Origin of the sequence: Leclercia sp. EC_58, from assembly GCF_019584355.1 — a bacterium.
In the GTDB taxonomy this organism is placed as follows: Bacteria; Pseudomonadota; Gammaproteobacteria; order Enterobacterales; family Enterobacteriaceae; genus Enterobacter.
Window position 1 is genome coordinate 2,078,694 of sequence record NZ_VDAM01000001.1, and the last position, 115,343, is coordinate 2,194,036.

Here is a 115,343-nt window from a genome sequence, read left to right on the forward strand (position 1 = left end):
GAGAAACTGATCGACGCCGGGCGCGATCTGCTGGCCCGCGGCGCAGATGTCCTGATGCTTGATTGTCTTGGTTTTCATCAACATCACCGTGATTCACTGCAAAAACACCTGGACGTGCCGGTGCTGTTATCAAACGTGCTGGTGGCCCGGCTGGCCTCGGAATTGCTGGTCTGATGATTTTGCGTGACAGGTACGGAGTGTCACCCCTATATTGGATTGACAACCAACGACAATAAGGACCAGTCCATGCTTCAGACTAATGAATACTTTTCCGGTAAAGTGAAGTCCATCGGTTTTACCAGCAGCATTACTGGCCGCGCCAGTGTTGGCGTAATGGAAGAGGGGGAGTACGCTTTCGGTACCGCGCAGCCAGAAGAGATGACCGTGGTAAGCGGCTCGCTCAAAGTGTTACTGCCGGGGGAGACGGAGTGGAAAGTCTATAACCCGGGCGATGTTTTCAACGTGCCAGGCCACAGCGAATTCCATCTGCAGGTTGCGGAACCTGCCTCTTATCTGTGTCGTTATCTGTAAAAAAAGAGCCGGGTTAACCCGGCTCCGATCTCTGGTATGAAGCATTAACGCTGTGCTTCGCCGCCCAATCCTTCCACTACGCTCTTAATCAACGCCGCCAGCTCACCCGTCATCAGAATGAAGTCAGCATCAAAACGCTGGGCATAGTCGTCCCGGTCGATATCGTCGTTCTGATCGCGCAGTTCGTCGGAAAACTTCAGGCGCTTGATCGAGCCATCGTCACACATCATGAACTGAATGCGCTGCTGCCAGTCGAGGGCCAGTTTGGTCACCAGCTTGCCGGCTTCGATATGTACGGCGATCTCATCGCTGACCAGCTCCTGCTTCTTGGCGCGGATCACGCCCCCATCTTCCAGGATCGCTTTCAGCTCGGCTTCGTCGAGAAGCTGGAAGCCCTGCGGGACGTTGTTGCCGCGTACCCACTCGGTGAGGGTCAGCTCGATCGGGTTTTCCATCGTCAGCGGCACCACCGGCAGCGAACCGAGGCTTTTACGCAGCAACGCCAGAGTATCTTCTGCTTTTTTGGCGCTGGCGCAGTCGACCATAATCAGGCCGTTAACGGTGTCGATCCACATCATTGTCTGGCTGAAGCGGCTAAAGGCACGCGGCAGCAGGGAGTGCAGCACTTCGTCTTTCAGCGAATCTTTCTCGGTTTTTTTCAGCTTACGGCCCTGTTCGGCTTCCAGCTTAAAAATTTTGGCTTCCAGCGCCTGCTTCACCACTGGCGTCGGAAGGATCTTCTCTTCCTTACGCGCGCAGATGATGATTTGACCATTGGTGGTGTGGGTCAGCGCATCGCTCTGTGATCCCATAGGCGGAACCCATCCGGTTTTGGCCATATCTTGGCTGCCACACGGAGTAAATGCGTAAAGGTCTAACTGTTTTTCCATCTCGTCTGCACGCAGTTCGATATCGCGGCTGAGACGGTAAACCATCAAATTTTTGAACCACAGCATGATAATTTCCACGGTCTTGTCGTTTAATTCAGCGGGCATGATAGCGAATTGTCGCATCGCTTGCATTGCTAATCGGGTAGCAGGCTTCTACTCTGTTGATAATCAAAATAATGAGGAACGTTCTGTGCGAATTGGTATTGATCTCGGCGGCACGAAAACAGAAGTCATTGCCCTTGGCGAGCAGGGGGAGCAGCTGTTCCGCCATCGCCTGCCTACCCCGCGTGACGACTACCGGCAGACCATTGAAACCATCGCTACTCTGGTGGAGATGGCCGAAAAGGCCACCGGCCAGACCGGCACGGTGGGCATGGGCATTCCGGGTTCGATTTCGCCCTATACCGGCGTGGTAAAAAATGCGAACTCCACCTGGCTCAACGGCCAGCCTTTTGACCGCGATTTAAGCCAGCGCCTGAACCGTGAAGTCCGGTTGGCGAACGACGCCAACTGCCTGGCGGTGTCAGAGGCTATCGACGGCGCCGCGGCGGGAGCACAGACCGTATTTGCGGTGATCATCGGTACCGGCTGCGGCGCAGGCGTGGCCTTTGGCGGCCGCGCCCATATTGGCGGCAACGGCACGGCTGGCGAGTGGGGGCACAATCCACTGCCGTGGATGGATGAAGACGAACTGAAGTACCGCGCTGAAGTGCCGTGCTACTGCGGCAAACAGGGCTGTATCGAGACCTTTATCTCCGGCACCGGCTTCGCCACCGATTACCGTCGTCTGAGTGGGCATCCGCTAAAAGGCAACGAGATCATGCGGCTGGTGGAAGAGCAGGACGCCGTCGCGGAGCTGGCGCTCAGCCGCTATGAAATGCGGCTGGCGAAGTCGCTGGCGCACGTGGTGAACATTCTCGACCCGGATGTGATCGTCCTGGGCGGCGGCATGAGCAACGTTGACCGTCTCTATAGCACCGTTCCCCAGCTGGTGAAGCAGTGGGTGTTTGGCGGCGAATGCGAAACCCCGATCCGTAAAGCGGTGCACGGCGACTCCAGCGGCGTACGCGGCGCGGCCTGGCTGTGGCCAAACTGACAGGGCAAAAGCCGGGTGACGCGTAGCGCTCCCGGCTTACAAAACAGCAAACTCTTTATCCAGCCTACTGTACCCCAGCCCATTAATCTTCTTCACTTTGATCTGCACCGGGATGCGCTCCTTCATCGCCTCGACGTGGCTGATCACGCCAATGGTTTTGCCGCTGGCATTCAGCGCATCCAGCGCGTCCAGGGCGGTATCCAGCGTTTCGCTGTCCAGGGTGCCGAAGCCCTCGTCGAGGAACAGCGAGTCAATTTGCGTTTTGTGGCTCACCAGGTCGGAAAGCGCCAGTGCCAGCGCCAGGCTTACCAGGAAACTTTCGCCGCCGGAGAGGGTGCGGGTATCGCGCACGGCATCCGCCTGCCAGGTATCCATCACCTCCAGCTCCAGCGCGTCGCTGGCCTTGCGTTGTAGCAGATAGCGGCCATGCAGACGCATCAGCTGCTGGTTGGCGAGCCATACCAGGTTGTCGAGGGTTAAGCCCTGGGCAAACTTACGGAAGCGATCCCCCTCTTTGGAACCGATCAGCGCGTTAAGATACCCCCAGTCATCCGCCAGACGGGCCGCCTCCTCAATTTGCTGCATCAGTGCCTGCTGGTGCTGGCGATTGTCGCTGTCCTGCTTGAGCTGCTGGCGGATCTCTCCCTGGCGGGTGGTATTTTCCCGCAGTTTCAGGCCGAGCTGCTGAAGCTGTTCCTGCAGAGCCGGCGCGTCCGTCGTCAGGCCTGCCGGACGTTGTTCCAGATGTTCGTTCAGTCGTTGTCCGGCCTGCTGAAGCAGGGCCGTGGTCTGCTGGATCTGACTCTCCAGCGTCTGTTTCAACTGCTCCAGACGCCGAACCGTATCGCCATCCAGCAGGGCCGCCAGAAACGCCTCCCGATCGCTAAAGATGCTGGCAGCCAGCGCGGCGGCAAACTGCGCCTGCGATTGTTGTAAGCGTTCGCTTTCCAGCGTGTACTGCTGCTGTAGCGTGGTGAGCTGGCTTTGCAGAGAGACGCACTCAGTATGGATGTCGCGCCAGTTATCCGGGATCGCACTTTCCGCCTGGGTGGAATCCGTTGCCGGAAGGATATCCAGCAGCGGTGCCAGGGCGGTAATGCGCTCCCGCAGGGCGCTGTGCTGAGACTGCCGCTCTTGCCAGGCCTGCGACTCTTTTTCCCGTTCCGCAAGCCAGGCCGACTCGTTACCGTCCTCCGGCGCCGCCAGCGACAGGGCGTGAAGCGTTTGCGCCATAGCCGTGCGCGTCGCCAGAAGCTGCTGCTGATAAAGCTGGAGCTGGGCTTCCTCTTCGCTCAGCTGGCTTTGCAGGGTCAGGCGCTGGCTCAGCTGGTAAAGCTGCTGTTCGTACTGCTCCTGTTTAGCCAGCCACGAGGCGATATCGTCCTGAATGTTCAACTGCACAGAGAGGGTTGCACACACCGCATTCCACTCTTTAGTGAGCGCTTGCTCATCCTGAGAGAGCGTCTGCGCTTCGCTTGTTTCGCGCTGAAGCTGGCTGTTTAGCGCATTTACTTGCCCCAGAACCAGCAGGCCTTCCTCTTTGAGTGCGGCGACCTCCTTTTCCATCGCATCCCGGCGGCGCTGGTTTCCGGTGAGAGCCAGGGCCTGATACTGGGCAATGGCCGGATGTTCGGTAGAGCCGCAGAGCAGGCAGGGCTTTCCGGCCTCCAGTTCCGCCCGGTAGCTCTCCAGCTTCTTAATCTTCTCTTCCTGCTCACATAAGGTTTTGAGATCGAGATAGTGCTGGTTTTTCTCTTTGTACTGCTGGCGGCGCAATGTCAGGGTTTCGTTCAGTTTTGCCAGCTCGGCCTGGGCCTTTTGCACGCTTTCGCTATTCTGCCGCAATCGCTGTTGCAGGGGTTGATAGCGGGCATGCAGGGTGGTCAGGCGCTGACGTGCCGCGCGGGACTGCGACTGCTGTGCCATCTCGGTGGCGGTCTGCTCTGCGGTAAGCGTCAGAGCGCTCTCCGGTAATCCCGCCAGCTTCTGGCGTAACGCCGTGATACGGCCGGTCAGCGTCGCGATCTGGGTTTTATCGCGATTAAGCTGGGTGAAGTGGGCGCGCCAGCCTGCAATCTCCTGGCCCCACTGGCGGAAGCGGTCGTGGTCGGTAAGCCACTGGGTGAGTGTAGTTAGCTCGGTTTGCAGCCTGTCGTGCGTGCGTAGCGCCCCGTTACGAATACCTGAACGCAGCGCCGTCCTGGACTGTAAGCGAGTATTCACATCCAGCATCTGCTGTTCCGTCTGCGAAAGCTGGGCAAGCTGCTCCTGCTGCCGCTCCCAGTGCGGGCGCAGCAGGGCCGCAGGCTGGGCCAGATGCAGTTTTTCCAGCTCGGGCGTGGCGTCCGTCAGGGCCTGCTGCGCCTGCTGCTGCGCGGCCTTCGACCGCTGTTGCTCCTGCACCAGCTCATCGTGGCGGGTAAGCCATTGATAATCTTTCTGGAGTTCCTGCTGCTGTGCCAGCAGTTGCGCTTCTTCGTCAGTAAGTACCTGCAAACCTTGCTGAAGCTGCTGTAGCTGCTCTTCGCTGAGCAACACCACGCCAGCAGCCTGGGCCTGGCGCTTCTCCAGCTCGCTGCGTGCCGCCTTATGTTTTTCAAACACCATGGCGGAGATCTGGCCGTAGATTTCCGTGCCGGTCAGTTCCTCCAGCAGTTCGGCGCGCTCTTTCGGTTTGGCGTTCAGAAAGGCGGCGAATTGCCCCTGGGATAAGAGCATCGAGCGGGTAAAGCGGTCATAGTCCAGCCCGGTCAGAGAGGCAACCAGCTCCAGCTTGTCCTTCACTTTATCTGCGAGGATCTTACCGTCCTTGCACTGGGCGAGCTCCACGCGGGGCACCTGCAGGTTGCCGTCCGGCTGGTTGCGCGCCCGGTTCTGGCTCCAGAATGCACGGTAAGCTACCCCTTTGACTTCAAATTCCACCTCGGCAAGGCACTCAGCGGTGTCGCGGGTCATCAGATCGTTTTGCGATTGCGAGACCGTATTCAGACGCGGCGTCTCGTGGTACAGCGCCAGGCAGATGGCATCCAGCAGGGTGGTTTTACCCGCGCCGGTTGGGCCGGTGATGGCAAACAGGCCATTGCTGAGGAAGGGCTCGGCGGTAAAGTCGATTTTCCATTCGCCCTTGAGCGAGTTAAGGTTTTTCAGGCGCAGGCTGAGAATTTTCATGCCTCATCCTCCTCATTGCTGAGGGCGTGGATCGTGTGGCTGAACAGCTCGTTTAGCCGGGCCCGCTGGGTATCATCCAGGGTTTCCTGGGCGAGTCGGCGCTCAAAAACCTCCTCAACCCGCAGCTCGCTGAGGGTTTCACGCAGGTTGCTGGCAAGGCTTCTCTCGCGCTGCTCGCGACTGCGCCGCACCAGCAGGACCTCTACCGGCAGATCGTCCGTCAGCTGCTGGATCTTACGCTGCATATCGTGCAGGTACTCCTCGGTGGTGAGTTCGATATCCAGCCAGACGGGAGGCGTCTGCTCCACGCCGCGCCACTGCTCAAGCTGAGCGGTAATGGCCGCCAGATCGCCCTTCAGCACCGCCAGCGGTTGGGTAATGGGCACCTCAAGCGATTCGACACTGCTGAGCTTGCCCTGGTCGAAACTCACCAGATGGACGCATTTACTTTTGCCGGTTTCATCAAAACTGAGGGGAATAGGGGAGCCGCAGTAGCGGATATGTTCGCAACCGCCAATCATCTGCGCCCGGTGGATATGGCCCAGCGCAATATAGTCAGCGGCCGGGAAATGTTGCGCGGGAAACGCATCCAGCGTACCGATATAGATGTCACGTACCGCGTCACTTTTACTGGCGCCGACGGTGGTGAGATGCCCCGTGGCGATAATCGGCAGTACGCTGTCGCCGCGAAGCGCGCAGGCCTGGGTATATTGCTCGGCATAATAGTGGGTAATGGCCTGCAACAGCTGCTGCTGTTTCTCCAGCCCGGAGAGACCCGCCTGGCTTCGCACCACGTCCCGGGGGCGTAAAAACGGGATCGGGCAGAGTACCGCGCCGGGGGTGCCGTCGCGTCGGGTCAGAATTTGCGGCCCATGTCCGGCGCTGGCGACCACGGTGGTGTTGAGAAACGCCAGAATCTCACGGGATTCGTTCAGCGTGGCGACGGAATCATGGTTGCCGGCCACAATCACCAGATGGCAGCCGGTTTTTTGCAGATTGACCACGAAACGGTTATAGAGCTCGCGCGCGTAGCTGGGCGGCGAGCCGGTATCAAAAATATCCCCGGCCACGAGGATGGCATCCACGTCATGCGATTGCGCCATCTCAAGCAGCCAGTTGAGAAACGCTTCATGTTCGGCGGCGCGGCTTTTGCTGTAAAAATTTTGTCCCAGATGCCAGTCCGAGGTGTGAAGTATGCGCATAACAGATCCGTGGCAAAAAATGGTTAGCGGGATTATAAACTTTCAGGGGGAGGAAGATAACCGCTACAATCGGGGCTGCCATAAAACAACGGCTTGCCTTTATGAGCGGGCGCGTTTTTCATAAATCTGTCATAAATCTGACGCATAATGACGCCGTATTACAAACATGTAACCTTAATAAGACAGGGCTAAGTATGGCGAGACGTATTCTGGTCGTAGAAGATGAAGCACCCATTCGCGAAATGGTCTGTTTCGTGCTCGAACAAAATGGCTTTCAACCGATAGAGGCCGAAGATTACGACAGCGCGGTGAACCAGCTCAACGAACCCTGGCCCGATCTGATCCTGCTCGACTGGATGCTGCCCGGCGGCTCTGGTCTGCAATTCATCAAACATATTAAACGTGAAGCGTTAACCCGCGATATTCCGGTGATGATGTTAACGGCCCGCGGCGAAGAGGAAGATCGCGTTCGCGGTCTGGAGACCGGCGCGGATGACTACATTACCAAACCGTTTTCCCCGAAAGAGCTGGTGGCGCGCATTAAAGCCGTCATGCGCCGTATTTCACCGATGGCGGTGGAAGAGGTGATTGAGATGCAGGGGCTGAGTCTGGACCCTACCTCGCACCGCGTAATGACCGGTGAAAATCCCCTCGATATGGGACCAACGGAATTCAAACTGTTGCACTTTTTCATGACCCACCCGGAACGCGTCTACAGCCGCGAGCAGTTGCTCAACAATGTCTGGGGCACTAACGTCTATGTTGAAGATCGCACGGTTGATGTTCATATCCGCCGTTTGCGCAAGGCCCTGGAAACCAGCGGTCACGATCGCATGGTGCAGACCGTCCGCGGCACGGGTTATCGTTTCTCAACCCGTTTCTGAACAATGACAGGAGTGTGACGCGTGCTGGAACGGCTGTCATGGAAAAGGCTCTGTTTTGAACTGATACTCTGCTGTATTCCGGCCCTGATCCTCGGGGCCGTAATCGGTTATTTACCCTGGTTTTTACTGGCGGCAGTCACCGGACTGCTCATCTGGCACTTCTGGAATCTGCTCCGCCTCTCATGGTGGCTATGGGTTGACAGAAGTATGACCCCACCGCCAGGAAGCGGCAGCTGGGAACCCCTCCTGTATGGCCTGCACCAGATGCAGATGCGTAATAAAAAACGCCGACGCGAGCTGGGCAGCCTGATCAAACGCTTTCGCAGCGGCGCCGAATCGCTGCCGGATGCGGTGGTGTTGACCACCGAAGAGGGAGCGATGTTCTGGTGTAACGGACTGGCGCAGCAGTTGCTGGGCCTGCGCTGGCCGGATGATAACGGGCAGAACATCCTCAACCTCCTGCGTTATCCGGAGTTTGCGCAGTATCTGAAGAAACGCGATTTTACCCGCCCGCACAATCTGGTCATGAACAACGGTCGCCATCTGGAGATCCGCGTGATGCCCTACAGCGACCAGCAGTGGCTGATGGTGGCGCGGGATGTGACCCAAATGCACCAGCTTGAAGGGGCGCGGCGCAATTTCTTCGCCAACGTCAGCCACGAGCTGCGCACCCCGCTGACGGTATTGCAGGGCTATCTGGAGATGATGCAGGAGCAGACGCTGGAAGGCGCGCCGCGGGAAAAAGCGCTGCACACCATGCGTGAGCAGACGCAGCGCATGGAAGGGCTGGTGAAACAGCTGCTGACCCTCTCGCGCATTGAGGCGGCGCCAACCCTGGCGCTGAATGAAACCATCGACGTGCCGATGATGCTGCGAATGCTGGAGCGCGAAGCGCAGACCTTAAGCCAGCAGCAGCACCAGCTCACCTTCGAGGTGGATAACAGCCTCAAAGTACGCGGCAGTACCGACGAGCTGCGCAGCGCCATCTCTAACCTGGTCTATAACGCGGTGAATCATACCCCGCCTGGCACCCACATCACCGTGCGCTGGCAGCATGCGCCAACGGGAGCGGAGTTCAGCGTGGAAGACGATGGTCCCGGTATCGGCCCGGAGCATATTCCGCGTCTTACCGAGCGTTTTTACCGGGTGGATAAGGCGCGCTCCCGGCAGACAGGGGGCAGTGGTCTGGGGCTGGCGATCGTGAAACACGCCATTAATCACCACGACAGCCGCCTGGATATCGTCAGTACGCCGGGGAAAAGTACGCGTTTTAGCTTTGTGATCCCGGAACGTTTGATTGCCAGTAACAGCGCCTGACGGCGTCACTGTAATCAGAAATTGCCACAGGCCAGCCAATGCTGGCCTGTTTGCTTTGCAGTTCAGCGAAGCGCGAATAAATATTATACGCCTGTTGCTTTTTTGTTCGCATGATTAGCCATGAGTTTTTCTTATAAATGGTTTATTATCCCACTTCTAACTTTCGAGTTGGCATATTGTTCTGGTTTTGAGATCCCATATTGCCTTTAAACGTTATAAGCGTTTAAATTGCCACCCTGATATCGTCGGACAGACTGTATTTGCGTGGTAAATCGAAAAACTATTCTTCTCCACGCCGGTAGGGAAGCATTTCCCGCTGAGGTTGCACATTTTTTCCGCTGTTTTGTTCCGCAACGGATAGCGAAAAATTCAACGTTTTCAACACCACATCCACAGGCAGTAAGGTTTTATGACCCATCAATTGAAATCGCGCGACATCATCGCGCTGGGCTTTATGACATTTGCGCTGTTCGTTGGCGCTGGCAACATCATCTTTCCTCCCATGGTTGGCTTACAGGCGGGTGAACACGTCTGGACCGCTGCGATTGGCTTTTTAATTACCGCGGTTGGCCTGCCGGTGCTGACCGTCGTTGCGCTGGCGAAAGTTGGCGGCGGCGTGGATAGCCTGAGCACCCCTATCGGGAAAGTCGCAGGTATTCTGCTGGCAACCGTCTGCTATCTGGCCGTCGGCCCGCTGTTTGCCACCCCGCGCACCGCGACTGTCTCCTTTGAAGTGGGGATCGCTCCGCTGACCGGCGACGGCGCTATGCCGCTGTTGATCTACAGCCTGATCTACTTTGCTCTGGTGATTCTGGTCTCCCTCTATCCGGGCAAGCTGCTGGATACCGTGGGTAACTTCCTCGCGCCGCTGAAAATCGTGGCCCTGATTGTGCTGGCCGTGGCTGCCGTTATCTGGCCTGCTGGCCCGATCAGCGATGCAATGGACGCCTACAAAAATGCCGCGTTCTCTAACGGCTTTGTTAACGGCTACCTGACCATGGATACCCTGGGTGCGATGGTGTTTGGTATCGTCATTGTGAACGCCGCCCGTTCCCGCGGCGTGACCGAAGCGCGTCTGCTGACCCGCTACACTATCTGGGCGGGTCTGATTGCGGGCGTAGGCCTGACATTGCTCTATCTGGCGTTGTTCCGTCTGGGTTCTGACAGCGCGGCCCTGGTAGACCAGAGCGCAAACGGCGCGGCTATCCTGCATGCCTATGTTCAGAATACCTTCGGTGGTTCGGGGAGTTTCCTGCTGGCGATCCTGATCTTCCTGGCCTGTCTGGTGACGGCGGTGGGTCTGACCTGCGCCTGCGCCGAGTTCTTTGCCCAGTATCTGCCGCTCTCTTACCGTACGCTGGTGTTCATCCTCGGTATCTTCTCCATGGCGGTCTCTAACCTCGGTCTGAGCCACCTGATCCAGGTCTCCATTCCGGTGCTGACGGCCATCTACCCGCCGTGTATCGTGTTGGTGGTGCTGAGCTTCACCCGCGGTTGGTGGAATAATTCTTCCCGAATTATTGCCCCGGCCATGTTTATTAGCCTGCTTTTTGGTATCCTTGACGGCATCAAAGCATCGGCTATCGGCGATACGCTCCCTGCCTGGACACAGCGTCTGCCGCTGTCCGAACAGGGCCTGGCCTGGTTGATGCCTACCGTTGTTGCACTGGTTCTGGCCGTAATCTGGGATCGTGCTGCGGGGCGTCGGGTAACGTCGAACGCGCACTAATCAACGGATTAATGTTCAACCACGGGGCTTATGGCCCCGTGGTTTTTTGTTTTTTTGTGTTGAATGGCAAGACGTAAATGGAAAGCTCTAACAAACTGAAGCGGGGCCTTACCGCCCGCCACATCCGCTTTATGGCGCTGGGTTCTGCGATAGGTACTGGTCTTTTTTATGGCTCGGCAGATGCCATCAAAATGGCCGGTCCCAGCGTTTTGCTGGCGTATCTTATCGGCGGTGTTGCCGCTTATATCATCATGCGCGCGCTGGGGGAGATGTCCGTTCATAACCCCTCAGCCAGCTCCTTCTCCCGCTATGCGCAAGACAACTTAGGCCCACTGGCGGGCTATATCACCGGCTGGACCTACTGCTTCGAAATCCTGATTGTCGCCATTGCCGATGTAACGGCCTTCGGCATTTATATGGGGGTCTGGTTCCCGGCGGTGCCGCACTGGATCTGGGTACTCAGCGTGGTGCTGATCATCTGCGCCATCAACCTGATGAGCGTGAAGGTGTTTGGCGAACTGGAGTTCTGGTTCTCCTTCTTTAAAGTGGCCACCATCATCATCATGATTGCCGCCGGTATTGGCATCATTATCTGGGGTATCGGCAATGGCGGCGAACCAACCGGCATCCATAACCTGTGGAGTAACGGCGGCTTCTTCAGTAACGGCTGGATAGGCATGGTGATGTCGCTGCAGATGGTGATGTTTGCCTACGGCGGGATCGAAATTATCGGTATCACCGCCGGGGAAGCGAAAGATCCGGAGAAGTCTATTCCGCGCGCCATTAACTCGGTGCCGATGCGTATCCTGGTCTTCTACGTGGGCACACTGTTTGTGATCATGTCCATCTATCCGTGGAACCAGGTGGGCACGAACGGTAGCCCGTTTGTGCTGACCTTCCAGCATCTGGGGATCACCTTCGCCGCCAGTATTCTGAATTTCGTGGTGCTCACTGCGTCGCTCTCCGCCATCAATGCCGACGTATTCGGCGTGGGGCGTATGCTGCACGGCATGGCCGAGCAGGGCAGTGCGCCGAAGGCCTTCGCCAAAACCTCCAGTCGCGGCACGCCGTGGGTGACGGTGCTGGTGATGACCGTGGCGCTGCTGCTGTCGGTCTATCTCAACTACATCATGCCGGAGAATGTCTTCCTGGTGATCGCGTCGCTGGCAACCTTTGCCACCGTCTGGGTCTGGATGATGATTCTGATGTCGCAGATTGGCTTCCGTCGCCGTCTGTCGCCTGACGAGGTCAAAGCGCTGAAGTTTAAAGTGCCGGGCGGCGTGGCAACTACCGTTGCTGGCCTGATCTTCCTGGTCTTTATTATCGGCCTGATTGGTTACCACCCGGAAACCCGTATCTCGCTGTATGTCGGCTTTGCGTGGATTGCGCTGTTGCTGGTGGGATGGGTTTTCAAACGCCGTCGCGAACGCCAGTTAGCAGAAGCTCAGTAACCGAAATGCCCGGCAAACGCCGGGCATTTTTCTCCTCCCCCTTCCTCCTCCCCCAATAAATCTCTCCATGAGGAGGGAACATCAACTACCCTGTGGCAAGGTGGCCTCATTTCTGGGAAAGGGGATAAAAGATGTTGAATGCATGGCACCTGCCGGTTGCCCCATTTGTTAAACAAAACAACGACAAACTTGTCATCACCCTGTGGCTGACAGGGGAAAACCTGCCTGAGCGGGTGACGCTTCGCGCTGAATTCGATAATGAAGAGACCTCGCTGCCGATGCATAAGCAGCGCAGCCAGCCGCAGCCCGGCGTCACTGCCTGGCGGGCGACCATTGACACGACGAAAGGGCAGCCGCGGCACCGCTACAGCTTTAAAATGCTCTGGCATAACCGCCAGCTGTGGTTCACCCCGCAGGGCTTCAGCCGCTTTCCGCCAGCGCGGCTGGAGCAGTTCGCCATTGATTACCCGGATGCCGGGCCGCAGTGGGTGGTCGAGCAGGTTTTCTATCAGATCTTCCCGGACCGCTTTGCCCGCAGCCAGCGGCGCAACCCTGAGCTGGACAAAACGTATTATCACCATGCCGCAGGCCATGAGACGATTTTCCGCGCGTGGGACGAACCGGTCACTGCCCAGGCGGGGGGCTCCACCTTTTACGGCGGGGATCTCGACGGCATCAGTGAAAAGCTGCCTTATCTGAAAAAACTCGGCGTCACGGCACTCTACCTCAATCCGGTGTTTGTCGCCCCCAGCGTGCATAAATACGACACCGAAGATTACCGCCACGTGGATGAGCGGTTTGGCGGCGATGAGGCCCTGTTACGCTTGCGGGAGAATACCCAACGGGAGGGAATGCGCCTGATCCTGGACGGGGTGTTTAACCACAGCGGGGACTCCCACGCCTGGTTTGATCGCCACAACCGCGGAACCGGCGGCGCCTGTCATAACCCGGACTCGCCCCAGCGCGACTGGTACAGCTTTGACGACGAGGGCCGCGCCCTCGACTGGCTGGGCTATGCCAGCCTGCCGAAGCTGGATTATCAGTCGTCAGGCGTGGTGAACGAGATCTACGGCGGCGAGGAGAGCGTTGTTCGTCACTGGCTGAAAGCGCCGTGGAATATGGATGGCTGGCGGCTGGATGTGGTGCATATGCTCGGAGAAGAGGGTGGGGCGCGCCATAATCTTCAGCATGTCACCGGGATCACCCGTTCGGCGAAGCAGGCCAATCCGGAGGCCTTCGTCTTTGGCGAGCACTTTGGCGACGCCCGCCAGTGGCTGCAGGCCGATGCAGAAGATTCGGCGATGAACTACCGCGGCTTCACCTTCCCGCTGTGGGGCTTCCTTGCCAACACCGATATCTCTTACGATCCGCAGCACATCGACGCGGAAACCTGCGTGAAATGGATGGATAACTACCGCGCCAGCCTGTCGCATCAGCAGCAGCTACGCATGTTTAACCAGCTCGACAGCCATGACACCGCCCGCTTTAAGTCGCTGCTCGGTAAGGATGTCGCCCGCCTGCCGCTGGCGGTCACCTGGCTGTTTACCTGGCCTGGGGTGCCTTGTATTTACTACGGGGACGAGGTAGGGCTGGACGGCAATAACGATCCGTTCTGTCGTAAGACTTTCCCGTGGGAGACTGATAGGCAGGATTCAGTGCTGTTCACGCTTTATCAGCGGCTGATTAAACTGCGCAAACAGAGTCAGGCCCTGCGCTACGGCGGCTGCCAGGTGGTCTACGCCCACGATAACGTGGTGGTGTTTGTTCGCGTCTATAATCAGCAGCGTGTGCTGGTGGCGATTAACCGGGGCGAGGCCTGCGAAGTGGTGCTGGAAGATTCACCCCTGCTGGCGGGGAAAACGTGGAAGAGCAAAGAGGGGAAAGCGACGTTCCAGGACGGCGTGCTCACGCTTCAGGCAATCTCCGCTGCGGTCTGGTTCGGTAGTTAATACCGGGCGGAACGGTTCCCACCTTTTAAGATGGCGTAAATGCAACGATTTGTGTCAATCTTAACGGATCGTTAACGGTGAAGGTGGAAACATGGACGAGCTTTACATCCTTGGCTGTCTGTTCCTGATTTTTGCGCTGGTGGTTGCGCCCGTGCTTGCGGTGATCGGATTTAATCGAAGCACGGCGGCGAAACAGGAGATCGCCCGGCTGCGCCAGCGTATTGAGGCTCTTGAGCAGCGCGGCGTGGCAGAGAAAGCACCGGAGCCTGAACAGGCCGCTGCGCCGGTGGTCGTGGCTGAGCCAGTGGTTGACGACGCGCCCGCACCTGTCGACCCCTGGCGCCCGGATATTCCTGCTGCCGCGGCAGAACCCGCAACCGCTCCGGCTCCCGCGCCCGCGGCAAAACAGCCTTCTGCCTTTGGCGGCATACTGACGTCGCTGGTGCGCTGGTTCATGCAGGGCAATCCGCTGGCGAAGCTTGGGATCCTGCTGCTTTTTCTCGGTCTTTCATTCCTCCTGCGCTATACCGTCGAGCACTCCCTTTTCCCGCTTGAGCTTCGCCTGGCCGCGACGGCGCTGTTTGCCATGGTTCTGCTGGCCCTCGGGTGGCGGCTGCGGCACAGACAGCGCGTCTATTCGCTGATCCTCCAGGGTGGAGCGGCAGGCATCCTCTATCTGACCGTCTTTGGTGCTTTCCGGCTCTGGCAGATGTTGCCGATGACGCTGGCCTTTGCGCTGCTGGTGGTCATTTGCGCGGCGAGCGTCGGGCTGGCGGTGCTGCAGAGGGCCCTGAGCCTCGCTATGCTTGCGAGTCTCGGTGGGTATCTTGCGCCGCTGCTGTTGTCTACCGGAGGCGGCAGCTTTGTGGCGCTGTTCTCTTTCTACCTCCTGCTTTCCATCGGCATTCTCGCTATCAGTATCTGGCAGCACTGGCGCGAGCTGAATCTGCTCGGGCTGCTGTTTACATTCGGCGTGGGTGGCCTGTGGGGACTGAACGACTACCGGCCTGAAGACTATGGGGTCTGCCAGCTGTTCCTGATTGCCAATACGCTGATATTCGGCGTGCTGAGCGTGGCGCTGTCGCTGCGGGCACAGGAGAAAGGGAAGCAGATTATCGACGGCGTGCTGCTGTTTGCCCCGCCGCTGGTTGGTTTTGGAATGCAGTACGGCATGACTCAGCACTGGACCTACGGCCCGGCGCTCAGCGCGCTGGGTTACGGCGCATTTTATCTTACCCTCGCATTCCTTGCCCTGCGGCGCTATCCCTCCCTCGGACGGCCGCTGGTCATGGCGGCGCTGGCGATCGGCGGCGGGTTTGCCACGCTCGCCATTCCGCTGGCGCTGTCGGCGCGCTGGACGGCGATGGCCTGGGCGCTGGAGGGGCTGGGTATCCTCTGGCTGGGCGTGCAACAGCAGCAGCGGCGCATGAGCTATAGCGGGACGGCGCTGCTGGTGCTGGCGCTGGGTAGCGCGCTGTGGGCGCAAACGAACGGTGTTACGTCGCTGAGCCTGCTGCTTATCTTCGCCGTTCTCAGTCTTTGCTGGCTGGCTGCGGCCTGGCTGTGGCGGGAAATCGTTCTGCCCGTCAGTTGGGTACTGCTGGCCGGCGGGCTGCTGTTCTGGATCGTGGCGCTATCTGGCGCGTCGCAGCTGATGCTGAAGCAGGAATTATCTGTTCTGGCAGGCGTGCTGGCGCTCTCGGCCGCGTCGGTCTTGGGTTGGCGGCAGGCGGCCGCTCGTCTGGCGTGGCGGGAGCTGGATGCCAGCAAATGGCTGCTCTGGCCGCTGATGCTGCTGATGATGGCTTATCAGATCTGGCATCAGCAGATCTTTGCCGCTGGCTGGTCAAATCTGGCCTGGTGCGTTGCGCTTCCTGCCGCACTGATGCTGCTGCGGCGCGACGGTAAAAGACTCCTGCCGCGCATCGCGATGGGTCTGCATCTGTCGCTGTTCTGGATGATTTTACTGGCGCTGGCCGCTGAGCTTTACTGGTTTGCCCGGTCGCTGCCGTGGGGAATGGCGGCCTGGGGCAGTGGACTGGCTATGGCCGCGGGTGGCGGTTTGATTATGGCGCTCTCTGCGGCGGTACGGCGTCGCGGGTGGCCGTTCCGGGAGTGGCCTGCGCTATACGCCTGCCTGGCTCCGATCCCTGTTGTCGTGGCGCTGCTGGTGTTGTTGGTCGTCACCAATTTCCAGGACGGCGTGGTCTACCGACAGACCTGGCTGCCGCTGGTGAACCCGCTTGAAGAAGGTGCCGCGTTCGCGTTGCTGGGGCTGGTGGTCTTTTATCGGGCGGTGGATCGTTACTATCCCGCGCGGCTTTCGCAAGCCCGCCCGTGGCCTGCCGTCGCGCTTATGGCGTTTGGCTTCTGGTGGCTTAACGGTGCGCTAATGCGCGCGCTGGCCTGGTATGGCGACGTGGCCTGGAATATGGCCTCGCTGTGGGATTCCCGGCTTGTCCAGACCTGTTTTGCCCTGTTCTGGATGCTGAGCGCGCTGGTGGTCATGATCCATGCCACCCGTCGAGCTTCCCGGCAGGAGTGGCTTTGCGGCGCTGCGCTGCTGGGTGTCGTGATGGTTAAACTGATGCTGGTAGACAGCGCGGGCGGAGGCGGGCTGTCGCGCGCGGTGGCGTTTATCGGCGTGGCGATCCTGGTACTGATCGTAGGTTACTTCTCACCGCTGCCGCCCAAAACAGGAGATGAAAAATGAAATGGATGAAAGCGGTAGCGTGTAGCGCGCTGCTGGTGCTTTCCGGCCCGGCGTTTTGCGACGAGGGACAAACGGAATCGCCCCGGGACTATGCCTTTGGGCGTTCACTGGATACGTCCGTCCCTTCCCAGTGGTATCGGGTGATGCTGCCGCTTGCCGTCTATGAGCAGAGCACGTCACCCGATCTGCACGATGTACGCGTCTTTAATCAGTCGGGCGAGCCGGTTCCCTTCAGCCTGGTCACCGCGACGCGTCCGCAGGCGTCAGTGCAATCCACACCACTTCGCCTCTTTCCTCTGAACGCCTCGCCGCTTGCACCTGCGCGCGGGGATGAGGATAGCGATAAAATCCTGCTCCGCTCCCGAAACGGCGTAGAGATTGTGCTCGAGGGGCAAAAAGCCGCCGCAGCCGGGCAACATTATCTGCTGACCTTGCCGGAGCAGGCGACGGGCGAGATGGCCCTGTCCCAGTTGCAGCTGCTCTGGAATAGTCCTCAGACGCCGTGGCAGGGAACGGCGTCGGTTTATTACAGCGAGGATCTTAAGCGCTGGTATACCCTGCGCGAGGATATGCCCCTGCTGGACGTGGTCAGTGGCCAGGATCGCCTTAAGCTCGACCGGATCGATACCGATATGGTTTTATCTCCCGATGCGAATCGCTATCTCATGGTGGTGCTGAATACGCAGAGCCAGGAGATAACCCTGACCGGCGTAAACGCAATTAGCGCACCTGCCCAGGCGGCCCCGGAAGAGATCAGCCTGGAGGGGGAAGGAGAACAGTTATCGACAAGTGAAGTTCAGTGGCACTGGACGCGGCCGCAGCCGCTAAGTGCTGTCAGCATCTCCCTGAATGGCGATGGCGTCCTTCCCGTGGAGATAGCGTGGCGGAGTAGCGAAAAAGAGGCATGGCACCCGCTGAAAAAAGTGGTTCTCTACCGTCTGGAGGGGAAAATGTCTCCACCGGTTTCGCTTAACGGGGGCCTGGTGCAGGCGGTGAAAATCACGACGCTGAATGCGCGTTTACCAGAATACCTGCCGAGCGTCATGGGGCATCGCGACCGCTATGACCTGGTGTTCAACGCGCAGGGGAAAGCGCCGTACGTGCTTGCCTGGGGCAATGGGGCGGCAAAGCCTGCCAGTGTGGAGCCCGACATGCTGATCCCTGCCGATCTGCGCAAAACCTATGATATGGCAAACCTGCCGCAGGCTGACATTCAGGATAATGTCGCGTTAGGCGGCGAGGGGCGTCTGACCGCCACCTCCGCGGCCGAGCGGGAGAGCAAGATGAACACGCTGCTGGTGTGGGGCGTGCTGATTGCGGGCGTGATTTTGCTGGCAGGTATGGCCTGGCGCATCTGGCGGGAGACACAGCGTAAGGCATAAAAAAAGGCCCGCATAAGCGGGCCTTTTTCGTAAACCGTGCCAATTACAGGCTGGATACGTTCTCAGACAGGTATTTAGCAACGCCGTCTGGAGACGCGTTCATACCTTCTTTACCTTTTTCCCACTGAGCCGGGCACACTTCACCGTGCTCTTCGTGGAACTGCAGCGCGTCAACCATACGCAGCATTTCGTCGATGTTACGACCCAGCGGCAGATCGTTCACCACCTGGTGACGCACGATGCCGTTCGCGTCGATCAGGAAGGAACCACGCAGGGCAACGCCCGCGTCCGGATGCTCGATACCGTAAGCCTGCTGGATTTCGCGTTTGATGTCTGCAACCATCGCGTATTTCACTGGACCGATGCCGCCGTTGTCGACAGGGGTGTTACGCCATGCGTTGTGTACAAACTCAGAGTCGAAGGAGACGCCAACCACTTCTACGCCACGCTTCTGGAACTCTTCGTAACGCTTGTCGAACGCGATCAGCTCAGACGGGCAAACGAAGGTGAAGTCCATCGGCCAGAAGAACAGAACGGTGGCTTTACCGTTGGTGTGCTGTTTGAAGTTGAAGTTCTCAACGATTTCACCGTTGCCCAGAACGGCTGCAGCTGTAAAATCCGGAGCCGGACGAGTTACCAGAACCATATGATTCTCCTGTGATTACTAAGGTTATTTAGAACGCAACGAGGGCCAGTATAGAGAGTGTTCACCTGAAAGACAAAGAGGCGTTGACAATCGTTAACCCAGCTTTTACCTATCAATCACATTTATATTAAAGCTGCTTATGTTTCGCCTGTTCCATCATCCGCGGATAAAACTGCCAGAAACGGGTCTCCAGGGCGTCGTAATGGGCATCCAGATCCTGCCAGGAGTCGCGCAGGGCATCGAGACGCGGACGGCGGCTGGCCATGCCGTTAAGCACCCGCTGAATAAAATCCATCTCGCTATAGCGCTCCAGCCAGCGCTCCGACCACAGATAGCTATTCAGATTCACAAAACGCGGCGGTGAATCGGGCAAAATGATCGCCACCTGCGCATGGGCGTAGCGGACAAACTCCGGCAGCGGCATCTCCGGGGAGAGCTGAGCCCAGTGGCGGGAGACAAAGTGATCCCACATTACATCCAGCGTAATGGGCGCCACGCGCCGGGTCTCCGGGCGGAACCACTCCTTTGCCTCTTTGACCTCGGGCAGGTTGTCGGTGAGGACATCAATCCGGCGGTGCATGAAGATGCCTTCCACCACGTCGGCGGGATACGCCTCGGCGGGGTTGCCGCGCACGAAGTCGGCCAGCAAGTTGCCGGAAAGGGAGCTGTCAGCGAGATGAGCGAGGTGCAGGTGAGCGAGAAAATTCATGCGATTCGTTATCCGAAGCGAGGCTAGTTGTTGCAGCAAAGAGGTGTGAGCACTAGACTAAGCCGCCTGTTTTTAAGTCACGAGTATATGCCATGCGCGTCGCCGATTTCTCTTTTGATTTACCCGAGTCCCTGATTGCCCACTATCCTATGCCGGAGCGCAGTAGCTGTCGCTTATTGTCGCTGGATGGGCCGACGGGTGCGCTGACGCACGGTACCTTCACCGATCTGCTCGACAAGCTCAACCCGGGCGACCTGCTGGTGTTCAACAACACCCGCGTGATCCCGGCCCGTCTGTTTGGCCGTAAAGCCAGCGGCGGCAAAATTGAAGTGCTGGTCGAAAGAATGCTCGATGATAAACGTATTCTGGCACATATTCGCGCTTCCAAGGCACCGAAGCCGGGCGCGGAGCTGCTGCTGGGGGATGACGAGAGCATCAATGCCACCATGGTGGCGCGCCACGATGCGCTCTTTGAAGTGCAGTTCAACGATGAGCGTCCGGTACTGGATATCCTCAACAGCATCGGCCACATGCCGCTGCCGCCGTACATTGAGCGTCCGGATGAAGAGGCCGACCGCGAGCTGTATCAGACCGTCTATAGCCAGAAGCCTGGCGCGGTAGCAGCGCCGACCGCGGGCCTGCACTTTGATGAACCGCTGCTGGAAAAACTGCGCGCAAAAGGCATTGAGATGGCGTTTGTGACCCTGCACGTCGGCGCGGGTACTTTCCAGCCGGTGCGTGTGGACAGCATTGAAGACCACATCATGCACTCCGAATATGCCGAAGTGCCGCAGGAGGTTGTGGATGCGGTACTGGCAGCGAAAGCGCGCGGTAATCGCGTGATTGCCGTCGGCACCACCTCGGTTCGCTCACTGGAAAGCGCAGCCCAGGCCGCCAAAAACGATCTGATCGAACCCTTCTTTGGCGACACACAAATCTTCATCTATCCAGGTTATCAATATCAGGTGATCGACGCGCTGGTAACGAATTTCCATCTGCCGGAATCGACCCTGATCATGCTGGTATCGGCATTTGCGGGTTATCAAAACACCATGAATGCTTACAAGGCTGCGGTAGAACAAAAATATCGGTTTTTTAGCTACGGTGACGCGATGTTTATCACGTACAATCCGCAGGCTTTGAATGAACGTGTCGGGGAATAAGTCCGCGGCACTGATTTAACGCGCCGGACTGTTTTTCTGGTGCAGGAGAAAAAATGAAATTTGAACTCGATACCACCGATGGTCGCGCTCGCCGTGGCCGCCTGGTGTTTGATCGTGGCGTAGTAGAAACGCCAGCGTTTATGCCTGTGGGCACTTACGGCACCGTAAAAGGGATGACGCCGGAAGAAGTTGAAGCCACTGGCGCGCAAATTATCCTCGGTAACACCTTCCACCTGTGGCTGCGTCCTGGTCAGGAGATCATGAAGCTGCACGGGGATCTGCATGACTTTATGCAGTGGAAAGGACCGATTCTGACCGACTCCGGCGGCTTCCAGGTCTTCAGCCTGGGTGATATCCGCAAGATCACCGAAAAGGGTGTACATTTCCGCAACCCGATTAACGGCGACCCGATTTTCCTCGATCCTGAAAAATCAATGGAGATTCAGTACGATCTCGGCTCCGATATCGTGATGATCTTCGACGAATGTACGCCATACCCGGCGGACTGGGACTACGCCAAGCGCTCGATGGAGATGTCGCTGCGTTGGGCGAAGCGCAGCCGCGACCGTTTTGATAGCCTCGGCAATAAAAATGCGCTGTTTGGCATTATTCAGGGCAGCGTTTACGAAGATTTACGCGATATCTCTGTTAAAGGTCTGGTAGAGATAGGTTTTGATGGCTACGCTGTCGGCGGTCTGGCTGTAGGGGAGCCGAAGGAAGATATGCACCGTATTCTGGAGCATGTTTGCCCGCAAATTCCAACAGATAAACCTCGATACCTGATGGGCGTCGGTAAACCAGAAGATCTGGTTGAAGGCGTACGTCGCGGCATTGATATGTTCGACTGCGTTATGCCGACCCGCAACGCCCGTAATGGTCACCTGTTCGTGACCGATGGCGTGGTAAAAATCCGTAATGCGAAGCATAAAAGCGACACCAGCCCACTCGATGCCGAGTGCGATTGCTATACCTGTCGCAATTATTCTCGTGCCTATTTGCATCATCTTGATCGTTGTAATGAAATACTGGGCGCGCGTCTCAACACGATTCATAACCTTCGCTATTACCAGCGCTTAATGGCTGGTTTACGCAAGGCTATTGAAGAGGGTAAATTAGAGAGCTTCGTGACCGATTTTTACCAACGACAGGGTCGGGATGTTCCACCTTTGAACGTTGATTAATTTATTTAATGAGGGAAATTTAATGAGCTTTTTTATTTCTGATGCGGTAGCGGCAACAGGTGCACCGGCGCAGGGCAGCCCGATGTCTCTGATTCTGATGCTGGTGGTGTTCGGTCTGATCTTCTATTTCATGATCCTGCGTCCACAGCAGAAGCGCACCAAAGAGCACAAAAAGCTGATGGACTCCATCGCGAAAGGCGATGAAGTGCTGACTAACGGTGGTCTGGTAGGTCGTGTAAGCAAAGTCGCTGATAACGGCTATATCGTTATCGCACTGAACGATACCACTGAAGTAGTGATCAAACGTGACTTCGTTGCTGCCGTTCTGCCGAAAGGCACCATGAAAGCGCTGTAATTAACTTTTCCCAAAGGGAACTGCCGTGTTAAACCGTTATCCTTTGTGGAAGTACGTCATGCTGGTCGTCGTCATTGTCGTCGGCCTGCTGTATGCGCTTCCCAACCTGTATGGTGAGGATCCGGCTGTTCAAATCACTGGCGCGCGCGGCGTCGCCGCCAGTGAGCAAACGCTGATCCAGGTCCAGAAAACTTTACAAGAAGAAAAAATTACCGCTAAGTCTGTGGCACTGGAAGAGGGCGCAATTCTTGCTCGCTTCGACTCCACCGACACGCAGCTCCGCGCTCGTGAAGCGCTGATGGGCGTGATGGGTGATAAATATGTCGTGGCGTTGAACCTTGCTCCTGCAACGCCGCGTTGGTTAGCTGCCATCAACGCTGAGCCGATGAAACTCGGTCTCGACCTGCGTGGCGGCGTTCACTTCCTGATGGAAGTGGATATGGAAACCGCACTGGGCAAACTCCAGGAACAAAATATCGACAGCCTGCGTAGCGATCTGCGCGAAAAAGGCATCCCTTACACCACCGTGCGTAAGGAAGATAATTACGGGATGAGCATCGCGTTTCGCGACAGCAATGCCCGCGACCAGGCGATGGATTATCTGACCCAGCGTCATCGTGACCTGGTGCTCTCTTCTCAGGGCAGCAACCAGTTGCGTGCGGTGATGGCCGATGAGCGTCTGAAAGAAGCGCGTGAATACGCGGTTCAGCAGAACATCAACATCCTGCGTAACCGTGTAAACCAGCTCGGCGTTGCTGAACCGCTGGTACAGCGTCAGGGTGCTGACCGTATCGTGGTTGAACTGCCAGGTATCCAGGATACCGCGCGTGCCAAAGAGATTCTCGGCGCAACCGCGACCCTGGAATTCCGTCTGGTTAACACCAACGTCGATCAGTCTGCTGTCGCATCTGGCCGCGTTCCGGGCGACTCTGAAGTGAAACAGACCCGTGAAGGCCAGCCGGTTGTGATGTACAAGCGTGTGATCCTGACCGGTGACCACATCACTGACTCCACCTCCAGCCAGGATGAGTACAACCAGCCGCAGGTTAACATCTCGCTTGATAGCGCGGGTGGTAACATCATGTCTAACTTCACCAAGGACAATATCGGTAAACCGATGGCGACCCTGTTCGTGGAGTACAAAGACAGCGGTAAAAAAGATGCCAACGGTCGTGCGGTTCTGGTGAAAGAGGAAGAGGTGATTAACATCGCCAATATCCAGTCTCGCCTGGGTAACAGCTTCCGTATCACCGGTATCAACAACCCGAACGAAGCCCGTCAGCTGTCGCTGCTGCTGCGTGCCGGTGCGCTGATTGCGCCAATTCAGATTGTTGAAGAGCGTACCATCGGTCCAACCCTTGGGATGCAGAACATCACTCAGGGTCTGGAAGCGTGTCTGGCGGGTCTGGCAATCTCCATCATCTTCATGGTCTTCTTCTACAAGAAGTTTGGTCTAATTGCGACCTCTGCGCTGATTGCAAACCTGGTGCTGATTGTCGGCATTATGTCCCTGCTCCCGGGGGCAACGCTGACCATGCCAGGGATTGCGGGTATCGTTCTAACTCTTGCGGTGGCGGTCGACGCCAACGTACTGATAAACGAACGTATTAAAGAGGAACTGAGCAATGGTCGCTCAGTCCAACAGGCGATTGACGAAGGTTACCGTGGCGCTTTCAGCTCCATCTTTGATGCGAACGTAACCACACTGATTAAGGTTATTATCCTGTATGCAGTGGGTACCGGCGCGATCAAGGGCTTTGCTATCACCACCGGTATTGGTGTGGCAACGTCAATGTTTACCGCTATCGTCGGCACCCGTGCCATCGTGAACCTGCTGTACGGCGGCAAGCGCGTTAAAAAGCTGTCTATCTGAGGAGTGCGTTGTGGCACAGGAATATACTGTTGAACAATTGAACTACGGCCGTAAAGTCTGGGACTTTATGCGCTGGGACTACTGGGCCTTTGGCATATCAGGTTTTCTGCTGATTCTGTCCATCGCCATCATCGGCGTGAAGGGCTTTAACTGGGGTCTCGATTTTACCGGTGGTACGGTAATTGAGATCACCCTGGAAAAACCGGTCGATATGGACCAGATGCGCGAGTCGCTGCAAAAGGCGGGCTTTGAAGAGCCGCTGCTGCAGAACTTCGGCAGCAGCCGTGACATCATGGTGCGTATGCCGCCGGTGAAGGATGCCAACGGCAGCCAGGAGCTGGGCAGTAAGGTCGTGACCGTGATTAACGAAACGACCAGCCAGAATGCGACGGTAAAACGTATCGAATTCGTTGGCCCGAGCGTGGGTGCTGATCTGGCCCAGACCGGTGCGATGGCGCTGCTGGTGGCGCTGCTCTGTATCCTGGCGTATGTCGGCTTCCGCTTCGAATGGCGTCTGGCTGCCGGGGTGGTTATCGCTCTGGCGCACGACGTGGTGATCACCATGGGCGTTCTGTCGCTGTTCCATATCGAGATCGACCTGACCATTGTGGCCTCGTTGATGTCGGTTATCGGGTACTCGCTGAACGACAGTATCGTGGTATCGGACCGTATCCGTGAAAACTTCCGTAAGATCCGTCGCGGTACGCCGTACGAAATCTTTAACGTGTCGTTGACCCAGACGCTGCACCGTACCTTGATCACCTCCGGGACTACCCTGATGGTGATCCTGATGCTGTATCTCTTCGGCGGTCCGATTCTGGAAGGCTTCTCGCTGACCATGCTGATCGGTGTTTCCATCGGTACGGCCTCGTCCATCTACGTGGCGTCCGCACTGGCACTGAAACTCGGCATGAAGCGTGAGCACCTGCTCCAGCAGAAAGTCGAGAAAGAAGGGGCGGATCAGCCGTCTATTCTGCCGTAACCCGGCCTCTGCTTAAAAAAACCGTAGCCTCAGTGCTGCGGTTTTTTTTATCATTAATAAAACAGGGCTACGTGCAACGGGGTCTGCTCCAGCGTTTGATACACCTCTGGCTATTACTCCCCAAAATTCTACGCGGCTGGAAAGCGGCTATCGCGACAAAGCGTTAAAACAATTTTCTGTGGGTGATGCTGCGTCGGAACCTGTTAGTGATGCGATAGCTTCGCCATACGACTTAAAATCATGGATGCTTTTTGCACGTTTAACACGGATGTTAGTTAATGAAAAATACGCACTATTTCACTTTGCAGTTTCACGGTTTTACTGCGGGCAACAATCCCAAAAGCAGCTATCTGCGCCTGATAACACCTCAGCATACTTTTTATACTGATAAGTCTTTTTTTGATGAAAATGTCAACTTTGACCTGTTAAAGCCGGGCAGCCAGATCTTTATGGGTACCCATCGTTTAAACGATGGAAGTTACTGGATTGACTGGATTACAGACGGCACTGTAACGCTAAATACGGCGGGTGCACGCCCAGCCTTATCTCTTCCTTTTATCCGTCTATTTACCAGCGTCACAGTATTTTTTGTTTCCGCCTCGATGATGTTTACATCAGGTTATTTGATGATGCTGCTGTTTTTCGTTGTCACGATGATCTTGCTCACCTATGGTCTGGAGGATCTCCATGCCGTGTGTTTGAGAACTTCACCACGCGTTATAGAACTACTGAAAAGGCTGGAACAGGCAAAACGCGGTGATACGGCATTTTGCAAAGATATTGGCTGTTCGTTGTTAACGCTGCCGTTTCCTGATGCGATGCCAAAAGGTTTCTCTGATTTTGGCCCGCAGTTGAGTGAGATAAAACATCAGGTCACTGCGGTCAGAGGGGGGGAGTGGACATCATACATTTCTGATAACTCCGGCATAGCGCTCGTGTATGTTTGTCAGGGAAGGCCGTTATCACTGAACTGGCGAATGGGCGATCCGACATGGCGTAGCCAGATGAATAAAATTTTGCCCTTTTTCTATAAAGTGCATGCGCCTTTTATCGGCGTTGGCGACCACCTATTAACTATTTTTAACCACCACAGTAATCAAGCAGTCGGTATCTATAACTATACTGACGGCAGCTGTTATATCACTAACGGAAACTGGTATCGCAGCGATCAAAGCGTCGCGGCATTTTATCATTCTGTTCTGTTCATTTTCGCCCCTTGCATGCTGGTGATTGCATTGCTGTTTGGGGCTGGCTTTGCCTTGAGCGCGGGTGAATTCCACTGGAACTGGCATGCTATCGGCAGGGCGATTGAGACGCTGATTTCAGTCATCTTCATGTGCTGTGGCGCACTTCTCGGGGCAAGTGACCTGGCGATTCAACTTACCCGCTTGTGCTCAAAACGCGTGTCTTACTGGCTACGTCTGCGTAAGCAGCTTGAAAAATTACGCAAAGAACGACAGCGTTCCGGTTACGTGCAGGAGATCTGGTAATGTTCTCAACCTTCCCCCGACGCTGTCTGTGTGTGGCGATTTTACTGGCGATTAGCTAATGGCTCAGTCCATTTACTTTTTAGCAGACCGGTATTGTCATAAAAAAGCACCGAACGAGCATTTCGTCCGGTGCTTTGTTTTCAAGCTAGTCTTCTGGAACAGATCAGAAGTTGTAACCCACAACCAGGTAACCACCCCAGCCGGTAGAACGAACACTGAAGTCACCGTCGCCGAAGTTCAGGCTTGCGTCGTCGTTCCACTGACCACCGTTGTGCCAGTAACGGGCAACAACAGAGTAGTGCCAGTGATCGTAGTTCAGCGCCAGAATGTGGCTGGAGGCGATAGAGTCGTTGGTGCGCGCTTTCTTACCGTTCAGGTCACGGAAATCGTTGTCGCCCAGATCTGAACCCCAGTCAAAGTTGGTGAAGCCGATATAGCTCAGGTTACCGCCCCACAGCTGGGTGATTGGCACGAAGTATTTCACTTTGAAACGGTAGCCATCCCACTCGTTTTCGTTCGCCGCGCCATAGTTCTGCCACTGGTATTTCGCATAGACGTTCATGGACAGGCTCATCGGCAGACCGGTGTCAATGTCAGTACCCAGACCCATGTACCAGGTGCTCTGGCGACCGGACTTGTTGCGACCCATGTCGTAGATGTAGTTGTTCGCGAAGTACCACTCTTTGAACGGACCAAACGCCAGGCTGGTGCCGGTCAGCTTGTCGATAGAGAAGCGTGGTTCGATCTCCATGAACAGTGGGGAACCGTGGTTCCAGATACCTTTGGCGTCAGTGTTACCGCCGAAGAAGACCGGCGCATCCATGTAACCATAGAAATCAAACCAGTCTTTCTTGGCAAACGCTTCGTATTCCAGGTAGGTATCGTTGCGGATCTGCGGTCCAAAACGGGTGTGATAGCTGCCGACGACGTTAACGCTCTGGTGCCACCAGTCGGAGACGTACTCTGGTTTATCATTCTCCGCTGCCTGCACAGAGAACGTAGAAGAGAGCGCCAGGACTGCACCGGCTGCGAGTAATGTTTTTTTCATAATAATGCCACTGATTTGAAATCCCTGACGGGAGTGAAAAAGGCGCGAATTGCGTTTCTAAATATTTCGTGTTTCTGGGAGCCTATTATAGGAATCCTTGCTCACAAAAATATGTGTTGTTTCACAGTTCTCTCACATACGTAATCGATTGCGTTCACGTTTGCGTATTTTTAACGGAGCGGATTGTAATAGCAAACATTTCTGTTGCCAATGTTTGTAACCAAAGAAGGGAGCGGAACGCGAACACGTTCCGCAGGGGGATTATTGCGCGACGGGCTGAATATCGTGGATGCGGATAAAGCCGAGCTGATCGGGCGTCATGCCGTTTAGCTGCAGTGGAATATCAACATCGCTGGGTGCCAGAACGCTGGCCGGGGCATTAATGAGCTGGGTCTGAACGTTCAGCTCCTGGAAGCTGTCGGTCGTGCCCTGAATCTGGCCCCACTCTACGGTGGCGCTAAATGCTGGCAGCGGATCGTTGGATTCACCCTGGATGCGCAGCGTGGCCCGGGTGCCATCGGCATTAGGCGCAACATTCATCAGCGACATACGCAGCGTGCCGATCTGACTGTTCAGTCGGGCAGGGGTGTTTGACCCTGGCAGCAGATAGACGCCGCTGGTCGATTTGGCGTTCAGCGCATTCTGCTGGGTGATTTTGACGGTTTCCTGGTTCAGCTTGTTCATGGTCGTATTCAGCGAACTGATGCTCTGGTTCATCTGACGAACTTCGCTTTGCTGCGCGCAGGCGCTGAGGCTAAAGAGGCTTCCCACCAGCAGGATCCTCAGGTAACGTCTTGTCATGGCAATTATTTCCCTGAAATATCGGATTCTGCTAAGGGTAGTCAACGATGCAGGCGTTCGTATAGATCCTTTATCTCAAAAACGCTCCTTCTTTGTTGTGAGGCCAGTTCGGGGTAAAATAGAGTTCAGTCAACCCGATAGTCAGGACACCGTATGCATTGCCCATTCTGTCTCGCCGTGGATACCAAAGTAATCGACTCCCGACTCGTGGGAGAGGGCTCGTCCGTGCGCCGCCGTCGGCAGTGCCTGGTGTGTAACGAACGTTTCACCACCTTTGAGGTGGCAGAGCTGGTGATGCCGCGTGTGGTGAAAAGTAACGACATCCGCGAACCGTTCAACGAAGAAAAACTGCGCAGCGGGATGCTTAAGGCACTGGAAAAACGGCCAGTGAGCGCAGATGACGTTGAAATGGCGCTTAATCACATCAAAACCCAGCTGCGCGCTACCGGCGAACGCGAAGTGCCGAGTAAAATGATCGGCAACCTGGTGATGGAGCAGCTCAAAAAGCTCGATAAAGTTGCCTATATCCGCTTTGCTTCCGTATATCGCAGTTTCGAAGATATCAAAGAGTTCGGCGAAGAGATCGCCCGCCTACAGGATTAAGCCCATGCTGGATGAGATTTACATGGCGCGAGCGCTCAAGCTGGCGCAACGCGGGCGTTTTACCACCCATCCCAATCCAAATGTCGGCTGCGTCATTGTGAAGGATGGCGAGATCGTCGGGGAAGGTTTTCACTACCGTGCCGGTGAGCCGCATGCCGAAGTGCATGCCCTGCGCATGGCAGGCGAGAAGGCGCGGGGCGCAACCGCCTACGTCACGCTGGAGCCTTGTAGCCATCATGGCCGAACCCCACCCTGCTGCGATGCCCTGATTGCCGCTGGCGTTTCACGGGTTGTGGCGGCGATGCAGGATCCTAATCCGCAGGTAGCCGGGCGCGGTCTGTACCGCCTTCAGGAGGCTGGGATTGAGGTCAGCCACGGCCTGATGATGAGTGAAGCCGAACGCCTGAATAAAGGTTTTCTCAAGCGGATGCGGACCGGTTTCCCTTACGTGCAGTTGAAACTTGGCGCGTCGCTGGATGGCCGCACGGCAATGGCCAGCGGTGAAAGCCAGTGGATCACCTCCCCACAGGCAAGGCGCGATGTGCAACGTCTGCGTGCGCAAAGCCATGCTATCCTCACCACGCATGCCACCGTGCTGGCCGACGATCCTGCCCTGACCGTGCGCTGGTATGAGCTAAACGCGGATACTCAGGCACTCTATCCGCAAGAGAATTTACGCCAGCCGCTGCGGATTGTGGTCGACCGGCAGAATCTTGTTACCCCTGAGCACCGCATTGTGCAGCAGCCAGGTGAGACCTGGTTTGCCCGCACTCAGGAAGATGCGCGCAACTGGCCGGAAGGCGTGCGCAGCATTCTGGTGCCGGAGCATAAAGGACATCTCGATTTAGTGGTGCTGATGATGCTGCTGGGCAAACAGCAGATCAACAGCATCTGGGTCGAAGCTGGCCCGACGCTTGCCGGGGCGCTGTTGCAGGCGGGGCTGGTGGACGAGCTGATCGTCTATCTTGCGCCTAAACTGTTAGGCAGCGACGCGCGCGGCCTGTGCGCCTTGCCAGGGCTGGAAAAACTGGCGGATGCACCGGCATTTAGCTTCAGCGAAATACGTCCGGTTGGGCCGGATGTCTGTCTTCACCTGACCACCGCGTAAGGCTTGCCTAAATAGGGAAGCAGTGCGCAAAATATTATGATAAAATCCGCCCCCCTGCGGGGCCACCAAATGAACCCGTTAAGGAAGAGTATGAACATTATTGAAGCAGCCGTTGCTACCCCGGACGCTCGCGTCGCCATCACCATTGCGCGTTTCAACAACTTCATCAACGACAGCCTGCTGGATGGCGCGATTGACGCCCTGAAACGTATCGGCCAGGTGAAAGACGAAAACATTACCGTTGTCTGGGTTCCGGGTGCTTACGAACTGCCACTGGCAGCGGGCGCACTGGCGAAAACCGGCAAATACGATGCGGTAATCGCACTGGGTACGGTGATTCGTGGCGGTACCGCGCACTTTGAATATGTTGCGGGTGGCGCAAGCAACGGTCTGGCGCACGTGGCGCAGGATGCAGAAATTCCTGTCGCGTTCGGCGTACTCACCACTGAAAGTATTGAACAAGCCATCGAACGTGCTGGCACCAAAGCCGGTAACAAAGGTGCAGAAGCTGCACTGACCGCGCTTGAAATGATCAATGTATTGAAAGCCATTAAGGCCTGATTTTTTTGTAAGGGGAATTCCGTGAAACCTGCTGCTCGTCGCCGCGCCCGTGAATGTGCCGTTCAGGCACTTTACTCCTGGCAGTTGTCCCAGAACGACATCGCTGATGTTGAATACCAGTTCCTGGCGGAACAAGACGTCAAAGACGTTGACGTCGTGTACTTCCGTGAACTGCTGTCGGGAGTGGCGACTAATAGCGCGTATCTCGACGGTCTGATGAAGCCGTACCTCTCCCGTCTGCTCGAAGAGCTGGGTCAGGTTGAAAAAGCGGTGCTGCGTATCGCACTGTTTGAGTTGTCTAAACGTGACGATGTGCCTTACAAAGTGGCCATCAACGAAGCGATCGAACTGGCGAAAACCTTCGGTGCTGAAGACAGCCACAAATTTGTGAATGGCGTGCTGGATAAAGCTGCACCTGCGATCCGTCCCCGTAAAAAGTGATCCGCAAGCCGGAGTGTCGTACTGCCTTTGGGTGGTGCGGGCTCCGGTTTTTTTATTTTCTTTGCTGAGGCATAACGTATGGCATGTGGCGAATTTTCCCTGATTGCCCGTTATTTTGACCGAGTCAGAAGCTCGCGTCGCGATGTGGAAACCGGCATCGGCGACGACTGTGCACTTCTCCACATCCCCGAAAAACAGACGCTGGCGATTAGCACCGACACCCTGGTGTGCGGTAACCATTTCCTGCCGGATATCGATCCTGCCGATCTGGCGTACAAAGCGCTGGCGGTAAACGTGAGCGATCTGGCGGCAATGGGGGCCGATCCGGCGTGGTTAACCCTGGCGCTGACCCTGCCAGAGGTCGATGAAAGCTGGCTTGAAGCCTTCAGCGACGCGCTGTTTGAGCAGCTTAACTACTACGATATGCAGCTGATCGGCGGCGACACGACCGCCGGGCCGCTGTCGATGACCCTGGCGATCCACGGTTACGTACCAGCAGGCCGCGCGCTGAAACGCGCTGGCGCGAAGCCGGGCGACTGGATTTATGTCACCGGTACGCCGGGTGACAGCGCGGCAGGGCTGGCGATTTTGCAGAAGCGCCTGATGGTGGAAAACGCCGATGACGCGGCCTATTTCGTGCAACGCCATTTGCGCCCGACACCGCGTATTCTGCACGGTCAGGCGCTGCGCGATCGCGCCAGTTCAGCTATCGATCTCTCCGATGGCCTGATCTCCGATCTGGGGCATATCCTGAAAGCCAGCGGCGTGGGCGCGCGGATCGATCTCGATCTCTTCCCGCTCTCTGAGGCGATGCGCAGGCATGTGGAGCCAGAGCAGGCGCTGCGTTGGGCGCTCTCCGGCGGGGAAGATTATGAGCTGTGCTTTACCGTACCCGAGCTGAACCGCGGCACGCTGGATGTGGCGTTAGCCAATCTGGGGGCTGGGTTTACCTGTATCGGCCAGATTATGCCGGAGAGCGAAGGGCTGCAATTTGTGCAGAACGGCGAGCCAGTGACGCTCGACTGGAAAGGTTACGACCACTTCGCATAGTTCTGTGCGGCTTGTATTGCCGGGTGGCGCTGCGCTTACCCGGCCTACAAATGCGTTCACATCTATTTAAAACCCACCACCGGATGCTCTTTGTACGGCGTCTCCAGCTCGGCAATCTGCTCCGGCGTCAGGGTGATATCCACGGCGTTGATCAGCTCATCCAGCTGCTCTTCCCGCGAGGCACCGATAATCGGTGCGGCAACGCCCCGTTTGCTCAGCACCCATGCCAACGCCACCTGGGCGCGCGTCACGCCAAGATCCTCGGCAACGCCCGTTAAGCGCTCAGCGATTTGCGCGTTGTTGGCCTCGGTTTCGTCATACAGCGTTTTGCCAAATTCGTCGGACACCGAGCGGGCAGTGGTTTCGCCCCACGGACGGGTTAAACGCCCGCGCGCCAGCGGACTCCATGGGATCACCGCCACGCCATGCTGGTAGCAGAGGGGCAGCATCTCCCGCTCTTCTTCGCGGTAGATAAGATTGTAGTGATCCTGCATGGTGACGAACGGCGCCCAGCCGTGCTGTTCCTGTAGTGCCAGCGCTTCGGCAAACTGCGCGGCATGCATCGACGAAGCGCCGATATAGCGCGCTTTGCCTGCCCTGACCACGTCGTTCAACGCTTCCAGCGTCTCTTCAATCGGGGTGTTGTAATCCCAGCGGTGGATTTGCAGCAGGTCGACATACTCCATGTTCAGGCGGCGCAGGCTGTCATCAATGGAGCGCAGGATCTGCGCCCGGGAGAGGCCTTCCGGCAGATCGCCTACCTGATGGTAAACCTTGGTGGCAACCACCACCTCCTCGCGGCGGGCAAAATCGCGCAGCGCCCGGCCAATAATCTCTTCGCTGCTGCCGTCGGAGTAGCTGTTGGCGGTATCAAAGAAGTTAATGCCGCCTTCGAGGGCGTGTTTGATGATCGGACGGCTGCTCTCTTCCGGCAACGTCCAGGCGTGTTTACCCCGGTCCGGTTCACCAAAGGTCATGCAGCCCAGGCAAAGACGGGAAACCTTAAGATCCGTTTTTCCTAATGTATTGTATTGCATGGTTCCACTCCTGCTGTTTGCTTAAAACGTACCGTTAAGCATAGCAGGAGCGGAAAGGGGAGGGATTACGCCAGCCAGGCGGCGATGCGCGCTTCGATACCTGCGGCATCCAGGCCGATTTCGGCGCGTGCTTCGTCCTGGGTGCCCTGCGGAATAAAGTGATCCGGCAGGCCGAGGTTCAGAACAGGTACAACTTTACGCTTCGCCATCAGCACTTCGTTCACGCCGCTGCCCGCGCCACCCATAATCGCATTCTCTTCGAGTGTGATCAGCGCTTCGTGCTCAGATGCCATCTCCAGGATCAGCGCCTCATCGAGCGGTTTCACAAAGCGCATATCCACCAGCGTCGCGTTGAGGGATTCCGCCACTTTTGCCGCTTCCGGCATCAGCGTACCGAAGTTGAGGATCGCCAGCTTTTCACCGCGACGCTTAACCACGCCTTTACCAATCGGCAGTTTTGCCAGCGGCTCGAGAGTAACGCCAACCGCGTTACCGCGCGGATAACGCACGGCCGTTGGGCCATCCTGATAGTGATAGCCGGTGAACAGCATCTGACGGCACTCGTTCTCGTCGCTCGGGGTCATCACCACCATATCCGGGATACAGCGCAAGAAGGAGAGATCGAACGCCCCCTGGTGCGTCTGGCCGTCGGCACCGACAATGCCCGCCCGGTCAATGGCGAATAGCACCGGCAGTTTCTGGATCGCGACGTCGTGGATCACCTGATCGTAGGCGCGTTGCAGGAAGGTGGAGTAAATCGCCACCACCGGTTTGTAACCGCCAATCGCCAGGCCCGCGGCAAAGGTCACCGCATGTTGTTCGGCAATGGCGACATCAAAATACTGGGTAGGGTATTTGCGGGAAAACTCGACCATGCCGGAGCCTTCGCGCATCGCCGGGGTCACAGCCATCAGCTTGCTGTCTTTGGCGGCGGTTTCGCACAGCCAGTCACCGAAGATTTTCGAATAGCTCGGCATGCCGCCGCTGCTTTTTGGCAGGCAGCCGCTGGTATGGTCGAACTTAGGTACCGCGTGGAAAGTGATCGGATCTTTTTCCGCCGGTTCATAACCACGACCTTTTTTGGTCATGATATGCAGGAATTGCGGGCCTTTCAGGTCGCGCATGTTTTTCAGCGTGGAGACCAGTCCCAGTACGTCATGCCCGTCTACCGGGCCGATGTAGTTAAAGCCCAGCTCCTCAAACAGCGTGCCGGGAACCACCATGCCTTTGATGTGCTCTTCGGTGCGCTTCAGCAGCTCTTTAATGGGGGGCACGCCGGAGAGCACTTTTTTGCCGCCTTCACGCAGGGTGGAGTAGAGCTTGCCGGAGAGCAGATTCGCCAGGTGGTTGTTCAGCGCCCCGACATTTTCAGAAATCGACATCTCGTTGTCATTGAGGATAACCAGCATGTCTGGTTTGATATCACCCGCGTGGTTCATCGCCTCAAAGGCCATCCCGGCAGTGATCGCGCCATCGCCAATGACGCAGACGGTGCGGCGCTGTTTGCCCTCTTTAGCCGCCGCGACCGCTACCCCGATCCCGGCAGAAATCGAGGTGGAGGAGTGGCCGACGCTCAGCACGTCGTACTCGCTTTCGCCCCGCCACGGGAACGGATGCAGGCCGCCTTTCTGGCGAATCGTGCCAATTTTATCGCGGCGGCCGGTAAGAATTTTGTGCGGATAAGCCTGATGGCCTACGTCCCAGATCAGCTGATCGAACGGGGTGTTGTAGACATAATGCAGCGCCACGGTGAGCTCCACCGTGCCAAGCCCGGAGGCGAAATGGCCGCTGGAGCGGCTTACGCTGTCGAGCAGATAGCGACGCAGTTCGTCGCACAGCTTCGGCAGGCTCTCTTTCGGCAACAGACGTAACTCCTGGGTGGAGTCAACCAACGCCAGTGTCGGGTATTTGGCAATATCAAAACTCATCAGAGACTCATCGTGGTTTTTTCGTTATTTATCACGCTGGATTATATAGTCCGCTAGCGCTTCCAGTGCCGAGGTATCCAGTGACTGCGCAGCCAGTTGCTCAAGCGACTGACGGGCATCCGCAATCAGGTCCCGGGCTTTTTGTCGGGCTTGCTCAAGGCCCAGAAGGGCGGGATAGGTACTTTTGCCAAGCTGCTGATCGGCACCCTGACGTTTACCCAATGTTGCAGTATCGCCCACGACATCCAGAATGTCATCCTGAACCTGGAACGCTAAACCGATACTTTCTGCGTAGCGATCCAGAATCGGCAAGGCTTCGCGTCCTCGCTCACCCGCGCTCAGCGCCCCCAGACGAACGGCGGCGCGAATCAGTGCCCCGGTCTTGTGACGATGAATGCGCTCCAGCTGTTCCAGATTAACCTGACGGCCTTCCGCCTCCAGATCCAGCGCCTGACCGCCGCACATACCGGCAACGCCGCTGGCCATTGCCAGCTCCGAAACCATCGCCAGACGGTCGCGATCCGCCACTTCCACCATCGGTGCATCGCTCAGGATCGAAAACGCCAGCGTTTGCAGGGCATCGCCTGCCAGAATGGCATTCGCTTCGCCAAACTTAATATGGCAGGTCGGTTGTCCGCGGCGCAGATCGTCGTCGTCCATTGCCGGGAGATCGTCATGGATCAGCGAATAGGCATGAACACACTCCACCGCAGCGGCCGGGGCATCCAGCGTATCCAGACTGATCCCGAACATTCTGCCGGTGGCATAGACCAGAAAAGGACGCAGGCGCTTACCGCCTAACAGTGCGCCATAATGCATGGCCTCAACCAGTGGAGTGTTCTGAAAAGGCTGTGGTTCTATAAAACGGCGCAGTGCGTCGTTAGCTCGCTCGACACACGCCTGAAGCTGGTTCGAAAAATCCATCTACTCGGCATCCGGGGTGAAGGGTGTGGTGGCAGCGTTTTCGTTGTCGGAGAGCAGGATCTGCACGCGCTGTTCCGCCTGTTGCAGCTTTACCTGGCCCTGGCGCGCCAGCTGCACGCCGCGTTCGAATTCATTAAGCGCCTCTTCTAACGGCAGGTCGCCGCTTTCCAGACGGGTAACGATTTGCTCCAGTTCACTCAGCGCAGTTTCGAAACTGGCAGGTGCATCGTTTTTCTTCGGCATAGTGAATGTCTGACTCTCAGTTTTTTATCCCTGATATGGTATCGGACTCAGGGTAATTATCAAATAACGCGCAATGTGCACAGGAGGCGCCTGATGGTGGTATACTTGCGCGCCTGGAAGCAGCCTTCGGTTAAAGGGGCTGCTGTACTTTTCCATTACAAGCTTAAATGCTTGCCAAAGAAACATTGCCGCCATGAAGTTTATCATTAAATTGTTCCCGGAAATCACCATCAAAAGCCAATCTGTGCGTTTGCGCTTTATTAAAATTTTAACCGGGAACATTCGTAACGTTCTGAAGCACTACGACGAGACCCTTGCCGTTGTGCGTCACTGGGATCATGTTGAAGTCCGCGCTAAAGATGAAAACAAGCGCCTGGACATTCGTGATGCCTTAACCCGCATCCCGGGGATCCACCATATTCTGGAAGTGGAAGATGTTCCATTCACTTCCCTGCACGACATCTTCGAAAAAGCGCTGGCGCAGTATCGCGATCAGATCGAAGGCAAAACTTTCTGCGTACGCGCCAAGCGTCGCGGTAAACATGAGTTTAGCTCGATTGAAGTAGAACGTTACGTGGGTGGCGGTCTGAATCAGCACGTTGAATCTGCGCGCGTACGTCTGACCAACCCGGAAGTGACCGTGCATCTGGAAATCGAAAACGACCGTCTGCTGCTGATTAAAGGGCGCTATGAAGGGATTGGCGGTTTCCCGATTGGCACCCAGGAAGATGTACTGTCGCTTATTTCTGGCGGTTTTGACTCCGGCGTTTCCAGCTATATGCTGATGCGTCGCGGCTGCCGCGTACACTACTGCTTCTTTAACCTTGGCGGCGCTGCCCATGAAATTGGCGTGCGTCAGGTTGCGCACTATCTCTGGAACCGTTTCGGCAGCTCCCACCGCGTGCGTTTTGTCGCGATTAACTTTGAACCTGTGGTGGGTGAAATCCTCGAGAAAGTGGATGACGGCCAGATGGGTGTGGTGCTGAAGCGCATGATGGTGCGTGCGGCCTCGAAAGTCGCTGAGCGTTACGGTGTACAGGCGCTGGTGACCGGCGAAGCGCTGGGTCAGGTCTCCAGCCAGACCCTGACCAACCTGCGTCTGATCGACAACGTGTCGGATACGCTGATCCTGCGTCCGCTGATCTCTCACGATAAAGAGCACATCATCGACCTGGCGCGTGAGATCGGTACCGAAGACTTTGCCCGCACCATGCCAGAATATTGCGGCGTGATCTCGAAGAGCCCAACCGTAAAAGCGGTGAAGGCGAAGATCGAAGCGGAAGAAGAGAACTTCGATTTCTCCATTCTTGATAAAGTGGTGGAGGAAGCCTCTAACATCGATATCCGCGAAATCGCCCAGCAGACCGAGCAGGAAGTCGTCGAAGTGGAGACCGTTAACGGTTTCGGCCCGGATGACGTGCTGCTGGATATCCGCTCCGTTGATGAGCAGGATGCGAAGCCGTTTGAGCCGGAGGGAGTGGAAGTGGCCTCACTGCCGTTCTACAAGCTGAGCACCAAATTTGGCGATCTCGATAAGAGCAAAACCTATCTGCTGTGGTGTGAGCGCGGGGTGATGAGCCGTCTGCAGGCGCTCTATCTGCGCGAGCAGGGCTTTACCAATGTGAAGGTGTATCGCCCGTAGTGGTTGTGCCGGGTGGCGGCTACGCCTTACCCGGCCTACTCGTGCTTTGTAGGCCCGGCAAGCGTAGCGCCGCCGGGCAATTTCTACGCTTCGTAATAATTATAAATTCCCGCCGCCATCACCAGCGATGAGGCCACTTCATAGGCTTTTTCGCGCCCGACCAGCAGCTCAATAATCTTCAGCGCAAAATCAATCGCCGTACCTGGCCCCTGGCTGGTGAGCAGGTTGACGCGCGGATCCCAGACCATACGTTTGTCCACCCATTGCTCTTCGGGAATGCGATCTTTCAGCGTCGGGAAACCGGTCATGTTGCCAATCGGGAAGATATTGTGCGGAACCAGCACCGTAGCCGCCGCCGCGCAAATGGCCGCGACGATCCGCCCGGAATGGTGAAACTGCCTGACCGTCTCGACCAGCAGCGGGCTGTCGCGGAAACACTCGGCGCCCTTCAGGCCACCCGGCAGGACAATAACGTCGTAATCACCGTCGGCGACTTCCACCAGCGGTGCATCTGCCACAATCTTCACCCCACGAGAGCAGGTAATAACCAGGTTGCCATCGCTGGCGACGCTTGCCGTTGTGACGCTAATCCCGGCGCGAACCAGCAGATCGATGGTGGTGACCGCTTCGGTCTCTTCGCTACCAGGGGCGAGGCATACCAGTGCCGACGCGCTCATACTCACTCTCCTTACGTTTAACCTGTTCATACAGCCGGACATTTTCTGGCACGCTGATACCGTGCGCCCGGGCGCGTTTTAGCAGGTAACCGGTAATATAGTCAATTTCAGTATGGCGAAGAGCGCGGATATCCTGCAGCATCGAGGAGATATTCTGCGCCGTACTCTCAATGACCTCTTCGACGTAATAGCGAATGTCCTCTTCCGAGGTGTGAATGCCTTCCCGCTCCACCACGGCAGCCACCTCAGCGCACAGGGTTGCCACCTCCTCAGGGTGATGTTTAAGCTCACCGTTCGGGCAATTCAGCAGGGCAGTCAGCGGATTGATCACGCAGTTTACCGCCAGCTTGCGCCACATCTGTGGGCGAATGTTATCGTGCCAGGCGACATCCGGCAGCACCTGCTGAAAGCGATCCGCCAGATAACTGTAGTCGCCCGCCTGGTCTCGGGCAGGGCCGATATGCGTCATGCCGCTGGCGACATGAACAATCACATTGCCATCCCGGCGAGCAGCATGGGTGGTGATTGCCATCAGCAGCGGCTGGTGAATGTGTCTGAGCTCTTCAATGGTGCCCATGCCATTGTGTAATAACATGATCGGAGAGGTGCGGGGGAGGGTGGTTGCCAGCGCCCGGACCGCATCGGAAACCTGCCAGGCTTTCAGGGTGACCAGCAGCAGATCGCTTTGCGCCAGAAAATCAGGATCGTTAGCGATAAGAGATTCGTTAAAGATACTCCCATCTTCTTCAATCACGTTTACACTGCAATAGGGCTGTGGCACGCGCAGCCAGCCCTGTACTTCATGCCCATGTTTGCAAAGTGCGGTGAGCCAAAGTTGTCCCAATGCCCCGCATCCGAGCACGGTAATTTTCATCGTTCCTCCTCACCTGCAACTGCGCCAGGTGTTACAGCATTTAGTATAGCGTCGACAACTAAGCTTCTGTTGAGTTATGCCTCGTAGCGGGTATTATGCAACGCAACAAAAGTGAAGGGAGAAGAAAAGATGCCATCTTTCGATATTGTTTCCGAAGTTGATATCCAGGAAGTACGTAACGGCGTGGACAACGCCAGCCGCGAGGTTGAGTCTCGCTTCGATTTTCGTGGCGTTGAGGCTTCATTTGAGCTGAATGACGCAAATAAGACGATTAAAGTGCTGAGTGAGTCTGATTTCCAGGTGAATCAGCTGCTGGATATCCTGCGTGCCAAGCTGCTGAAGCGCGGCATTGAGGGGACGTCTCTGGATGTACCGGAAGATTTTGTCCACAGCGGTAAAACCTGGTTTGTTGAAGCCAAACTGAAGCAGGGCATTGAGAGCGCGGTTCAGAAGAAGATCGTTAAGCTCATCAAAGACAGCAAGCTGAAGGTGCAGGCGCAGATTCAGGGCGAAGAGATTCGTGTAACCGGGAAATCCCGCGACGATCTGCAGAGCGTGATGGCGCTGGTACGCGGCGGCGATCTCGGCCAGCCGTTCCAGTTCAAGAACTTCCGCGATTAAGAAAATGCCCGGCTTAGCCGGGCATTTTTTCAGGCTCTCAGTGCCTGTTCAACTTCGAAGCGGTTTGTCACTTTACTGTCGATTTTGACATACAAACTGCGCTCCTCAGGCACCAGTAATACCTCACTGACACCCTCTTTGGCTTCAAGTCGCTGTTTTAAAACATCGCTGATATTCACATCAGACGGAATTTCCACCCGCAGGCTGCTGACATACTTCGGTTCTTTCATGGTGCTGGCGACCAGCAGCCAGAGCGTTGCCAGCAGCGCGCCCGCCAGGAAAACGGTTTGCGAATCGAACATGCCATCGACCCAGCCCCCCAGAGAGCCGCCAATTGCCACACCGATAAACTGGCTGGTGGAGTAGATCCCCATTGCCGTACCTTTATAGCCTGCCGGGGATTCTTTACTGATCAGGGACGGCAGCAGGGCTTCCATCAGGTTGAACGCAAGGAAGAACAGCTGCACACCTGCAACCAGCTCCCAGAAGTGCGGGCCTGAGCCCCACAACACAATTTCCGCAATCAACAACAGGGCGACGCAGGTGATAAAGACGCGCTTCATCCGGCGCTTCACTTCGGCATAAATAATAAACGGCACCACGGAGACAAACGAGATGAGCATGGTCACCAGGTAGATTTTCCAGTGCTCGGCTGCGGGGAAACCCGCTGCGGCAAGCTGGCCGGGGAGGGCGACGAAGGTGGACATTAGCAAAATGTGCAGGCACATAATGCCGAAGTTCAGCTTCAGCAGGCGCGGCTCAACCAGCACTTTGCTGAAGCAGCCCTTAACCATTCCCGATTCGCGGTTCAGCACATGGTTTTTGCTGTCCGGCACTATCCATATCGTCAGGGCGATACCCAGCGTTGCCAGGACGGCAATCATCCAGAACAAGGCATGTAGCCCAAGAGCATGAGTGATGATCGGGCCCAGCACCATGGCGATGGCAAAGGTCACGCCGAAGCTCACGCCAATAAAGGCCATCGCTTTGGTGCGGTTCTGTTCACGGGTCAGATCGGACAGGAGCGCCATCACGGCGGCGGCGATGGCACCGGAGCCCTGCAACGCGCGACCGAGAATAATGCCCCAGATAGAGTGGGAGAGGGCGGCAATCACGCTACCGGCGACAAACACCAGCAGCCCGCCGACGATTAACGGTTTGCGGCCGACGCGATCGGAGAGCAGGCCAAAGGGGATCTGAAATATTGCCTGCGCAAGGCCGTAAATGCCGATGGCAAGGCCAATCAACGCCTCGCTTGCGCCCTGTAACGCCATGCCGTATGTCGTCAGGACTGGCAGAACCATAAACATGCCGAGCATGCGCAGTGAAAAAACCGTCCCCAAACCCCAGGTAGCGCGTAGCTCGCCCGGCGTCATTTTGTAGTCGTTCATTACCACCTCTGTCTAAAAAGCGCGTCCAGTGTAGTCTGAGAGCGGGACGGGGTAAACAGAGCGATGATAAACAATTATTTCTGGAGTTAATGATTCGTGCGATTAAACCGGGGGCAGGGTGATTAATTTTTTTCTATCACGTTAATAGAGAGAGGAACGGTAGTTCACGACAAAAAAAGCACTAATAATTATAAAAAAATAAAAGGAGATTTAATAAATTCAAAAGTCTAGAGTCAGGGGCAAAGCCCCTGACTCTATATTCATAGCGAATTACGCGTTGGCGCCATCCAGGAAGCTGTTCCAGCTAGAGGGTAATGCTGCCAACTTACTGATTTAGTGTATGATGGTGATTTTAAGGTGCTTGCGTGGCTTCCATTTCCATCAGATGTCCTTCCTGCTCCGCTACTGAAGGCGTGGTGCGTAATGGCAAGGCTGGGACGGAAGTCACTGTCGTTCTCAAAATCGGTGGAGCTGCATGACAAGGTCATCGGGCATTATCTGAACATAAAACACTATCAGTAAGTTGGAGTCATTACCCGGATACGAACTGAATTTCTTGAACTGATAATTCTTTCATTTTGTATTTCCTTATGGAATGAAATTAATGGGTGGGCTAATTACCCACGGCGAAGATTACCATTGGTCCATATCGTTGGGTAGTTAATATTATTTGCAGCGGTTTATATGTTCTCTTTTTGGCTTGATCGATATTTTGTTTATATTTATATGTCGTGAATTATTTGTCTTTAATATAAAAATAGCCCGCGACCGTTAAGGTGGCGGGCTATTTTGTGCTTACGTCTGGCGGGCAGACGTAAGGTTATTAAAACTTACCAGACGTAAGTCAGCAGGTTATGTGAATCCGGCACCATAAAATCTACAGACATCATGACGCTCAGTGCGGTAATGGCGATGATTGAGAAGCCGAACAGCTTACGCGCCCAGACTTTATCATCTTCCACTTTATAACCGCGCAGCGCCATGCCGAGCCACCAGACGCTCACCGCTGCAGCAACAACCAGATATTTATATCCGGCGTAACCGCCCAGGGAGAGCATCAGCGTAGCCACCGCAAAAGCGATGATATAGAGCGTGATATGGTTCTTGGCGACGGAGATGCCTTTCACCACCGGCAAAACCGGGATGTTCGCTGCCTGATAATCCTTAAAGCGGAAAATCGCAATGGCGTAGGAGTGCGGCATCTGCCACAGGCTAAAGATAGCCAGCAGGATGAGCGCACCGCTGTCGAACTCGTTGGTGACTGCGCAGTAGCCAATCACCGGCGGCGCAGCGCCGGAGAGAGAACCAATCAACGTACCGTAGACGGAGTGACGCTTCATATACAGGCTGTAGACGCCCACATAAACCACGAAACCCATCACCCCCAGCCAGCAGGCCAGAGGGTTGGCACCGAACCACAGCAGCATAAAGCCAGCAATACCCAGCAAGGTGGCGTACACCAGCGAGACGGCAGGAGACATCAGGCCTTTTACCAGCACCCGATTTTTCGTCCTTTCCATCTTCCTGTCGATATCCATGTCGATGTAGTTGTTAAATACACAACCGGACGCAACCACCAGTGACACCCCAATCAGCGTGGAGATAAAGAGGGCGTAATCGATGCTGCCTTTAGAAGCCAGCAGGAACCCTCCGATCACCGAGATCAGGTTGCCAAAGATGATGCCTGGTTTTGTTACTTGCAGGTATTGCTTAAACATACTCGCCGCTCTTAGTGAACCATCATGTTGTAGTTGAGGTTCCACATAATCCAGATGGATCCGACTACCAGGATTGCGATGATAATCACGGTAAAGATGAATGCTGTCATATTCCAGCCTTCATCAGACTTGGTGTTCATGTGCAGGAAGCAAACCAGATGCACCAGAATCTGCACTACCGCGGTAACCAGGATGGTGCCCAGAATTGCCGCGTGAGAAGCAGTACCGCTCATCACCATCCAGAACGGAATGACCGTCAGGATGATCGACAGGATAAACCCTGTCATGTAGGTCTTTACGCTGCCATGGGAAGCGCCATGATCGTTAGAATGACTCATTACATCGCCCCCATCAGATAGACTACAGAGAACACACAGATCCAAACCACATCCAGGAAGTGCCAGAACAGGCTCAGGCACATAATACGGGTGCGGTTAGTGCTGGTCAGGCCGCGACGGGAAATCTGGAACATCAGAACAGCCATCCAGATCAGACCGGAAGTCACGTGCAGACCGTGGGTACCGACCAGCGCGAAGAACGCTGACAGGAAGCCACTGCGATCCGGGCCGAAGCCTTCCATGATCAGGTGATGGAATTCATAGATTTCCATCCCGATGAAGCCAGCACCAAACAACCAGGTCAACGCCAGCCAGGAGACAACCTGGCTCTTGTTGTTTTTGTACATGGCGATAGCCGCCATACCGTAGGTGATGGAGCTGAACAGCAGCAGGGCAGTTTCAACCAGAACGAACGGCAGCTCAAAAATGTCCTTACCGGTCGGGCCGCCCGCTGTGCCGTTCACCAGAACGGCATAGGTCGCGAACAGACAGCAGAACAGAATGCAGTCGCTCATCAGGTAGATCCAGAAGCCGAAAACTTTCGTCGGCCCTGTATCGTGGTGCGCGTGGTCATGCGCGTGGGCAGTTGAGTGCGTCAAAGTATCAGTTGCCATTTTTCAGCCCCGCTTTAGAAATCTCATCGAAATGCTGGTTTTCCAGTTTTTCGACTTCACGGACTGGTACGTAGTAGTCCACGTCCTCGTCAAAGCTCTTCACAATCCAGCTAATTACGACGCCGGCAAAGCCAACAATCGCCAACCACCAGATGTGCCAGATCATTGCGAAACCAAATACCGTAGTGAAGGCGGCGATGACAATGCCCGCACCGCTGTTTTTCGGCATGTGGATCTCTTCGTAATGCGTAGGTTGCTTGTACGCTTCGCCTTTTTCTTTCATTTCCCAGAATGCGTCACGCTCATGAATGTGCGGCACAACGGCAAAGTTATAGAACGGCGGTGGAGATGAGGTCGCCCACTCCAGCGTACGGCCACCCCATGGGTCACCGGTCAGGTCGCGGTTCAGGTTACGATCACGGATAGAGACGTAGTACTGAATCAGCTGACATGCGATACCGCAGGCAATCAGCGCCGCGCCGCCCGCTGCAATCAGCAGCATTGGGTGGAACTGCGGATCGATCTGCTGGCTCAGACGACGGGTCATACCCATGAAGCCCAGCACGTACAGCGGCATAAATGCCACGAAGAAACCGATAATCCAGAACCAGAACGCGCGTTTACCCCAGGTTTCGTTCAGCGTGAAGCCGAACGCTTTTGGCCACCAGTAGGTTACGCCAGCGAAGCAGCCGAAGACGACGCCGCCGATAATAACGTTGTGGAAGTGCGCGATCAGGAACAGGCTGTTGTGCAGAACGAAGTCAGCACCTGGAACAGCCAGCAGTACACCGGTCATCCCACCGACGGAGAAGGTCACGATGAAGCCGATGGTCCACAGCATTGCTGAGTGGAACTGGATACGGCCCTGGTACATGGTGAACAGCCAGTTGAAGATCTTAACCCCGGTAGGGATTGCGATAATCATGGTCGTAATACCGAAGAAGGCGTTTACGTTCGCGCCCGCACCCATGGTGAAGAAGTGGTGCAGCCAAACGATGAACGACAGAACGGTAATACATACGGTTGCCCACACCAGCGAGGTGTAACCAAACAGACGTTTACGCGAGAAGGTCGCCGCGATTTCGGAGAAGACACCGAACACCGGCAGAACCAGGATGTACACTTCCGGGTGACCCCAGGCCCAAATCAGGTTGATGTACATCATCATGTTGCCACCCATATCGTTGGTAAAGAAATGGGTACCCAGATAGCGATCCAGGGTCAGCAGCGCGATGGTGACGGTCAGAATTGGGAAAGAGGCGATAATCAGGACGTTGGCGCACAGAGATGCCCAGGTAAATACTGGCATCTTGAACATCGTCATGCCTGGGGCACGCATCTTCAGGATGGTCACGAAGAAGTTAATACCGGTCAGGGTAGTACCGATACCGGAGAGCTGCAGCGCCCAAATCCAGTAGTCAACACCTACGCCAGGACTGTATTCAATTCCCGATAGCGGCGGATAGGCCAGCCAACCGGTCTGCGCGAACTCACCGACGCCCAGAGAGAGGTTAACCAGAATCACACCGACAACCGTGAACCAGAAGCTCAGGTTGTTCAGGAACGGGAACGCAACGTCACGCGCACCGATTTGCAGCGGCACGACCACGTTCATCAGACCGATAACCAGCGGCATCGCCACGAAGAAGATCATGATAACGCCGTGGGCGGTAAAGATCTGATCGTAGTGGTGCGGTGGCAGGAAGCCTGCTTCGCCTGCGGAGGCAAGCGCCTGCTGGCTACGCATCATGATCGCATCCGCAAAGCCACGAATTAACATGACGATACCGACGAGGCAGTACATGATGCCGAGTTTTTTGTGGTCGACCGAAGTCAGCCACTCATTCCACAGGTAGCTCCACTTACCGAAGTAAGTGATCAGGCCAACTAAGGCCGCGCCACCAATGATAATTGCAGCAATCGTAACCATGATAATAGGTTCATGGTACGGCACTGCATCCAGTGTCAATTTTCCGAACATTTTCTTCCTCGGCCCCTTAGTGAGCGGTTTCCGCGTGGCTCATGTCCATGCCTTCCATACCTTCGTGCGAGTTGTGCTCGCCTTCAGGCTGGGTCACGTCCATGCTCTTGCCATGTCCCATAAATTTGCCAATGACATCTTTGAACAAATTCGGTTTCACGTTAGAGAAGTACTCCACTTTGTTGTATTCGCTAGGCGTTGCCACTTTTTCGAACGTAGCCATGTCAGACATGGTGTTCGGGGACTGTTTCGCTTTAGCGACCCACTGGTCGAAAGCGGCACGGTCAGGTGTGGCAATGGCTTTGAACTTCATACCAGAGAAGCCCGGACCACTGTAGCTGGCGGAGATACCGTCATAGGTGCCTGCTTCGTTGGCAATCAGGTGCAGGTTAGTCTGCATACCGGCCATCGCGTAAATCTGGCTGCCCAGACGCGGAATAAAGAAGGAGTTCATCACGGAGTTAGAGGTCACTTTGAACTCTACCGGAGTGTTCGCCGGGAAGGCGATTTCATTCACGGTAGCAATGCCCTGTTCCGGGTAGATGAAGAACCATTTCCAGTCCATGGAGACCACTTCGATGGTGATAGGTTTCTCATCGTGAACCAGCGGTTTGCTCGGTTCGAGCGAGTGAGTGGTTTTCCATGTCAGCACGGCAAGGAACAGGATGATCAGGATAGGCACCGTCCAGACCACAGCTTCCACTTTATTGGAGTGTGACCAGTTAGGGCTGTACTTCGCATCTTTGTTGCTCGCACGGTACTTCCAGGCGAAACCAATAGCCATCAAAATGGCAGGAATAACGACGATCATCATCAGGCCGAAAGCCGTCAGAATCAGGGAACGTTGTTCCAGTCCAATCTGTCCTTTGGGGTCCAGAAGCGCAGAATCACAGCCACTGAGTAATACAGTGCCTGCAATTAACGACAACCAGCCCAAACCTTTATTGTATTTCCTAAGTGTCATTTAACGACCTCAATTCCACGGGGACCTTGGTGGCGTTTAAAGTGTGGGGGCATTTTACGGGAAGGTTACATTACTGTAAACATCATTAGGACTGTGTCAGTAACGTGTTACCGGGTTCTGCCGGATAAGTCACACATGTTGCAAAGTATAGCCAATCCCGGACAGGAGTCCCGTCATACGCGGCTTATAACGAATCCAGTTCTGTCGGGAGGGGAAAGGGGGTAATTGGTATAACCATTGTGAAAAAGACACAAATAATTAACAAATAATTTGCAATAAAAAGACAATTAAAAAACGGAAAATTAATCTTTCGGTTGCTGAATCGGTTAAAGGAAAATAGGGTTTATTACCGCTTCCAATAATTTCCGGAATTCTAAGACGCACGAAACAACAAATATTATTTTGAACTGGATAGATTTATTTACCGTTATAATTTCACAAGGTGATTACAACGGCAAATAACCGTTTTTTATCATTTTACGCCGTTTGGGTTTTACGCATGGCCAGATAATCGAGAAGCGCACCGGTCACGATCCCGACCATCGCCAGCAGCGCACCCACATCAAGCAGCAGCAGGGTAAACGGCAGATCGAGGGTGGTCGTGGCATTCACGATCGCCACGACAAGCCACAGCGCCAGCATCAGACAGCCTGCCAGCAAGACTCTTAAGGCGAAGCGATAGGCGGACGGGTAGAGCGTCCTTTCCATAAAGTGTTCGGTTTGCTGGGTATATTCCAGCGAACGGCGGCATATTAATAACAGGAGCAGCCCAGGAATGGCCGCAAACACAGAGAACAGATAGAACTCCGCCCAGCCGTGCGTTTCAACGAACCAGCCCGCGATAGGGCCAACGTAGACGCGACCTACCGCAGAGAGCGCCGAGAGCAGGGCGAACTGCGTGGCGGAGAACGATTTATTGCACAGAGTCATCAGCAGTGCGACAAACGCCGCTGTGCCCATCCCACCACACAAGTTTTCGAAGAAGACCGCCGTCGCCATGCTGAGCATATGCTTATCGGTGATGGAGAGCAGCCAGTAACCCGCATTTGAAATACCTTGCAGGATGCCGAAGATCAGCAGGGCACGGAACAGGCTCAAACGCTGCATCAATACGCCGCCATACAGTGCGCCGATAATGGTGGCAATCAGCCCCAGCGTTTTGTTAACGACCCCCACTTCACCAGCATCGAAGCCCACTCCGCGTATCAGGAAGGTGGTGGTCAGGCTCATCGCAAACGCATCGCCAAGTTTGTACAACACAATCAACAGCAGAATGAGCCAGGCGTTGTTACGGCCAAAAAAGTCACGCAACGGTTCAGCCACAGCCTGCTCAAGGGAGCGGGGGACCGGGATCACATCGCTCGGTTCCGGAGCAAGAATTGTGGCGATCATGCAGGGAATAAGCAGGATGGCCATCAGCCAGTACATCCCCTGCCAGCCGAGGTATCTGTCCGCCAGCCACAGGGCCAGCCCGCCTGAGACCAGCATGCCCAGACGGTAGCCCAGCACGCTGATGGCGGCACCGGCGCCGCGCTCTTCGGCTGAAAGCACGTCCGTTTTCCAGGCATCAAAAACGATATCCTGCGACGCAGAGCAAAACGCGATCACCACCGCCAGCGCAGCCATCCAGCGCAGCTGCGACGCAGGCTCAAGGAAGCCCATGGCGGCAATCGCCAGCAGCAGCATCGCCTGGGTCATCAGCAACCAGCCACGACGCCTGCCGAGGAAAGGCGGCGTGTAGCGGTCCATCATTGGTGACCATAAAAACTTAAAGACATAGGCCTGACCGACCAGCGAGAAGAAGCCGATGGTTTTAAGATCGATATTTTCGACGGTCATCCACGCCTGGAGCGTGCCGGATGTCAGGGCAAGGGGTAAACCGGAGGCAAAACCGAGGATCAGCAAGATAGCTGATTTAGGCTGCTGGAAAATGCGTAAGTAATGACTGGACATGAGGTAAAACTGACCCGACCGGAGGCCGGGTCAGCAGGCAGACTTAACGTGCGTTCTGCTTGATGAATTCGTGAATGCTGGTGTCCTGCGCCATATCGGCGATGGTGTCGGTCAGCACGCTATTAACCGCGTTAGCAATGTTCTGGTTAGAGGCCTGGAACGCACCTTCAACAGAGTAGCTTGCACGGTAGTTTTTGTTCATCTTGTTGCCGTTCTTCGCGGTAGCGATGATGGCGATATCGGCTTTGGTGGCGATGTTATAGCGCACGTTGCCCTGAGAGACGTCAGCGTACAGGTTGTTGACGATGATCTGCAGATCCACCGCGCCGCTTGGGCCAACCATATAACCGCGAGCGGTCATCTGCTTCTCAAGCACTTCCTGCAGCAGGAAACGCAGATCGCGGGAAGCGGTCAGGGTGACAACCTGGTTGTCGCGGGTAACTTTCGCCAGCGCCTGGTCGCGACGCTGGTCTGCGCCGTTAATACTTACGGTCACGCCCATCAGGCTTGGATCCTGCTGTGGCAGGGTGATCTTTGGCGAAACATCAATGGTGGTTGGCGGGGTCGCGCAGCCAGCCAGCATAAACAGGGCGACTAAAGGGAAAAAGAGTTTTTTTAACATGTTCAGGCTCTCAACGAATCGTAAGCATATAGAGATAAAAATTGCCGCCATCATAACATCGCCAACGGCAAGGGGAAGTGGTCAACGCATGTAAATTCATCGCCTTGTCTGAAAACTGACCACCTGAAACGCTTTTCCGTTATTCGAACGACAAAACGACGCTTCCCTTATAGGACTTCATACGGTTGAATGAGAAAATCAGACGAAAGCTAAATTTTTGTTGTCTTGTTGTTATGCAAGCGGTAAAAGCGGCTAACATTTAAAGAGATGGGTGACATCTCAGCGTTGTCGGAGGAGTAATTTCATGATGATACGTGAACAGATTGAAGATAAGTTAAGGGCGGCGTTTGAACCTGTGTTCCTTGAAGTCGTCGACGAAAGCTATCGTCATAACGTACCGGCAGGCTCTGAGAGCCACTTTAAGGTGGTGCTGGTCAGTGACCGTTTCGCTGGCGAGCGTTTTCTCAACCGTCACCGTATGATCTACGGAACCTTGACGGAAGAGCTCTCGACCACGGTCCATGCGCTGGCGCTCCACACTTATACAATCAAAGAGTGGAAGGGGTTACAGGATACGATTTTCGCATCGCCACCGTGCCGGGGAGCCGGAACGATCGCCTAATAAATCCTGTTTGCAACAGCAGGAGCTTTTCCAGTATGTTGCATAAAGATTACGTCAAAGCGGCCTGCGGGCCGTTTTGTTTTGTCCGGGTTTTGAGCCGGTGGCGCGATTTTAAGGCTAAAAATAGCCTTAATTTGTGAAAAAAGCCGCAGCAACATACGCCAACCGTTCTCGACTCAATAAAGTGATGCCGCTATAATGCCGCGTCTTAATGAATGTCTTCGGGATGATTCTGGCGACAGGGAATGTGAATCTGCTACAAGAGAGCATCCCGGTATTGCGAGGCAAATTCAGAGTTGACCGAGCACTGTGATTTTTTTGAGGTAACAAGATGCAAGTTTCAGTTGAAACCACTCAAGGCCTTGGCCGCCGTGTAACGATTACAATCGCTGCTGACAGCATCGAAAACGCTGTAAAAAGCGAGCTGGTCAACGTAGCGAAGAAAGTCCGTATTGACGGCTTCCGTAAGGGCAAAGTACCGATGAATGTCGTTGCTCAGCGTTATGGCGCTTCTGTTCGCCAGGACGTGCTGGGTGACCTGATGAGCCGCAACTTTGTTGACGCGATCATCAAAGAAAAAATCAACCCAGCCGGTTCCCCGACCTATGTTCCGGGTGAATACAAACTGGGCGAAGACTTCACCTACGCGGTAGAGTTCGAAGTCTATCCAGAAGTTGAGCTGAAAGGCCTGGAAACGATTGAAGTTGAAAAACCTGTCGTTGAAGTGACTGAAGCTGACGTTGACGGCATGCTGGACACCCTGCGTAAGCAGCAGGCGACCTGGAAAGATAAAGACGGCGCTGCTGACGCAGAAGACCGTGTCACCATCGACTTCACCGGCTCTGTAGACGGCGAAGAGTTCGAAGGCGGTAAAGCATCTGACTTCGTACTGGCGATGGGCCAGGGTCGTATGATCCCAGGCTTCGAAGAAGGTATCAAAGGCCACAGCGCTGGCGAAGAGTTCACCATCGATGTGACCTTCCCGGAAGAGTACCACGCTGAAAACCTGAAAGGTAAAGCGGCTAAGTTCGCCATTACCCTGAAGAAAGTTGAAGACCGCGAACTGCCAGAATTGACTGAAGATTTCATCAAACGTTTCGGCGTTGAAGATGGTTCTGTTGAAGGTCTGCGTGCAGAAGTACGTAAAAACATGGAACGCGAGCTGAAAGGCGCCGTGCGTAACCGCGTGAAGTCTCAGGCTATCGAAGGTCTGGTTAAAGCTAACGAGATCGAGATCCCGTCTGCGCTGATCGACAGCGAAATCGACGTTCTGCGCCGTCAGGCTGCACAGCGTTTCGGTGGCAACGAGAAGCAAGCGCTGGAACTGCCACGCGAGCTGTTCGAAGAGCAGGCTAAACGCCGCGTTGTCGTTGGTCTGCTGCTGGGCGAAGTGATTCGTACCCACGAGCTGAAAGCTGACGAAGAGCGCGTTAAAGGTCTGATCGAAGAGATGGCTTCTGCCTATGAAGATCCGTCAGAAGTTGTTGCTTTCTACGGCAGCAACAAAGAGCTGATGGAAAACATGCGCAATGTCGCCCTGGAAGAGCAGGCTGTTGAAGCGGTTCTGGCCAAAGCGAAAGTGTCCGAAAAAGCCACTTCTTTCAACGAACTGATGAACCAGCAGGCGTAATTCTGCCCGCTTTGTTTAAAGTTTGAGCAAAAAACCCGTTGCCTTTCGGCGGCGGGTTTTTTTTATCACAGTTATAAATCACGAAGCGTGATAAAACGCCTTTTCAGTGTTAGCGTTACAACAAAAGATTGTTATGCTTGAAATAGGGCTGAGCCATCCCCATTAGTGGGGAAGCAGTATTAAAGAGACTGGCTGATAATCCGTCCGCAAGGTTACAATCAGTACAGCAGGTATTTTCATTTTTTATCCAGGAGACGGAAATGTCATACAGTGGCGAACGAGATAACTTTGCACCCCATATGGCGCTGGTGCCAATGGTTATTGAACAGACCTCTCGCGGTGAACGTTCTTTTGATATCTACTCCCGTCTGCTTAAAGAACGCGTTATCTTCATGACCGGCCAGGTGGAAGACCACATGGCGAACCTGATCGTGGCGCAAATGCTGTTTCTGGAAGCGGAAAACCCGGAAAAAGACATTTACCTGTACATTAACTCCCCGGGTGGCGTTATCACCGCCGGGATGTCCATTTACGATACCATGCAGTTCATCAAGCCTGATGTGAGCACCATTTGTATGGGCCAGGCGGCATCGATGGGCGCATTCCTGCTGACCGCAGGGGCGAAAGGCAAGCGTTTCTGCCTGCCTAACTCGCGCGTTATGATCCACCAGCCGCTGGGCGGATACCAGGGCCAGGCGACAGACATTGAGATTCACGCCCGTGAAATTCTGAAAGTTAAAGGGCGCATGAATGAACTTATGGCTCACCACACGGGTCAATCACTTGAGCAGATCGAGCGTGATACCGAGCGCGATCGCTTCCTGTCCGCACCAGAGGCAGTTGAGTACGGCTTAGTCGACTCCATTTTGACCCATCGTAATTGATGCCCACGACGCGGGTGTGCCGCTATACTATGGTAGGGCGGCACTTTGCTTACGAGCAGCTTGCGTCTGAGAATGGCATTTGCGTCGTCATGTGCGGCACAAAGAACTTAAAAAGAGGTTTTGACTCATGACAGATAAACGCAAAGATGGATCGGGCAAACTGCTTTACTGCTCTTTTTGCGGCAAAAGCCAGCATGAAGTGCGCAAACTGATTGCCGGGCCATCCGTGTATATCTGCGACGAATGTGTCGACTTATGTAACGACATCATCCGCGAAGAGATTAAAGAAGTCGCACCACACCGTGAGCGCAGCGCGTTACCGACCCCGCATGAGATTCGTCATCATCTTGACGACTATGTCATCGGTCAGGAACAGGCGAAAAAAGTGCTGGCAGTGGCGGTGTACAACCACTACAAACGTCTGCGTAACGGGGATAACAGCAACGGCGTTGAGCTGGGCAAAAGTAACATTTTGCTGATCGGCCCAACCGGTTCCGGTAAAACCCTGCTGGCAGAAACCTTGGCACGTCTGCTGGATGTTCCGTTCACTATGGCCGATGCCACCACCCTGACCGAAGCCGGTTATGTGGGTGAAGATGTGGAAAACATCATCCAGAAACTGCTGCAAAAATGTGATTACGATGTGCAGAAGGCACAGCGCGGTATCGTGTATATCGATGAAATCGATAAAATCTCGCGTAAATCCGATAATCCATCGATCACCCGTGACGTGTCCGGTGAAGGTGTGCAGCAGGCATTGCTGAAACTGATCGAAGGGACGGTTGCCGCGGTTCCACCGCAGGGCGGTCGTAAGCATCCTCAGCAGGAGTTCCTGCAGGTTGATACCTCCAAGATCCTGTTTATCTGTGGCGGCGCGTTTGCCGGTCTGGATAAAGTCATCGCTAACCGTGTTGAAACCGGCTCGGGTATCGGCTTTGGCGCCACCGTAAAAGCGAAGTCTGAAAAAGCGAAAGAGGGCGAGCTGCTGATGCAGGTTGAGCCAGAAGATCTGATCAAGTTTGGTCTGATCCCTGAGTTCATTGGTCGTCTGCCGGTTGTCGCCACGCTGACAGAACTGAGCGAAGATGCGCTGATTCAAATTCTGAAAGAGCCGAAAAATGCCCTGACCAAGCAGTACCAGGCGTTGTTCAATCTGGAAGGCGTTGAGCTGGAATTCCGCGACGAAGCGCTGGACGCGATTGCCAAGAAAGCAATGGCACGTAAAACCGGTGCCCGTGGCCTGCGTTCTATTGTTGAAGCAGCCCTGCTCGATACCATGTACGACCTGCCTTCTCTGGAAGAGGTTGAGAAAGTGGTCATCGACGAGTCCGTGATTGCCGGTCAAAGCAAGCCGCTGCTGATTTACGGTACGCCGGAAGCGCAGCAGGCATCTGGCGAATAATTCACCAGAGCATACAAGTAGTTAATCAAAAAGGGGGGATTTAATCCCCCCTTTTATTTTTCCGTAAACATGGCGTTGAATGTGTGGGAAACATCCCCATATACTGGATTACATGTTAATGGTTATGTGAAGCACAGTCTCATGACCAGCTTACCAGGCGGACACTAAACTAAGAGAGAGCTCTATGAATCCTGAGCGTTCTGAACGCATTGAAATCCCCGTATTGCCGTTGCGCGATGTGGTGGTTTATCCGCACATGGTCATACCCTTATTTGTAGGGCGGGAAAAATCTATCCGTTGCCTTGAAGCCGCCATGGATCATGATAAAAAAATCATGCTGGTTGCGCAGAAAGAAGCATCAACGGATGAGCCGGGTGTAAACGATCTTTTCACCGTCGGGACCGTGGCCTCTATTTTACAAATGCTGAAGCTGCCTGATGGCACCGTCAAGGTGCTGGTCGAGGGGCTGCAGCGTGCGCGTATTACCACGCTATCTGATGATGGCGAACACTTCGCAGCAAAAGCCGAATACCTTGACTCACCTCAGCTGGACGAGCGTGAGCAGGAGGTGCTGGTTCGCACCGCGATCAGTCAGTTTGAAGGCTACATCAAGCTGAACAAAAAAATCCCACCAGAAGTGCTGACGTCGCTCAACAGCATCGACGATCCTGCACGTCTGGCAGACACCATCGCTGCACACATGCCGCTGAAGCTGGCGGACAAACAGTCCGTGCTGGAGATGTCCGACGTTAACGAGCGTCTGGAATACCTGATGGCGATGATGGAGTCTGAAATCGATCTGCTGCAGGTTGAGAAACGCATTCGCAACCGCGTGAAAAAGCAGATGGAGAAATCGCAGCGCGAGTACTATCTGAACGAGCAGATGAAGGCTATTCAGAAAGAGCTCGGCGAGATGGACGACGCGCCGGACGAAAACGAAGCGCTGAAGCGTAAGATCGACGCGGCGAAGATGCCAAAAGAGGCGAAAGAGAAAGCGGAAGCAGAGCTGCAGAAGCTGAAAATGATGTCTCCGATGTCGGCTGAAGCGACCGTTGTACGCGGCTATATCGAGTGGATGGTTCAGGTTCCGTGGAACGCCCGCAGCAAGGTCAAAAAAGACCTGCGTCAGGCCCAGGAGATCCTGGATACCGACCACTACGGTCTTGAGCGTGTCAAAGATCGCATCCTTGAGTATCTTGCGGTTCAGAGCCGTGTGAATAAGCTCAAGGGGCCAATTCTCTGCCTGGTCGGGCCGCCGGGGGTGGGTAAAACCTCTCTGGGGCAGTCCATTGCCAAAGCCACCGGTCGTAAATACATCCGTATGGCGCTGGGCGGCGTGCGTGACGAGGCGGAAATCCGCGGTCACCGCCGGACCTATATCGGCTCAATGCCGGGCAAACTGATCCAGAAGATGGCGAAAGTGGGCGTTAAAAACCCGCTGTTCCTGCTGGATGAGATCGACAAAATGTCGTCCGATATGCGTGGCGATCCGGCTTCTGCCCTGCTTGAAGTGCTGGATCCAGAGCAGAACGTGGCGTTTAGCGATCACTACCTGGAAGTGGACTACGACCTGAGCGATGTGATGTTCGTGGCGACCTCTAACTCCATGAACATCCCGGCACCGCTGCTGGATCGTATGGAAGTGATCCGTCTTTCTGGCTACACCGAAGACGAAAAGCTGAACATTGCCCGTCGTCACCTGCTGTCGAAGCAGATTGAACGTAACGCCCTGAAAGAGAGCGAACTGACCGTTGATGACAGCGCGATTATCGGCATCATTCGTTACTACACCCGTGAAGCGGGCGTGCGTAGCCTGGAGCGTGAAATCTCCAAGCTGTGTCGTAAAGCGGTTAAACAGCTGCTGCTCGATAAATCGCTGAAGCACATTGAAATCACTGGCGACAACCTGCACGAATACCTCGGTGTTCAGCGCTACGACTATGGCCGTGCGGACAGCGAAAACCGCGTCGGACAGGTAACGGGTCTGGCATGGACGGAAGTTGGCGGCGATCTGCTGACCATTGAAACCGCCTGCGTACCGGGTAAAGGTAAGCTGACCTACACCGGCTCGCTGGGTGAAGTGATGCAGGAGTCCATTCAGGCTGCGCTGACCGTGGTGCGCGCGCGTGCGGAAAAACTGGGTATTAATCCGGACTTCTACGAAAAACGCGATATTCACGTTCACGTGCCGGAAGGGGCAACGCCGAAAGATGGCCCAAGCGCAGGTATCGCTATGTGTACCGCGCTGGTTTCTTGCCTGACCGGTAACCCGGTTCGTGCCGATGTGGCAATGACCGGCGAAATCACGCTGCGTGGTCAGGTATTGCCGATTGGCGGTTTGAAAGAGAAACTGCTGGCGGCACACCGCGGTGGCATTAAAACGGTCCTCATCCCGTATGAGAATAAGCGCGACCTGGAAGAGATTCCGGATAACGTTATCGCCGATCTGGAGATTCATCCGGTGAAACGTATTGAGGAAGTTCTGACACTTGCGTTGCAGAATGAGCCTTCAGGAATGCAGGTTGTGACCGCAAAATAGTGACCTCGCGCAAAGAGCGTCAATAAAATAAAGGTTGGTAAGCTATTTCGGGCTTGCCAGCCTTTTTTTGTATAGCTAATTTAGATTGCTGATTGGGCTAGCCATCAACAACGGGTGTTGTAAGGTCATGGCAGGCCTGATATAACTGCTGCGCGGTCGCGTTGTGAAGGATTCAGACGCGATATAAATTATAAAGAGAGGAAGAGAAGAGTGAATAAATCTCAACTGATTGACAAAATTGCTGCGGGTGCTGACATCTCCAAAGCTGCGGCTGGACGTGCGTTAGATGCTTTGATTGCTTCTGTTACCGAATCTCTGCAGGCTGGGGACGACGTAGCGCTGGTAGGTTTTGGTACTTTTGCTGTTAAAGAGCGTGCTGCCCGTACTGGCCGCAACCCTCAGACCGGTAAAGAGATCACCATCGCTGCTGCTAAAGTTCCGGGCTTCCGTGCCGGCAAAGCGCTGAAAGACGCGGTAAACTGATCGCTTTCTTACTTCAGGGAAGTTGAAAAGTACAAGGGCGCATCATTTGATGTGCCTTTTTTGTTTGTCCAGACCTGATTTATGTGAGTTTATGCGAGTTGTGGGCTGACAATAGCCCCGGTTTCTTGTCACAATACGCCTTTACGCGCTGCGGTCAGGATTCCGCCAGCGTCAGGTCACCAGTCACCTACAGCGGAGTGTGGTTACACCATGATGGACAGCTTACGCACGGCTGCTAACAGTCTCGTGCTCAAGATTATTTTCGGTATCATTATCGTGTCGTTCATATTGACCGGCGTGAGCGGATACCTGATTGGCGGTAGTGCAAACTACGCCGCAAAAGTGAACGACCAGGAAATTAGCCGTGGGCAGTTTGAGAATGCATTTGCCGGTGAACGTAACCGCATGCAGCAACAGCTGGGCGATCGGTTCTCAGAACTGGCGGCGAACGAAGGGTACATGAAGAACCTGCGTCAGCAGACGCTGAACCGTCTTATCGATGAAGCGCTGCTGGATCAGTATGCCCGTGAACTGGGTCTGAGCATCAGCGATGACCAGGTGAAGAATGCGATTTTCGCGACCCCTGCTTTCCAGAATAACGGCAAATTCGATAACACCCGTTATACCGCCATCGTTAATCAGATGGGGATGACGCCGGATCAATACGCTCAGGCACTGCGCAATCAGCTCACCACTCAGCAGCTTATTAACGCTGTTGTGGGCACCGACTTCATGCTTAAGGGCGAAGCGGACGAGCTGGCGACGCTGGTTGCTCAGCAGCGCGTCGTGCGCGAAGCCACTTTCGACGTTAACGCCCTGGCTGCTAAACAGCAGGCGAGCGACGAAGAGGTGAAAAGCTACTACGAGCAGAACAAAAACAACTTCACCGCCCCGGAACAGTTCCGCGTGAGCTACATCAAGCTGGATGCGGCTGCGATGCAGGAAAACGCCACCGATGCGGAGATCCAGTCTTACTACGATCAGCATCAGGATCAGTTCACTCAGCCACAGCGTAACCGTTACAGCGTAATCCAGACCAAAACGGAAGCTGACGCTAAAGCGGCGCTGGATGAGCTGAACAAAGGCACTGACTTTGCAACGGTCGCAAAAGAGAAATCCACCGATATCATCTCTGCGAAAAACGGCGGTGACATGGGTTGGCTGGAAGAGGCGACCACCCCGGACGAGCTGAAAAATGCCGGCCTGAAAGAGAAAGGTCAACTTTCTGGCGTGATTAAATCTTCTGTCGGTTTCCTGGTGGCACGTCTGGATGATATCACCCCTGCGACAACCAAACCGCTGGCTGACGTCCATGATGAGATCGCGGCGAAAGTGAAGCAGGAGAAAGCGCTGGATGGCTTCTATGCGTTGCAGCAGAAAGTGAGCGATGCGGCCAGCAACGACAACGAATCCCTGGCGGGTGCTGAGCAGGCTGCGGGCGCGAAAGCGGTCACCACCGGTTGGTTTGATCGTGACAACCTGCCGGAAGAGCTGAACTTCAAGCCAGTGGCGGATGCCATCTTCAGTGGCGGTCTGGTGGGCGAAAACGGCACCCCGGGCAGCAACTCCGACATCATCACCGTGGACGGCGACCGCGCCTTTGTTCTGCGTGTGAGTGAGCACAAGCCGGAGGCTGTTAAGCCGCTGGACGAGGTGAAAGATCAGATTACTGCGCTGGTGAAGCATAACAAAGCCGTTCAACAGGCGAAGCTGGATGCTGAAAAGCTGCTCGCTGAGCTGAAAGCCGGTAAAGGTGATGAGGCGCTGAAAGCGGCTGGCCTGAGCTTTGGTGAGGCGAAGACCCTGAGCCGTACCGGTCAGGATCCGATCAGCCAGGCGGCATTTACCCTGAACCAGCCTGCGAAAGACAAACCGAGCTTTGGTATCGCCAACGATATGCAGGGCAACGTGGTGATTCTGGCTCTGGATGAAGTCAAAGCGGGCACCATGCCGGAAGCGCAGAAGAAAGCGATGGTTCAGGGTATCACCCAGAACAACGCGCAAATCGCTTTCGAAGCGTTGATGAGCAACCTGCGTAAAGAAGCCAAAATTAAGCTGGGCGATATCATCACTCAGCAGTAATTACGGCGCTGCTCGCAAACTTAAGCAACATACTGCAATACCAAAAGGCCGCTTTCGCGGCCTTTTCCATTTCTGCAATCTGCTGTTTGTTCCTGAAAAGCGGCCCGAATAAGGTAAGGGGGCTGTCAACAAACAAGGAGAAAACAGCATGAAACATGGAATCAAAGCCCTTTTTGTCACGCTTGCCATCGTAACGGCGGGGTTGAGCCAGAGCGCGCTGGCGGCACCCTCGGTCGCGAAAACGCAGGTCACACAAAGCAAATCTGAGCCGTCGGCCTCCGCCACGTCGTCACCGCAGTCGAAAGCCGTCGCGAGCAGCAATAATGGCGAAGAGGAAGGGGTGCGGGTCAGCATTAATTCTGCATCGGCAGAGGAGCTGGCAAAGGTGATGAATGGCGTAGGGATAAAGAAAGCCCAGGCGATCGTCAGTTACCGCGAAGAGTACGGTCCGTTTAAAACCCTGGACGATCTCCGGCAGGTTCCGGGTATGGGTGGGGCGCTGGTGGAACGTAATCTTGCGCATCTGATGCTGTAATAACTTGCACAGTGGCAAAAATTTGCCAGGATAAAGAGGTCGTACCAGTTATGACCTCTGAATCTTATAATTAACTACCCTGAAGGCTATTGCGCTATGCAGACCCAAATCAAAGTTCGCGGCTACCACCTGGATGTTTACCAACACGTTAATAACGCCCGTTATCTGGAGTTCCTCGAAGAGGCGCGCTGGGATGGACTGGAAAACAGCGACAGTTTTCAATGGATGACCGCACACCGTATCGCTTTTGTGGTGGCGAACATCAATATCAACTATCGCCGTCCCGCAGTGCTCAGCGATCTACTCACCGTGACCAGCCAGCTACAGCAGTTAAACGGGAAAAGTGGAGTATTGAGTCAGGTGATCACCCTGGAGCCGGAAGGACAGGTGGTGGCAGATGCGTTAATTACCTTTGTCTGCATCGATCTGAAAACGCAGAAAGCGCTGCCGCTGGAGGGGGAGTTACGTGAGAAGCTGGAGCTGTTAATCAAATAACCCTGCTTCTGATGCCGGGCGAAGCGGAGCCTTCACCCGGCAGACTGGCCCGAATTAGTTAAGACCGGTTTTCTTTTTCAGGGCCGCCATCACCCCGGCTTTATCCGCCAGATAGTGATTCAGACCGTTGGCGCGCAGGTTACAGGCGGCGCACTGGCCGCAACCATCGCCCTGAATGCCGTTGTAGCAGGTGAGCGTTTCGTTACGCACCAGATCCAGCTTGCCCCAGTAGTCGGCCAGCGCCCAGGTTTCGGCTTTATCGAGCCACATCAGCGGCGTTTCGAAGCGGATATCTTTGGCCATGCCAAGGTTCACGGCGTGGTTGAGGGCTTTAACAAACTCGTCGCGGCAGTCCGGGTAGCCGGAAAAATCGGTTTCGCACACGCCGGTAATGATTGCCTCGGCTTTCACCTGGTAAGCATAGATGGCCGTCAGGGTCAGGAAGAGGATATTACGCCCCGGTACGAAGGTATTCGGGATCCCCTCGGCATCCGGTTCGTAGTCCGGCACCGGAATGCTGTCCCGGGTGAGGCTGCTTACCGCCAGTTCGTTGAGCAGGGTGACATCCAGCACCTTATGCGCCCGTGCGCCGAGTTTCACCGCCAGTTTCTGCGCGACCTCAATCTCTTCGCTATGGCGCTGACCATAGTCAAAAGTCACACAATGGACTTCATCATATTGCTGCAGAGCCTGAACCAGACAGGTCGTGGAGTCCTGACCTCCACTGAACACGACAACGGCACGTTTCATTAATCTTCCCAACTTTGACGGTTAAAAACCTATGGTAACGTCTGCCCGTGGCGGCGACCAGCTTCTTCACGTTTTCGGCGCAGGCAGCCAGGCCTCGGTAAAGTCAAACCAGCCGCGCGGATTCAGGCGGATGCCGTTTACCCCCGGCGGGGCGCTGATTTGGTACTGATAGTTGAACAGCGGCGTCAGCACGCCACGCGCCATCAGACGGGAGTAAACCTCTTTCAGCGCCAGATGGCGGGCAGATGGGTCGGGCTGGGTCTGAACGGCATCCAGGGTCGCCATCAGGTGCGCAAATTCCGGCGCGCTGAGCAGATAAGGCCACAGGGCATCGCAGCGCAACCACTGCTCCAGGGTGTACTCTGGCGCCTCGCCAATTAACCTGTCCCCCATCATGATATCCGCCTCCGCCAGGGCAGTGCAGCCATCCCACGTTTTAGCATCATGAAACATCACTCTGAGCTGACACCCTTCCTGCGCCAGATAGCGTTTCAGCTGTTCCGCCATGGTATGCAACTCCACCGGCAGGTGATAAAGCAGGGTGAGCGTATCCGGCAGAACGGCCTCCTCTTCCCGCGTCCACTGCGGGATTGACCAGCCCGGCAGCAACTCCTGGGTGGGCGTGATGAGGTTTTCGTCCAGCGGCAGGGTATGCAGCAGCGACGTGTGATGAATAATGTCGATCAGCCTGCGGGCCTGCGCCTCGCTTAAACGGTCGCTCTGTTTCAGCGTGAGGTAACAAAAACCGAGGCTGATGCTGTTACTGACCGGCCGCAGGCTGGCAAGCTCCTCCGGCTCACCGATGGCAATCTGCGCCGGATGGCGAAAGCTGGTGCCTGAATCCTGGTCAAAAAGCTGAGGCGTGATCCAGTATTCAATCGCTTTCAGTAGCGGATGCCCGAGATGGTACTGCTCGTGGCTTTCCAGCCGGACCAGATCCGCCTCGAAGATCGCCAGCCGAAACGGCCCGCTCCCCGTCAGAGGCTCTTCTGGGTGGGCGAGACGGCTGCAGTAGCTTGCCAGGCGGTGCGCCAGCCAGTAATCCGGCTGATGTAGTACGAAGGTCAGGCACTGAGGATGGGTGACCTCAATTTGCCTCACGCTGTTAAACAGCTTGCGCAGCGCGGGCAGGGTAAGTAGCTTCGCCAGCTGGTTCTGGAGCTGGGCCGCCTCGACTTTATCCCCATTGTGCCAGTGCAGCGTGGAGCGAATGTAGAAATGCCAGCGCAGCCCGTCGGCCGAGATCTCCCAGTGATGCGCCAGATCGCCCACGGGTTCGCTGCGGGTATCGTCGAACCGGGTCAGTCCGGAAAAGATCTGTCCTACAAGATGCTGTTCAGCGCGGCCCGGCAGAAAACCAGGCTGGAGCGGATCGAGTGGACGGTAATAGGGAATGCGCAGCGTCGGCGTGTCATTCTGCCACTGCCCGCCCAGAAAAGGATGCAGCAGCGCGCGCAGCGCCTGGGGGGCTAGCTGGGCCAGCGCCAGGGCATTCTGCTGATGCCCGCTTTTCAGCGCTTCTTCCATCATCGCGTTACGTAACGATTCCGGCGTGACGTAAAAACGTAGCTCGCCGCGCTTTCCGCGGCCGGACTGCGCATGCCAGCTTAGCCAGCCCGCCTCTTGCGCCTGGCGCAGCAGGGTGCGGACGTGCCGTTCACTGCAAAAACAGCGGCTCGCCAGCTCTGCCACGCTGACCTGCTGTGGCGCACCGGCAGAGGGCTGCCACAGTCGCTGGTACTGATTAAGTCGATTAAGCTGGCGCATCGTAAACCCGGAACAATAATTTCCATCTATTCAGTATTACTTCCGTATATACCAGGCAATACTGTTGCACAAGTTACCTCTTCACATTTTTGGAGTTCCCATGGCGCGGCTGGCGGCATTTGATATGGACGGCACCTTGTTAATGCCGGATCACCGTTTAGGTGATAAGACGCTAAGCGTGCTTAAGCGGCTGCGTGAGCGCGATATTACGCTCACCTTCGCCACGGGCCGTCATGTGCTGGAGATGCGCCATTTAATGGGGGCGCTCTCCCTCGACGCCTTTTTGATTACCGGCAACGGCACACGCATTCACTCTCTGGAAGGGGATGTGCTTTATCGCCAGGATCTCGCCCCGGATGTAGCAGAACAGGTGCTGCACAGCACATGGGATACCCAAGCCAGCATTCACGTTTTTAACGATACCGGCTGGCTGACAGGCAAGGAAATCCCGGCGCTGCTCGAAGCGCATGTCTACAGCGGCTTCCAGTATCAGCTGACCGATCTGCGCCGTATACCGGCCCATGCGGTGACCAAAATCTGTTTCTGCGGCGATCATGACGATCTGTGCCGCCTGCGCATTCAGCTCAACGAGGCGCTAGGCAGCCGCGCGCATCTCACCTTCTCGGCCACAGATTGTCTGGAGGTACTGCCGGTAGGGTGCAACAAAGGCTCCGCGCTGGCGGTGCTGAGCGAACATCTGGGTCTGAGCCTGCAGGAGTGTATGGCGTTTGGCGATGCGATGAACGATCGCGAGATGCTGGGCAGCGTGGGACGCGGCCTGATTATGGGCAATGCGATGCCACAGCTGATCGCCGAGCTGGCGCATTTACCGGTTATTGGACACTGCCGCAACGAGGCCGTGTCCCACTTCTTAACCCATTGGCTGGATACACCTGATCTTCCTTATTCCCCCGAATAGTGAGACCCTTCCAGCAAGCCAGACGAACGTCTGGCTTTTTTTTATTTTACCAGCCGGGCAATCTCCGCCAGCCAGGGCGCCACATCGCCAATATTCGCTTTCACCCATTCGGCATTGTAATAGGTCTCCAGATAGCGCTCACCGCTGTCGCACAGCAGCGTCACGACAGAGCCGGTTTGCCCAGCTTCACGCATCCGCGCAGCCAGCTGTAACGCCCCCCACATGTTGGTGCCGGTTGAGGCCCCCACCTTGCGGCCCAGCTGCGTTTCCAGCCAGAGGGCGGTGGCGACGCTCGCGGCATCCGGCACGCGGAGCATCTCGTCCACCACGTCCGGGATAAACGACGGTTCGACGCGCGGGCGGCCAATCCCTTCGATTTTGCTCCCCACCGGGCTGCGCAGAGCAGGATCGCGCTGCTGCCAGTAATCCAGGAATACAGAGTTCTGCGGATCCACGACCATAAGACGGGTATCGTAACCCTGGCAGCGAATATAGCGGCCAATAGTGGCCGAGGTGCCGCCGGTACCCGCGCTCATCACGATATGGGCCGGCACCGGGTGGGGCTCATTCTGCATCTGGCGGAAGATACTGTCGGCAATGTTGTTATTGCCGCGCCAGTCGGTGGCCCGCTCTGCGAAGGTAAACTGGTCCATATAGTGGCCGTTCAGCTCCCGAGCCAGCATCTCTGAGGCGGCATAAATTTCACAGGCGCTTTCCACAAAGTGACAGCGCCCGCCGTAAAATTCGATCTGTTCGATTTTGCGTTTTGCCGTACAGGATGGCATGACGGCGATAAACGGCAGGCCGAGCAGGCGGGCGAAATAGGCCTCAGAGACGGCGGTGGAACCGGAGGAAGATTCAATGATGGTGGTGCCTTCATTGATCCAGCCGTTACACAGCCCGTAAAGGAACAGCGAGCGCGCCAGACGGTGCTTCAGGCTGCCGGTGGGGTGGGTACTTTCATCTTTCAGATAGAGCTGGATACCCGGAAAACCGGGCAGGGCAAGGCGAATAAGGTGAGTGTCCGCCGAGCGCTGATAATCAGCGTTAATTTCACTGATGGCGTTTTTGACCCAGGTGCTATTCATCGAAGTTATCCATTTGTCATTTTGTGCCCAGCATAGCGAAAAGCACAGAAAAAATTGTTGCTATCTTGCCTTTAAAATAGAATGTAAGGAGAAAAATTTTCTCTGCGGGGTGGTTATGCTAGATAAAATTGACCGTAAGCTGCTCTCCTTACTGCAAAGCGACTGCACCCTCTCTTTGCAGGCGCTGGCGGATGCCGTTAATCTGACCACCACGCCCTGCTGGAAACGCCTGAAACGGCTCGAAGACGAAGGCATATTGCTGGGGCGTGTGGCGCTGCTCGATCCCGAAAAACTGGGGCTTGGCCTGACCGCGTTTGTGCTGATAAAAACGCAGCACCACAGTAGCGACTGGTACTGCGGATTCGTCAGCGTGGTCTCACAGATGCCGGAAGTGCTGGGCTTCTGGCGCATGGCGGGCGAATATGACTACCTGATGCGCGTACAGGTAGCAGACATGAAGCGCTATGATGACTTCTATAAACGGCTGGTCAACAGCGTGCCGGGTCTGTCGGATGTCACCTCCAGCTTTGCGATGGAACAGATAAAATACACCACCGCCTTACCCATTGAATAACCCGGAATACAATCCTCAGGAAAAGACCGCGTGCGATTATTTGCTCAGTTAAGCTGGTACTTTCGCCGGGAGTGGCAACGCTACCTCGGTGCAGTCGCCCTGCTTATTATTATTGCCATTCTGCAGCTCATCCCGCCAAAAGTGGTGGGCTACGTTGTGGATGGCGTTACGGAACAGCATTACACCACCGCACGGGTGATGATGTGGATCGGCACGCTGGTCCTGACGGCGGTGGTGGTCTACCTGCTGCGCTATGTCTGGCGCGTGCTGTTATTTGGTGCGTCATACCAGCTTGCCGTCGAGCTGCGGGAAGATTTTTACCGCCAGCTCAGCCGCCAGCATCCGGAGTTTTATCTGCGTCACCGCACCGGCGACCTGATTGCCCGCGCCACCAATGACGTGGATCGCGTGGTCTTTGCCGCCGGGGAAGGGGTATTGACCCTCGTGGACTCGCTGGTGATGGGCTGCGCGGTGCTGATCGTCATGTCGACCCAAATCAGCTGGCAGTTAACCCTGCTGGCGCTGCTGCCGATGCCGCTGATGGCCCTGGCGATCAAACGCTACGGCGACCAGCTTCACCAGCGCTTCAAGCTGGCGCAGGCGGCCTTCTCCTCTCTTAACGACCGTACTCAGGAGAGCCTGACCAGTATCCGGATGATCAAAGCCTTTGGCCTGGAGGATCGTCAGTCTGCGCTGTTTGCCGCCGACGCGGCGGATACCGGGGCTAAAAACCTGCGCGTCGCCCGGATTGACGCCCGTTTTGATCCCACGATTTATATCGCCATCGGCACCGCTAACCTGCTGGCCATTGGCGGCGGGAGCTGGATGGTGATTAACGGCTCGCTGACCCTCGGGCAGCTGACCAGCTTTGCCATGTATCTGGGGCTGATGATCTGGCCGATGCTGGCCCTGGCCTGGATGTTCAACATTGTCGAGCGCGGCAGCGCGGCCTACAGCCGGATCCGCGCCATGCTCGCCGAAGCGCCGGTGGTCAACGACGGTAGCGAGACAGTACCAAACGGACGCGGCGAGCTGAATGTCGCCGTCCGCGCCTTTAGCTATCCGCAGACGGAACAGGTGACGCTCGAAAACGTCCACTTTACGCTGCAACCGGGGCAGATGCTGGGCATCTGCGGCCCAACAGGCGCCGGAAAGAGCACAATTTTGTCGCTGATCCAGCGTCACTTCGATATCCCTCAGGGTGAGATCCGCTTCCACGATATTCCGCTCCCGCAGCTGCGGCTGGATAGCTGGCGCAGCCGCCTTGCGGTGGTGAGCCAGACGCCGTTCCTCTTCTCCGATACCGTTGCCAACAATATTGCGCTGGGCTGTCCGCACGCCACACGCGAAGAGATCGAACATGTCGCCCGTCTTGCCAGCGTGCATGAGGATATCCTGCGCCTGCCCCAGGGTTATGAAACCGAAGTGGGCGAACGCGGCGTGATGCTGTCGGGCGGGCAGAAGCAGCGTATCTCCATCGCCCGCGCGCTGCTGCTGAATGCCGAGATCCTGATCCTCGACGATGCCCTCTCCGCCGTCGATGGCCGCACCGAACACCAGATCCTGCATAACCTGCGCCAGTGGGGGGAAGGGCGCACGGTGATCATCAGCGCCCATCGTCTCTCGGCCCTGACCGAGGCGAGCGAAATTCTGGTGATGCAGCACGGGCACATTGCCCAGCGCGGGCAGCATGAGCAGCTGGCGGAACAGCCGGGCTGGTATCGCGATATGTACCGTTATCAACAACTGGAAGCGGCACTTGATGAGGTGCCGGAAACGGACGAGGAGGCCGCCGATGCGTAGTTTTTCCCAGCTGTGGCCTACCCTGAAGCGCCTGCTGGCGTATGGCTCGCCGTGGCGTAAGCCGCTGACGCTGGCGGTGGTGCTATTGTGGGTTGCGGCGATAGCCGAAGTGACCGGGCCGCTACTGATCAGCTATTTCATCGACAACATGGTGGCGAAAAACTATCTGCCGCTCGGTTTAGTTACCGGGCTGGCGGTGGCCTATGTCGGGCTACAGTTGCTGGCGGCGGGGCTGCACTATGCCCAGTCGCTGCTCTTTAACCAGGCTGCCGTCGGGGTGGTGCAGCAGTTGCGCACCGACGTGATGGACGCCGCGCTGCGCCAGCCGCTGAGCGCATTCGATACCCAGCCTGTCGGGCAGATTATCTCCCGCGTGACTAACGATACGGAAGTGATCCGCGATCTCTATGTCACGGTGGTGGCGACGGTGCTACGCAGCGCGGCGCTGGTGGGTGCCATGCTGGTGGCGATGTTCAGCCTGGAGTGGCGCATGGCGCTGGTGGCGATGGCGATTTTCCCGGCGGTGATGATTGTGATGATCATCTACCAGCGCTACAGCACACCGATTGTGCGCCGGGTGCGGACCTATCTGGCGGATATCAACGATGGCTTTAACGAGGTCATCAATGGCATGAGCGTGATTCAGCAGTTCCGTCAGCAGGCGCGCTTTGGCGAGCGGATGGGCGAGGCCAGCCGCTCACACTACATGGCCCGCATGCAGACCCTGCGTCTGGACGGTTTCCTGCTGCGCCCGCTGTTAAGCCTCTTTTCGGCGCTGGTGCTGTGCGGGTTGCTGATGCAGTTTGGCTTTGCCGCCCGTGGCACCATCGAAGTGGGAGTGCTGTATGCCTTTATCAGCTATCTGGGCCGTCTTAATGAGCCGCTGATTGAACTCACTACCCAGCAGTCGATGTTGCAGCAGGCGGTGGTCGCCGGTGAGCGCGTCTTTGAGCTGATGGATCGCCCGCGCCAGGCCTATGGCGATGACGAGCGCGCGCTGCAAAGCGGGGCGATTGAATTTGATGATGTCTCCTTTGCCTATCGCGACGATCGTCTGGTATTGCAGGACATCAACCTGACGGTGCCGTCCCGAAGCTTTGTCGCGCTGGTGGGGCATACCGGCAGCGGTAAAAGTACCCTCGCCAGCCTGCTGATGGGCTACTACCCGCTCACCGAAGGTGAAATTCGTCTGGATGGGCGCCCGCTGTCGACCCTGAGCCACGCCGTGTTGCGTAAAGGGGTGGCGATGGTGCAGCAGGATCCGGTGGTCCTGGCCGACACCTTCTATGCCAACGTGACGCTGGGGCGGCCCTTTAGCGAAGAACAGGTGTGGGACGTGCTGGAGAAAGTACAGCTGGCGGAGCTGGCCCGCGGCCTGCACGACGGTATCCATACCCGGCTGGGCGAGCAGGGTAACAATCTGTCAGTGGGACAAAAGCAGCTATTAGCCCTGGCCCGGGTGTTGATCGATACACCGCAGGTGCTGATCCTCGATGAAGCCACCGCCAGCATCGATTCCGGCACCGAGCAGGCTATCCAGCAGGCGCTGGCGGCGGTACGCGAGCACACCACCCTGGTGGTGATTGCCCACCGTCTGTCGACCATTGTTGAGGCAGATACCATTCTGGTGCTTCATCGCGGCCAGGCGGTTGAGCGCGGCACCCATAAGCAACTGCTTGAGGCGAAAGGGCGTTACTGGCAAATGTATCAACTGCAGCTCGCTGGCGAAGAGCTGGCCGCCAGCGCGCGGGAGGAGTCCCTCAGCGCCTGATGCACTAAAATTAAGCAACCTGCCAGCCGCTGAATCGGTTGGTGCAAAAATGAAACGCACCTTGCACTGTCATGGTGCGTTTTTTTTCGCCATCTTATCGCGATGCCTCGTATTCACGCCCTTTTCAATTTTGGCACACCCCTTGCAATACCTCCTTCGTTAGCTCGCCAAAACCGAATTCTGACTGGAGGGGATATATGAAGCTGGTTACCGTGGTAATCAAACCATTCAAGCTCGAAGACGTGCGTGAAGCACTCTCTTCAATGGGTATTCAAGGGCTGACCGTCACCGAGGTGAAAGGCTTTGGTCGACAGAAGGGGCATGCGGAGCTCTACCGTGGCGCGGAATATAGCGTTAACTTCCTGCCAAAGGTGAAGATTGACGTGGCGATTGCCGACGATCAGCTGGATGAAGTCATCGACGTGATTAGCAAAGCAGCCTACACCGGCAAAATTGGCGACGGCAAAATTTTCGTTGCTGAGCTGCAACGCGTTATTCGCATTCGTACAGGCGAAGCCGACGAAGCGGCACTGTAAAACAGCAGGCACACAGTGATAGGGATCGAGAAAATGAACACAACAACACTTAAAGCAGGTCTGGGGTCTCTGGCGCTGTTGCCGGGGCTGGCAATGGCTGCACCCGCGGTAGCAGACAAAGCCGATAACGCCTTTATGATGATTTGCACCGCGCTGGTGCTGTTTATGACCATTCCGGGGATCGCACTCTTCTACGGCGGCCTGATCCGCGGCAAAAACGTCCTCTCCATGCTCACCCAGGTGACGGTGACCTTTGCGCTGGTTTGTGTGCTGTGGGTGGTTTACGGCTACTCGCTGGCCTTCGGGGAGGGCAACGCCTTCTTCGGCAGCTTTAACTGGGCGATGCTGAAAAATATCGAGCTGACCGCGGTCATGGGCAGCTTCTATCAGTACATCCACGTGGCGTTCCAGGGCTCGTTCGCCTGTATCACCGTCGGGCTGATTGTCGGGGCGCTGGCGGAACGTATCCGCTTCTCCGCCGTGTTGATCTTCGTGGTGGTGTGGCTCACGCTCTCCTACGTGCCGGTGGCGCATATGGTCTGGGGCGGAGGCTTGCTGGCTTCTCATGGCGCGCTGGACTTTGCGGGCGGTACCGTTGTGCATATCAACGCCGCGGTAGCGGGGCTGGTGGGGGCTTACCTGATCGGCAAACGCGTCGGTTTTGGCAAAGAGGCGTTCAAACCGCACAACCTGCCGATGGTCTTTACCGGCACCGCGATCCTCTACTTCGGCTGGTTTGGCTTTAACGCTGGCTCCGCAAGCGCAGCAAATGAAATCGCGGCGCTGGCCTTCGTGAATACCGTTGTGGCGACAGCGGGCGCTATCCTCTCCTGGATCTTTGGCGAGTGGGCGGTACGCGGTAAGCCTTCGCTGCTGGGTGCCTGTTCCGGTGCCATTGCCGGTCTGGTGGGCATCACCCCGGCCTGTGGCTTCGTCGGTGTCGGTGGCGCGCTGATCATCGGTATCGTGGCGGGTCTGGCCGGTCTGTGGGGCGTAACGGCGCTGAAACGTGTTCTGCGTGTGGACGACCCGTGTGATGTCTTTGGCGTGCATGGCGTGTGCGGCATCATCGGCTGCATCATGACCGGCTTCTTTGCCTCAACATCCCTTGGCGGCGTGGGTTATGCGGAAGGCGTGACCATGGGCCATCAGGTTCTGGTTCAGCTGGAAAGTATCGCCATCACGGTGGTCTGGTCGGGTGTGGTGGCCTTTATCGGCTACAAACTGGCGGACATGACGGTGGGGCTGCGCGTACCGGAGGAGCAGGAGCGCGAAGGTCTGGACGTCAACAGCCACGGCGAGAACGCATACAACGCATAAAGTTAAAGTATTGCCCGGTGGCGCTTTGCTTACCGGGCTTACGGATTGTGCTTTTGTAGGCCGGGTAAGGCGAAGCCGCCACCCGGCTTTTTCATATCAGCCGCGGTTGCGCATCACCCCTTCCTGCACGGTGGAGGCCACCAGCACGCCATCCTGGGTATAAAACTCACCACGAACAAACCCGCGAGCGCTCGACGCCGAGGTACTTTCCACGCTGTACAGCAGCCACTCATTCATATTAAACGGACGGTGGAACCACATCGAATGGTCGATGGTGGCAACCTGCATCCCTTTCTCAAGGAAGCCCACACCGTGCGGTTGCAGGGCAACCGGCAGGAAGTTGAAGTCGGAGGCATAACCGAGCAGATATTGATGCACGCGGAAATCTTCCGGCATCGCGCCGTTGGCGCGGATCCAGACCTGACGGGCAGGCTCGGCGATATGACCCTTCATTGGGTTATGGAACTCAACCGGGCGGATCTCCAGCGGTTTATCGCAAAGAAACTTCTCTTTAACCTGCGGAGGCAGCAGATGCGCCAGCGCACGGGCAATGTCCGTCTCCGAACGCAACGCGTCGGGTGCGGGGGCAGGGGGCATCGCTTTCTGATGCTCATAGCCCGGCTCCGGCGCCTGGAATGAGGCGGTCATGTAAAAGATTGGCTTGCCGTTTTGCACCGCCGCCACGCGGCGGGCGCTGAAACTGGTGCCGTCGCGCAGGACTTCGACGTCATACACGATCGGTTTCTGGCTGTCGCCAGGGCGCAGAAAATAGCTGTGAAAGGAGTGCACAAAGCGCTCCTGAGGTACGGTCTCTTTAGCAGCGTAGAGGGCTTGTCCCACAACCTGGCCGCCGAAAACCTGGCGTAATCCCAGATCTTCGCTTTGTCCCCGAAAGAGTCCTTCTTCAATTTTTTCCAGGTTTAATAATGTCAGCAGATTGCTTAGTGCCTGACTCATAGTCGTCCTCAATTAATACACCGTGGCGAAAGATACGCAGAGTATAACGCAGAAATGCAAGTGGTCCGATGGGTGCAATAATCTGAATAACAGGGGGATTCCAGGCATAAATAATTGATCTGTGCCACACTTAGTCTCGTTATCTTTATGTTAACCACTCATCTGGCGGTATCGATCCCGCTGGTGCATTGATGATAAGGAGAACTCAATGAAACTCGTGCACATGTTAAGTGGTTTAGCGGTAGCGGTTGCTCTCTCTGCCTGCGCGGACAAAAGCGCAGACATTCAGACGCCAGCGCCGAACCCTAACACTGCTGGCGTAGCGACGCAGCCGACCATTCAGCAGCCAAATGTCTCAGGTACAATCTGGATCCGCCAGAAGGTGGCTTTACCGCCGGATGCAGTGTTAACTGTTACCCTGTCTGATGCCTCGCTGGCGGATTCGCCATCGAAGGTTCTGGCGCAGCGGGCGACGCGTACCGAGGGTAAACAGGCGCCATTTAAATTTGAACTGCCGTTTAACCCAGCGGATGTTCAGCCTAACGCCCGCATTCTGCTTAGCGCAGCTATCACTATCGACGATAAGGTTGTCCTGATGACCGATATCGTTAAACCGGTGATCAACCAGGGCGGTACCAAAGCCGATCTGGTGCTGGTGCCGGTACAGCAGACCTCGCTGCCGCTGCAGCCTGGCGGCGGTGCGCCGACAACGGTGCCGTCAACGTCACCAACCCAGGTTAGCCCCTCTACGGCTACCCCGGCGCCAACCCAGCTTTAATGCCTCATGCCCCTCTCGTCTGAGAGGGGCAGTTCAGTACCGCCAGCGATAACGCTGCATATCAATTTGCCCACTTCCCGACACCTGCACACCTTCGCTGAGTAAGGCCTGACGCTGACGCTGTAAATCTGGCCCGGTTAAGGAGATCGCCCCGTGGCGGTTGACCACCCGATGCCAGGGCAGGGTGCTACCTTCAGGCAGCCTTCTCAGCACGCCGCCTACCTGCCGCGCTGCACGGGGAGAACCCGCCAGCTGCGCCACCTCGCCATAGGTGGTGACCGTGCCTTCGGGAATTGAGGCCACTATCTGCCATACCCGCTGGGGAAAAGAGTCGTGCTCGTCCATTTTGTGCTCCTGTGTTAAGGGCATGATAAAGATTTACGGACAAGACAGGAAGAAAGCGCCCACTCTGTAAACGCTTTGCGCAATAAAACATCACCCGGACGCGGTTAACTTGCAATTGCTATCCCGTACAGTGATAATGCGCCAGCGCGTTGGTTAACAACGCTCTCAATGGGGGCTCTGTTGGTTCTCCCGCAACGCTACTCTGTTCACCAGGTCAGGTCCGGAAGGAAGCAGCCAGGGCAGACGACGTGTGTGCCGGGATGTAGCTGGCAGGGCCCCCACCCATTTCTGCTCTCCTCTGCATCTCTTCAAATCCCATCAGCGCTATTATCCCTAATAACAATATGCATATTATATATTTTTAAACTGACCTGTATATTTCGCAAATTGTCATCATACTGAAACATAGCTGTCATTATTCTGTCATAAATTTTCTGCAGGGTAAGTGTGACATTTTTATGATGTATAAGCAGAGAATATATATCTGGATAATAATGTTAACTTCGTGTATTAATTTAAGAAAAAATAGCCAGGGATGTAAAAACGATGACGACTGCAGTCCTGAATGTAAAAATTGACGAAGCGCTGAAAGAGAAACTTCGTCATTATGCCGAAGTGAATAATGAGAATCTCAGCGTTACCACTGAGAAGCTGTTGCAGATGGCATTTGCTGTAGCAGATGAGGCGGGAGTGACGGAGGAGGATATCGACAATCAGCATACGGAAGAAGAGAGTGTAGCTCCATTTACTCCTAAAGAAATCAAAGCATTAAGAAAAATTCTGAAGAAGAAAAAATGAAACAACATCAACAATCAACCGCCAGCAGCTACTCCGAAGCCTGCACGCTTCTGCGCTCTGGCTATGTCAAACATGTCCGCCTGGGCTGGGACGTTGGCAGTGATGAGTTCTTTCGAATTGCGTCTGACTGGTGTGATACCGGCGCAAAAATAAAGAAAGAAGGCGATAGTTTTGTTATTTCTCTGAAAGGTTTTCCTATTCCTGCTCAACACTGACCTCCCATGCTGAAAATGTCTGACTGTAACAACTACAGTCAGACATTTTTAAATTGCCCGTTATGCGCGATTATTTGTGCGCCCGCTCACTTTTTTCCCGTAATTAATATCAACGTTGCACTCGCCCACGGCGAAAAGGCGATCACACCAGCGTACGTTTTACGTTTTGCCCACCGTTAATCAGCGCCAGCCACAGTGGCTTGATCCGCACCAGCGCGTTTTCCAGCGCCATTGGCTCCAGTGAAAAGGGCATGCGCAGGTAGCGGTCAAACGCCCCGGAAAGCCCGAACCGCGTCCCCGTCCCCAGATGAATACCCGCCGCTTCGGCGCGGGTGGCCAGCTGAGTGGCGAGCATATCCGGCAGTTCCACCCAGTAGGATAAGCCCCCTTCCGGCACCTGGAAGCGCCAGTCGGGAAAATGCTCCCGCAGTAGCGCGGCACAGCCATCTCGTCGCTCACGCAGCATCTGCCGTCGGGCAGGTAAAAAGGTTTCGCCCTGCTCAATCAACCACAGGGTTGCCAGCTGTTCCAGCAGCGGCGAGCCGAGATCGAGCGTATCGCGCGTTTGCGCCAGCGTGGCGATGGTGCGCGCCGGAGCGCGAATCCAGCCCAGACGCAGGCCGCCCCAGAAACTTTTTCCCGCCGAGCCGAGGGTGATGACATTGCCGTTCGGGCAGAAGGCAGCCAGCGGCGGTGGAGGAGGCGCATCGAACCAGAGATCCACCATGGTTTCATCAACGACCAGCAGGGTATGGGCCCGGGCAGCCACGGCGGCGATAGCTTGCCGGCTCGTCGCATCCATGCAGCGGCCCGTGGGATTGTGAAAATCCGGCATCAGATAAGCCAGGCGCGGCGCGGTCTGGGCGAGGGTGGCGGCAAAGCCGTCAATATCCCAGCCGGTCTGCGGCAAAGACACCCCGACAGGGCGGCAGGATGCCCCCTGAATCGCCGCGATAGCCAGCGGGTAAGTGGGGTGATCCACCACTACCCGATCGCCTGGCCCGGTGAACATGCGCAGTACCAGCGCCAGCCCGCTGACGGCGCCGTTCACCACCATCACCTCTTCTGCCCGGGTCGGCAGGCCGCGCGCCGTATAGCGTGCGGCGATGGCTTCGCGCAGGGCCAGCAATCCCAGCTGGTCATAGCCGGTTTGCGTCAGATGCTGCGTCATGGCGGTCAGGGCATGGGTATAGGCCTGATGGATCTCCGGCCCGGCACCCAGGGCGGCGGTGGAGAGATCCAGCGCCGCACTGGCGTTGGCGCGGGTAGGGGGCGTGCGGCTGTCGGGAAGGATCACCCGCGATCCGCTGCCGTGTCGGCTTTCGAGGTAGCCCTCATCCCGCAGATGGGCAAGGGCGCTGCTGACGGTGGTCCGGCTGACTTCCAGCGTTAAAGCCAGCTCCCGCTCTCCCGGCAGACGCGTATCCAGCGCCAGCCTGCCGTCCAGGATCAGCAGGCGCAGGGCATCGGCCAGCTGACGCCACAGCGGGGTACGGGAGGGGCTCTCCTGCCAGTGACCCAGCAGACGCACTAATGACTGACTTCCAAATCGACGTGATGACACAGGCAGTCCACTTTTTGAAAACTGGTCATTAATCATAGGGCCATTTCAGGCAATGATAAAAGCAGAAACCACCGGAGAGCGATCATGTTACGTCGATTACTTCAGCTTTACGTCGGATTAAGCCTCTATGGCCTGTCAACGGCGATGTTTGTACGCGCGGATCTGGGGGCCGATCCCTGGAATGTCTTCCACCTGGGGGTGGCAAAACTGCTGGGAATGGATATTGGCACCGTCATCATTTTGACCGGCGTGTTGGTGCTTCTGCTGTGGATCCCACTGCGCCAGCGCCCGGGGCTCGGCACCATCAGCAACGTGATTGCCATTGGTCTGGCGGCCGATGTCGCGCTGGCATTTATTCCGGCTATCGATTCGCTGATGGCCCGCTGCGTATTGCTGGTCAGCGCGGTCATCGTTAATGCGTTGGCGACCGGCATGTATATCGGGGCCGGATTTGGCGCCGGGCCGCGTGATGGCCTGATGACCGGCATTAACGCCCGCACCGGCTGGTCGGTTCGCAGCGTGCGCACGGCGATTGAGATTTCAGTTCTGCTGACTGGCTGTCTGCTGGGGGGCACTTTTGGTGTCGGTACCGTGCTCTATGCGTTAAGCATCGGCCCGCTGATCCAGATCTGTCTGCCGTGGTTTCGTCAGAGACCGCGCCCGCTAGCCCCGCAGCCTGAGCGCGTTGTCTGATTTTGCGAAGCGCTCACATGCTTTACGCCAGGCGTTATGACAGAATAGGTACCTCTGTCACTGCAATGCGAAGCGCATGAAAGCCATAACGCTCTATGATGTTGCCCGCCTCGCGGGCGTCTCTTATCAAACCGTCTCACGGGTCATTAATGATGCGGCCCACGTCTCGGCCCGGACCCGGGAGAAAGTGCTGCAGGCGATGGCCGAGCTGCACTATGTTCCCAATCGCGGCGCCCAGCAGTTGGCCGGTAAACGCACCCGTACCCTGGGGTTGATTACCACCGATCTGGCCCTGCATGCTCCTTCGCAAATTGCTTCGGCGGTGAAGACCCGGGCAGGCGAGCGCGGCGCGAGCGTGCTGATCTCGATGGTGGAAAATCCCCAGCAATGCATGGCGGCGCTGCAGGAGCTGCTGGCCCAGCGCGTGGAAGGACTGCTGGTCAACGTGCCGCTTGAAGACGCGCAGGCAGAAAGCCTGCAGGCGCAGGCCCTTCCGGTCCCGGTACTGTTTCTGGATGTCTCCCCTGACGCCCGGGTACACAGCCTGGTGTTTGATGCCGGGCAAGGGGCCACTCTGGGGGCGCAACATCTGCTGGGGCTGGGCCATCAGCGGATCGCCCTGCTTGGCGGGCCGCAAAGTTCCGTCTCTGCCCGGGCGCGTCTTGCCGGCTGGTTGTCTGCCTTAGGCGAGGCGGGGCTGGCACCGTGTGCGGTTGCGGAAGGGGACTGGAGCGCGGCTTCAGGTTATGAAAAAGGCCATCAGCTGCTCGCCGGGGCGACTCTCCCGCAGGGCATCCTGGTGGCGAACGATCAGATGGCCCTTGGCGTGATGCGCGCCTGTGCCGAAAAGGGCATTGCTGTGCCGGGCCAGATCTCGGTGGTCGGTTTTGACGATACCACCGACAGCGCGTGGTTTACCCCGCCGCTGACCACGGTTCGTCAGGCGTTTCGTGAGGCGGGGTTGCGCAGCGTGGAGTGGCTGCTGGCGCAACAGGGCACTACCGATGCGGCCCCGACGCAAACCTGGCTGCCGGTGACGCTTATCGAGCGCCACTCCACCGCCCGGGAAGGGATCCCGCAGGGAAGTGACGATCTGGCCCGTCAGCTTAAATCGCTGGCGCTGCTGGCCGAACAGCTGGCGCGTCGTTAACACTTTTGTGATCGCCATCGCTTCATGACGCTCTCCCGCTTTACCCTGTCACCCTGACAGGGCATTGTAGCCATAAATTGTGAGCGCTTCGCAAAGAGGTAACTATGTCCCATCCTGCTCCGCTGACCCTCAGCACACTTCTTGCCCGTCGTGACTGGGAAAATCCCGGTGTCACCCAATGGAACCGACTTCCTGCCCACGTCCCGCTGAGCGGCTGGCGTGACGAGCAGGCCGCGCGGGATGAGGAGCCAACCCCGGCCATCCGCTTGCTCAACGGTGACTGGCAGTTCAGCTTCTTTCCTGCACCCGAGCAGGTTCCCGACAGCTGGACGCAGGAGGATTGCGCGGATGCGGTGGTGATGCCCGTTCCCTCCAACTGGCAGATGCAGGGCTTTGATACGCCGATCTACACCAACGTCACTTATCCTATTGCGGTGAATCCGCCCTTTGTCCCGGCTGAGAACCCGACCGGTTGTTACTCGCTCACATTCGATATGGACGCCAGCTGGCTGGAAAGTGGCCAGACGCGGCTGGTCTTTGACGGCGTTAATTCCGCCTTTCACCTCTGGTGCAACGGGCAGTGGGTGGGCTACTCCCAGGACAGCCGTCTGCCTGCGGAGTTTGACGTGTCTGCGTTTCTGCGGTCAGGCAGCAACCGGTTGGCGGTCATGGTGCTGCGCTGGTGTGATGGCAGCTATCTCGAAGATCAGGACATGTGGCGGATGAGCGGTATCTTCCGCGACGTTACCCTGCTGCATAAGCCAGATACCCATATCGCCGACTATCACGTTGTGACGGAGCTGAACGCCGATTATGACCGCGCACAGCTCCAGCTGGGGCTGATTCTCGGCGGGAACGACTACGCAGGCTGCGAGGTGAGCGTTAACCTGTGGCGGGACGGAGAGCGTATCGCCAGCGCCATCGGCAAGCCGGGCTCTGCGGTTGTCGATGAGCGCGGAAGCTGGCAGGAGAGAGTGAATATTTCTCTGAAGGTGGAAAACCCGGCGCTGTGGAGTGCGGAAATCCCCGCCCTTTACCGGCTGACCCTCGTGTTGCGTGACGCGCAGGGCCAGATCCTGGACGTTGAAGCCTGTGATGTGGGATTCCGTCGTGTCGCGATCGCAAACGGGCTGTTGAAGCTCAACGGCAAGCCGCTGCTGATCCGTGGCGTAAACCGTCACGAACATCACCCTGAGCGCGGACAGGTAATGGACGAAGCCACTATGCGCCGCGACATTGAGCTAATGAAGCAGCACAACTTTAACGCCGTGCGCTGCTCGCATTACCCTAACCACCCGCTCTGGTATCGCCTGTGCGATCGCTATGGGCTCTATGTGGTGGATGAGGCCAACATCGAAACTCACGGCATGGTGCCGATGAGCCGCCTGGCTGACGATCCGCGCTGGCTGCCTGCCATGAGCGAACGCGTCACCCGCATGGTGCAGCGCGATCGTAACCACCCGTCGATCATCATCTGGTCTCTGGGCAACGAATCCGGTCATGGCGCCAACCATGACGCCCTTTACCGCTGGGCGAAAACCACCGATCCTGGCCGTCCGGTGCAGTATGAGGGCGGTGGGGCGAATACGGCGGCGACCGAAATCGTCTGTCCGATGTATGCCCGCGTCGATCAGGACCAACCCTTCCCGGCGGTCCCGAAATGGTCCCTTAAAAAGTGGATCGGTATGCCGGATGAGACGCGTCCGCTGATCCTCTGCGAATATGCGCACGCGCTGGGTAACAGCTTTGGCGGGTTCGCTAAATACTGGGAAGCCTTCCGCAAACATCCTCGTCTGCAGGGCGGTTTCGTCTGGGACTGGGTGGATCAGGCGCTGACGAAGCATGACGAACAGGGCAACCCTTTCTGGGCCTACGGTGGCGATTTTGGTGATAAACCGAATGACAGACAGTTCTGTCTGAATGGGCTGGTCTTCCCCGATCGCACGCCGCATCCGGCCCTCTATGAGGCCCAGCGCGCGCAGCAGTTCTTCACCTTTACCCTGCAAAGCCACTCCCCGCTGGTGGTGGAGGTGCAGAGCGATTATCTCTTCCGCACCACGGACAACGAGCAGTTACGCTGGTCGGTGATGCGCGATGGCGACGTGCTGGCCACCGACGTTGTGGCGCTGGACATTCCGCCACAAGGGACGCAACGGCTGGAGATCGTGCTGCCGCAGTGGGCATCTGCGCCGGGCGAACTGTGGCTGAACGTTGAGGTTATTCAGCCTGCCGCCACGCCGTGGTCCGCTGAAAACCATCTTTGCGCCTGGGAACAATGGCCCTTGCCAGCGCCGTTATGCATCGCGACGCCAAAGGCTGCCGGGACTATTCCACAGCTGATCCGTGAAGATGATGCGCTGGTCATAACCCATCAGCAGCAGCGCTGGCAGTTTGATCGCACCAGCGGCAACCTGACGCAATGGTGGCGCGACGGCGTGCCGACGTTACTTTCGCCGCTGACCGATAACTTTACCCGCGCCCCGCTGGATAACGATATCGGCGTCAGCGAAGTGACCCGCATCGATCCGAATGCCTGGGTGGAACGCTGGAAGGCGGCAGGGATGTACAGCTTGACGCCGCGTTTGCTGCAATGCGAGGAGGAGCAGCTGGCGCAGGGGGTAACGATCACCACGCTCCACGCCTGGGAGCACAACAATCAGGTGCTGTTCCTGAGCCGTAAATGCTGGCGCATCGATAGCCAGGGCGTGCTGCACGGCGACGTTGAGGTGCAGGTGGCGAGTGATATGCCAGAGCCCGCCCGAATCGGGCTGAGCTGCCAGCTGGCGCAGACGCCGCAGACCGTAAGCTGGCAGGGTCTCGGGCCCCATGAGAACTACCCGGATCGCAAGCTCGCTGCCCGTCAGGGACGCTGGGAACTGCCGCTTGCTGAGCTGCACACTCCCTACATTTTCCCGACCGATAACGGCCTGCGCTGCGATACGCGTCAACTGAATGTAGGGCAGCATCAGCTGGAGGGTGATTTTCACTTCTCGGTAAGCCGCTACAGTCAGACGCAGCTGCGCGAGACCTCGCATCACCATCTGTTACGTGAGGAGCCCGGCTGCTGGCTGAACCTCGACGCGTTCCATATGGGCGTTGGGGGCGATGACTCCTGGAGCCCAAGCGTCTCTCCGGAGTTTATCCTGCAGGTGAAAAAGGTGCGTTACGCCTTTAGCTGGCAACAGAACTAAACTTAATCGCTGATGCGGCCACACCACGTGGCCGCACATTCACTTCTGAGGTTTATCTGATGAAGTATGTCGACGGTTTTGTGGTTGCCGTGCCCGCAGATAATAAGGAGGCTTATCGCGAGCTGGCGGCGAAAGCCGCGCCGCTGTTTAAAGAGTTTGGCGCGCTGCGTATTGTAGAGTGTTGGGCAGATGACGTACCCGACGGCAAATTAACGGACTTTCGCCTGGCGGTGAAGGCGGAAGAGAACGAAGAAGTGGTCTTCAGCTGGATTGAATATCCTTCCAGAGAGGTGCGCGACGAAGCGAACCGGAAGATGATGAACGATCCCCGAATGAAAGAATTTGGCGAAGCCATGCCTTTTGATGGTAAGCGCATGATTTATGGCGGCTTCTCGCCGCTTCTGGACGAATAAGCGTGACGCCCGGCGGCGCTTCCCGCCGGGCGTTAAGCGTGGCTTTCGGGATCAAGATTCGTTTCCGCCCACTGGATAAACGCCTCTTTTGGCAGCGCCTTGCTGTAAAACCAGCCCTGGCCGTACTGCACACCGTGGCGTCGAAGCCATGCCAGCTGGCCTTCGGTTTCAATACCTTCTGCCACCATGTCCAGATCGAGCGACTTGGCCATTTCTATGATGTGCGAGGTGACATTTTTATATTCCAGCGCATCCACAAACGACTTATCAATTTTTAGCGTATCGACATCCAGATCCTGCAGGTAACTGAGGCTGGAGTAACCCGTTCCGAAATCATCAATATAGACAGAGTGCCCGGCACGTCGGAATGCGGCAATGGCCGGGGCGCTGACCGCGGGATCGGCGAACCCGCGCTCGGTGAGCTCCAGCGCAATCTGCGAAGGGTGCAGTTGCCACTGATTCAGCAGGCGGCTCAGCAGCGGGAGCACGGTACCCGAGATCAAATCCTCCGGCGCCAGGTTTATCGAGATATGGTGGCCCGGATGCTGGCGTAACCATTCGCCCATATCCTCAAACACTTTTTCAATAATAAATGTCGTCAACTGGTTGGTCAGGCCCGTCTGTTCCGCCAGGGAGACAAAAATATCGGGTGACAGATAGCTGCCGTCCGGCTGCGGCCAGCGTGCGAGGGCCTCCGCACCGGTGAGTCTGCCGCTGTTCAGATTCACAATCGGTTGGAAATGAACCTGGAATTCCCTCGCATTAATCGCATCCATTAAACGATACCGGGGCGATTGCAGACGGCGTAACACGCGCAATATAAACCAGGCCGTCAGCAGACTGATCAGGACGCCAAAAGGCAGCCAGAAAATAAGCTGGTGGTGCCAGCTCTTTTGCAAAGGAGTCAGGGAGGACCACGCCACAATGGTGAAGCCCAGGTCAGATACGTCGTGCCGGTTGTACATCACGCCGTTATGCTGGAAATTCGCGCGGCCATTGCGCTGCATTTCGTGGAACACCTGCATATCCAGCTTGTTGCTGCTGGCAAAAACGATATTGCGGCGAAGCCCCACCAGGGCGACGTCGATCGGCCATGAGCCAAAGGGGATCACATCGATCAGCGAGGCCGGATCGATCATGACAATGTAGTGCTCTGTGCCAATCGCAGCCATATAGCGGTCGAGGCCCAGATCGTTATGTGAGGTGACCCAGGCCCGGTAGCCATCGGAGGTGATGCGCAATGCTGGCGGAAACGGGGCGGCATGGCTCACTTGTTCCAGCGACGAGCAGCGCGGTTTCAGATCCTCAACGTAAAGGACTTCCTGAATGTAGCGCCAGGAAAAGGAGGCGCGGCGCATCGCCATCGCATGTTCGTAAGTACAGGGTGTTCCGTTAAAAGCGTGCATCTCCTTCAGAGCGGATTCCGCCTGGCTAATCACTCTGTCGGTACGTATCTGCACGCGCGAAGAGTAACTATTCAGATCATCGACAAACTTATCTTCTGCATTGCGGTGTGCCAGCCAGATGCTCAGGCAGACAGGAGCAAGGACAGCAATGATGAGTACACAGGTAACCACACTGACCAGGTGTCGGGTTGTCATGCTCCTGTTTCCTTTTATAACGCCGGTATAGGGCGCCCAAGCCGATGACATTAAAACGAAAAAGCCGTTAAAGTGTAGTGTTATAGCACGCTGTTGAGAGTGAATTCATTCAGCAATTGAGACACTGAATTAAATACCATTTTAAGTGACTTTTTCACAGAGCGAAAACCCGACGATCGTTACAGGCGCAGGTTGTTTTTGCACCTCTACTCGGATATGCTAATTGTTATGTTATAACAAATCATATTGAGGTAGACATGCAGGTTCTGAATTCATTGCGCAGCGCTAAACAACGCCATCCTGATTGTCAGATTGTGAAGCGTAAAGGGCGGCTATATGTCATTTGTAAATCTAATCCGCGCTTTAAGGCGGTGCAGGGGCGTAAGAAGAGACGTTAAGCGGGATAAAGATGCCTGCCGCTGATGTCGGCGGCAGGCCAGAGCCGGGGTCAGGCGGCTACGCGGGAGAGGGTGAAGACATCGTAGAAAGAGAGCTCGCCTTTCGTGGCGATCATCTTCTGCAGTTTCTCTTTTTGCTGCGAATCGACGTTAGGGGAATGCAGAATATTTTCGATCAGCTGAGGAGGCACAAAGCGCGTGTTGTACCACTCACCGTTGTAGCAGACCCGGAAATCAAGCACATCAATATCTTCATAGCGATAACGCGGATTAACGTCAAAGAAGAAGAAAGCGTTAAAGACGATGAACAAGACAACCAGCAACCAGACGGAACCAATCAGCGTTTCGGATTGCAGCATCACCACCAGCGTAGCAAGCCACGCCGCATACATGGCGACAAACAGACCTGGATGTTTGCGAATAAAGCTGATGCTGAAGCGCGGCTTGTTGTCACGCTTTTCGCGAACATTGAGATCATCAATGGTTTCGGTAAGCAGGCGTTGTATCTCGGTCATCTTCTGCCCTTTCTGAATTCAACTTAATACGAAGGATCCGTATATTTTAAGTGACCACAATGTTTGTGGACAGTAACAGTTATGCTAAGAAATATCATAACAGTTACCAGGAAAGGGCGGGTGGGATGAGATGGCTGGCTGTTCAGTACAACGCAATGTTTCCCCGGCGATGGCGCTAGCCCAGCAATGAAGAACGGCCTGTTACGCAAAGGATGAAACATCTGAAAGTAGAGTCTTTATCTCTGACAGTTGTGAGAGACAATCAGCGTACAAACTTCCATACAGCGGTTGGGATTTTATCGTACAGCTTATTCATCGTAAGTTCAGCCAGACGATGATCGGCTGCTGAATAGAATACCGCAAGCTCATTATCAGAAAGCTCGTATTTATTTTTTTCAATGACGCGTTCCAGGGTGTCAATGGACTGACAGCGTCGCAAACGCATCAAATAATCAGTCTTGGTTAATGGTTTATCAGACATAAATTCACCTAATTGTTTGTAATAATTTTAACCGGAGAAACTAACGGATTAGCTCTACTCGCATTGACAAAACAACGAAAAAGCCGATTGCCCGATTTACGCCATTTTTGTAAATCCTGTGCGTTAATGCCGTAGCTGCTGAATAACATAAAAGTGTCATCCAGGTATTCGTCAATCTGCTCAATCAACTTATTATCTTCGTTATACTTAATTTTATAATTAAGCGCGAAGGTAGCAATATGCTCAATCAACTCGTTTAACTGCAAATTAATGGCAGAAGTAGGGTCATTTACCCAGCCATGGTTGCTTTCATCGAGATTGGTCAGGCAGTCATGGTACAGGGATTCACAAAGGAATTTCAACTGTGCAATATCTTGCCTTTTGGGCGAGTATTCGTCCATAGCGCATCCCCTTTTTGAGTGATTTTTTACTCACCGAACATCGTTGTCGGGAAGGGTACAACTGACTCAGTGTCAATGACTACTGTTATGCCTCTTGCTTTAACTATAATCTACTCTAATCAGGATTTCACCGCGCTATTACGAAAAATTACAATTACGCAGCATTTTACAGGCTCTGGCGGTCGCTATGTTATATATTGTTTTATCCTGATACAGCTCTTTACTTATCCCCCTGTGTGATTTTCCGGCCATACTTAAAATCATAGGCCCGGACGTTTAAAATCAAAAAACACCAGGAATACTCTTAATACCTAAGACGTGACGCAAAAAATTGAGAATTTCTGTAATAGAACCAGGTTAAATATGATAAGCCGTTTAAGGGTTACATTAAATATATAAACCCTCAATAAGCTAATTTTATGATTTTTAATTGCTGAAAAAAAGGCCGCATATGCGGCCTTTTTAAGGTTTAAACCTGAATCGGGGTCATCACACCGGATGATTGTGTTCGGTTTCGTCGTTCTTACGGCTGAAACGGCGACGTACGACCACGAAGAAGACCGGCACGAAGAAGATGGCCAGGATGGTTGCGGTCACCATCCCGCCCATTACACCGGTACCTACGGCGTTCTGTGCACCGGAGCCTGCACCCGAGCTAATAACCAGCGGCATAACGCCGAGGATAAAGGCCAGCGAGGTCATCAGAATAGGACGGAGACGCATACGTACCGCCTCCAGCGTCGCTTCAATCAGGCCTTTCCCTTCTTTATCCATCAGATCCTTGGCGAATTCGACGATTAATATCGCGTTCTTCGCCGACAAGCCAATGGTTGTCAGCAGGCCCACCTGGAAGTAAACGTCGTTATTCAGGCTACGGAACGTGGCGGCCAGCAGGGCGCCGATAACGCCGAGCGGAACGACCAGCATAACGGAGAACGGAATCGACCAGCTCTCATACAGCGCCGCCAGACAGAGGAAGACCACAATCAGGGAGATGGCATACAGGGCAGGGGCCTGGTTGCCGGACAGACGTTCCTGATAGGACATCCCCGTCCAGTCGTAGCCGATGCCTGCTGGCAGTTTACCTGCCAGTTCTTCCATCAGGTTCATGGCCTCACCGGTACTTCTGCCCGGTGCCGCCTGACCCAGGATCTCCATGGATGGCAGACCGTTGTAACGTTCCAGACGCGGCGAGCCGTATTCCCAGCGTGAAGTGGAGAAGGCTGAGAATGGCACCATCTGTCCGTTGCTGCCGCGCACATACCAGTTGTTGATATCGCTTGGTAACATACGGTACTGCGCTTCAGACATCACGTAGACCTTCTTCACGCGACCGCGGTCGATGAAGTCGTTGACGTAGCTACCGCCCCAGGCTGCGCCCAGTGTGGTATTGATGTCACTGATAGAGACGCCCAGCGCCTGGGCTTTTTCCTGATCGATATCCACTTTGAACTGCGGCGTATCTTCCAGGCCGTTCGGACGAACGCCAACCAGCAGGTCAGGGTGCTTCGCAACTTCGCCAAACAACTGGTTACGCGCCTGAGTCAGTTTCTCATGGCCCAGACCACCCTGATCGATAAGCTGGAAGTCAAAGCCGGTTGCCGTACCCAGTTCAACAATTGCTGGCAGGTTAAAGGCGAAGACCATCGCATCTTTAATCTGCGAGAAAGTGCCCATCGCACGACCCGTAATGGCCTCAACTTTGTTCTCGTCGCCCGGACGCTCAGCCCAGTCTTTCAGAGAGACGAAGGCGATACCGGTGTTCTGACCACGACCCGCAAAGCCGAAGCCGTTAACCGCAAACACCGATTCAACGTTGGCTTTCTCTTTGTTCAGGTAGTAATCCGTCACCTCATCCAGCACTTTCTGGGTACGTTCCTGGGAAGCACCCGCTGGCAGCTGAGCCATGGTCAGGAATACGCCCTGGTCTTCGTCCGGCAGGAAGGAGCTTGGCAGACGAACAAACAGGTAGGCCATGCCGACCACGATGATGATGTAGAGCAGCAGATAACGACCGGTGCTGCGCAGGATGTTGCCCACGCTGTCGGTGTAGTGGTGCGTGCTCTTATCGAACATACGGTTAAACCAGCCGAAGAAGCCTTTTTTGTTCTCGCCGTGATCGCCTTTTGCCACCGGTTTCAACATGGTAGCGCACAGGGCCGGGGTCAGGATCAGTGCCACCAGTACCGACAGGGCCATCGCGGAAACGATAGTGATCGAGAACTGACGATAGATCGCACCGGTAGAACCACCAAAGAAGGCCATCGGGATAAATACCGCCGACAGCACCATGGCGATACCGACCAGTGCGCCCTGGATCTGGCCCATCGATTTACGGGTCGCCTCTTTCGGCGGGAGTCCCTCTTCGGACATCACACGCTCGACGTTTTCGACCACCACGATGGCGTCATCCACGAGCAGACCGATCGCCAGCACCATCCCGAACATCGTCAGGGTGTTTATCGAGAAGCCAAAGGCCGCCAGGATAGCAAAGGTGCCGAGCAGAACCACCGGTACGGCGATGGTTGGAATCAACGTCGCACGGAAGTTTTGCAGGAACAGATACATGACCAGGAAGACCAGAATGATCGCTTCTACCAGCGTTTTCACAACCTCGTGGATGGAGATTTTCACGAATGGCGTTGTGTCATACGGGTAGACGATTTTCAGGCCTGACGGGAAGAACGGTTCCATTTTCTTCAGTTCGGCACGGATCGCCGTCGCGGTATCCAGGGCGTTGGCGCCAGTCGCCAGTTTAATCCCCAGACCGGATGCCGGCTGGCCGTTAAACTTCGCGATCACGTCGTAGTTTTCACCACCCAGTTCCACCTTCGCCACGTCGCGCAGGCGCACCTGAGAACCGTCCGGATTCACCTTCAACAGGATCTTACTGAACTCATCCGCAGAGGTCAGACGCGTCTGGGCGATGATCGAGGCGTTCAGCTGCTGGCCTTTAACCGGCGGCGTACCGCCTAACTGACCGGCTGCAACCTGGGCGTTCTGCGCTTTAATGGCGTTAATCACGTCAACCGGCGTCAGCTGGAAGTTGTTCAGTTTGTTCGGATCCATCCAGATACGCATCGCGTACTGAGAACCGAACAGCTGAACGTCACCGACACCAGAAGTACGGCTGATAGCGTCCTTCATGTTAGCGCCCACGTAGTCGGAAATATCCTCCTGCGTCATGGTGCCGTTGGTGTTGATAACGCCGACAACCATCAGGAAGCTACTGGAGGATTTCTCCACGCTCACACCCTGCTGTTGTACTTCCTGCGGCAGCAGTGGCATCGCCAGCTGCAGTTTGTTTTGTACCTGAACCTGGGCAATGTCCGCATCCGTACCTGACTCGAAGGTCAGGGTGATCTGAACAGTACCGGTTGAGTCACTGTTGGAGGACATGTACATCAGGTTATCGATACCGTTCATGTTCTGTTCGATAACCTGCGTGACGGTGTCCTGCACCGTTTTGGCATCAGCCCCTGGGTAGGTTGCGGCGATTGAAATTGCTGGCGGCGCAATGGTTGGATATTGCGCGACAGGCAGCTTCAGGATCGCAAGTCCCCCGGCTAGCATGATGATAATGGCGATCACCCACGCGAAAATGGGGCGATCGATAAAGAAATTAGGCATGTCTTAACGGCTCCTGTTTAAGTTAAGACTTAGGTTGTTCTGACTGACCGCCTGCTGAGGCTTGTTGTTGATTGTCAGACGTGACCTCTTGCGCTTTTACCTTGGCGCCTGGGCGAACTTTTTGTAATCCGGTAATGATGACGCGATCGCCATCTTTCAGACCGTCAGTCACCAGCCATTTATCACCAATCGCCTGGGTTGCTTTGATCTGACGGACTTCGACTTTGTCTTCAGCGCCAATCACCATCGCACTGGCATCGCCGCGCGGGGTGCGGGTCACGCCTTGCTGTGGTACCAGCAGTGCGGTTGGGTTGATCCCTTCTTCCAGGCTGGCGCGAACGAACATACCCGGTAACAGCGTATGGTTCGGGTTCGGGAAGATGGCGCGCAGGGTAATTGAACCGGTAGTCTGATCAACCGTCACGTCAGAGAACTCCAGGCTGCCGGTCTCGGGGAACTTGATGCCGTCGCTGGTAACCAGTTCAACTTTTGCTTTGCCGTTTTCCTGCTTCAGGGTGCCGTTTTCCAGCTCCTGTTTCAGACGCAGGAAATCGTTGCTCGACTGAGTGACATCGACATAGATCGGGTCAAGTTGCTGCACGGTTGCCAGCGCAGTGGTCTGGCCGTTCTGTACCAGCGCACCCTCGGTCACCGCGGATTTACCAATACGGCCGCTGATAGGGGAGGTCACTTTGGTATAGGCCAGGTTGATACGCGCGGTTTCAACGGCAGCTTTCGCAGCGACGACCGCAGCGTTAGCCTGCTGGGCATCCGCCTGCGCACTGTCATATTCCTGTTGGCTGATGTACTGCGTACCCAACAGTTTCTGATAACGGTTGACGGTCAGCTGGGCAATTTTTGCAGCAGCCTGCGCTTTGGCCAGATCGCCTTTTGCGCTTTCGTAGTTCGCCTGATAGGTTGCAGGATCAATCTGATACAGAGACTCGCCCGCTTTAACATCGCCGCCTTCAGTAAAATTACGTTTCAGGATGATGCCACTTACCTGTGGACGCACTTCAGCAATACGGTAAGCGCTGGTTCGGCCGGGTAATTCTGTTGTCATCTGGAGAGGTTCGGTTTTGAGCGTCACGACACCAACTTCTGGCACCTGCTGCGCTCCTTGTTGAGCCTGTTTTTCGTCACATCCTGTAAGCGCTAAGCTGCCTGAGAGCATCAGAACGATCGCCAGAGGCGTTAACCCTCTGTTTTTGTTCATATGTAAACCTCGAGTTTCCGATTTCAAATTGATCAATGGATCAAGCGTCCACAAACCCATTGCTGCGTTTATATTATCGTCGTGCTATGGTACATACATTCATAAATGTATGTAAATCTGGCTCCTGTAAATTCACCTGCGCATGGCACGAAAAACCAAACAACAAGCACTTGCAACACGCCAACACATCCTTGATGTCGCTTTACGCTTGTTTTCGCAACAGGGGGTTTCCTCCACCTCTCTGGCACAGATTGCTCAGGCTGCTGGGGTTACCCGGGGAGCGATTTACTGGCATTTCAAAAATAAGTCAGATTTATTCGGCGAAATTTGGGAGCTTTCAGAATCCAGTATTGGAGATCTTGAGACTGAGTATCGGGCAAAATTCCCTGACGATCCACTCTCAGTTTTAAGAGAGATTCTGGTCTATATCCTTGAGGCGACAGTTATTGAAGAACGACGTCGTCTTATGATGGAGATCATCTTCCATAAATGTGAATTTGTTGGGGAGATGGCGGTGGTGCAGCAGGCGCAGCGCAGTCTCTGTCTGGCCAGTTACGACCGGATCGAACAAACCCTGACGCACTGTATTAAAGCCAATATGCTCCCGGCTAATCTTTTGACCCGTCGCGCCGCCATTCTGATGCGCAGCTATATTTCCGGCATTATGGAAAACTGGCTGTTTGCTCCCCAGACTTTTGATCTGCAACGTGAAGCCCGTGATTATGTCGCGATCCTGCTGGAGATGTACCAGCTCTGTCCCACGCTACGGGCGCAGCCTGAGCCGCTTCTGGCCTGACTCCCAGGAATTATCCAGGAGCCAACAGTTCACGCTATTTTGCTTTCGACTGCCGTGATATTCTTCACGCCGGTCATCCCGGTCATTCATCACACAAATTACACATTACTATGTCGCACTACACACGCCAATCGCATCCTGTTTTTGCCTTTATTTTGCTTCTCTTTTTTGCCTTATTGGCCTCCCCGGTTGCGTTTGCACGTGGTGATAACACCAGCGACACGCCAACCCGGGCAGATATTCAGAGCCAGCTTGATGCCCTGAGCAAACAAAAAGAGCTCAATCCGCAGGATAAGCTGGTGCAAAAAGACCTGACGGAAACCCTTGAGACTATTGATAAGCTTGAGCGGATCAAGGCCGAAACCACACAATTACGCCAGAAAGTGGCCCAGGCGCCGGAAGCGATGCGTAAGGCGACCGAAAGCCTGAATGCGCTGAGCGATGTGGACAATGATGACGAAACCCGCAAAACGCTGGCCACGCTCTCATTACGCCAGCTGGAACTGCGCGTATCGCAGTTGCTCGACGACTTACAAACCGCCCAGAGCGATCTCTCAACCTACAACAGCCAGCTGGTTTCCCTGCAAACTCAGCCGGAGCGCGTACAGAACGCGATGTATACCGCCTCTCAGGAGCTGCAGCAGATCCGCAATCGTCTGAACGGCACCGCGGTGGGCGAGGCGGCGTTACGCCCCACGCAGCAAACGTTGCTCATGACGCAGCAGCAGCTGCTGAATGCCCAGATCGAACAGCAGCGCAAGAGCCTGGAAGGCAATACCGTCCTGCAGGATACCCTGCAAAAACAGCGCGACTACGTCACCGCGAACATCAACCGTCTGGAGCATCAACTGCAACTGCTGCAGGAGGCGGTTAACAGCAAGCGACTGACCCTGACGGAGAAAACCGCTCAGGAGGCCATCAACCCGGACGAAACCGCGCGTATCCAGGAAAACCCGCTGGTGAAGCAAGAGCTGGATGTTAACCACCAGCTCAGCCAGCGTCTGATAACCGCCACCGAAAACGGCAACTCGCTGGTTCAGCAGAACATTAAAGTCAAAAACTGGCTCGATCGCGCCCTGCAGTCGGAACGCAATATTAAAGAGCAGATTGCCGTCCTGAAAGGCAGCCTGCTACTGTCGCGTATCCTTTATCAGCAGCAGCAAACTTTACCTTCCGCCGATGAGCTGGAGGACATGACCAACCGCATTGCGGATCTGCGCCTGGAGCAGTTTGAGGTCAACCAGCAGCGCGACGCCCTGTTCCAGAGCGATGCCTTTGTGGCGAAGCTGGAAGAGGGGCACAAAAGCGAGGTCAATGGAGAGGTCCACGACGCGCTGTTGCAGGTGGTGGATATGCGCCGCGAGCTGCTGGACCAGATGAACAAACAGCTGGGTAATCAGCTGATGATGGCCATTAACCTGCAGATCAACCAGCAACAGCTGGTGAGCGTATCCAAAAGCCTGCAGGAGATCCTCACCCAGCAAATCTTCTGGGTGAACAGCAACAAACCGATGGACTGGGACTGGATAAAATCCTTCCCGGGCATGCTAAAAGACCAGATTAATGGGATGAAAATCACCGTTAACTGGGAAAAAGCCGGCCCGGCGGTGGCCTTTGCCTTCCTGGCGGGTCTGCCGCTGTTGCTGATTGCCGGTTTAATCCGCTGGCGTCTTGGCTGGCTGAAAAAGTACCAGGCGAAGCTGGCGAATGAAGTCGGGCAGTTGCGTAATGACAGCCAGCTTCATACCCCAAAAGCGATTCTTATCGATCTGATCCGCGCCCTGCCGGTCTGCCTGTTAATTCTGGCTGCGGGGCTGATTCTGCTCACCATGCAGCTCAACGTCAGCGATCTGCTGTGGGCCTTCAGCAAAAAGCTGGCGCTGTTCTGGCTGGTCTTTGGCCTGTGCTGGAAAGTGCTGGAAAAAGACGGCGTGGCGGTGAGCCACTTCAATATGCCTGCGCAGCTGACCAGTCACTGGCGCCGCCAGATTGTGCGCATCAGCCTGGCGCTGTTGCCGCTGCACTTCTGGTCGGTGGTGGCGGAACTCTCTCCGCTCCATCTGATGGATGATGTGCTGGGGCAGTTCGTGATCCTGCTTAACCTGCTACTGATAAGCGTCCTGATGTGGCCGATATTCCGTGACAGCTGGCGTGACAAAGAGTCGCATACCATTCGCCTGGTGACGGTCACCGTACTCTCTATTATCCCTGTCGCGCTGATGGTGCTGACGGCCACCGGCTATTTCTATACCACCCTGCGTTTGTCAGGGCGCTGGATTGAAACCGTCTATCTGGTGATCTTCTGGAACCTGCTCTATCAGACCGTGCTGCGCGGGCTGAGCGTTGCCGCCCGCCGTATTGCCTATCGCCGCGCGCTGGCGCGTCGGCAGAATATGGTGAAAGAGGGGGCCGAAGGCGCTGAACCGCAGGAAGAGCCGACCATCGCCCTGGAGCAGGTCAACCAGCAGACGCTGCGTATTACCATGCTGGTGATGATTGCTCTGTTCGGCGTGATGTTCTGGGCGATCTGGTCTGATTTAATCACCGTCTTTGCCTATCTCGATAGCATTACGCTATGGCACTACAGCGGCACCGAAGCGGGGGCCGCAGTGGTGAAAAACGTCACCATGGGCAGCCTGCTGTTTGCGCTGGTCTCGTCGGTGGTGGCATGGGCCTTGATCCGCAACTTACCTGGCCTGCTGGAGGTATTGATCCTCTCGCGCCTGAATATGCGCCAGGGGGCCTCCTACGCCATTACCACCATCCTGAACTATGTGATTCTGGTGGTGGGTGCCATGACCGTCTTCGGTTCGCTCGGGGTGTCGTGGGACAAACTGCAGTGGCTGGCGGCGGCGTTGTCGGTGGGCCTTGGTTTCGGTTTGCAGGAGATCTTCGGGAACTTCGTCTCCGGCCTGATTATTCTGTTCGAACGTCCGGTGCGTATCGGCGATACCGTCACCATCGGCACCTTCTCGGGCACTGTCAGCAAGATCCGTATCCGTGCGACCACCATCACTGACTTCGATCGCAAAGAGGTGATCATCCCGAACAAAGCGTTCGTCACCGAGCGGTTGATCAACTGGTCGCTGTCGGACACCATCACCCGCGTGGTGATCCGCCTCGGCGTGGCCTACGGTTCCGATCTGGAGACGGTGAAAAATGTCCTGTTGAAAGCGGCGATGGATCATCCAAAAGTGATGCACGATCCGGAGCCAGCCGTCTTCTTTACGACCTTTGGGCCGAGTACGTTAGATCATGAGCTGCGTCTGTACGTGCGTGAACTGCGCGATCGCAGTTATACGGTGGATGAACTGAACCGCACTATCGAACGTATGTGTCGCGAGAACAACATCAATATCGCGTTTAACCAGCTGGAAGTGCATCTGCGCAATGAGAAGGGCGACGAGCACACTGAAGTGAAACGTGACATTAAGGGTGACGATCCGACCCCAGCGTGATGCGCCCCCTCGCTCTCGCCTTCTCCCTTTCAGGGAGAGGGCAGGGGGGAGGGTAATTTCCCTTCAAAATCCCGCTTCACAATCTCCAGCGCTTTCAGCACTGTTTCAGTGGGGATAGCATGGTTCTCCAGCAACATGATCAGGTCGACGGCCAGCTTGACTTCGTCGGGGGCGTTTTCCAGTGACACACACTACTCCTGTTAACGGGTCAGACGCGCGATAACGCGTTCAATGTCATCCAGTGCCTTGCGGCAACGTTCAAGCCGTCCTTCCAGGGCGGTGATTTCACGCATCAGCATCTGCTGTTCTTCCAGCGTTTCGGCCTGATTCAGCCGCGCCGTGCGTTCATTTTTCATTTCACAGAGCCGACGTTCAAACTCCTGGTGTTCCAGACGCTTGCGCTGCCATTTTGTGGTCCCGGCAGAGGAACTGTCCCAGACGCGTAGCGGCCAGGCGACAATCTCCCGATGCAGGGCGGCAATCTGTTCCGCCAGATGACCGGCAAGCCAGGCCACCTGCTCAGATTGCCCCTTTTCCACGGCGTGACGCAGCTCATCCAGGTTGTGCTGGGCTTCATCCAGATAGGCATTCATCACCGTGCTGCGGGTGCGGAACAGCTGCCGGTCAAAGCGCGGCTTCAGCGTGGCGTGCTGCATCAGCGGGGAGGCCTGCGTGCGCAGGGCCGACAGCTGATTTTGCAGTGTCTGTAAAAGCAAGGCTGTTTTCAATCCGCACTCCAGTGGTACAGTAGCCGTTCAGTTTGATACCGATTCGCATTATGCAGCGTACTATTCTAATCATCATTGGCTGGCTTGCGGTAGTGCTCGGCACGCTGGGTGTCGTTTTACCCCTTCTGCCGACTACCCCTTTTATATTGCTTGCGGCGTGGTGCTTTGCCCGCTCCTCGCCACGTTTTCACCACTGGCTGCTGTACCGCTCATGGTTTGGCGGCTATCTGCGCCACTGGCAACAGTACCGTGCGATGCCGCCCGGGGCTAAGCCGCGGGCCATTGCGCTGATCCTGGTGACCTTCGCCATTTCATTATGGCTGGTCAAAATGATGTGGGTACGGATCCTGCTGCTGGCGATCCTCACTTGCCTGCTCATTTTCATGTGGCGGATCCCCGTTGTTGATGAAAAGCAACAAAAGCAATAATCCTCAGACTGACTGTTGCATTTCTTGTGCGCAGCCAGTAAATTCGACCGTTTTCGAGCACGGGCGGGCCTGGTTAAAGGTTAAACAATTGTTACTTTGACCAACCCTTTATCCGCTCCGTGAGTAACACCGTTTTCATCAGGCATCCATTTATGACCGCAACTGCGCAGCAGCTTGAATTTCTTAAAAACAGCATCAAAAGCATCCAGGATTATCCGAAGCCTGGCATTCTTTTCCGTGATGTCACCAGCTTGCTGGAAGACCCAAAAGCGTACGCGCTCAGCATTGAACTGCTGGTTGAGCGTTATAAGAACGCTGGGATCACCAAAGTTGTAGGCACCGAAGCCCGTGGTTTCCTGTTTGGCGCCCCGGTTGCGCTGGCAATGGGCGTGGGCTTTGTACCGGTGCGTAAACCGCGCAAACTGCCTCGCGAAACCATCGCCGAGAGCTACGAGCTGGAGTACGGCACCGACCAGCTTGAGATCCACGTTGATGCGATCAAGCCAGGCGATAAAGTGCTGGTGGTTGACGATCTGCTGGCCACCGGCGGCACCATTGAAGCGACCGTGAAGCTGATCCGTCGCCTGGGTGGTGAAGTAACCGATGCGGCCTTTATCATCAACCTGTTCGATCTAGGCGGTGAACAGCGCCTCGAAAAACAGGGCATCACCAGCTACAGCCTCGTGCCATTCCCGGGACATTAATCCTCCCGCCCGCAACCTCGCCCAACGGGTGAGGTTGTGTTAGCATTACCCCCCTGAATATCCACCTTCCAGCGTTGCAGAGCCTGCCCATGAGTTATCAGGTGTTAGCCCGTAAATGGCGACCCCAAACCTTTGCTGACGTTGTCGGCCAGGAACATGTGCTGACCGCCCTGGCGAACAGCTTATCGCTAGGCCGTATCCATCACGCCTGGCTTTTTTCCGGCACCCGTGGCGTCGGTAAAACCTCTATTGCCCGTTTGCTGGCGAAAGGCCTTAACTGCGAAACCGGGATCACCGCCACGCCGTGCGGCGTGTGCGATAACTGCCGTGAAATTGAGCAGGGGCGCTTTGTCGATCTGATTGAGATCGATGCCGCATCGCGCACCAAAGTCGAAGATACCCGCGATCTGCTGGATAACGTCCAGTACGCCCCGGCGCGTGGCCGCTTCAAGGTCTATCTGATCGATGAAGTGCACATGCTTTCGCGCCACAGCTTTAACGCCCTGCTGAAAACGCTGGAAGAACCGCCTGCACACGTTAAATTCCTGCTGGCGACCACCGATCCGCAAAAGCTGCCGGTCACTATCTTATCCCGTTGTCTGCAGTTCCACCTGAAGGCGCTGGACGTCACGCAGATCCGCGATCGGCTCGAATACATCCTGAACGAAGAGCAGGTTGCCCATGAACCGCGGGCGCTGCAGCTGCTGGCGCGTGCCGCCGATGGCAGCCTGCGCGATGCGCTCAGCCTCACCGATCAGGCGATTGCCAGCGGCGACGGCAAGCTGACCACTCAGGCGGTGAGCACCATGCTCGGCACGCTGGATGACGATCAGGCACTGTCGCTGATTGAAGCGGTTGTCGAGGCCAACGGCGAGCGGGTGATGGAGCTGGTCAACGCCTCGGCCTCACGCGGCGTGGAGTGGGAAGCCCTGCTGGTTGAGATGCTTAGCCTGCTGCACCGTATTGCGATGGTGCAGCTTTCCCCGGCGGCGCTGGGCCCGGATATGGCCGCGATTGAACAGCGGATGCGCGAGCTGGCGCGAACCATTCCGCCAACGGATGTACAGCTTTACTATCAAACCCTGTTAATTGGCCGCAAAGAGCTGCCGTTCGCGCCCGACAGACGTATGGGGGTTGAGATGACCCTGCTGCGCGCGCTGGCATTCCATCCGCGCATGCCGTTGCCGGAACCCGAGGTGCAGCCGCAGTCGTTCGCACCGGCCGCGCCGACGGCGGTTATGTCACCGCAGCAGGTACCAGTACAGCCGGCAGCGCCATCGCCGCAAAATGTGCCGCTGTCGGACGCCACCAGTTCGGTGCTTGCTGCCCGCAGCCAGCTACAGCGCGCGCAGGGAGCACCCAGACCAAAAAAGAGTGAACCGGCAGCGCCTGCAAGAGCGCGGCCGGTAAATAACGCCGCGCTTGAACGTCTGGCTTCGGTCACGGATCGTGTTCAGTCGCGTTCGGCATCGGTCACTTCTGAGCCGAAGGCGCCGGTGAAGCAAGAAGCCTATCGCTGGAAAGCCACCACCGTCACCGAAGAGGTGAAGGTGGAGATTGCCACGCCGAAGGCGCTGAAAAAGGCGCTGGAGCACGAGAAGACGCCGGAGCTCTCCGCGAAGCTGGCGGAAGAGTCGCTTGCGCGCGATGCCTGGGCGGCAGAGGTCAGTAAACTGAAGCTGCCGAAGCTGGTGGAACAGGTTGCGCTCAACGCCTGGCGTGAGCAGGAGGGCAACCGCATCTGCCTGCATCTGCGTCCGGGCCAGCGTCACCTGAATTCGGCGAGCGCGCAGCAGGTGCTGACTGAGGCGCTCTCCACATTACAGGGCGCGCCGGTTGAATTGACTATCATTGAAGATGATAATCCGGCGGTCCGTACGCCGCTGGAGTGGCGTCAGGCCATTTATGAAGAGAAGCTCGCGCAGGCGCGTGAGGCAATTATCGCGGATAATAACATTCAGACCCTGCAGCGTTACTTCGATGCAGAACTGGATGAAGAGAGTATTCGACCCATTTGATCGTGAGTCTGACTTACGGTTGTTATCTTTAACGTGAAAGAAGAGAGAAGCCTATGTTTGGTGGTAAAGGCGGTCTGGGTGGTCTGATGAAGCAGGCCCAGCAGATGCAGGAAAAAATGCAGAAGATGCAGGAAGAGATCGCACAGCTGGAAGTGACTGGCGAATCGGGCGCAGGTCTGGTCAAAGTGACCATCAATGGCGCACACAACTGCCGTCGCGTGGAGATCGACCCAAGCCTGCTCGAAGACGACAAAGAGATGCTGGAAGATCTGGTTGCCGCTGCGTTTAACGATGCTGCGCGCCGTATCGACGAAACTCAGAAAGAAAAAATGGCCTCTGTATCCTCCGGAATGCAGCTGCCACCGGGCTTTAAGATGCCATTCTGATGCAAACCAGTCCGCTGCTTACGCAGTTAATGGAAGCGCTACGCTGCCTGCCGGGCGTAGGCCCGAAGTCGGCGCAGCGCATGGCGTTTACCCTGCTGCAACGCGATCGCAGCGGCGGCATGCGTCTGGCGCAGGCCCTGACCCGCGCCATGTCAGAAATTGGCCACTGTGCCGACTGCCGCACCTTTACCGAGCAGGAGGTATGTAACATCTGCGCCAACCCGCGTCGTCAGGAAAATGGTCAGATCTGCGTGGTGGAGAGTCCTGCGGACATCTACGCCATTGAGCAGACCGGCCAGTTTTCCGGCCGCTATTTTGTGCTGATGGGGCACCTGTCGCCGCTGGACGGTATTGGTCCGGATGATATCGGCCTGGACCGCCTTGAACAGCGCCTGAAATCGGAAACGATTAACGAGGTGATCCTCGCCACCAACCCAACGGTGGAAGGGGAGGCGACAGCCAACTATATCGCCGAGCTGTGTGCAGAGTCCGGCGTCGACGCCAGTCGAATTGCCCACGGCGTGCCGGTGGGCGGTGAGCTGGAAATGGTCGATGGCACTACGCTGTCCCACTCTCTGGCAGGTCGTCACAAGATTAATTTCTGACCAAACGGAGGCTGCAGTCGTGGCCTCCGCTTGAAAAAATTCCCCCGTATCCCCATCTCTCCCTCAACGCTTTTAAACCCCATTAAATGGCATTGTTGAGGTCGACTTAGTATGAAAGGACAAGAAACCCGTGGTTTCCAGTCAGAGGTAAAACAGCTTCTGCACCTGATGATCCATTCTCTTTATTCCAATAAAGAAATTTTCCTGCGCGAGCTTATCTCTAACGCCTCTGATGCGGCAGACAAGCTGCGTTTTCGTGCGCTCTCGAAGCCAGAGCTGTATGAAGGTGACGGCGAACTGCGCGTGCGCGTCTCATTTGATAAAGAGAACCGCACCCTGACTATCGCCGACAACGGCATCGGTATGACCCGTGATGAAGCCATTGACCATCTCGGCACCATCGCTAAATCCGGCACCAAAGCCTTCCTGCAGTCGATGGGTTCCGATCAGGCGAAAGACAGCCAACTGATTGGTCAGTTCGGCGTGGGCTTCTACTCCGCCTTCATCGTGGCGGATAAAGTTACCGTACGCACCCGTGCGGCAGGCGAAAGCGCCGAAAACGGCGTATTCTGGGAATCCCACGGCGAAGGTGAGTACACCGTTGCCGACATCACCAAAGCCGATCGCGGCACCGAGATCACCCTGCACCTGCGCGAAGGGGAAGACGATTTCCTCAACGACTGGCGCGTACGCTCCATCATCAGCAAATATTCTGACCATATCGCCCTGCCGGTAGAGATCGAAAAACAGGAAGAGAAAGACGGCGAAACCGTCATCTCCTGGGAGAAGATCAACAAGGCGCAGGCGCTGTGGACGCGTAACAAGTCTGAAATCAAAGACGACGAATACAACGAGTTCTACAAGCACATCGCCCACGACTTTACCGATCCGCTGACCTGGAGCCACAACCGCGTGGAAGGGAAGCAGGAGTACACCAGCCTGCTTTATATCCCGGCGCAGGCACCGTGGGATATGTGGAACCGCGATCACAAGCACGGCCTGAAGCTGTACGTGCAGCGCGTGTTCATCATGGACGAAGCCGAGCAGTTCATGCCGAACTACCTGCGCTTTGTACGCGGCCTGATTGACTCCAACGATCTGCCGCTGAACGTCTCCCGTGAGATCCTGCAGGACAGCACCGTAACCCGTAATCTGCGCACCGCGCTGAGCAAACGTGCCCTGCAGATGCTGGATAAGCTGGCGAAAGACGACGCCGAAAAATACCAGACCTTCTGGAAACAGTTCGGCCTGGTGCTGAAAGAGGGCCCGGCAGAAGATCCGTCCAACGTCGAAGCCATTGCCAAACTGCTGCGCTTCGCCTCCACACACACCGACTCTTCCGAGCAGAATGTGTCGCTGGAAGAGTACATCTCCCGCATGAAAGAAGGGCAGGAGAAAATCTACTACATCACCGCCGACAGCTATGCCGCGGCGAAGAGCAGCCCGCACCTGGAGCTGCTGCGTAAGAAAGGCATCGAAGTATTGCTGCTTTCCGATCGCATCGATGAGTGGATGATGAACTACCTGACCGAGTTCAGCGGTAAAGCGTTCCAGTCCGTTGCCAAAGCCGATGAGTCCATCGACAAGCTGGCGGATGAAGTGGACGATACCGCGAAAGAGGCGGAAAAAGCGCTGGAGCCGTTTGTTGAGCGCGTGAAAACCCATCTGGGCGATCGCGTGAAAGAGGTGCGTTTCACTCACCGTCTGACCGATACCCCAGCCATCGTCACCACTGATGCTGACGAGATGAGCACCCAGATGGCGAAGCTGTTCGCCGCCGCGGGCCAGGCAGTGCCGGAAGTGAAATACATCTTTGAACTGAACCCGGATCACGCGCTGGTGAAACGTGCAGCCGAGACCCAGGACGAAGCCCGCTTCGCCGAGTGGGTTGAACTGCTGCTGGATCAGTCCCTGCTGGCTGAACGCGGCACGCTGGAAGATCCTAACCAGTTCATCAAACGCGTGAATGCGTTGCTGCTGGCGTAAATCACTTCCCTCTCTTCGCTGAAGAGAGGGTAAGGGTGCAGGTTATCTGCCTGCACCCACTAATAAATTCCCCTCATTAACCGTTTCAGCCTTCCCGCCTTTCTTGAGCGATACCCGTTCTGGTGGTATTGTTTAGCGCTTTTTGAAAAATTGAATCGACTTTTGAGGGGATTTTCGCAATGCGTATTATTCTGCTTGGCGCTCCGGGCGCGGGTAAAGGAACTCAGGCTCAGTTCATCATGGAGAAATACGGTATTCCGCAAATCTCTACGGGTGACATGCTGCGTGCCGCTGTTAAATCTGGCTCCGAGCTGGGTAAACAGGCGAAAGACATTATGGACGCCGGCAAACTGGTGACCGACGAGCTGGTTATCGCTCTGGTTAAAGAACGCATTTCTCAGGAAGATTGCCGTAACGGTTTCCTGCTGGACGGCTTCCCACGTACCATTCCGCAGGCGGATGCCATGAAAGACGCGGGCATCAACGTGGACTACGTGCTGGAGTTCGACGTACCGGACGAGCTGATTGTTGACCGTATCATCGGTCGTCGCGTACACGCCGCTTCCGGCCGCGTTTACCACGTTAAGTTCAATCCACCGCAGGTGGAAGGTAAAGACGACGTGACCGGCGAAGAGCTGACCACCCGTAAAGACGATCAGGAAGAGACCGTGCGTAAGCGCCTGGTGGAATACCATCAGATGACCGCGCCGCTGATCGGCTACTACAGCAAAGAAGCGCAGGCGGGTAACACCAAATACGCAAAAGTTGACGGTACTAAGCCTGTCGCTGACGTTCGTGCAGAGCTGGAAAAGATCCTCGGCTAATCGCACCACCACTTAACGTGGTTCTCACCCGGGTCCCCGGGTGAGAAAAATTCTCATTCTACCTTTTACTGCAATTGGTTCCGTTTACGCACTTTTCAGATACACTTATCAGCCTGTTAAAAGGTTATGAGGCGTGAATGAGTCAGGCGAAAACCGGCATCCTGCTTGCCAATCTGGGAACCCCCGAAGCACCTACTCCAGCGGCGGTAAAACGCTACCTGCGACAATTTTTAAGCGATACGCGCGTTGTGGATACCCCACGCCTGCTGTGGTGGCCTTTGCTGCGTGGCGTGATTCTGCCGATCCGTTCGCCGCGCGTGGCAAAGCTCTATCAGTCCGTCTGGATGGAAGAGGGTTCGCCGCTGATGGTCTACAGCCGTCGTCAGGAGAAGGCGCTGGCTGCCCGTCTGCCGGATATGCCGGTAGCGCTGGGCATGAGTTACGGCAAACCTTCCCTGAAAAGCGCCGTCGATGAACTGCTGGCGCAGGGCGTTGATCACATTGTGGTGCTGACGCTCTATCCACAGTACTCCTGCTCCACCGTGGCAGCCGTCTGGGATGAGCTGGCGCGCATTCTGGCAACCCGTCGTCGCATTCCTGGCGTGACCTTTATTCGCGACTACGCGGATAACGAGCTCTATATCAACGCCCTTGCCAGCAGCGCCCGCGCGTCGTTTGAGAAACACGGCGAGCCGGATCTGCTGCTGCTCTCCTATCACGGCATCCCGCAGCGATTCGCCAACGAAGGGGACGACTATCCGCAGCGCTGCCGCGATACTACCCGTGAGCTGGTGTCCGCCCTCGGCCTGCCGCCCGAGAAGGTGATGATGACCTTCCAGTCGCGCTTTGGCCGCGAGCCGTGGCTGACCCCTTATACCGATGAAACGCTCAAAATGCTGGGTGAGAAGGGGGTGAAGCATATCCAGGTGATGTCGCCGGGCTTTGCGTCAGACTGTCTGGAAACCCTGGAAGAGATCGCGGTGCAAAACCGGGAGTTCTTCCTCGAAGCGGGCGGGACGAAGTACGAGTATATTCCGGCGCTTAACGATAATCCTGAGCACATCGAGATGATGGCATCACTGGTGACCCGCAGCCGCTGATCGCACTCTGCGCCGGGTTTGTGCTACCATTCCCGGCCCATCCGTCACTCATAGCTCAGAACATGAAATTTCCCGGTAAACGTAAATCCAAACACTACTTTCCCGTTAACGCCCGCGATCCGCTGCTGCAGCAAATTCAGCCGGAAAATGAGTCCAGTGCCGCCTGGGTGGTGGGTATCGACCAGACGCTGGTGGATATTGAAGCTAAAGTGGACGATGCGTTTGTCGAACGTTACGGCCTGAGCGCCGGGCACTCTCTGGTAATTGAAGACGATGTAGCGGAAGCGCTCTATCAGGAGCTGGTGCGGGATAACCTGATCACCCATCAGTTTGCCGGGGGGACCATCGGCAACACCATGCACAACTACTCTGTGCTGGCGGACGACCGCTCCGTGCTGCTGGGCGTGATGTGCAGCAATGTCGAAATCGGCAGTTACGCCTACCGTTATCTCTGCAACACCTCCAGTCGTACAGATCTGAACTACCTCCAGGGGGTGGACGGGGCGATTGGCCGCTGCTTTACGCTGATCGGTGAATCTGGCGAGCGCACCTTCGCCATCAGCCCTGGCCATATGAACCAGCTGCGCGCCGAGAGCATTCCTGAAGAGGTGATTGCCGGGGCATCTGCACTGGTGCTGACCTCCTATCTGGTGCGCTGCAAGCCCGGCGAGCCGATGCCGGAAGCGACCATGAAGGCGGTGGAATATGCGAAGAAATACAACGTGCCGGTGGTCCTTACCCTGGGCACCAAATTTGTCATCGCCGATAACCCGGAGTGGTGGCAGGCGTTCCTGAAAGAGCACGTCTCGATTCTGGCGATGAACGAAGAAGAGGCCGAAGCCCTGACCGGGGAGAGCGATCCGCTGCTGGCATCTGATAAGGCGCTGGACTGGGTCGATCTGGTGCTCTGCACTGCCGGGCCGGTAGGGTTGTATATGGCCGGTTTCACCGAAGAAGAGGCAAAACGCAAAACCCAGCATCCGCTGCTGCCAGGGGCGATTGCCGAGTTCAACCAGTTTGAATTCAGCCGCGCCATGCGCCACAAAGACTGCGTAAATCCGCTGCGTATCTTCTCGCATATCGCCCCGTATATGGGCGGCCCGGAGAAGATCATGAACACCAACGGCGCAGGCGACGGCGCGCTGGCGGCGCTGCTGCACGATATCACTGCCAACGCGTTCCACCGTACTAACGTGCCGAACTCCAGCAAACACAAGTTTAACTGGCTGACCTATTCGTCGCTGGCACAGGTATGTAAGTACGCAAACCGCGTGAGCTATCAGGTGCTGAACCAGCATTCGCCGCGCTTAACGCGCGGCCTGCCGGAGCGGGAAGACAGTCTGGAAGAGTCCTACTGGGACAGATAAGCCCATCCCCCGGCGGCGCTGCGCTTGCCGGGGCGACGTGTGAGCCTGCTAAGCGAAGCGCCAGCAGGCTTTTTGTTTACCCCATCACCACCTTTTTCTCCAGCAGCGCCAGCATCGTATTGGCAATTTCGCGCTCACCCATCACCACCTGATTCGCGCCACGCTCGGTGATGTAATCCACCTCGTCGTCGTAATGGGCGCGGGCAATAATTTCAATATCCGGACACTTTTCTCGCGCCGAGGCGACAATCTCCCCCGCTTCATAGCCGTTGGGAATGGTCAGCAGGAGCCAGCGCGCGCAGTCGAGATGCGCCAGGTGCATGATCTCTTCGTTCGCCGCATTCCCCAGCACCGCACGGATCCCCCGTGCGCGTAGCTCATCCACGCGGGTACGGGAGTTTTCAATCACCACCAGTGGAATGCCCTGGGCCATCAGCTTCTCACCCAGCAGGCTGCCGACGCGGCCAAACCCCACCAGCAGGGCGTGGTTACAGATATCTACCGGGATCTGCTTCTCATCCTCAATGGCCTCTTCCAGGGTCTGATCGTCCAGGGTTTCGGTTTTATCGAGGTATTTTTCCAGCAGCGCGAACAGTATCGGGTTGAGCATAATTGAGAGGATCGCCCCCGCCAGCACCAGGTTTTGCCCGGCCTGAGGCAGCAGATCCAGCGCCATGCCCAGCCCGGCGAGAATAAAGGCAAATTCACCAATCTGGGCGAGACTGGCGGCAATAGTCAGCGCGGTACGCGGCGAGTGGCCGAACATACGCACCAGGAAGAAAGCGGCGAGTGACTTACCGAAGATAATGATGGCCAGCGTGCCGAGCACCGCCAGCGGCTGTTCAATGAGGATCATCGGGTTGAACAGCATCCCTACCGAGACGAAGAACAGCACCGCAAAGGCGTCGCGCAGGGGCAGGGTATCGTGGGCGGCGCGGTGGCTCAGCTCCGATTCGTTCAGCACCATCCCGGCAAAGAAGGCCCCCAGCGCGAAGGAGACATCGAACAGCTCCACGGCCCCGAACGCAATACCCAGCGCCAGCGCCAGCACCGAGAGGGTGAACAGTTCACGCGAGCCGGTCGACGCGCTGCGGGCAAGGATCCACGGCACCAGGCGGCGGCCCACCAGCATCATAATGGCAATAAACGCCACTACCTTACCGATGGTAATACTCATATCCAGCGCCAGCGAGGCTAACCCGACATTCTCTTTTTCCAGCATTCCGGCGATGGCTGGCAGCAGCACCAGGGTTAAGACCATCACCAGATCTTCAACAATCAGCCAGCCGATGGCGATCTGCCCCCGCTGGCTGTCAATCAGCTGTCTCTCTTCAAGCGCGCGCAGCAGCACCACGGTACTAGCGGTAGAAAGACAGAGGCCAAACACGATGCCGGTCATCAGCGGCCAGCCCAGCATTGCGGAAAGCGCCATACCCAACAACGTCGCCACGGCTATCTGGGCGATCGCGCCGGGAATGGCAATGGACTTTACCGCCATCAGATCCTTCACGGAGAAATGCAAACCCACACCGAACATCAGCAGGATCACGCCAAGCTCCGCCAGCTCCGGGGCGAGTTTCGTATCAGCAACAAAACCGGGGGTAAAAGGCCCGGCTAACACGCCCGCCAATAAATAGCCTACCAGAGGGGAAATGCGCAGTTTGTTGGCAATCATGCCGAGAATAAAAGCGAGTACAAGTCCACCAACAATGGTGGTGATAAGCGGTGTGGCGTGGTGCATTCCGTCTCCTTTCGTTGCTGTATGACTCCATTTTTGGTCCGCAAACCAAAAAGCTGTGTAATAGTTTATGACAGAAGTAATGATTATGTTTATGAATAATTATTGAATTTTGGCAAAAACAGCAATAAAGGCGAGACAAAAGACTGTGCGGGGAATTTATCAGAAGTAATGTAAAGAAAGGCCGATGGCATAAGGAAAGGGAGCGGCCAAACCAGAAGTTTGACCGCAGATAAATCAGGATTTATGCCGGTTATCAGGCAGGAATATAGTCAACATCCCGAGAAGCGGCAGGAAAGCGCAGATTTTGTAGACCAGGAAGATGCTGGTATGGTCTGCAATCAGGCCTAATACCGCCGCGCCAAGGCCGCCCATGCCGAAAGCGAAACCAAAAAACAGGCCGGAAACCATGCCGATACGTCCCGGAAGCAGCTCCTGGGCATAGACCAGGATGGCAGAAAACGCAGAGGCAAGAATAAACCCAATGATCACGGTTAAAACACCCGTCCACCACAGGGTCGCGTAGGGCAAAATAAGGGTGAAAGGCGCAACGCCAAGGATAGAGCCCCAAATCACATATTTTCGTCCGATTTTGTCACCCAGTGGCCCACCAATAAAGGTCCCGGCGGCGACGGCAAACAGGAAGGCGAAGAGATGAAACTGGGCGTTTTGTACCGATAATCCGAATTTTTCCATCAGGTAAAAGGTGTAATAGCTGCTGATGCTCGCCATATAGAAATATTTGGAGAAAATCAGCATCAGCAGGATGCCGACCGCCAGAATAACCTTGTTACGCGGAAGGGGATTGATAACCGGCGCTTTTGGTTTGCCCTTATTAACCCGGTGCTGGGCGGCGTACCAGCGGCTGATTTGCGCCAGCACCACAATCGCCAGCAGCGCAGCCAGCACAAACCAGGCCACGTTTCCTTTGCCATAGGGGGCAATAATTACCGCCGCCAGCAGCGGGCCGAGAGAGCTGCCGAAGTTACCGCCCACCTGGAACAGCGACTGCGCCAGTCCGTGACGGCCACCGGAGGCCATACGCGCCACGCGGGACGACTCCGGGTGGAAGACCGATGAGCCGGTTCCCACCAGCGCGGCTGCCACCAGTACGCCCTCGAAACTGCCCGCCATCGCCAGCAGGATCAGGCCGCTCAGGGTAAAGCACATGCCAATCGGCAGCGACCACGGCATCGGATATTTGTCCGTCCAGTAGCCCACCACCGGTTGCAGCAGCGATGAGGCCAGCTGGAAGGTGAGGGTGATCATGCCGATCTGCACGAAGGTAAGAGAAAACTCGGACTGCAATAAGGGGTAGATCGCCAGAATAAGCGACTGGATCATATCGTTCAGCAGATGCGAAAGACTGATTGCGCCGAGAATACCAAATGAGGTGCGAGCCTTAGCAGCCGACACCGGTGGAGTAGATTCACTGATTGCCATAAATACCACGTCGATTGTTATAGGAAGTGCAGGATGTAATTATTATCCGCCTAACATACCTTTCCCCGACATTTGAGGAAAGTCGCAATTCTGAAAACATATTTGTCTATTCTGATTACTCATTGTAATTTTTGCGTTTGTCTATGCATCAGGGAGTGAAGAAATGAAGTTAATGAAGCGAGGCGTCGCGCTGGCAATCATTGCGGCGTGTGGGCTGCTCAGCCTGCCGGCCCAGGCCTGGGAAAAAGATAAAACCTATAACATCACCATCCTGCATACCAACGATCACCACGGCCACTTCTGGCGCAGCGAATATGGCGAATATGGTCTTTCGGCACAGAAAACGCTGGTGGATGGGATCCGTAAAGAGGTGGCGGCAAAAGGCGGTAGCGTGCTGCTCCTCTCCGGCGGCGACATTAATACCGGCGTGCCGGAATCAGATTTACAGGACGCGGAACCCGATTTCCGCGGCATGAATTTGATTGGCTACGATGCGATGGCCGTGGGTAACCATGAGTTTGATAATCCCATCGAAGTATTACGCCAGCAGGAGAAGTGGGCCAAATTTCCGTTCCTCTCCGCCAATATTTATCAGAAAAGCACCGGCGAGCGCTTATTTAAACCCTGGGCCATTTTCAAACGCCAGGATATTAAAATTGCGGTGGTGGGGCTGACCACCGACGACACGGCGAAAATCGGCAACCCGGAATATTTCACCGATATCGAATTCCGTAAACCGGCTGATGAAGCGAAGCTGGTGATCCAGGAGTTACAGCAGAACGAAAAGCCGGACGTGATTATCGCTACCACCCATATGGGCCATTACGATAATGGCGAGCATGGCTCGAATGCGCCAGGGGATGTCGAGATGGCGCGCAGCCTGCCGGCGGGCTCCCTGGCGATGATCGTGGGCGGTCACTCCCAGGATCCTGTCTGCATGGCCTCGGAAAATAAAAAGCAGGTGGACTATGTGCCAGGCACGCCGTGCGCGCCCGATAAGCAGAACGGGATCTGGATTGTGCAGGCGCACGAGTGGGGCAAATATGTGGGCCGGGCCGATTTCGAATTCCGTAACGGCGAGATGAAGCTGGTCCACTATCAGCTGATCCCGGTCAACCTGAAGAAGAAGGTGACCTACGATAACGGCCAGAGCGAGCGCGTTCTCTATACGCCAGAAATTGCGGAAAACCCACAGATGCTCTCCCTGCTGACGCCGTTCCAGAATAAAGGTAAAGCGCAGCTGGATGTGAAGATCGGCACGCTCAATGGCAGACTGGAAGGCGATCGCAGCAAGGTGCGCTTCGTGCAGACCAATATGGGCCATCTGATCCTGGCCGCCCAGATGGCGCGCACCAATGCCGATTTTGCGGTGATGAGCGGCGGCGGCATCCGCGACTCCATCGAAGGCGGCGATATCACCTATAAAGATGTCCTCAAGGTGCAGCCGTTCGGCAACGTGCTGGTCTATGTCGATATGAGCGGTAAAGAAGTCACTGACTATCTCACCGCGGTAGCGCAGATGAAACCGGACTCCGGCGCCTATCCGCAGTTTGCCAACGTGAGCTTTGTGGCGAAGGGTGGGGTGCTCAACGACCTGAAGATCAAGGGTGAACCGGTTGATCCGGCAAAAACCTACCGTATGGCGACCTTGAGCTTCAACGCCACCGGCGGCGATGGTTATCCGCACATTGATGATAAACCAGGCTATGTGAATACCGGCTTTATTGATGCCGAGGTGCTGAAGCAGTACATCCAGCAGAACTCACCGCTGGATGTGAACGCCTATGAACCGCAGGGTGAAGTGAGCTGGCAGTAAGTGCCGTCAGTGCCGGGTGGCGGCTTCGCCTTACCCGGCCTACGGATCCTGCGGTTTTGGGTTTAGTAGGCCGGGTAAGCGCAGCGCCACCCGGCGTTTTTTAATCCCGACGCGCAATGTCCGCAAACTGCGCATCCAGCATTTTCGCCAGATCACTCGCCGCCAGTTCAATATCCATCCCGCGCTTGCCGCCGGAAATATAGATCGTTTCAAACGCCTGTGAAGGCGCATCAATCAGCGTCGGCAGGCGCTTCTTCTGCCCCAGAGGGCTGATCCCGCCCACCAAATACCCCGTGGTGCGTTGCGCCACCATCGGGTCGGCCATATCCACTTTTTTGGCGCCCAGCGCTTTGGCCACTTTCTTCAGATCCAGTTGGCTGGCAACCGGGGTCACCGCCACGGCGAGATGTTTCATATCGCCATTGACCGCAACCAGCAATGTTTTATAGACCTGATCCGCATTCAGACCCAGTTTACGCACCACTTCATCACCAAAATTGGTTTCAGCCGGATCGTGGTCATAGCTGTGGATCCGAAACGAAATCTTGTTTTTTTCGAGTAATTTAACGGCGGGAGTCATAGCAATCCTTCTTAGCCCGGACAATAAACGCCTTAAGAATACGCCTGAAAAGCGGCTAAAAAATAGCACCATCTTGCGCAATAGTGTTGGCAGTGATGGTCACTTTGAGCGACAATCTGCTGAACCGGAGGTCTCCTCCGGCATAATAACAATGATGAAATTCCTCTTTGACGGGCCAATAGAAATATTGGCCACTTTTTTATCTCAGCAGTGACGGCAAATTCCCCTCGCCGTACAGATGCAACGCCCCCACCGCCACCACATATCGCCCGGCCGGCAACGCGTGCAGCTTTTCGCACCACGCCTGATTACGCTCATGCATCAGCACATCATACAGCGATTCGCTGAAGGTCGCCGGAAGCGCCAGCTTGTCGACGACAGGGGGGGAATCCAGCCACCAGCTCACCATGGTTTGCAGCAGGCGGGCATTGGTGTGCCAGTGAGTCAGGGTATCTTCCAGCAGCAGCAAACCGTCGTCTGGCATCTGGCGCAGCAGGGCGATCTGGCTGGCAGCTCCTTCCAGCTCAATGACCGGTAGGTTCTGCGTACGCGCGGCATTCAGCAATTGGTAATCGATGCCATAATCTCCCCGCAACCCCAACCGCTGCGCCTGGGTAGCCTGCAATACCATGGCGATCTGCCATAGCGGCTGGCTCTCAAGCTGATTAAGCGATAATCCAAGCTCCCCGGCGACCCGTTGCAGTTCCGTAAGCTGGGTCGGGCTGAGACGCTCCGCCAGCGGAGGCGGGATCGCAAGCCCTGCAAAGGGCGACTCATCCCCGGAGATATCCGCTTCGACGATCAGCGCATCGGCGTGATGCAAGCGGGTAACCAGGCCATCGGGCAGGGGAGACATATCCCGCGTCCCCATATGGATACTGCCGACCAGATGCAGATGCTGTCCGCCGGGAAGGGTGATATCAAGACCAGGCCAGCGATAGCGGCGGGGGAAGAGGGCGCGAAACGATGCTTTCAGACGTTGAAACAGACCCATACGCGCTCCCTGATGAAAAATTCATGCTAGCGCGTGGGGAGGAGTGGCGCAAGACGTCCTTGTCCTGCGGCAACGTTACGCTTTAGGTTTAAAGCGCAACAGGCGGTTGGCGTTGCTCACCACCGTAATCGAGGAGAGGGCCATAGCGGCACCCGCCACCACCGGGTTCAGTAGCGTCCCGGTCAGCGGCCATAAGATCCCGGCGGCGATAGGAATACCGAAGGCGTTGTAGATAAAGGCCCCCAGCAAATTCTGCTTCATGTTGCGCAGGGTCGCTTTCGAGATGGCGAGCGCGTCGGCCACGCCGGTCAGACTGTGGCGCATCAGGGTTATCGCCGCCGTTTCGATAGCGACATCGCTGCCACCGCCCATAGCAATCCCGACATCGGCCTGTGCCAGCGCCGGAGCATCATTGATGCCGTCGCCAACCATCGCCACCCGGCGCCCCTGCTTCTGCAGTTTGATAATCGCGTCCGCTTTGCCATCCGGCAGTACGCCCCCAATCACCTCATCAATGCCAGCTTCCCTGGCGATAGCCTGTGCGGTAGTGGCGTTATCGCCGGTCAACATCACCAGACGATAACCCTCCCTGTGCAGGCGTTGCAGTGCGGTCACGCTGTCTGCGCGCAGCGGATCGCGGATGGCAAACAGCGCCGCGGCCCGCCCGTCAATCGCCAGCAACACCGGCGTAGCGCCCCTGGTGGCCCAGGTGTGCAGATGTTCATCCAGCGCGCTGGTATCAATACCATTTTCCGCAAGCAGCGCCTGATTACCGAGCAGCAGGGTGCGGTTGTCCACCTCGCCGCTGACGCCAAGGCCACGCAGGGTACGGAAGTTATCTACCTTAGCGAGCGCGCTCTCCGCTTTCTCCAGAATCGCCCGCGCCAGCGGGTGGCTGGAACCCTGTTCGAGCGCGGCGGCCAGGTGCAGAGCATCGGCTTCGCTTATCCCGCCCAGGGTATGGACGGCAACCACCTGCGGTTTACCTTCGGTCAGGGTACCGGTTTTATCAAAGACCAGCGTATCCAGAGTGCTGGCGCGTTGCAGGGCGTCGGCGTCGCGCACCAGCACGCCCGACTCCGCGGCACGTCCGACGCCGGAGATAATCGACATCGGTGTTGCCAGCCCCAGGGCGCAAGGGCAGGCGATGATCAGCACCGTGGTGGCGATCACCAGGGTATAAACAATCTGCGGCGCGGGGCCAAAAAAGTACCAGATAGCGGCGCTGAACAGGGCTATACCCACCACCACCGGCACGAAGATGGCGGAAATTTTATCCGCCAGCTTGCCGATCTCCGGCTTGCTGCTCTGGGCCTGACGCACCATGCGGATGATGCGCGACAGCGTAGTGTGGCTGCCGACGGCGCTGGCGCGGAACAGCACGCTGCCATCCTGCACCACCGTACCGGCATGAACGCTCTCCCCGTCGCTTTTCTGTTGCGGTACCGGCTCGCCGGTGAGCATCGCTTCGTCAAACCAGGCTTCACCCTGGGTGATCTCCCCGTCCACCGGGACGCGATCCCCGGTGGTCAGGCGCAGGATCATCCCGGCCTGCACCTCGGCCAGCGGCACGCTCTGTTCGCCGCTCTCCGTCACCACCCGGGCAGTGGGCGGCGTTAAGTCGAGTAATCTTTCCAGCGCCTTCGATGAACGCTGCCGGGCCCGCGCCTCCAGCATATGGCCGAGGTTAATCAGGCCGATAATCATCGCGCTGGCTTCATAGTAGAGATGGCGCGCTTCCATCGGGAACCACTGCGGCCAGAGGTTTACGCTCATCGAGTAGAGCCACGCCGCGCCGGTACCCAGCGCCACCAGCGTGTCCATGGTGGCGGTGCGGTTTTTCAGGCTCTTCCAGGCGCTGGTATAAAAGTGGCCACCCGCGAAGATCATCACTCCGAGGGTGAGCACGCCAATCGCCAGCCACAGCGTGCGGTTATCGTCGGTAACCATCATGTTGTCGCCGAGCATACCCCAGCCCATCACCGGGATACCTACCAGCAGGGCGACAATCGCCTGCCAGCGAAAACGTTTCATGGTGGCGATGGCCGTCTCCTGCTGGCGCGCCCGCCGTTCGACGTCATCCTCAATCGCCTCGGCGCCGTAGCCCGCTTTTTCAACGGCCTGCACTAAATCAGCGGCGGAAGCACTGCCCATCACCAGCGCAGTGCGTTCCGCCAGATTGACCCGTGCCTGTGCCACACCCGGAACCGCCTGCAGGGCATCCTGCACCCGGGTGACGCAGCTGGCGCAGCTCATGCCGTTGATCAACAGCTGTTGGCTGTCATCACTGTCGTGAGCTGCCGGAAGCTCAGAGGGGTCCGCTGTCAGTGCTTCCGACGGAGTTGTTGACGCTGTCAGCGGATCAGCCTTTGGGTGGCTTAACGCCGCACCGTAACCGGCCTGTTTGATGGTGTCGATCAGGGCATCGGCGCTGGCGCTGCCGGTGACGACCGCGTGCTCGATGGTCACCTCTGCATGCTCAACGTCCGGGCGTTGCTCCAGACTCTCTTTAACGCGTTTGACACAGTGGCCGCAGGAGAGGCCGTCCAGTGTCAGATCGATGGTTTGAGACATAATTAGCTCCTTATAAATCTCCAGCCAGATATTGACCGGAGAGACACTTTCATCTAACTGTTATCAAGGTTAAACCTTCCATCAAGGGGAAGGTCAAGGGGGAAACGTGAATATCAGTGATGTTGCCAAAAAAACCGGCTTAACCAGCAAAGCGATTCGTTTTTACGAAGAGAAAGGGCTGGTGACGCCGCCGCTGCGCAGTGAGAACGGCTACCGGAGCTATACGCAAAAGCACCTTGATGAACTCACGCTGCTGCGCCAGGCGCGTCAGGTGGGGTTCAATCTGGATGAGTGCGGCGATCTGGTGACGCTGTTTAACGATCCTGCCCGTCACAGCGCTGACGTTAAAAGCCGGACACTGGATAAGGTGGCCGAAATTGACCGGCATATTGTAGAGCTACAGGCGATGCGCGATCGGCTGCTGGCCCTGGCCGAGAGCTGCCCGGGGGATGAGAGCGCCGACTGCCCGATCATCGATAATCTCTCCGGCTGCTGTCACCGCAAAGCGAAGGCTTAACGCCGGGCCGGGTTGAGCATAAACACCACCGTACCGCGATACCAGGGGGATTTTCGCAGTTGCGCTTCGGCCTGCACATCCCGCTGACCGTTTTGTACCAGCCCGAGCTTAAAGGGAATGCGCAGCCGGGCAAGCGCGGGCAGATAGACCTGATAATTGTCTACCGTATGGCGGCCCTGATAGCTCTGGATCACCAGTTCATCCACTGCCAGGCTATTCAGCGTGGCAACATCACCGGTTTTCGCCCAGTCCAGCAGCCCGGTCACCCCCAGCGCGAATTCAGGCGGCAATTGCTGGCGAAGTGTGCGCAGAAAGCGCGCGTAGTCCGCCAGCTGGTGGGTAGCGGCATCAAAATCGACTTGCAAACCTACTACCTGATTTCCGGCGGCCTGCCAGCGCTGCATCAGGCGGACAATTCTCGGCACGATGGTCGGCGGCACCTCAAGGGTGGTAAAGCGCACGGTCAGCCAGATGGAGGGAAAGGTCAGGCGACTGACCGGCAGGCCGAGGCGCTGAAACACCACCTCATTGGGCCGGGTCAGCACTTCGCCCTGATGGAGATAGACCGTTTGCGCCTCTTTCAGTGCGTCGCTGGCCTTCACCCCTGACCAGAGCCAGAAGGCTGGATGCTCGTGGGCGGTAACGATTTCTGCCGCCTGCGCTTCTGCGGCCAGCAGCGCGCCTACCAGTAGTATTTGAGTTTTTGCGCCCACGGACTGCCCGGATACTGCGTTTTTAACTGCGAGAACCAGCCTTTGCGCTGGGCTTTGTCCACATCGGTTCCGCCACATTCGTTATAGCCGGACGGGGCGTAGCACATGATGGCCCGATAGAGCGCATAGCTCTTATCTTCATGTTCCGCCTTTGGTGAGGTGATGACCTGCTGGTAGTAAGCCTGTCTGTCGAACTGCCCGTAAGGTTCTTTGCGGTGGATGGCCGCCTCCAGCAGACCGTTGCCCGCACTCTCTTTCCACAGATCGACACGGGTATTGGTTGTGCGGAAAAACTCACCCAGACAGTTCAGGGCATGGGCATCTTCGGCGTTCTGGCTGAGCACCTGCACGGTTTTATCCAGACTACGACACACATAACCGGCTTCGGCGGCATCACCATTCCAGTCGAATACGCTCAGGTTAACATCGTCAAACGCTTTGCCAATAACTGGCGAGGTTATCGCGCTGGCAAGCTTTCTGTCATTTAACCAGTCGCTAAAGCGGTTCTCCGTTAAGTCGCGCACCAGCAGGGTATGCAGCGCAATGGTCCGCTCTTCATTGTTGGGTCCCTGACTGGCCTGCTGACGTAACCGCTCAGGCGAGGCTACCGCTTTTAACACCCGGGAGCGATAACGCAGGCTGGTGATGGCGCTATCCGCGGCAAATATCGCCTCTGTATTGCCGCTATAGACCAGGGTGGCCGCCAGTCTGGACTGCACGTACTGCTGCTGTTCAGCATCCTGGCTGAGTTTGAGCAGCTTAAGCCAGAAATCACGCGCCGCAGGCCACTGCTTTTGCGCCATCAGCGCGTCGCCGTACAGTACCTGCTCGCTGAAGGCGACAATATCGTGCGCCGGGAGTGTTTCTGCCGGTTTAACGACCTGAAGGATGGCGGCAGGGTTATTCGTCGCCAGCCACAGGTTCAACTGTAAATTGCGCCACAGCGCCAGCTTGCCGCTCTGTTCAAACGCCGGTTTGCTGCTGTTGAGATCCTCCTGCGTCAGGGTCGGTTTCTCGTCGCTGTTCAGGCGAAGGGCGCGCAGCAGCTCGATATAGCTGACCTGCGGCGCGTCGGGGAAGGCCTCCCGCACGGCACGACCGTAGAACTGCATGCCGTAGACATTATCGTATTCGGTCACCAGGCCGCGCAGCGCCTCAGCATTCTCAGCCTG

At 56.1% G+C, this 115,343-nt stretch carries 101 protein-coding genes, 1 other RNA gene, 1 pseudogene and 1 other annotated feature (2 of these 104 cut by a window edge); of the genes and pseudogenes, 61 read left to right on the plus strand and 42 right to left on the minus strand.

Annotation, left to right across the window (positions count from 1 at the left end; all coding sequences use genetic code 11):
- Both FHC51_RS10115 and ppnP read left to right on the plus strand, forming a co-directional pair.
- Positions 1-174, plus strand: partial view of an AroM family protein gene (locus tag FHC51_RS10115; protein WP_220435441.1) — the 3' end only. 504 nt of this gene lie to the left of the window's left edge; 174 of the gene's 678 nt are visible here — the last part of the coding sequence; its start codon lies beyond the left edge, outside the window; the stop codon is at positions 172-174.
- A 72-nt stretch (positions 175-246) separates the two neighbouring features.
- Entirely contained in the window at positions 247-531 is a 285-nt protein-coding gene (gene ppnP / locus FHC51_RS10120; RefSeq protein WP_103178442.1) for a pyrimidine/purine nucleoside phosphorylase, read from the plus strand.
- A gap of 44 nt (positions 532-575) precedes the next feature.
- Here the strand turns inward: ppnP and rdgC are convergent, their stop codons facing one another.
- Entirely contained in the window at positions 576-1,487 is a 912-nt protein-coding gene (gene rdgC, locus FHC51_RS10125) for a recombination-associated protein RdgC (protein ID WP_039031486.1), read from the minus strand.
- A 124-nt stretch (positions 1,488-1,611) separates the two neighbouring features.
- Here rdgC and mak point away from each other — a divergent pair, with 124 nt between their 5' ends.
- A complete protein-coding gene (mak, locus tag FHC51_RS10130) occupies positions 1,612-2,517 on the plus strand; it encodes a fructokinase (protein ID WP_168192002.1) in 906 nt (301 codons plus the stop codon).
- A gap of 36 nt (positions 2,518-2,553) precedes the next feature.
- Here mak and sbcC read toward each other — a convergent pair whose 3' ends face one another.
- Positions 2,554-5,685: an exonuclease subunit SbcC gene (gene sbcC / locus FHC51_RS10135; protein ID WP_220435442.1), complete on the minus strand. Its 3,132-nt coding sequence runs from the start codon at positions 5,683-5,685 to the stop codon at positions 2,554-2,556.
- On the minus strand, positions 5,682-6,887 hold the full coding sequence (gene sbcD, locus FHC51_RS10140) for an exonuclease subunit SbcD (protein ID WP_156653984.1): 1,206 nt from the start codon (positions 6,885-6,887) through the stop codon (positions 5,682-5,684). Before sbcD ends, sbcC begins: the two co-directional genes overlap by 4 nt.
- 194 nt (positions 6,888-7,081) lie before the next feature.
- Between sbcD and phoB the strand changes: the two genes are divergently transcribed.
- The 7 genes from phoB to FHC51_RS10175 all read left to right on the plus strand — a co-directional run bounded on the left by phoB (position 7,082) and on the right by FHC51_RS10175 (position 18,312).
- Positions 7,082-7,771 (plus strand): phosphate response regulator transcription factor PhoB, encoded by a 690-nt coding sequence (phoB, locus tag FHC51_RS10145; protein ID WP_039031479.1) that lies wholly within the window; start codon positions 7,082-7,084, stop codon positions 7,769-7,771.
- A 21-nt stretch (positions 7,772-7,792) separates the two neighbouring features.
- A complete protein-coding gene (gene phoR, locus FHC51_RS10150) occupies positions 7,793-9,088 on the plus strand; it encodes a phosphate regulon sensor histidine kinase PhoR (RefSeq protein ID WP_103178446.1) in 1,296 nt (431 codons plus the stop codon).
- A 409-nt stretch (positions 9,089-9,497) separates the two neighbouring features.
- Entirely contained in the window at positions 9,498-10,817 is a 1,320-nt protein-coding gene (brnQ, locus tag FHC51_RS10155) for a branched-chain amino acid transporter carrier protein BrnQ (RefSeq protein ID WP_103178447.1), read from the plus strand.
- Positions 10,818-10,894: 77 nt separating this feature from the next.
- A complete protein-coding gene (gene proY, locus FHC51_RS10160) occupies positions 10,895-12,268 on the plus strand; it encodes a proline-specific permease ProY (RefSeq protein ID WP_220435443.1) in 1,374 nt (457 codons plus the stop codon).
- A 131-nt stretch (positions 12,269-12,399) separates the two neighbouring features.
- On the plus strand, positions 12,400-14,217 hold the full coding sequence (malZ, locus tag FHC51_RS10165; protein ID WP_220435444.1) for a maltodextrin glucosidase: 1,818 nt from the start codon (positions 12,400-12,402) through the stop codon (positions 14,215-14,217).
- Positions 14,218-14,308: 91 nt separating this feature from the next.
- Positions 14,309-16,930, plus strand: a complete 2,622-nt coding sequence (locus FHC51_RS10170) for a DUF2339 domain-containing protein (RefSeq protein ID WP_220435445.1) — start codon at positions 14,309-14,311, stop codon at positions 16,928-16,930.
- Positions 16,927-18,312 carry a DUF3999 family protein gene (locus tag FHC51_RS10175; RefSeq protein WP_220435446.1) on the plus strand — a complete coding sequence of 462 codons (1,386 nt, stop codon included), beginning with the start codon at positions 16,927-16,929 and terminating at the stop codon, positions 18,310-18,312. The genes FHC51_RS10170 and FHC51_RS10175 overlap by 4 nt, the downstream gene beginning before the upstream one ends.
- 43 nt (positions 18,313-18,355) lie before the next feature.
- On the opposite strand, the gene FHC51_RS10180 is transcribed toward FHC51_RS10175, so the two are convergent.
- Both FHC51_RS10180 and acpH read right to left on the minus strand, forming a co-directional pair.
- Entirely contained in the window at positions 18,356-18,958 is a 603-nt protein-coding gene (locus FHC51_RS10180) for a peroxiredoxin (protein WP_040076949.1), read from the minus strand.
- Between the two features lie 127 nt (positions 18,959-19,085).
- Entirely contained in the window at positions 19,086-19,667 is a 582-nt protein-coding gene (gene acpH / locus FHC51_RS10185) for an ACP phosphodiesterase (RefSeq protein WP_103824018.1), read from the minus strand.
- A 92-nt stretch (positions 19,668-19,759) separates the two neighbouring features.
- Here acpH and queA point away from each other — a divergent pair, with 92 nt between their 5' ends.
- From queA to FHC51_RS10215, 6 genes are all read left to right on the plus strand, one after another.
- The gene (gene queA, locus FHC51_RS10190; protein ID WP_103824019.1) at positions 19,760-20,830 is read left to right on the plus strand and encodes a tRNA preQ1(34) S-adenosylmethionine ribosyltransferase-isomerase QueA; all 1,071 of its coding nucleotides are present in this window, start codon (positions 19,760-19,762) and stop codon (positions 20,828-20,830) included.
- A 53-nt stretch (positions 20,831-20,883) separates the two neighbouring features.
- Positions 20,884-22,011 (plus strand): tRNA guanosine(34) transglycosylase Tgt, encoded by a 1,128-nt coding sequence (gene tgt / locus FHC51_RS10195; RefSeq protein ID WP_114315774.1) that lies wholly within the window; start codon positions 20,884-20,886, stop codon positions 22,009-22,011.
- Positions 22,012-22,033: 22 nt separating this feature from the next.
- The gene (yajC, locus tag FHC51_RS10200) at positions 22,034-22,366 is read left to right on the plus strand and encodes a preprotein translocase subunit YajC (RefSeq protein WP_032616800.1); all 333 of its coding nucleotides are present in this window, start codon (positions 22,034-22,036) and stop codon (positions 22,364-22,366) included.
- Between the two features lie 25 nt (positions 22,367-22,391).
- Entirely contained in the window at positions 22,392-24,239 is a 1,848-nt protein-coding gene (gene secD / locus FHC51_RS10205; RefSeq protein WP_220435447.1) for a protein translocase subunit SecD, read from the plus strand.
- Positions 24,240-24,249: 10 nt separating this feature from the next.
- Positions 24,250-25,221, plus strand: coding sequence for a protein translocase subunit SecF (gene secF, locus FHC51_RS10210; protein ID WP_114387795.1), 972 nt, complete (start codon positions 24,250-24,252; stop codon positions 25,219-25,221).
- Between the two features lie 278 nt (positions 25,222-25,499).
- Positions 25,500-26,711: a hypothetical protein gene (locus FHC51_RS10215; RefSeq protein WP_220435448.1), complete on the plus strand. Its 1,212-nt coding sequence runs from the start codon at positions 25,500-25,502 to the stop codon at positions 26,709-26,711.
- A gap of 163 nt (positions 26,712-26,874) precedes the next feature.
- Here FHC51_RS10215 and FHC51_RS10220 read toward each other — a convergent pair whose 3' ends face one another.
- Both FHC51_RS10220 and FHC51_RS10225 read right to left on the minus strand, forming a co-directional pair.
- Positions 26,875-27,759 carry a nucleoside-specific channel-forming protein Tsx gene (locus FHC51_RS10220; RefSeq protein WP_103824024.1) on the minus strand — a complete coding sequence of 295 codons (885 nt, stop codon included), beginning with the start codon at positions 27,757-27,759 and terminating at the stop codon, positions 26,875-26,877.
- Positions 27,760-28,020: 261 nt separating this feature from the next.
- A complete protein-coding gene (locus FHC51_RS10225; protein WP_103178461.1) occupies positions 28,021-28,560 on the minus strand; it encodes a DUF3251 domain-containing protein in 540 nt (179 codons plus the stop codon).
- A gap of 153 nt (positions 28,561-28,713) precedes the next feature.
- On the opposite strand from FHC51_RS10225, the gene nrdR reads away from it, so the two are divergent.
- The 5 genes from nrdR to thiL all read left to right on the plus strand — a co-directional run bounded on the left by nrdR (position 28,714) and on the right by thiL (position 32,323).
- Positions 28,714-29,163 carry a transcriptional regulator NrdR gene (gene nrdR / locus FHC51_RS10230; protein ID WP_103178462.1) on the plus strand — a complete coding sequence of 150 codons (450 nt, stop codon included), beginning with the start codon at positions 28,714-28,716 and terminating at the stop codon, positions 29,161-29,163.
- Between the two features lie 4 nt (positions 29,164-29,167).
- Positions 29,168-30,271, plus strand: a complete 1,104-nt coding sequence (ribD, locus tag FHC51_RS10235; RefSeq protein ID WP_220435449.1) for a bifunctional diaminohydroxyphosphoribosylaminopyrimidine deaminase/5-amino-6-(5-phosphoribosylamino)uracil reductase RibD — start codon at positions 29,168-29,170, stop codon at positions 30,269-30,271.
- A 90-nt stretch (positions 30,272-30,361) separates the two neighbouring features.
- Complete coding sequence (gene ribE / locus FHC51_RS10240) at positions 30,362-30,832, plus strand: 6,7-dimethyl-8-ribityllumazine synthase (protein ID WP_039032362.1); 471 nt, start codon at positions 30,362-30,364, stop codon at positions 30,830-30,832.
- A gap of 21 nt (positions 30,833-30,853) precedes the next feature.
- Positions 30,854-31,273: a transcription antitermination factor NusB gene (gene nusB, locus FHC51_RS10245; RefSeq protein WP_032616814.1), complete on the plus strand. Its 420-nt coding sequence runs from the start codon at positions 30,854-30,856 to the stop codon at positions 31,271-31,273.
- A gap of 78 nt (positions 31,274-31,351) precedes the next feature.
- Positions 31,352-32,323, plus strand: coding sequence for a thiamine-phosphate kinase (gene thiL / locus FHC51_RS10250; RefSeq protein ID WP_220435450.1), 972 nt, complete (start codon positions 31,352-31,354; stop codon positions 32,321-32,323).
- 62 nt (positions 32,324-32,385) lie between these two features.
- On the opposite strand, the gene FHC51_RS10255 is transcribed toward thiL, so the two are convergent.
- The 4 genes from FHC51_RS10255 to xseB form a co-directional block, all read right to left on the minus strand.
- Positions 32,386-33,360, minus strand: coding sequence for an aldo/keto reductase (locus FHC51_RS10255; protein ID WP_220435451.1), 975 nt, complete (start codon positions 33,358-33,360; stop codon positions 32,386-32,388).
- 65 nt (positions 33,361-33,425) lie between these two features.
- Complete coding sequence (dxs, locus tag FHC51_RS10260) at positions 33,426-35,288, minus strand: 1-deoxy-D-xylulose-5-phosphate synthase (RefSeq protein WP_114387789.1); 1,863 nt, start codon at positions 35,286-35,288, stop codon at positions 33,426-33,428.
- 24 nt (positions 35,289-35,312) lie between these two features.
- The gene (ispA, locus tag FHC51_RS10265; protein WP_103824032.1) at positions 35,313-36,212 is read right to left on the minus strand and encodes a (2E,6E)-farnesyl diphosphate synthase; all 900 of its coding nucleotides are present in this window, start codon (positions 36,210-36,212) and stop codon (positions 35,313-35,315) included.
- Positions 36,213-36,455 (minus strand): exodeoxyribonuclease VII small subunit, encoded by a 243-nt coding sequence (gene xseB / locus FHC51_RS10270; RefSeq protein WP_103824033.1) that lies wholly within the window; start codon positions 36,453-36,455, stop codon positions 36,213-36,215. It abuts the gene before it with no gap.
- Positions 36,456-36,648: 193 nt separating this feature from the next.
- On the opposite strand from xseB, the gene thiI reads away from it, so the two are divergent.
- The gene (thiI, locus tag FHC51_RS10275; RefSeq protein WP_103824034.1) at positions 36,649-38,097 is read left to right on the plus strand and encodes a tRNA uracil 4-sulfurtransferase ThiI; all 1,449 of its coding nucleotides are present in this window, start codon (positions 36,649-36,651) and stop codon (positions 38,095-38,097) included.
- An 83-nt stretch (positions 38,098-38,180) separates the two neighbouring features.
- Here thiI and yajL read toward each other — a convergent pair whose 3' ends face one another.
- Positions 38,181-38,774 (minus strand): protein deglycase YajL, encoded by a 594-nt coding sequence (yajL, locus tag FHC51_RS10280; RefSeq protein WP_103824035.1) that lies wholly within the window; start codon positions 38,772-38,774, stop codon positions 38,181-38,183.
- A complete protein-coding gene (panE, locus tag FHC51_RS10285) occupies positions 38,737-39,648 on the minus strand; it encodes a 2-dehydropantoate 2-reductase (protein WP_156237925.1) in 912 nt (303 codons plus the stop codon). The genes yajL and panE overlap by 38 nt, the downstream gene beginning before the upstream one ends.
- 129 nt (positions 39,649-39,777) lie before the next feature.
- Between panE and FHC51_RS10290 the strand changes: the two genes are divergently transcribed.
- Entirely contained in the window at positions 39,778-40,269 is a 492-nt protein-coding gene (locus tag FHC51_RS10290) for a YajQ family cyclic di-GMP-binding protein (protein WP_103178471.1), read from the plus strand.
- A 29-nt stretch (positions 40,270-40,298) separates the two neighbouring features.
- Here FHC51_RS10290 and FHC51_RS10295 read toward each other — a convergent pair whose 3' ends face one another.
- On the minus strand, positions 40,299-41,660 hold the full coding sequence (locus tag FHC51_RS10295) for an MFS transporter (RefSeq protein ID WP_220435452.1): 1,362 nt from the start codon (positions 41,658-41,660) through the stop codon (positions 40,299-40,301).
- 423 nt (positions 41,661-42,083) lie between these two features.
- Between FHC51_RS10295 and FHC51_RS10300 the strand changes: the two are divergent.
- Positions 42,084-42,182: pseudogene (locus FHC51_RS10300) on the plus strand (IS1 family transposase); the annotation flags it as partial.
- A 308-nt stretch (positions 42,183-42,490) separates the two neighbouring features.
- Here the strand turns inward: FHC51_RS10300 and cyoE are convergent.
- The 7 genes from cyoE to FHC51_RS10335 form a co-directional block, all read right to left on the minus strand.
- Positions 42,491-43,378: a heme o synthase gene (gene cyoE, locus FHC51_RS10305; protein WP_114315760.1), complete on the minus strand. Its 888-nt coding sequence runs from the start codon at positions 43,376-43,378 to the stop codon at positions 42,491-42,493.
- Positions 43,379-43,389: 11 nt separating this feature from the next.
- On the minus strand, positions 43,390-43,716 hold the full coding sequence (locus FHC51_RS10310) for a cytochrome o ubiquinol oxidase subunit IV (RefSeq protein WP_103178475.1): 327 nt from the start codon (positions 43,714-43,716) through the stop codon (positions 43,390-43,392).
- Positions 43,716-44,330 (minus strand): cytochrome o ubiquinol oxidase subunit III, encoded by a 615-nt coding sequence (locus FHC51_RS10315; RefSeq protein ID WP_103178476.1) that lies wholly within the window; start codon positions 44,328-44,330, stop codon positions 43,716-43,718. The genes FHC51_RS10310 and FHC51_RS10315 overlap by 1 nt, the downstream gene beginning before the upstream one ends.
- The gene (cyoB, locus tag FHC51_RS10320; protein ID WP_103824040.1) at positions 44,320-46,311 is read right to left on the minus strand and encodes a cytochrome o ubiquinol oxidase subunit I; all 1,992 of its coding nucleotides are present in this window, start codon (positions 46,309-46,311) and stop codon (positions 44,320-44,322) included. The genes FHC51_RS10315 and cyoB overlap by 11 nt, the downstream gene beginning before the upstream one ends.
- A gap of 16 nt (positions 46,312-46,327) precedes the next feature.
- A complete protein-coding gene (cyoA, locus tag FHC51_RS10325) occupies positions 46,328-47,275 on the minus strand; it encodes a cytochrome o ubiquinol oxidase subunit II (RefSeq protein WP_103824041.1) in 948 nt (315 codons plus the stop codon).
- Between the two features lie 477 nt (positions 47,276-47,752).
- Positions 47,753-49,228, minus strand: coding sequence for a muropeptide MFS transporter AmpG (ampG, locus tag FHC51_RS10330; protein ID WP_220435453.1), 1,476 nt, complete (start codon positions 49,226-49,228; stop codon positions 47,753-47,755).
- A 43-nt stretch (positions 49,229-49,271) separates the two neighbouring features.
- Positions 49,272-49,850 carry a lipoprotein gene (locus FHC51_RS10335; protein ID WP_103178480.1) on the minus strand — a complete coding sequence of 193 codons (579 nt, stop codon included), beginning with the start codon at positions 49,848-49,850 and terminating at the stop codon, positions 49,272-49,274.
- Positions 49,851-50,154: 304 nt separating this feature from the next.
- On the opposite strand from FHC51_RS10335, the gene bolA reads away from it, so the two are divergent.
- The 9 genes from bolA (at position 50,155) to FHC51_RS10380 (ending at position 60,522) form a co-directional block, all read left to right on the plus strand.
- A complete protein-coding gene (gene bolA, locus FHC51_RS10340; RefSeq protein ID WP_039032378.1) occupies positions 50,155-50,472 on the plus strand; it encodes a transcriptional regulator BolA in 318 nt (105 codons plus the stop codon).
- A 331-nt stretch (positions 50,473-50,803) separates the two neighbouring features.
- Positions 50,804-52,102 carry a trigger factor gene (tig, locus tag FHC51_RS10345; RefSeq protein ID WP_103824043.1) on the plus strand — a complete coding sequence of 433 codons (1,299 nt, stop codon included), beginning with the start codon at positions 50,804-50,806 and terminating at the stop codon, positions 52,100-52,102.
- Between the two features lie 260 nt (positions 52,103-52,362).
- Positions 52,363-52,986 (plus strand): ATP-dependent Clp endopeptidase proteolytic subunit ClpP, encoded by a 624-nt coding sequence (gene clpP / locus FHC51_RS10350; RefSeq protein ID WP_032616835.1) that lies wholly within the window; start codon positions 52,363-52,365, stop codon positions 52,984-52,986.
- A gap of 127 nt (positions 52,987-53,113) precedes the next feature.
- Positions 53,114-54,388, plus strand: coding sequence for an ATP-dependent protease ATP-binding subunit ClpX (gene clpX / locus FHC51_RS10355; RefSeq protein ID WP_103178482.1), 1,275 nt, complete (start codon positions 53,114-53,116; stop codon positions 54,386-54,388).
- Between the two features lie 184 nt (positions 54,389-54,572).
- Positions 54,573-56,927 (plus strand): endopeptidase La, encoded by a 2,355-nt coding sequence (lon, locus tag FHC51_RS10360; RefSeq protein WP_103824044.1) that lies wholly within the window; start codon positions 54,573-54,575, stop codon positions 56,925-56,927.
- Positions 56,928-57,137: 210 nt separating this feature from the next.
- Positions 57,138-57,410, plus strand: coding sequence for a nucleoid-associated protein HU-beta (gene hupB, locus FHC51_RS10365; RefSeq protein WP_002444653.1), 273 nt, complete (start codon positions 57,138-57,140; stop codon positions 57,408-57,410).
- A 210-nt stretch (positions 57,411-57,620) separates the two neighbouring features.
- Positions 57,621-59,492 (plus strand): peptidylprolyl isomerase, encoded by a 1,872-nt coding sequence (gene ppiD / locus FHC51_RS10370; protein ID WP_220435454.1) that lies wholly within the window; start codon positions 57,621-57,623, stop codon positions 59,490-59,492.
- 148 nt (positions 59,493-59,640) lie between these two features.
- Positions 59,641-60,027, plus strand: coding sequence for a helix-hairpin-helix domain-containing protein (locus FHC51_RS10375; RefSeq protein WP_114387780.1), 387 nt, complete (start codon positions 59,641-59,643; stop codon positions 60,025-60,027).
- A 96-nt stretch (positions 60,028-60,123) separates the two neighbouring features.
- Positions 60,124-60,522, plus strand: a complete 399-nt coding sequence (locus tag FHC51_RS10380) for a YbgC/FadM family acyl-CoA thioesterase (RefSeq protein ID WP_039032384.1) — start codon at positions 60,124-60,126, stop codon at positions 60,520-60,522.
- Positions 60,523-60,576: 54 nt separating this feature from the next.
- Here the strand turns inward: FHC51_RS10380 and queC are convergent, their stop codons facing one another.
- Together queC and FHC51_RS10390 are read right to left on the minus strand one after the other, a co-directional pair.
- Positions 60,577-61,272 carry a 7-cyano-7-deazaguanine synthase QueC gene (gene queC / locus FHC51_RS10385; RefSeq protein WP_103824048.1) on the minus strand — a complete coding sequence of 232 codons (696 nt, stop codon included), beginning with the start codon at positions 61,270-61,272 and terminating at the stop codon, positions 60,577-60,579.
- A gap of 66 nt (positions 61,273-61,338) precedes the next feature.
- A complete protein-coding gene (locus tag FHC51_RS10390; protein ID WP_220435455.1) occupies positions 61,339-63,039 on the minus strand; it encodes an SgrR family transcriptional regulator in 1,701 nt (566 codons plus the stop codon).
- Between the two features lie 100 nt (positions 63,040-63,139).
- Here FHC51_RS10390 and cof point away from each other — a divergent pair, with 100 nt between their 5' ends.
- Positions 63,140-63,958, plus strand: coding sequence for an HMP-PP phosphatase (cof, locus tag FHC51_RS10395; RefSeq protein ID WP_220435456.1), 819 nt, complete (start codon positions 63,140-63,142; stop codon positions 63,956-63,958).
- 41 nt (positions 63,959-63,999) lie between these two features.
- On the opposite strand, the gene FHC51_RS10400 is transcribed toward cof, so the two are convergent.
- Positions 64,000-65,046 carry a PLP-dependent cysteine synthase family protein gene (locus FHC51_RS10400; protein ID WP_220435457.1) on the minus strand — a complete coding sequence of 349 codons (1,047 nt, stop codon included), beginning with the start codon at positions 65,044-65,046 and terminating at the stop codon, positions 64,000-64,002.
- Between the two features lie 115 nt (positions 65,047-65,161).
- Here FHC51_RS10400 and FHC51_RS10405 point away from each other — a divergent pair, with 115 nt between their 5' ends.
- The 5 genes from FHC51_RS10405 to amtB all read left to right on the plus strand — a co-directional run bounded on the left by FHC51_RS10405 (position 65,162) and on the right by amtB (position 71,050).
- On the plus strand, positions 65,162-65,620 hold the full coding sequence (locus tag FHC51_RS10405) for an Lrp/AsnC family transcriptional regulator (RefSeq protein ID WP_168194496.1): 459 nt from the start codon (positions 65,162-65,164) through the stop codon (positions 65,618-65,620).
- Positions 65,621-65,650: 30 nt separating this feature from the next.
- Positions 65,651-67,423 (plus strand): SmdA family multidrug ABC transporter permease/ATP-binding protein, encoded by a 1,773-nt coding sequence (locus tag FHC51_RS10410; RefSeq protein WP_220435458.1) that lies wholly within the window; start codon positions 65,651-65,653, stop codon positions 67,421-67,423.
- The gene (locus FHC51_RS10415) at positions 67,416-69,194 is read left to right on the plus strand and encodes a SmdB family multidrug efflux ABC transporter permease/ATP-binding protein (RefSeq protein ID WP_220435459.1); all 1,779 of its coding nucleotides are present in this window, start codon (positions 67,416-67,418) and stop codon (positions 69,192-69,194) included. Before FHC51_RS10410 ends, FHC51_RS10415 begins: the two co-directional genes overlap by 8 nt.
- Before the next feature lie 197 nt (positions 69,195-69,391).
- Entirely contained in the window at positions 69,392-69,730 is a 339-nt protein-coding gene (gene glnK / locus FHC51_RS10420; protein WP_032616849.1) for a P-II family nitrogen regulator, read from the plus strand.
- 33 nt (positions 69,731-69,763) lie between these two features.
- A complete protein-coding gene (amtB, locus tag FHC51_RS10425; protein ID WP_032616850.1) occupies positions 69,764-71,050 on the plus strand; it encodes an ammonium transporter AmtB in 1,287 nt (428 codons plus the stop codon).
- A 96-nt stretch (positions 71,051-71,146) separates the two neighbouring features.
- On the opposite strand, the gene tesB is transcribed toward amtB, so the two are convergent.
- On the minus strand, positions 71,147-72,007 hold the full coding sequence (gene tesB / locus FHC51_RS10430) for an acyl-CoA thioesterase II (RefSeq protein WP_103178494.1): 861 nt from the start codon (positions 72,005-72,007) through the stop codon (positions 71,147-71,149).
- A gap of 208 nt (positions 72,008-72,215) precedes the next feature.
- Here tesB and FHC51_RS10435 point away from each other — a divergent pair, with 208 nt between their 5' ends.
- Positions 72,216-72,785, plus strand: a complete 570-nt coding sequence (locus tag FHC51_RS10435; RefSeq protein ID WP_103178495.1) for a YbaY family lipoprotein — start codon at positions 72,216-72,218, stop codon at positions 72,783-72,785.
- 33 nt (positions 72,786-72,818) lie between these two features.
- Here the strand turns inward: FHC51_RS10435 and FHC51_RS10440 are convergent, their stop codons facing one another.
- Positions 72,819-73,154, minus strand: coding sequence for an MGMT family protein (locus FHC51_RS10440; RefSeq protein ID WP_168194659.1), 336 nt, complete (start codon positions 73,152-73,154; stop codon positions 72,819-72,821).
- A gap of 154 nt (positions 73,155-73,308) precedes the next feature.
- Between FHC51_RS10440 and ffs the strand changes: the two genes are divergently transcribed.
- From ffs to FHC51_RS10455, 3 genes are all read left to right on the plus strand, one after another.
- Positions 73,309-73,405, plus strand: an RNA gene (gene ffs, locus FHC51_RS10445) — signal recognition particle sRNA small type.
- Between the two features lie 271 nt (positions 73,406-73,676).
- The gene (locus tag FHC51_RS10450; RefSeq protein ID WP_039032396.1) at positions 73,677-73,928 is read left to right on the plus strand and encodes a hypothetical protein; all 252 of its coding nucleotides are present in this window, start codon (positions 73,677-73,679) and stop codon (positions 73,926-73,928) included.
- A complete protein-coding gene (locus FHC51_RS10455; RefSeq protein ID WP_032616855.1) occupies positions 73,925-74,143 on the plus strand; it encodes a hypothetical protein in 219 nt (72 codons plus the stop codon). Before FHC51_RS10450 ends, FHC51_RS10455 begins: the two co-directional genes overlap by 4 nt.
- A 142-nt stretch (positions 74,144-74,285) precedes the next feature.
- Here FHC51_RS10455 and FHC51_RS10460 read toward each other — a convergent pair whose 3' ends face one another.
- The gene (locus tag FHC51_RS10460; protein WP_220435460.1) at positions 74,286-75,707 is read right to left on the minus strand and encodes a PLP-dependent aminotransferase family protein; all 1,422 of its coding nucleotides are present in this window, start codon (positions 75,705-75,707) and stop codon (positions 74,286-74,288) included.
- Between the two features lie 84 nt (positions 75,708-75,791).
- Between FHC51_RS10460 and FHC51_RS10465 the strand changes: the two genes are divergently transcribed.
- From FHC51_RS10465 to FHC51_RS10480, 4 genes are all read left to right on the plus strand, one after another.
- Complete coding sequence (locus tag FHC51_RS10465; RefSeq protein ID WP_103824060.1) at positions 75,792-76,400, plus strand: YitT family protein; 609 nt, start codon at positions 75,792-75,794, stop codon at positions 76,398-76,400.
- A 76-nt stretch (positions 76,401-76,476) separates the two neighbouring features.
- Positions 76,477-77,550, plus strand: a complete 1,074-nt coding sequence (locus tag FHC51_RS10470) for a LacI family DNA-binding transcriptional regulator (RefSeq protein WP_220435461.1) — start codon at positions 76,477-76,479, stop codon at positions 77,548-77,550.
- A gap of 104 nt (positions 77,551-77,654) precedes the next feature.
- Positions 77,655-80,741, plus strand: a complete 3,087-nt coding sequence (locus FHC51_RS10475) for a beta-galactosidase (protein ID WP_220435462.1) — start codon at positions 77,655-77,657, stop codon at positions 80,739-80,741.
- Positions 80,742-80,800: 59 nt separating this feature from the next.
- A complete protein-coding gene (locus FHC51_RS10480) occupies positions 80,801-81,154 on the plus strand; it encodes a DUF1428 domain-containing protein (RefSeq protein ID WP_220435463.1) in 354 nt (117 codons plus the stop codon).
- A gap of 32 nt (positions 81,155-81,186) precedes the next feature.
- On the opposite strand, the gene FHC51_RS10485 is transcribed toward FHC51_RS10480, so the two are convergent.
- Positions 81,187-82,755, minus strand: a complete 1,569-nt coding sequence (locus FHC51_RS10485) for an EAL domain-containing protein (protein ID WP_220435464.1) — start codon at positions 82,753-82,755, stop codon at positions 81,187-81,189.
- A 257-nt stretch (positions 82,756-83,012) separates the two neighbouring features.
- Between FHC51_RS10485 and ykgO the strand changes: the two genes are divergently transcribed.
- A complete protein-coding gene (ykgO, locus tag FHC51_RS10490) occupies positions 83,013-83,153 on the plus strand; it encodes a type B 50S ribosomal protein L36 (protein ID WP_003859006.1) in 141 nt (46 codons plus the stop codon).
- 50 nt (positions 83,154-83,203) lie between these two features.
- Here ykgO and FHC51_RS10495 read toward each other — a convergent pair whose 3' ends face one another.
- From FHC51_RS10495 to acrA, 5 genes are all read right to left on the minus strand, one after another.
- Positions 83,204-83,668: a YlaC family protein gene (locus FHC51_RS10495; RefSeq protein ID WP_220435465.1), complete on the minus strand. Its 465-nt coding sequence runs from the start codon at positions 83,666-83,668 to the stop codon at positions 83,204-83,206.
- 262 nt (positions 83,669-83,930) lie between these two features.
- Positions 83,931-84,149 carry an HHA domain-containing protein gene (locus tag FHC51_RS10500; protein WP_032616864.1) on the minus strand — a complete coding sequence of 73 codons (219 nt, stop codon included), beginning with the start codon at positions 84,147-84,149 and terminating at the stop codon, positions 83,931-83,933.
- A gap of 8 nt (positions 84,150-84,157) precedes the next feature.
- Complete coding sequence (gene tomB, locus FHC51_RS10505; RefSeq protein WP_103824066.1) at positions 84,158-84,550, minus strand: Hha toxicity modulator TomB; 393 nt, start codon at positions 84,548-84,550, stop codon at positions 84,158-84,160.
- Positions 84,551-85,039: 489 nt separating this feature from the next.
- Positions 85,040-88,180, minus strand: a complete 3,141-nt coding sequence (acrB, locus tag FHC51_RS10510; RefSeq protein ID WP_103178504.1) for a multidrug efflux RND transporter permease subunit AcrB — start codon at positions 88,178-88,180, stop codon at positions 85,040-85,042.
- 22 nt (positions 88,181-88,202) lie between these two features.
- Complete coding sequence (gene acrA, locus FHC51_RS10515) at positions 88,203-89,396, minus strand: multidrug efflux RND transporter periplasmic adaptor subunit AcrA (protein ID WP_103824067.1); 1,194 nt, start codon at positions 89,394-89,396, stop codon at positions 88,203-88,205.
- A gap of 142 nt (positions 89,397-89,538) precedes the next feature.
- Here acrA and acrR point away from each other — a divergent pair, with 142 nt between their 5' ends.
- Together acrR and mscK are read left to right on the plus strand one after the other, a co-directional pair.
- The gene (gene acrR, locus FHC51_RS10520; RefSeq protein WP_103824068.1) at positions 89,539-90,192 is read left to right on the plus strand and encodes a multidrug efflux transporter transcriptional repressor AcrR; all 654 of its coding nucleotides are present in this window, start codon (positions 89,539-89,541) and stop codon (positions 90,190-90,192) included.
- Positions 90,193-90,302: 110 nt separating this feature from the next.
- The gene (gene mscK / locus FHC51_RS10525; RefSeq protein ID WP_220435466.1) at positions 90,303-93,650 is read left to right on the plus strand and encodes a mechanosensitive channel MscK; all 3,348 of its coding nucleotides are present in this window, start codon (positions 90,303-90,305) and stop codon (positions 93,648-93,650) included.
- Between the two features lie 29 nt (positions 93,651-93,679).
- Here mscK and rsmS read toward each other — a convergent pair whose 3' ends face one another.
- A complete protein-coding gene (rsmS, locus tag FHC51_RS10530) occupies positions 93,680-93,838 on the minus strand; it encodes a pleiotropic regulatory protein RsmS (RefSeq protein ID WP_103824070.1) in 159 nt (52 codons plus the stop codon).
- Between the two features lie 12 nt (positions 93,839-93,850).
- Positions 93,851-94,378 (minus strand): primosomal replication protein N'', encoded by a 528-nt coding sequence (priC, locus tag FHC51_RS10535; protein WP_220435467.1) that lies wholly within the window; start codon positions 94,376-94,378, stop codon positions 93,851-93,853.
- 50 nt (positions 94,379-94,428) lie between these two features.
- Here priC and FHC51_RS10540 point away from each other — a divergent pair, with 50 nt between their 5' ends.
- The 9 genes from FHC51_RS10540 (at position 94,429) to gsk (ending at position 103,796) form a co-directional block, all read left to right on the plus strand.
- The gene (locus tag FHC51_RS10540) at positions 94,429-94,806 is read left to right on the plus strand and encodes a DUF454 family protein (protein ID WP_103824072.1); all 378 of its coding nucleotides are present in this window, start codon (positions 94,429-94,431) and stop codon (positions 94,804-94,806) included.
- A 152-nt stretch (positions 94,807-94,958) separates the two neighbouring features.
- Positions 94,959-95,510 (plus strand): adenine phosphoribosyltransferase, encoded by a 552-nt coding sequence (apt, locus tag FHC51_RS10545; RefSeq protein WP_010428187.1) that lies wholly within the window; start codon positions 94,959-94,961, stop codon positions 95,508-95,510.
- A gap of 89 nt (positions 95,511-95,599) precedes the next feature.
- Positions 95,600-97,528: a DNA polymerase III subunit gamma/tau gene (gene dnaX, locus FHC51_RS10550; protein WP_114387765.1), complete on the plus strand. Its 1,929-nt coding sequence runs from the start codon at positions 95,600-95,602 to the stop codon at positions 97,526-97,528.
- Positions 96,858-96,922: a sequence feature (DnaX frameshifting element), on the plus strand. (Overlaps the previous gene by 65 nt.)
- A 53-nt stretch (positions 97,529-97,581) precedes the next feature.
- Positions 97,582-97,914, plus strand: coding sequence for a YbaB/EbfC family nucleoid-associated protein (locus FHC51_RS10555; protein WP_003858972.1), 333 nt, complete (start codon positions 97,582-97,584; stop codon positions 97,912-97,914).
- Positions 97,914-98,519: a recombination mediator RecR gene (gene recR / locus FHC51_RS10560; protein ID WP_103178512.1), complete on the plus strand. Its 606-nt coding sequence runs from the start codon at positions 97,914-97,916 to the stop codon at positions 98,517-98,519. The genes FHC51_RS10555 and recR overlap by 1 nt, the downstream gene beginning before the upstream one ends.
- A 111-nt stretch (positions 98,520-98,630) precedes the next feature.
- Positions 98,631-100,505, plus strand: coding sequence for a molecular chaperone HtpG (gene htpG, locus FHC51_RS10565; RefSeq protein ID WP_103824074.1), 1,875 nt, complete (start codon positions 98,631-98,633; stop codon positions 100,503-100,505).
- A gap of 179 nt (positions 100,506-100,684) precedes the next feature.
- The gene (gene adk / locus FHC51_RS10570; protein WP_103178514.1) at positions 100,685-101,329 is read left to right on the plus strand and encodes an adenylate kinase; all 645 of its coding nucleotides are present in this window, start codon (positions 100,685-100,687) and stop codon (positions 101,327-101,329) included.
- 137 nt (positions 101,330-101,466) lie between these two features.
- A complete protein-coding gene (gene hemH, locus FHC51_RS10575; RefSeq protein ID WP_103824076.1) occupies positions 101,467-102,429 on the plus strand; it encodes a ferrochelatase in 963 nt (320 codons plus the stop codon).
- Positions 102,430-102,491: 62 nt separating this feature from the next.
- Entirely contained in the window at positions 102,492-103,796 is a 1,305-nt protein-coding gene (gene gsk / locus FHC51_RS10580) for an inosine/guanosine kinase (protein WP_114315738.1), read from the plus strand.
- Between the two features lie 76 nt (positions 103,797-103,872).
- On the opposite strand, the gene ybaL is transcribed toward gsk, so the two are convergent.
- Together ybaL and FHC51_RS10590 are read right to left on the minus strand one after the other, a co-directional pair.
- Entirely contained in the window at positions 103,873-105,537 is a 1,665-nt protein-coding gene (ybaL, locus tag FHC51_RS10585; RefSeq protein WP_220435468.1) for a YbaL family putative K(+) efflux transporter, read from the minus strand.
- 234 nt (positions 105,538-105,771) lie between these two features.
- Positions 105,772-106,977 (minus strand): MFS transporter, encoded by a 1,206-nt coding sequence (locus tag FHC51_RS10590; RefSeq protein WP_114315737.1) that lies wholly within the window; start codon positions 106,975-106,977, stop codon positions 105,772-105,774.
- 163 nt (positions 106,978-107,140) lie between these two features.
- Here FHC51_RS10590 and ushA point away from each other — a divergent pair, with 163 nt between their 5' ends.
- Positions 107,141-108,793, plus strand: a complete 1,653-nt coding sequence (gene ushA, locus FHC51_RS10595) for a bifunctional UDP-sugar hydrolase/5'-nucleotidase UshA (protein WP_114387762.1) — start codon at positions 107,141-107,143, stop codon at positions 108,791-108,793.
- A gap of 100 nt (positions 108,794-108,893) precedes the next feature.
- Here ushA and ybaK read toward each other — a convergent pair whose 3' ends face one another.
- The 3 genes from ybaK to copA all read right to left on the minus strand — a co-directional run bounded on the left by ybaK (position 108,894) and on the right by copA (position 112,941).
- On the minus strand, positions 108,894-109,373 hold the full coding sequence (ybaK, locus tag FHC51_RS10600) for a Cys-tRNA(Pro)/Cys-tRNA(Cys) deacylase YbaK (RefSeq protein ID WP_103824081.1): 480 nt from the start codon (positions 109,371-109,373) through the stop codon (positions 108,894-108,896).
- Between the two features lie 199 nt (positions 109,374-109,572).
- Positions 109,573-110,367 carry a TraB/GumN family protein gene (locus tag FHC51_RS10605; protein ID WP_103824082.1) on the minus strand — a complete coding sequence of 265 codons (795 nt, stop codon included), beginning with the start codon at positions 110,365-110,367 and terminating at the stop codon, positions 109,573-109,575.
- Between the two features lie 75 nt (positions 110,368-110,442).
- Complete coding sequence (copA, locus tag FHC51_RS10610) at positions 110,443-112,941, minus strand: copper-exporting P-type ATPase CopA (RefSeq protein WP_220435469.1); 2,499 nt, start codon at positions 112,939-112,941, stop codon at positions 110,443-110,445.
- Between the two features lie 106 nt (positions 112,942-113,047).
- Here copA and cueR point away from each other — a divergent pair, with 106 nt between their 5' ends.
- Positions 113,048-113,458 (plus strand): Cu(I)-responsive transcriptional regulator, encoded by a 411-nt coding sequence (gene cueR / locus FHC51_RS10615; protein ID WP_220435470.1) that lies wholly within the window; start codon positions 113,048-113,050, stop codon positions 113,456-113,458.
- Here cueR and FHC51_RS10620 read toward each other — a convergent pair.
- Positions 113,455-114,171, minus strand: coding sequence for a DUF3142 domain-containing protein (locus FHC51_RS10620; RefSeq protein WP_220435471.1), 717 nt, complete (start codon positions 114,169-114,171; stop codon positions 113,455-113,457). The genes cueR and FHC51_RS10620 overlap by 4 nt on opposite strands.
- Positions 114,141-115,343, minus strand: the 3' portion of a protein-coding gene (locus tag FHC51_RS10625; RefSeq protein ID WP_220436677.1) for a hypothetical protein. It continues 942 nt past the right edge of the window; only the last 1,203 of its 2,145 coding nucleotides appear in the window; the start codon falls outside the window, past its right edge; its stop codon occupies positions 114,141-114,143. Before FHC51_RS10625 ends, FHC51_RS10620 begins: the two co-directional genes overlap by 31 nt.

Bases quoted from the DNA above. Each gene is read 5' to 3' on its own strand.
- FHC51_RS10215 (WP_220435448.1), top strand. From the start codon at position 25,500: ATGAAAAATACGCACTATTTCACTTTGCAGTTTCACGGTTTTACTGCG.
- dnaX (WP_114387765.1), top strand. From the start codon at position 95,600: ATGAGTTATCAGGTGTTAGCCCGTAAATGGCGACCCCAAACCTTTGCT.
- tesB (WP_103178494.1), bottom strand. From the start codon at position 72,007: ATGAGTCAGGCACTAAGCAATCTGCTGACATTATTAAACCTGGAAAAA.
- clpX (WP_103178482.1), top strand. From the start codon at position 53,114: ATGACAGATAAACGCAAAGATGGATCGGGCAAACTGCTTTACTGCTCT.
- FHC51_RS10450 (WP_039032396.1), top strand. From the start codon at position 73,677: ATGACGACTGCAGTCCTGAATGTAAAAATTGACGAAGCGCTGAAAGAG.
- acrB (WP_103178504.1), bottom strand. From the start codon at position 88,180: ATGCCTAATTTCTTTATCGATCGCCCCATTTTCGCGTGGGTGATCGCC.
- yajC (WP_032616800.1), top strand. From the start codon at position 22,034: ATGAGCTTTTTTATTTCTGATGCGGTAGCGGCAACAGGTGCACCGGCG.
- ppnP (WP_103178442.1), top strand. From the start codon at position 247: ATGCTTCAGACTAATGAATACTTTTCCGGTAAAGTGAAGTCCATCGGT.
- rdgC (WP_039031486.1), bottom strand. From the start codon at position 1,487: ATGCTGTGGTTCAAAAATTTGATGGTTTACCGTCTCAGCCGCGATATC.
- FHC51_RS10435 (WP_103178495.1), top strand. From the start codon at position 72,216: ATGAAACTCGTGCACATGTTAAGTGGTTTAGCGGTAGCGGTTGCTCTC.
- FHC51_RS10415 (WP_220435459.1), top strand. From the start codon at position 67,416: ATGCGTAGTTTTTCCCAGCTGTGGCCTACCCTGAAGCGCCTGCTGGCG.
- FHC51_RS10175 (WP_220435446.1), top strand. From the start codon at position 16,927: ATGAAATGGATGAAAGCGGTAGCGTGTAGCGCGCTGCTGGTGCTTTCC.
- FHC51_RS10295 (WP_220435452.1), bottom strand. From the start codon at position 41,660: ATGAACGACTACAAAATGACGCCGGGCGAGCTACGCGCTACCTGGGGT.
- phoB (WP_039031479.1), top strand. From the start codon at position 7,082: ATGGCGAGACGTATTCTGGTCGTAGAAGATGAAGCACCCATTCGCGAA.
- cof (WP_220435456.1), top strand. From the start codon at position 63,140: ATGGCGCGGCTGGCGGCATTTGATATGGACGGCACCTTGTTAATGCCG.
- ispA (WP_103824032.1), bottom strand. From the start codon at position 36,212: ATGGATTTTTCGAACCAGCTTCAGGCGTGTGTCGAGCGAGCTAACGAC.
- queC (WP_103824048.1), bottom strand. From the start codon at position 61,272: ATGAAACGTGCCGTTGTCGTGTTCAGTGGAGGTCAGGACTCCACGACC.
- thiI (WP_103824034.1), top strand. From the start codon at position 36,649: ATGAAGTTTATCATTAAATTGTTCCCGGAAATCACCATCAAAAGCCAA.
- FHC51_RS10555 (WP_003858972.1), top strand. From the start codon at position 97,582: ATGTTTGGTGGTAAAGGCGGTCTGGGTGGTCTGATGAAGCAGGCCCAG.
- adk (WP_103178514.1), top strand. From the start codon at position 100,685: ATGCGTATTATTCTGCTTGGCGCTCCGGGCGCGGGTAAAGGAACTCAG.
- FHC51_RS10380 (WP_039032384.1), top strand. From the start codon at position 60,124: ATGCAGACCCAAATCAAAGTTCGCGGCTACCACCTGGATGTTTACCAA.
- ybaL (WP_220435468.1), bottom strand. From the start codon at position 105,537: ATGCACCACGCCACACCGCTTATCACCACCATTGTTGGTGGACTTGTA.
- FHC51_RS10475 (WP_220435462.1), top strand. From the start codon at position 77,655: ATGTCCCATCCTGCTCCGCTGACCCTCAGCACACTTCTTGCCCGTCGT.
- FHC51_RS10375 (WP_114387780.1), top strand. From the start codon at position 59,641: ATGAAACATGGAATCAAAGCCCTTTTTGTCACGCTTGCCATCGTAACG.
- ybaK (WP_103824081.1), bottom strand. From the start codon at position 109,373: ATGACTCCCGCCGTTAAATTACTCGAAAAAAACAAGATTTCGTTTCGG.
- ampG (WP_220435453.1), bottom strand. From the start codon at position 49,228: ATGTCCAGTCATTACTTACGCATTTTCCAGCAGCCTAAATCAGCTATC.
- cyoA (WP_103824041.1), bottom strand. From the start codon at position 47,275: ATGACACTTAGGAAATACAATAAAGGTTTGGGCTGGTTGTCGTTAATT.
- dxs (WP_114387789.1), bottom strand. From the start codon at position 35,288: ATGAGTTTTGATATTGCCAAATACCCGACACTGGCGTTGGTTGACTCC.
- malZ (WP_220435444.1), top strand. From the start codon at position 12,400: ATGTTGAATGCATGGCACCTGCCGGTTGCCCCATTTGTTAAACAAAAC.
- FHC51_RS10255 (WP_220435451.1), bottom strand. From the start codon at position 33,360: ATGCAATACAATACATTAGGAAAAACGGATCTTAAGGTTTCCCGTCTT.
- proY (WP_220435443.1), top strand. From the start codon at position 10,895: ATGGAAAGCTCTAACAAACTGAAGCGGGGCCTTACCGCCCGCCACATC.
- panE (WP_156237925.1), bottom strand. From the start codon at position 39,648: ATGAAAATTACCGTGCTCGGATGCGGGGCATTGGGACAACTTTGGCTC.
- FHC51_RS10470 (WP_220435461.1), top strand. From the start codon at position 76,477: ATGAAAGCCATAACGCTCTATGATGTTGCCCGCCTCGCGGGCGTCTCT.
- mscK (WP_220435466.1), top strand. From the start codon at position 90,303: ATGTCGCACTACACACGCCAATCGCATCCTGTTTTTGCCTTTATTTTG.
- htpG (WP_103824074.1), top strand. From the start codon at position 98,631: ATGAAAGGACAAGAAACCCGTGGTTTCCAGTCAGAGGTAAAACAGCTT.
- ushA (WP_114387762.1), top strand. From the start codon at position 107,141: ATGAAGTTAATGAAGCGAGGCGTCGCGCTGGCAATCATTGCGGCGTGT.
- recR (WP_103178512.1), top strand. From the start codon at position 97,914: ATGCAAACCAGTCCGCTGCTTACGCAGTTAATGGAAGCGCTACGCTGC.
- tig (WP_103824043.1), top strand. From the start codon at position 50,804: ATGCAAGTTTCAGTTGAAACCACTCAAGGCCTTGGCCGCCGTGTAACG.
- glnK (WP_032616849.1), top strand. From the start codon at position 69,392: ATGAAGCTGGTTACCGTGGTAATCAAACCATTCAAGCTCGAAGACGTG.
- FHC51_RS10335 (WP_103178480.1), bottom strand. From the start codon at position 49,850: ATGTTAAAAAAACTCTTTTTCCCTTTAGTCGCCCTGTTTATGCTGGCT.
- brnQ (WP_103178447.1), top strand. From the start codon at position 9,498: ATGACCCATCAATTGAAATCGCGCGACATCATCGCGCTGGGCTTTATG.
- FHC51_RS10315 (WP_103178476.1), bottom strand. From the start codon at position 44,330: ATGGCAACTGATACTTTGACGCACTCAACTGCCCACGCGCATGACCAC.
- FHC51_RS10465 (WP_103824060.1), top strand. From the start codon at position 75,792: ATGTTACGTCGATTACTTCAGCTTTACGTCGGATTAAGCCTCTATGGC.
- apt (WP_010428187.1), top strand. From the start codon at position 94,959: ATGACCGCAACTGCGCAGCAGCTTGAATTTCTTAAAAACAGCATCAAA.
- FHC51_RS10180 (WP_040076949.1), bottom strand. From the start codon at position 18,958: ATGGTTCTGGTAACTCGTCCGGCTCCGGATTTTACAGCTGCAGCCGTT.
- FHC51_RS10455 (WP_032616855.1), top strand. From the start codon at position 73,925: ATGAAACAACATCAACAATCAACCGCCAGCAGCTACTCCGAAGCCTGC.
- ppiD (WP_220435454.1), top strand. From the start codon at position 57,621: ATGATGGACAGCTTACGCACGGCTGCTAACAGTCTCGTGCTCAAGATT.
- FHC51_RS10480 (WP_220435463.1), top strand. From the start codon at position 80,801: ATGAAGTATGTCGACGGTTTTGTGGTTGCCGTGCCCGCAGATAATAAG.
- cyoE (WP_114315760.1), bottom strand. From the start codon at position 43,378: ATGTTTAAGCAATACCTGCAAGTAACAAAACCAGGCATCATCTTTGGC.
- FHC51_RS10310 (WP_103178475.1), bottom strand. From the start codon at position 43,716: ATGAGTCATTCTAACGATCATGGCGCTTCCCATGGCAGCGTAAAGACC.
- queA (WP_103824019.1), top strand. From the start codon at position 19,760: ATGCGCGTCGCCGATTTCTCTTTTGATTTACCCGAGTCCCTGATTGCC.
- FHC51_RS10220 (WP_103824024.1), bottom strand. From the start codon at position 27,759: ATGAAAAAAACATTACTCGCAGCCGGTGCAGTCCTGGCGCTCTCTTCT.
- FHC51_RS10400 (WP_220435457.1), bottom strand. From the start codon at position 65,046: ATGAATAGCACCTGGGTCAAAAACGCCATCAGTGAAATTAACGCTGAT.
- thiL (WP_220435450.1), top strand. From the start codon at position 31,352: ATGGCATGTGGCGAATTTTCCCTGATTGCCCGTTATTTTGACCGAGTC.
- FHC51_RS10390 (WP_220435455.1), bottom strand. From the start codon at position 63,039: ATGCGCCAGCTTAATCGACTTAATCAGTACCAGCGACTGTGGCAGCCC.
- clpP (WP_032616835.1), top strand. From the start codon at position 52,363: ATGTCATACAGTGGCGAACGAGATAACTTTGCACCCCATATGGCGCTG.
- FHC51_RS10485 (WP_220435464.1), bottom strand. From the start codon at position 82,755: ATGACAACCCGACACCTGGTCAGTGTGGTTACCTGTGTACTCATCATT.
- ribD (WP_220435449.1), top strand. From the start codon at position 29,168: ATGCTGGATGAGATTTACATGGCGCGAGCGCTCAAGCTGGCGCAACGC.
- bolA (WP_039032378.1), top strand. From the start codon at position 50,155: ATGATGATACGTGAACAGATTGAAGATAAGTTAAGGGCGGCGTTTGAA.
- yajL (WP_103824035.1), bottom strand. From the start codon at position 38,774: ATGAGCGCGTCGGCACTGGTATGCCTCGCCCCTGGTAGCGAAGAGACC.
- acrA (WP_103824067.1), bottom strand. From the start codon at position 89,396: ATGAACAAAAACAGAGGGTTAACGCCTCTGGCGATCGTTCTGATGCTC.
- FHC51_RS10605 (WP_103824082.1), bottom strand. From the start codon at position 110,367: ATGGGTCTGTTTCAACGTCTGAAAGCATCGTTTCGCGCCCTCTTCCCC.
- amtB (WP_032616850.1), top strand. From the start codon at position 69,764: ATGAACACAACAACACTTAAAGCAGGTCTGGGGTCTCTGGCGCTGTTG.
- FHC51_RS10495 (WP_220435465.1), bottom strand. From the start codon at position 83,668: ATGACCGAGATACAACGCCTGCTTACCGAAACCATTGATGATCTCAAT.
- sbcD (WP_156653984.1), bottom strand. From the start codon at position 6,887: ATGCGCATACTTCACACCTCGGACTGGCATCTGGGACAAAATTTTTAC.
- gsk (WP_114315738.1), top strand. From the start codon at position 102,492: ATGAAATTTCCCGGTAAACGTAAATCCAAACACTACTTTCCCGTTAAC.
- ykgO (WP_003859006.1), top strand. From the start codon at position 83,013: ATGCAGGTTCTGAATTCATTGCGCAGCGCTAAACAACGCCATCCTGAT.
- ribE (WP_039032362.1), top strand. From the start codon at position 30,362: ATGAACATTATTGAAGCAGCCGTTGCTACCCCGGACGCTCGCGTCGCC.
- FHC51_RS10225 (WP_103178461.1), bottom strand. From the start codon at position 28,560: ATGACAAGACGTTACCTGAGGATCCTGCTGGTGGGAAGCCTCTTTAGC.
- tomB (WP_103824066.1), bottom strand. From the start codon at position 84,550: ATGGACGAATACTCGCCCAAAAGGCAAGATATTGCACAGTTGAAATTC.
- xseB (WP_103824033.1), bottom strand. From the start codon at position 36,455: ATGCCGAAGAAAAACGATGCACCTGCCAGTTTCGAAACTGCGCTGAGT.
- cyoB (WP_103824040.1), bottom strand. From the start codon at position 46,311: ATGTTCGGAAAATTGACACTGGATGCAGTGCCGTACCATGAACCTATT.
- lon (WP_103824044.1), top strand. From the start codon at position 54,573: ATGAATCCTGAGCGTTCTGAACGCATTGAAATCCCCGTATTGCCGTTG.
- FHC51_RS10170 (WP_220435445.1), top strand. From the start codon at position 14,309: ATGGACGAGCTTTACATCCTTGGCTGTCTGTTCCTGATTTTTGCGCTG.
- FHC51_RS10290 (WP_103178471.1), top strand. From the start codon at position 39,778: ATGCCATCTTTCGATATTGTTTCCGAAGTTGATATCCAGGAAGTACGT.
- sbcC (WP_220435442.1), bottom strand. From the start codon at position 5,685: ATGAAAATTCTCAGCCTGCGCCTGAAAAACCTTAACTCGCTCAAGGGC.
- hemH (WP_103824076.1), top strand. From the start codon at position 101,467: ATGAGTCAGGCGAAAACCGGCATCCTGCTTGCCAATCTGGGAACCCCC.
- FHC51_RS10540 (WP_103824072.1), top strand. From the start codon at position 94,429: ATGCAGCGTACTATTCTAATCATCATTGGCTGGCTTGCGGTAGTGCTC.
- FHC51_RS10590 (WP_114315737.1), bottom strand. From the start codon at position 106,977: ATGGCAATCAGTGAATCTACTCCACCGGTGTCGGCTGCTAAGGCTCGC.
- acpH (WP_103824018.1), bottom strand. From the start codon at position 19,667: ATGAATTTTCTCGCTCACCTGCACCTCGCTCATCTCGCTGACAGCTCC.
- nrdR (WP_103178462.1), top strand. From the start codon at position 28,714: ATGCATTGCCCATTCTGTCTCGCCGTGGATACCAAAGTAATCGACTCC.
- FHC51_RS10440 (WP_168194659.1), bottom strand. From the start codon at position 73,154: ATGCCCTTAACACAGGAGCACAAAATGGACGAGCACGACTCTTTTCCC.
- tgt (WP_114315774.1), top strand. From the start codon at position 20,884: ATGAAATTTGAACTCGATACCACCGATGGTCGCGCTCGCCGTGGCCGC.
- FHC51_RS10500 (WP_032616864.1), bottom strand. From the start codon at position 84,149: ATGTCTGATAAACCATTAACCAAGACTGATTATTTGATGCGTTTGCGA.
- copA (WP_220435469.1), bottom strand. From the start codon at position 112,941: ATGTCTCAAACCATCGATCTGACACTGGACGGCCTCTCCTGCGGCCAC.
- acrR (WP_103824068.1), top strand. From the start codon at position 89,539: ATGGCACGAAAAACCAAACAACAAGCACTTGCAACACGCCAACACATC.
- FHC51_RS10405 (WP_168194496.1), top strand. From the start codon at position 65,162: ATGCTAGATAAAATTGACCGTAAGCTGCTCTCCTTACTGCAAAGCGAC.